Genomic DNA, 115,343 nt, shown 5'->3' with positions numbered 1-115,343 from the left:
CGTTGTTTACGTGATCCAGCCTTGCGGATTTCGCAGATTCCGACCGGTGGGGGGTGTTGAAACGGTGGGCCGAGCGACTAGGGTGGGCATCTCAAGGAATGGACATCGACAGGAGGGCCGGCAGTGACCACCGAACTGCGTCGCCTGCGCAACTACATCGACGGAGAGTTCCGGGACGCCGCCGACGGACGGACCACCGATGTGGTGAACCCCGCCACCGGCGAGGCGTACGCCACCGCACCGCTGTCCGGGCAGGCCGACGTCGACGCCGCCATGGCGGCCGCCGAGGCCGCGTTCCCGGCGTGGCGCGACACCACGCCCGCCGAGCGGCAGAAGGCCCTTCTGAAGATCGCTGACGCGTTCGAGGAGCGCGCCGAGGAACTCATCGCGGCCGAGGTGGAGAACACGGGCAAGCCCATCGGGCTGACCCGCTCCGAGGAGATCCCGCCGATGGTGGACCAGATCCGCTTCTTCGCGGGCGCCGCGCGGATGCTGGAGGGCCGCTCCGCCGGCGAGTACATGGACGGGATGACCTCGATCATCCGCCGCGAGCCGGTCGGCGTCTGCGCCCAGGTCGCGCCGTGGAACTACCCGATGATGATGGCCGTGTGGAAGTTCGCCCCGGCCATCGCCGCGGGCAACACGGTCGTCCTGAAGCCGTCGGACACCACCCCCGCGTCCACCGTGCTGATCGCCGAGATCGTCGGCTCGATCCTGCCCAAGGGCGTCTTCAACGTCATCTGCGGCGACCGCGAGACCGGCCGCATGATGGTCGAGCACCCTGTCCCGGCGATGGCGTCCATCACCGGCTCCGTGCGCGCCGGCATGTCCGTCGCCGAGTCCGCCTCCAAGGACCTCAAGCGGGTCCACCTGGAGCTGGGCGGCAAGGCGCCGGTCGTCGTCTTCGAGGACACCGACATCGCCAAGGCCGTCGAGGACATCTCGGTGGCGGGCTTCTTCAACGCCGGCCAGGACTGTACGGCCGCCACCCGCGTCCTCGTCCAGGAGTCCATCCACGACGAGTTCGTCGCCGCGCTCGCCAAGGCCGCCGCCGAGACCAAGACCGGTCAGCCGGACGACGAGGACGTGCTCTTCGGCCCGCTGAACAACCCGAACCAGCTCAAGCAGGTCGCCGGCTTCATCGAGCGGCTGCCCGCCCACGCCAAGGTCGAGGCCGGCGGCCACCAGGTCGGCGAGCGGGGCTACTTCTACGCCCCGACCGTCGTCTCCGGCCTGAAGCAGGACGACGAGATCATCCAGAACGAGGTCTTCGGCCCCGTCATCACCGTGCAGTCCTTCACCGACGAGGAGCAGGCGGTCCAGTACGCCAACGGCGTCGAGTACGCCCTCGCGTCCTCGGTGTGGACCAAGGACCACGGCCGCGCCATGCGGATGTCCAAGAAGCTCGACTTCGGCTGCGTGTGGATCAACACCCACATCCCGCTGGTCGCCGAGATGCCGCACGGCGGCTTCAAGAAGTCCGGCTACGGCAAGGACCTCTCGGGCTACGGCTTCGAGGACTACACCCGCATCAAGCACGTCATGACGTCGCTGGACGCGTGATCCCGCGCGCACGGTGAACCCGTGACCCGTGGCCCCGGACGGAGGACGGACCGTCCGGGGCCGCGTTTTGCTTTTTCCGGGCCCCGTCCTCGTCTTCTCCGGGTCGGCATCGCCCTGCCGGGTCTCAGTGGCCGTGCGGGGCCTGCTCCTCGTGGGACTTGTCCGGCCGCTCTTCGGCCGTGGGCGTGGTCGGCTCGCCCGCCCGGACCGTGAAGGCCGCCGTGTGGACCTCGCCGCCGGTCCTGAAGTCCAGGAAGAGGCGGTAGGTGCCCCGGCTGGGGGCGGTCGCGGAGAAGGCGACCTCCGGGCCGGAGGCGGCGGTGCCGTGGGCCTCCTCGTGCGGGTGGACGTGCAGGTAGGCGAGGTCGCCGGAGCGCAGGGCGACCAGGTGGCCGTAGGCGCCGAGGTACGGCTGGAGGGCGGCCGGCTTGCCGTCGCGGCGGACGGTGAAGGTCAGGTCGCTCGCGCCGCCCGCCTTCAGGGTGCCGTCCAGGGTGACCTCGTAGCCGTCCACGGTGGCCGTGGTGGCGGGGGCGGGCAGGGCGTCCGGGGTGTAGGTGCCGGAGACCGCCAGGTCGGCGCCCAGCGTCAGGCCCTCGCGCTCGGCGGCCGGGGTGAAGTCGGCGAGGACGCGGTAGCCGCCGGGCTCGGGGAGCGTGGCCGTGGTCGTCCAGGTGCCGTCGGCCGCGCGGGTGGGGTGCAGGTGGCGGTAGGTGGTGAGGTCGCGTGAGGCGAGGATCAGGTGCAGGTCCTTCTCGTGCTCGCGCCGGTAGTCGGTCACCGGGCGGCCGTCCGCGTCGCGGATGACGAAGCGCAGGGCGGCCGGTTCGCCGGCGGGTACGCGCGGGGTCCTCAGGTCCAGGGTGTAGCCGTCCTGGGAGACCTGGAGGCCGCCGGGTGTGGTGGCCGCGGGCGTGCTGTCCCCGCGCGCGCTGCCCCCGGGTGCGGGGGAGGAGTGGGCGGCCGGTTCATGACCGCCGCCTCCGCCGGTGTCCGGGGAGAGCGGGGAGACCGCGTCGCCGATGCCGTACGCGGCGGCGAAGGAGGCGGCCAGCGCGGCGCCGAAGGCACCGATCTTGTACAGGGGGCGCATCTCTGACTCCTGACTGCTCTTGATCTGGGTACCCGGTGGGGGTATATATGTGAGCAGCTTATACCCCCCAGGGGTATCAAGTGAAGAGTGATCCGAGAGTCGGCGAGCAGTCCAGGAGGAACGATGATCACCACGGCCCCCGGTGCCACCACCGAGGTCGAACTCGCCATCGGCGGAATGACCTGCGCCTCCTGCGCGGCCCGCATCGAGAAAAAGCTCAACCGCATGGACGGCGTCACCGCCACCGTCAACTACGCGACGGAGAAGGCGAAGGTGACCTACGCCGGGAACGTGACCGTCCCCGACCTGATCGCCACCGTCGAGGCCACCGGATACACCGCGCGGGAACCCGAGCCACCGCGGACCGGCCCGGACCAGGCGCCCCCCGAGGAGCACGGGGCCGCGGACGAGCTGACGCCGCTGCGGCAGCGGCTGGTCACCGCCGTCGTGCTCGCCGTCCCGGTGATCGCCCTGGCGATGATCCCGGCGCTCCAGTTCACGTACTGGCAGTGGCTGTCCCTGACCCTCGCCGCCCCCGTCGTCACCTACGCCGCCTGGCCCTTCCACCGCGCCGCGTGGACCAACGCCCGGCACGGCGCCGCCACCATGGACACGCTGATCTCGGTCGGCACCTCGGCCGCGTTCCTGTGGTCGCTGTGGGCGCTGTTCCTCGGCACGGCCGGCGCGCCCGGCATGACCCACCCGTTCGAGCTGACCATCGCCCGCGGCGACGGCTCCGGGAACATCTACCTGGAGGCCGCCGCCGGAGTCACCGCGTTCATCCTGGCCGGCCGCTATTTCGAGGCCCGCTCCAAGCGCACGGCGGGCGCCGCGCTGCGGGCGCTCATGGAACTCGGAGCCAAGGACGTCACCGTGCTGCGCGACGGCACCGAAGTGCGCGTGCCGGTCGGCGAGTTGCGGGCGGGCGACCGGTTCGTGGTGCGGCCCGGCGAGAAGATCGCCACCGACGGCGTCGTCGTGGAGGGCGGCTCCGCCGTGGACGCCTCCCTGCTCACCGGCGAGTCCGCGCCCGTCGAGGTCGGCGTCGGCGACCCCGTCACCGGTGCCACCGTCAACGCGGGCGGCCGGCTCGTCGTCGAGGCCACCCGGGTCGGCGCCGACACCCAGCTCGCCCGGATGGCCAAGCTGGTCGAGGACGCGCAGAACGGCAAGGCCGCCGCCCAGCGGCTCGCCGACCGGATCTCCGGCGTCTTCGTCCCGGTCGTCATCGCGCTCGCCCTCGGCACCCTCGGCTTCTGGCTCGGCAACGGCGCCGGGCTCACCGCCGCGTTCACCGCCGCCGTCGCCGTGCTGATCATCGCCTGCCCGTGCGCGCTGGGCCTGGCCACGCCGACCGCGCTGCTCGTCGGCACCGGGCGCGGCGCCCAGCTCGGCATCCTCATCAAGGGCCCCGAGGTGCTGGAGTCCACCCGCCGCGTCGACACCGTCGTCCTCGACAAGACCGGCACCGTCACCACCGGCCGGATGACCCTGCTCGCCGTGCACACCGCCGGCGCCACCGGCACCGACGAGGTGCTGCGGCTCGCGGGCGCCCTGGAGCACGCCTCCGAGCACCCCATCGCCCGCGCCGTCGCCGCCGCGGCCGCCGAGCGGACCGGCACCCTGCCGGTCCCGGAGGACTTCGCCAACGTGCCGGGGCTCGGCGTGCAGGGCATCGTCGAGGGGCACGCCGTGCTCGTCGGCCGGGAGAAGCTGCTGGCGGAGTGGGCGATCGAGCTTCCCGCCGAACTGGCGGCGGCCAGGGCGCGGGCCGAGCGGGACGGCCGTACGGCCATCGCCGTGGCCTGGGACGGCGAGGCCCGCGCGGTGCTGGAGGTCGCCGACGCCGTGAAGGACACGAGCGCCGAGGCCGTCCGCCGGCTCCGCTCACTGGGGCTGCGGCCGGTGCTGCTCACCGGCGACAACCGGGCCGTCGCCGAGGCGGTGGCCCGCGAGGTCGGCATCGACGAGGTGATCGCCGAGGTGCTGCCCGAGGACAAGGTGGCGGTCGTCGAGCGGCTCCAGGCCGAGGGCCGTACGGTCGCGATGGTCGGCGACGGCGTCAACGACGCGGCCGCGCTCGCACAGGCCGACCTCGGGCTCGCCCTGGGCACCGGCACGGACGCGGCGATCGAGGCCGGCGACCTGACCCTGGTCCGCGGCGACCTGCGCGCCGCCGCCGACGCCATCCGGCTCTCCCGCCGCACCCTCGCCACCATCAAGGGCAACCTGTTCTGGGCCTTCGCCTACAACGTCGCCGCCCTGCCGCTGGCCGCGGCCGGCCTGCTCAACCCGATGATCGCGGGGGCGGCGATGGCGTTCTCCTCGGTCTTCGTGGTCGGCAACTCGCTGCGGCTGCGCGGATTCCGTGCCGTTGGCTGAGACACCGTCAGGGGCGGCCCTCCCGCGTCAGGGCCGCCCCGGCGCTCAGCTCCTACTTCAGGGCCGCCCCCACGATGCCCTGCACCACCGGATTGCCCGACTTGTCCTTGGCGTCGGTGTCGTTGACCGAGTAGACGACCGTACGGCTCAGATCGCGGGTCGCGGCGACCGCCGTGCTGTACCCGTACCGCGCGCCGGACTTGAACCAGTAGACCCGGCCGCCGGACTCGTACCGCTGGAGTCCGGCGCTGTGGGTGGCGCCCTCGATGTGCGCGGGGACCCGGAACATCTCCCGCAGCTGCGGCTTCGGCACGATCCGCCCCCGGAACAGCGCGGTGACCAGCCGCTCCAGGTCGGCGGTGGTGGAGATCATGTCGCCCGCCGCCCAGCGGTCCGCCTGGTTCCACTCGGTGACGTCGACCAGCCGGGCCGTGCCGTCGGGTCCCGTCATCGTCTGATAACCGCGGTTGTGCGGGCCGAGGATGCGCGGATCCGTGCCGGGGAAGTACGTGTCCCGCATCCCGGCCGGCTTCAGCACGCGCCGCGTCGCCTCCGAGGCGTACGGGCGACCGGTGACCTTCTCGATCAGCAGGCCGAGGATCGTGTAGTTGATGTTCAGGTAGTGCTGCCGCTTCCCGGGCGGGAACTCCGGTCCCTTGGCCACCGCCGACGCCACGACCCGCTCCGGCGAGAGGGTGTCAAAGCGGTGCGCGTACGCCTCCTCGACGGTGTCCCCGAGACCGTCACCGGGCTGGATGCCGCTGGTGTGGTTCAGCAACTGCCGTACGGTGACCGGCCGGAACCGGGGGCCGAGCAGGCCGGGGAGGTAGTCCTGCACCGGCCGGTTCAGGTCGATCCGGCCGTCCGCCGCGAGGTGCAGCACCACGGCGGCCGTCACCACCTTGGTCGTGGACCCGGCGCGGAAGCGGGCGTCCGGGTCCGCCGCGCGCCCGCTCACCAGATCCCGCACGCCCGCGCTGCCCCGCCAGACGCCGTCCGTGCCGCCGACCCGCACGAGGGCGGCGGTGGCGTGCTCGCCGGGCAGCCCGGCCAGTGCGGCGCTCAGCGCGGCGGCGTCCGGTGCCTTCCCGTGTGCCGGGGCGGTCACCCCGGGCGCGGCGAAGGCCGGGGCGGCGGCGAGCGGGCCGCCCGCCCCGAGGGCGAGCGCGAGGGCGGCGGCGACGACGGTCGTACGGCGGCTGAGGCGCATGGCGGGTCCGTTCCTGAGCGAGTGACAGGTGATGGTCACGGGTGATGGTGATCATCCTCGGGCGGTACGGCACCGGCCGGATCGTCGCTCAGGAGGGCACCGACCCTGGCCGGCCCCGGAGCGACGGGCCCGGACGTTCAGCGGGTTGTCCGGGGGCGTCCCCTAGGGGGCGGGGCGCCCAGGGCACGCCGGCCCGGCCGAGGCTCAGCGCTCCCCGCCGTGCCGCTCCTGCGCCGCCATCACCTCGTCGCCGTACTCGAACGCCCAGGCGCCGAACGAGCCGATCGGAGCGAGCAACGTCCGCCCCAGCGCGGTCAGTTCGTAGTCCACGCGCGGCGGGGCGCCGCCGTACGCGCGCCGGGTCACGAGCCCGTTGAACTCCAGGCGGCGCAACGTCTCCGTCAGCACCTTCTGGCTGATGCCGCCGATGCGCTCCCGCAGTTCCCCCGGGCGGTACGGGCCGTCCCGCAGCGCCCACAGCACCACCGCGTTTCAGGTGTGCGCGAGCAGGTCGAAGGCGAGCCGGGCACGGCAGTCGGCGAGGAAGCCCTGGTCAGTGGTCACACACCGAATGGTGCCCGAGCGGCTTCCTACCGTGTCGGCCATGCGTATAGGAATCCTCGGAACCGGACACATGGCGGACGCCCTCGGCACCCGGTGGCGGCGGGCCGGACACGACGTGCGGACCGGCGGCCGCCGGGACGGCGGACTGCGGGCGGCGGCGCTGCACGGCACCGACGCGGTGCTCCTGGCGGTGCCCTACGAGGCGGCCGTCGACGTGGCCGCCGGGCTGGCGGACGTGCTGCGCGGGCGGACGCTCATCGACTGCACCAACCCGGTCGGCCCCGGCTTCACCCGGCGCACGGGCGGCGGCCCCTCGGCGGCCGAGCGCGTCGCCGCGGCCGCGCCCGGCGCGCACGTCGTCAAGGCGTTCAACCTCTGCCACGTCGACGTGTGGCGGCTGACCCCGCCCGTCTTCGACGGCCGCCCGCTCGCGGTGCCGCTGTGCGGCGACGACGAGGCGGCGCTCGCCGCCGTACGGCGACTCGTCCGCGACCTCGGCTGTGTGCCGCTGTCCGCGGGCGGGCTGGAACGGGCCGGGCTGGTGGAGGCGACGGCGGCACTGCTGATCGGCCTGTGGGTGGGGGAGGGGGCGGACGCCCAGGCCATCGCGCCGCCGCTGGAGTACGCCGGGCCGCTCGGCTAACCGCGGCGGCGCAGCGCGCACAGGGCGTCCACGCGGTTGGTGGTGATGGAGTCGACGCCCAGGTCGAGCAGACGGCGCATGGCGCGGACCGTGTCCGGGGTCCACACCGACAGCAGGTAGCCGTCCCGGTGGACGCGGGCGGCGAGGTCGCGGTCGACCAGCCCGAAGCGGTAGTTGAGCCAGCGCGGGCGCACCGCGTCCAGCAGCGCGGGACGCGGCGGTGCCAGCGTGGTCCAGGTCAGGGCGATCTCGGCGGCCGGGTCGGCGGTGCGCACCGCGAGCATCGCGGCGGCGCCCGCGCAGTAGTACACCCGGTCCTCGGCGCGGCAGTCGCGGACCACGTCCACCACGCGGCGGGCCGCCCGCACGTCCGGGCTGCCGGGCAGGTCCAGCATCACCCGGCTGCCCTCCGTCGCCGCCAGCGCCGCGGCCAGCGTCGGCACTCGCTGCGCCGTCGCCTCCGCCAACTCCGCGGCCGTCAGCGCCCGTACCGGCTTGTCCAGCTCCCAGAGCCGTTCCAGCGTCTCGTCGTGCAGCAGCACCGGGACGCCGTCCCGGGTCAGCCGTACGTCGATCTCGACGGCGTCCGCGCCCAGTTCGCGTGCGATGCGCAGCGAACGCAGGGTGTTCTCGCGGGCGTGGTAGGGGGCGCCGCGGTGGGCGACGGCGGTCACGTTGCGCATGGGCCCATTGTGTCGGGCCGGGCCCATGCGCGGGCGCGGGGCGGTTACGGGTGGGTGCGGGCTCGGGCTCGGGTGCGGGGCCGGGTTGGAAGGTGGGTGCGGTCAGGGGGTGGGCCGGCCCGCGGTGTACGTGTCGGTGTACGCGTCGATCTCGGCGGCCAGGCGGGCCTTGCCGGCCGGGTCGAGGAAGGACGCCTCGACGGCGTTCTTCGCCAGGTCGGCGATGCCGCGCTCGTCCAGGTCCAGCAGGCGGGCGGCGACCGCGTACTCGGTGTTCAGGTCGGTGCCGAACATCGGCGGGTCGTCCGAGTTGATGGTGACGAGGACGCCGGCGCGGACGAACTCCCGGATCGGGTGCTCCTCCAGGGCGCGGACCGCGCGGGTGGCGATGTTCGAGGTGGGGCAGACCTCCAGCGCGATGCGGTGCTCGGCGAGGTGCGCCAGCAGCTTCGGGTCCCGCGCCGAGCTGGTGCCGTGGCCGATGCGCTCGGCGCGCAGATGGGTGAGGGCGTCCCAGACCGTCTCCGGGCCCGTGGTCTCGCCCGCGTGCGGCACGGACCGCAGGCCGGCGGCGATGGCGCGGTCGAAGTACGGCTTGAACTGCGGGCGGGGTACGCCGATCTCCGGGCCGCCGAGTCCGAACGAGACCAGGCCCTCCGGGCGGACGCGGTCGTCGGTCGCGAGCCGGGTCGTCTCCTCGGCTGCCTCCAGGCCCGCCTCGCCGGGGATGTCGAAGCACCAGCGCAGGACGGTCCCGAACTCGGCCTCGGCCGCCTTGCGGGCGTCCTCGATCGCGTCCATGAACGCGTTCTCGTCGATGCCGCGGCGGGTGGAGGAGAAGGGGGTGATCGTCAGCTCGGCGTAGCGCACCTGCTGGCGGGCGAGGTCGCGGGCGACCTCATAGGTCAGGAGGCGGACGTCTTCCGGGGTGCGGATGAGGTCGACGACGGACAGGTAGACCTCGATGAAGTGCGCGAAGTCCGTGAAGGTGAAGTAGTCGACCAGGGCCTCGGGGTCCGTCGGGACCTTGGAGTCGGGGTGGCGGGCGGCGAGTTCGGCGACGATGCGGGGGGAGGCGGAGCCGACGTGGTGGACGTGGAGTTCGGCTTTCGGGAGGCCGGAGATGAAGTCGCCTGCGGCGGCTTGGGGGGTGGTGGTGAGGTGGCTGTCGGGCACGGGTTCCTCCCCGGGAAGGCGGCCGCCCTCCGGGGTGGGGGAGGGTGGGCGCGGTGATCGGCTGATCGGTGGGTCGGGGTCATCGTAGGGCGGGAGGTGGGGTGTGTGGGGGAGTGTGGGGTGTGGGTGGGTGGGGGTTGTGGGTTTCCTGCGGGTTGGTGGGGGCTGGGCGCGCAGTTCCCCGCGGCGCCCCTGAGGGGGGTGGTGGGTGCGGGTTGTGGGTTCGTGCGGGTTGGTGGGGGTTGGGCGCGCAGTTCCCCGCGCCCCTGGGGCGAAGTCGCGGGCCCCTGGATGGGAAGGGGGCGTGGGAGGGGTCGTAGCATGACGGGACGTACGACCAGAGGGGGATTCCGCGCATGTCCGACGACAGGCAGCCGCCTGCGGCGCCGGAGCAGGGCTCCGCGGCGTCGCACGGTGAGGCCGTGCGGGATCCCTGGGCGCCGCCGGAGGAGCCGAAGGTGGGGCTGCGGAAGGACGTGGCGCCGCCGCCGGTGAGCGGGGCGGGGGACACGGTCGCCTCCTGGACCCCGGTGGCGCCGTCCGTGCACGAGCAGCAGACGATGACCTCGCTGCCCGCCGAGGGGTGGGCCGCGCCGACGGTGCCGCCGAGTCCCGGGGGGCCGCCGCCCGGTCTCGGTGATCCGTTCGCCCCGCCGGTCCCGCCCGTGCCGGAGGGGCAGGTTCCGCCGCCTCCGATCGGGCCGGAGGGGCCGGGACACCTGCCGTACGGCTACCCGCAGGCGCCGGTGCCCGCGCAGGCGCCGGCCGGCGGTGGGTACTACGGGTGGCCCGGTGTGCCGCCGATGCCCGCCAACGGGATGGGGACGGCCGGGCTGGTACTCGGGATCGTCGCGGCGGCGGTGTTCTGTCTGTGGCCGCTGGCGATCCTCCTCGGCGTGCTGGGCATCGTCTTCGGGGCGATCGGCCGGGGGAAGGCGCACCGGGGCGAGGCCACCAACGGCGGGCAGGCCCTGGCGGGGATCATCTGCGGCATCGGTGGCGTCGTGCTCGGTATCGCGATGGGTGTGCTGGTGCTCGTGACCCGGTGACGCGGCGGGCGCGCCGCCTACGCCGCCGGCCGCGCGCCCGCGTCCCCGCCCGCGCGCAGCCGGTCCCGTGCCTCCATCAGCGCGAACCCCAGCAGATTCAGACCCCGCCACCGCTCCGGATCCGCCGCGGCCTCGTCGTCCGCGGCGAGGCCGATGCCCCAGACCCGGTCCACCGGACTGGCCTCCACCAGCACCCGCTCGCCGGTGCCCAGCAGGTAGTGCCGCAGTTCCTCGCGCGCGGCGAACTTGCGGACGCTGCCCTCGACCACGATGCCGAACCGCTCCCGCTCCCAGACGCCCTCGTCGAACCCCCGCACCAGCCGCCCCGCCTTCTTCGCCTCCGCCGGATGCGCCGCGGCCAGCACCCGCCGCTCCGCCTCCGCGTCCCCGAACAGGCGGGCCTTCGCGGCCATCATCCAGTGCTCGGCCGTCGCGTACTCCACCCCGTTGGCGGTGAAGGGGGCGGGCCACCACTGGCTCAGACAGCTCGGACCGATCTGCCCGTCCGGCCGCGGCCGGTGCCCCCAGAAGTACAGACACTTCACCCGGGAGCCCGCCCTGACCTGCTTGACCAGGGCTTCCCGCGAGTCGATCTTCTCCATGCACGGCAGTGTCGCAGCCACCACGGACATTCCGTCCCCGGTTTTTCCCGTCGACTCGACACCTGGTCGACAGATTCCGTCGCGTAACCAAAAGGCAACAACGGAATCACTTGTTGGAGTCCCATTGCTCTGTCAGGATCGGCACTCAAATCGAGCTGGAGCTACGCCACCCACCCCCCTGGACAGCCTTGTCGGCGGGGCCTCGGCGGAGGAGAGCGACATGCACAACCCGGGCACCATCACCCCGGAACGATTTCCCGCACAGGACCGCTTCGCGGCGGGCGCCCAGTACATCGGCGGCAGACTCACGGCAGGTACGTCCGGCCGTACGCACGCGGTGATCGACCCGGCCACCGGTGAGGAGGTCCTGACCTACGCCCTCGCGAGCACCGACGACGTGGACGCCGCCGTCGCCGCGGCCCGCGCCGCCTTCCCGGGCTGGGCCGGGGCCACCCCCGGCGAACGGTCCGACGCCCTGCACCGGCTGGCCGGCGTCCTCGCCGACCGCGCCGAGGAGTTCGCCCGCGCGGAGTCCCTGCAGTGCGGCAAACCGCTCAAACTCACCCGTGAGTTCGACGTGCCGGGCACCATCGACAACACCGCCTTCTTCGCGGGCGCCGCCCGGCACCTCCAGGGGCAGTCGGCCGGCGAGTACTCCGGGGATCACACGTCGTACGTCCGCCGCGAGCCCATCGGCGCAGTCGGCTCCATCGCGCCCTGGAACTACCCCCTCCAGATGGCCGCCTGGAAGATCCTCCCGGCGATCGCCGCGGGCAACACCATCGTCCTGAAGCCCGCCGAGCTGACCCCGCTGACCTCCCTGATGTTCGCCGAGGCGGTCACGGAGGCCGGGATCCCGGACGGGGTCGTCAACATCGTCACCGGCACCGGCAAGGAGGCGGGCGAGCATCTGGTCGGGCACCCCGACGTCGCCATGACCTCCTTCACCGGCTCCACCCCGGTCGGCAAACGGGTCGCCGAGATCGCCACCGCCACCGTCAAGCGGCTCCACCTGGAGCTGGGCGGCAAGGCCCCGTTCGTCGTCTTCGACGACGCCGACCTGGAGGCGGCCGTCCACGGTGCCGTCGCGGGCGCGCTGATCAACACCGGGCAGGACTGCACGGCCGCCACGCGCGCGTACGTGCAGCGTTCGCTCTACGAAGAGTTCGTCACGCGCACCGCCGCCCTCATGGAGACCGTCCGGCTCGGCGACCCGTTCGCCGAGGGCACGGACCTCGGCCCGCTGATCTCGCACGTCCAGCGGGACCGGGTCGCCGGGTTCGTCGACCGGGCGCGCGCCTACGCGCGCGTGGTCACCGGCGGCGAGGCCCCGCAGGGCGACCTGGGCAAGGGCGCCTACTACCGGCCCACGCTCGTCGCCGACGCGCCGCAGGACAGCGAGATCGTCCAGTCCGAGATCTTCGGCCCGGTCCTGGTCGTCCTGCCCTTCGACAGCGACGACGAGGGCATCGCGCTCGCCAACGACACGCCGTACGGCCTCGCCGCCTCCGCGTGGAGCCGGGACGTCTACCGGGCGAACCGCGCCACCCGCGAGATCAAGGCGGGCTGCGTGTGGGTCAACGACCACATCCCGATCATCAGCGAGATGCCGCACGGCGGCTACAAGGCGTCCGGCTTCGGCAAGGACATGTCCGCGTACTCGTTCGAGGAGTACACGCAGATCAAGCACGTCATGTTCGACAACACGGCGGTGGCCCGCAAGGACTGGCACCGCACGATCTTCGGGGACCGATAGCACCCAGGCCGCCTGACCCGCGGCCGCCCGACCTCCCGAAAGGGCACCAACGCGCATGGAGCAGTACGAGCCCGACCGCCTGTCCCCGGCCCAAGTGGCCGCCATGCGGCGCAGCTTCCGGAACGGCAGGGCCGCTCTCAGCCGCCGTTCGCTGCTGCGCGCCTCCGCCGGCGGCGCGCTCGCGGCCGGCGGTCTGGGGGCGCTGAGCGCCTGCGGCATCCCGCCGGCCGCGCAGACCTCCGGGGTCTCGTCCGAGGACCACTCGGCCAAGGAGAAGACCGTCCACTTCTCCAACTGGACCGAGTACATGGACGTCGACGACAGCGAGAAGCGCCACCCCACGCTCGACGAGTTCAGGCGGCGCACCGGCATCACGGTCAAGTACACCGAGGACATCAACGACAACGTCGAGTTCTTCGGCAAGATCAAGCCGCAGCTGGCGGCCGGCCAGCCCACCGGCCGCGACCTCATCTGCGTCACCGACTGGCTCGCCGCGCGCCTCATCCGCTTCGGGTGGGTCCAGAAACTGGACCCGTCCAACCTGCCCACCGCCTACGCCAACCTGTCCCAGCAGTTCCGCAGCCCCGACTGGGACCCGGGACGGGCGTACTCCTACCCCTGGACCGGCATCTCCACGGTCATCGCCTACAACAAGAAGGCGCTCGACGGCGTCGAGGTGACGTCCGTCTCCGACATGCTCGACAACCCCAAGCTGAAGGGCCGGGTCGGCTTCCTGTCCGAGATGCGCGACAGCGTCGGCATGACCCTGCTCGACATGGGCAAGGACCCGGGCAGGTTCACCGACGACGACTTCGACGCGGCCGTCGCGCGGATGCAGCGGGCCGTCGACAAGGGCCAGATCCGCCGCTTCACCGGCAACGACTACACCTCGGACCTCACCAAGGGCGACCTCGCGGCCTGTCTCGCCTGGGCCGGTGACGTCGTCCAGCTCAAGGCGGACAGCCCGGACGTCGACTTCCTCATCCCCGACAGCGGCTACATGACGTCGACGGACAACCTGCTCGTGCCCAACAAGGCCCGGCACAAGACCAACGCCGAGCGCCTCATCGACTACTACTACGAGCCCCGCCCGGCCGCCCAGCTCGCCGCGTACATCAACTACGTGTGTCCCGTCGACGGGGTGAAGGAAGAACTGGCGAAGATCGACGAGGACGCGGCGAACAACCCGCTGATCCTCCCCGACCAGGACATGGCCGCCAAGTCCCGCGCCTTCCGCTCGCTCAGCGCGAAGGAAGAGACGGCCTACGAAGAGAAGTTCGCGAAGCTCACAGGGGCGTGACGACGATGACGACGACCAACGGCAGCGGCGACGTCCGCCTCACCGGTATCAGCAAGACCTACGGCTCCTTCACCGCCGTCCACCCGCTCGACCTGACCGTCCCCGAGGGCTCCTTCTTCGCCCTGCTCGGCGCGTCCGGCTGCGGCAAGACCACCACCCTGCGGATGATCGCCGGCCTGGAGGAACCGACCGGCGGCACCGTCCACCTCGGCGACCAGGACGTGACCCGGCTGCCGCCCTACAAGCGGCCGGTGAACACGGTCTTCCAGTCCTACGCCCTCTTCCCGCACCTCGACATCTTCGAGAACGTCGCCTTCGGTCTGCGCCGGCGCGGCATCAAGAGCGTGAAGAAGCAGGTCGACGAGATGCTGGACCTGGTCCAGCTCGGCGAGCACGCGCGCAAGAAGCCGCACCAGCTCTCCGGCGGCCAGCAGCAGCGCGTCGCGGTCGCCCGCGCCCTGATCAACCACCCCAAGGTGCTGCTCCTCGACGAGCCGCTCGGCGCCCTCGACCTGAAGCTGCGCCGCCAGATGCAGCTGGAGCTCAAGCGCATCCAGACCGAGGTCGGCATCACCTTCGTGCACGTCACGCACGACCAGGAGGAGGCCATGACCATGGCCGACACGGTCGCCGTGATGAACGCGGGCCGCGTCGAGCAACTGGGCGCCCCCGCCGACCTGTACGAGAACCCGAAGACCACCTTCGTCGCCAACTTCCTCGGCACCTCCAACCTCATCGAGGCCGAGGTCGACGCCGCCGGTGGCGACGAGATCGTGCTGCGGGCGGGCGGCGGCAAGCTGTCCCTGCCCGCCCGGCGGTGCAGCGCCCCCACGGCGGCCGGCGGCAGGGTGCTGGTCGGCGTACGGCCCGAGAAGATCTCCCTCACGCACGCCGACGACGCGGGGGACATCCCGGACGGCCGCAACCGGGTCACCGGCAAGATCGCCGACGCCAGCTTCATCGGCGTCTCCACCCAGTACGTGGTCGACAGCCCGGCGGGCGCCGCGCTCCAGGTCTACGTCCAGAACGTCGACCGCGACGCCCGGCTCGCGCCCGGCGCCGAGGTCGTCCTGCACTGGAACCCGGCGCACACCTTCGGCCTGGACGCCGCCCAGGACATCGAGGCCGGCGTGGAGAAGGTCGAGCCGCACGAGGGGGTGGCCGTCTGATGGCCGCCGTCACCGAGGCGCCACCGCCCCTCGCGCCCCCCGCATCCGGCAAGAAGCCCCCGCCCAGGCGGGGCCGCTGGATGCCGTATCTGCTGCTGCTCCCCGGCATCCTCTGGCTGGTCGTCTTCTTCGCGCTGCCGATGGTCTACCAGGCCTCGACGTCCGTGCAGACGGGCTCCCTCGAAGAGGGCTACGAGGTCACCTGGCACTTCGCCACCTACTGGGACGCCCTGTCCGACTACTGGCCGCAGTTCCTGCGCTCGGTGCTGTACGCCGGTGCCGCGACGGTGCTGTGCCTGCTGCTCGGCTACCCGCTGGCGTATCTGATCGCCTTCCGCGCGGGCCGCTGGAAGCACCTGATCATGATCCTGGTGATCGCGCCGTTCTTCACCAGCTTCCTGATCCGCACGCTCGCCTGGAAGACGATCCTCGCCGACGGCGGCCCGGTCGTCGGCGCGCTCGACGCGCTGCACGTCCTGGACGTCACCGGCTGGCTCGGCGTGACCTCCGGCGACCGGGTGCTGGCCACGCCGCTGGCGGTGGTGTGCGGTCTGACGTACAACTTCCTGCCGTTCATGATCCTGCCGCTGTACACCTCGCTGGAGCGGATCGACGGCCGGCTGCACGAGGCGGCGGGCGACCTGTACGCGAAGCCCTTCACCATCTTCCGCAAGGTGACCTTCCCGCTGTCGATGCCGGGTGTCGTCTCCGGCACGCTGCTGACCTTCATCCCGGCCGCCGGCGACTACGTCAACGCGGACCTGCTCGGCTCCACCGACACCCGCATGATCGGCAACGTCATCCAGTCGCAGTTCCTGCGCATCCTGGACTATCCGACGGCCGCCGCCCTCTCCTTCATCCTGATGTTCGCGATCCTCATCATGGTCACGCTCTACATCCGCAGGTCCGGGACGGAGGATCTGGTTTAAATGGCCTTCGTCGACTGGCTCAAGCGCCGTCTCGTCGTCATCGCGGGACTGTTCACGCTCGCCTATCTGCTGCTGCCGAACGTCGTCGTCACGGTGTTCTCCTTCAACGATCCGAAGGGGCGCTTCAACTACGAGTGGCAGAAGTTCTCCACGGACGCCTGGACCGACCCGTGCGGGGTCGCCGATCTGTGCGGCTCGCTCGGGCTCAGCCTGCAGATCGCGTTCTGGGCGACGCTCGGCGCCACCGCGCTCGGCACGGCGATCGCGTTCGCGCTGGTGCGGTACCGCTTCCGCGCCCGCGGCGCCGTCAACTCGCTGATCTTCCTGCCCATGGCGATGCCCGAGGTGGTGATGGCGGCCTCGCTGCTGACCCTCTTCCTCAACATGGGCGTCCAGCTGGGCTTCTGGACGATCCTCATCGCCCACATCATGTTCTGCCTCAGCTTCGTCGTGACGGCCGTCAAGGCGCGCGTCATGTCGATGGACCCGAGGCTGGAGCAGGCCGCGCAGGACCTCTACGCCGGCCCGTTCCAGACGTTCCTCCGGGTCACCCTGCCGATCGCGGCACCCGGAATCGCCGCGGGCGCGCTGCTCGCCTTCGCGCTCTCCTTCGACGATTTCATCATCACCAATTTCAACGCGGGCTCCACCGTCACCTTCCCCATGTTCGTGTGGGGTTCGGCCCAGCGCGGCACGCCCGTGCAGATCAATGTCATCGGCACGGCCATGTTCGTCCTCGCCGTGCTGTTCGTTCTCGTCTCCATGCTCATCAGCAATCGCCGTACCAGGCAAAAGGCCTGAAACCCTTGTAGGGAGTTGAAATCATGGCCCCAAGCGCCATGAGCCGTGGCAGTGACAACGACTGGACGAAGTCCCTTTCCGAAGCCCAGCCGGTCCCGTACTGGCTGGACGACCCCGGCAGGCCCCGCCCCGAGCCCGCACTGACCGGCGCCGAGACCTGCGACCTGCTGGTCGTCGGCGGCGGCTACAGCGGACTGTGGACCGCGCTCGTCGCCAAGGAGCGCGACCCGCGGCGGGACGTGGTGCTGCTGGAGGGCCGCGAGGTGGGCTGGGCCGCCTCGGGCCGCAACGGCGGCTTCTGCGCCGCCTCCCTCACCCACGGGCTGCCCAACGGGCTGACCCGCTGGCCGGACGAGATCCACAAGCTGGAGGAGCTGGGCGCCCGCAACCTCGACGAGATCGAGAAGGCGGTCGCCCGGCACGGCATCGACTGCGACTTCGAGCGCACCGGCGAGATCGACGTCGCCACCGAGACGTACCAGGCGTGGGAACTGCGCGACTGGTACGAGCGGATGGAGCGCGAGGGCCTGGCCGACGGCGTCGAGTACCTGGACGCCGACGCCGTCCGCGCGCAGGTGAACTCGCCCACCTTCCAGGCGGGCCTGTGGGACAAGCGGGGCGTGGCCATGCTGAACCCCGCCAAGCTCGCCTGGGGCCTGAAGCGGGCCTGCGTGAACCTCGGGGTGCGCGTCTACGAGCACACCCCCGCGCTCACCCTGAAGCCCTACGGCGCGGGCATGGCCGTACGCACCCCCTACGGCCGGGTCCGCGCCCGCAAGGTCGCGCTCGGCACCAACATCTTCCCCAGCCTGGTCAAACGGCTGCGGCACTACACGGTCCCCGTCTACGACTACGCCCTGATGACCGAGCCGCTGACGGACGCCCAGCTCGCCGGGATCGGCTGGCGCGGCCGCCAGGGCCTCGGCGACAGCGCCAACCAGTTCCACTACTTCCGCCTGTCCGCCGACAACCGCATCCTGTGGGGCGGATACGACGCGATCTACCCGTACGGCGGCCGGGTCCGCGCCGAGTACGACGACCGGCCGGAGACCTACGCCAAGCTCGCCGGGCACTTCTTCACCTGCTTCCCGCAGCTGGAGGGCGTCCGCTTCACCCACGCCTGGGGCGGCGCCATCGACACCTGCTCCCGCTTCTCCGCGTTCTTCGGCACCGCCCACCAGGGCAAGGTGGCGTACGCGGCGGGCTACACGGGCCTCGGCGTCGGCGCGACCCGCTTCGGCGCCGAGGTGATGCTGGACCTGCTGGCGGGGGAGCGCACCGAGCGGACCGAGCTGGAGATGGTCCGCAAGAAGCCGCTGCCCTTCCCGCCGGAGCCGTTCGCCTGGACCGGCATCGCGCTCACCAAGTGGTCGCTGGCCCGGGCGGACGCCCACGGTGGGCGGCGCAATCTGTGGCTGCGCGCGATGGACCGGCTGGGGCTGGGCTTCGACAGCTGACCCGGTGGCTCGTGTGACGCGGGTCACTCGAAACGGCGGGCCGGACTCGCGTAATGCGTGGGCCATGACCTCCCTCTCCCTCGTGGACGCACCGCGCGTCCACGAGGGAACAGGGAGGTCTTCTCCATGACTGGGGCAAAGACGGCCGTCGACTGGCTGGCTTCCGTCGCACCGGACCCCGACGCCTGCCGCTGGGAGTGGGAGCGCAACCCCCTCGGGGTGACGCTGCTGCCCGCCGGCAAGGCCTGGGACGTGCTCATCCTGCCCGGCCGGCTGGGCTGTCCGACGCTCGACGTGCTCACCCGCATCCTCGACCGGCCCGGCCCGGTGCTCGCCGACTCCGGCGACGCCCGGACGGGCTTCCTCGTGCCGCCGGGCACCGCCGCCCGCTGGCTCGGCACCGGCATCCGTACGGCCGGGGCCGGCACCTGGATCGTCGTGCCGCACCCGGGCCGGCCGACCGGCAAAGTGCGCTGGCTGGTGCCGCCGGACGGATCCGGGACCCTCACCGACCCCGCACTGCTGGAACTCGCGATGCACGAGGCGGCGGCGAACCTGGCCACGAAGGAGGACCCGGCCTGACCTCTTGACACGGTGATTGGTCTGGACCAAGTTGTGAGCGCTCCACCCCTCCAAATCCCCCGTCCCCGGAGGCACTTGTGGACCGCGCACGCTTCGCCCGCCTCAGACCGCTCGCCCTGCTCACCGCCGCGGCACTGACCCTGCCCGGCCTCACCGCACTCACGTCGGCCGCCCGTGCGGCCGACGCGGACCTCCTCGCCAACGGAGGCTTCGAAGCGGGCCTCGACGGCTGGACCTGCACGGCCGGCACGACCGTCGCCAGCCCGGTGCGCAGCGGCAGCGCCGCGCTGCGCGCGACCCCCGCCGGCAGCGACAACGCCCGCTGCTCCCAGACCGTGACCGTCCAGCCCGACTCCACGTACACGCTCACGGGCCACGTCCGCGGCTCCTACGTGTACCTCGGCGCGTCCGGCACCGGCACCACCGACGTCACCGCCTGGACCCAGTCCGCCACCGACTGGCAGCAGCTCACCACCACCTTCCGCACCGGCCCGGCCACCACCCGGGTCACCGTCTTCACCCACGGCTGGTACGGCACCGGCGCCTACCACGCCGACGACCTGACCCTCACCGGCCCCGGCACCGGCCCCGCCCGACCGCCCGCCGCCCCGGCCGGCCTCGCCACCGGCACCGTCACCGCCACCTCCGTCGACCTGTCCTGGACGGCCGTCCCCGGCGCGACCGGCTACGCCGTCTACCGCGACGGCACCAAGGTCCGGACGGTCACCGGCACCACGACGACCGTCACCGGCCTCGCGCCCTCGACGGCGTACTCCTTCCAGGTCACCGCCGTGAACGACGCGGGCGAGTCCGCGCGCTCGGCGACCGTCACCGCGACCACGGCCCCCGGCCCCGGCGGCCCCACGCCGGGCCTGCCGCCGCACGCCCTGGTCGGCTATCTGCACGCCACCTTCGCCAACGGCTCCGGCTACACCCGCCTCGCCGACGTCCCCGACAGCTGGGACGTCATCGACCTCGCCTTCGGGGAGCCGACCTCCGTCACCTCCGGCGACATCCGCTTCACCCGCTGCCCCGTCACCGAGTGCCCGAACGTCGAGTCCGACGCCGAGTTCAAGGCGGCCGTCAAGGCCAAGCAGGCGGCCGGGAAGAAGGTGCTCATCTCCATCGGCGGCCAGAACGGCCAGGTGCGGCTGACGACGACGGCCGCCCGCGACACCTTCGTCGCGTCCGTCTCGAAGATCATCGACGAGTACGGCCTGGACGGCCTCGACATCGACTTCGAGGGCCACTCCCTCTCCCTCGACCCCGACGACACCGACTTCCGCACCCCGAAGACCCCGGTGATCGTGAACCTGATCTCCGCCCTGAAGACCCTGAAGGCCAGATACGGCGACGACTTCGTGCTGACGATGGCCCCCGAGACCTTCTTCGTCCAGCTCGGCTACCAGTTCTACGGCACCGGCAAGTGGGGCGGCCAGGACCCGCGCGCCGGGGCCTACCTCCCGGTCATCCACGCCCTGCGCGACGACCTCACCCTGCTGCACGTCCAGGACTACAACTCGGGCCCGGTCATGGGCCTCGACAACCAGTACCACTCCATGGGCGGCGCCGACTTCCACATCGCCATGACCGACATGCTGCTCACCGGCTTCCCCGTCGCGGGCGACCCCGGCAAGGTCTTCCCGCCGCTGCGCCCCGACCAGGTCGCCATCGGCATGCCGGCCACCCCGAACGCGGGCAACGGACACGTGCCCCCGGCCGAGGTGGTGAAGACCCTGGACTGCCTGACGAAGAAGGTGAGCTGCGGCTCGTACGCCACCCACGGCACCTGGCCCGGGCTGCGCGGTCTGATGACCTGGTCGATCAACTGGGACCGGTTCGGCGGCTGGGAGTTCCAGCGGACGTTCGACGGCTACTTCCGCTGAGCGGCCGCCACAGCAGTCCCAGCAGCAGCGCGGACAGACACCAGCTCGCCACCACGTCCAGCGGCCAGTGATAGCCCCGCCGCACCAGCCCGATGCTCACGCCGAGGACCAGCGCGGCGCACAGCACCAGCACGGCGCGGCGGGCGGCGGGGCGGCGCAGCGACGGCAGCAGGAGCAGCGCCGCGCAGCCGTAGGCGACGGCGGCGGTGGCGGTGTGCCCGGAGGGGTAGTAACCGGTGGCGGGCGGGACGGCCGGGGTGCCCGGGCGGTCGGTCAGCACCTTGAGCGGGACGACGAGCGCGGGGACCAGCGCCATGAGGACGGCCGCCGCGGCACCCGGCCGCCACCAGTGGTCCGTACCGGTGGCGCGGGCCCGCCAGAGGGCACCGGCCGCCACCACCGCCAGGACCGGCACGGCCACCGGCACGTTGCCGAGGTCCGCGAGGAGTTCGGAGACCCGGTCCGGGCGGACCAGCGCGCGGCTCAGCCGCTCGTCGAGGCGGATCAGCGGGCCGTCGGCGACGACCTGCCAGGTGATCAGCGCGAACAGGACCAGCGGCAGCAGGAGGAAGAGGGTCGGCCGCCCCGGAACAGGGGGGATGGTTCCGAGGCGGCCGAACGGACCGGAATGCCGCGCGCCCCGGGGGGTCTGGGGCGGGCGACCGTCCGATCGGTGAGGAGATCCGGAGCCGGAGGCCCCGGTGGTGTGCGCGAGGGCACGACCAGGTCGAAGCTGGGGAGGCCACGGCCTGGTGTCACCCACAGTCCCCTGTGGGCGGGGTGTATCTCTCATCTGCTGAGAACCTACGACAGGCGCGGCGAGGAGGACAGCCGGAACGGCGTCCTGTCATCCACCTCGCACACCTTCTTCACACGCTCTGCCGCAGGCTCCATCAGACGCGCGGCGCGCCCGCTCAGATGCGCGCGAACGCCTGCTCGATGATGTCGAGGCCCTCGTTCAGCAGGTCCTCGCCGATGACCAGCGGCGGCAGGAAACGCAGCACGTTGCCGTAGGTGCCACAGGTCAGGACCAGCAGGCCCTCGGCGTGGCAGGCCTTGGCGAGCGCGGCGGTCGCCTCCGGGTTCGGCTCCTTGGTGGCGCGGTCCTTGACCAGCTCGATGGCGATCATGGCGCCGCGGCCGCGGACGTCGCCGATGATGTCGAACTTCTCGGCCATGGCACCGAGACGCGCCTTCATGACCGCCTCGATGTTCTTCGCCTTGGCGTTGAGGTCCAGCTCCTTCATCGTCTCGATCGCGCCGAGCGCACCGGCGCAGGCGACCGGGTTGCCGCCGTAGGTGCCGCCCAGGCCGCCCGCGTGCGCGGCGTCCATGATCTCGGCGCGGCCGGTCACCGCGGCCAGCGGCAGACCGCCGGCGATGCCCTTCGCGGTGGTGATCAGGTCCGGGACGATGCCCTCGTCCTCGCAGGCGAACCACTGGCCGGTGCGGCAGAAGCCGGACTGGATCTCGTCCGCGACGAAGACGATGCCGTTGTCGTTGGCGAACTTCACGATCGCCGGCAGGAAGCCCTTGGCCGGCTCGATGAAGCCGCCCTCGCCCAGCACCGGCTCGATGATGATCGCGGCGACGTTCTCGGCGCCGACCTGCTTGGTGATCTGGTCGATGGCCTGCTTGGCGGCCTCGGGGCCGGCGTTCTCCGGGCCGGTCGGCCAGCGGTAGCCGTAGGCGACCGGGACGCGGTAGACCTCGGGCGCGAACGGACCGAAGCCGTGCTTGTACGGCATGTTCTTCGCGGTCAGCGCCATCGTCAGGTTGGTGCGGCCGTGGTAGCCGTGGTCGAACACGACGACCGCCTGGCGCTTGGTGTACGCGCGGGCGATCTTGACGGCGTTCTCGACGGCCTCGGCGCCCGAGTTGAACAGCGCGCTCTTCTTGGCGTGGTCACCCGGGGTCAGCTCCGCGAGGGCCTCGGCGACCTCCACGTAGCCCTCGTACGGGGTGACCATGAAACAGGTGTGGGTGAAGTCGGCGAGCTGCGCGGAGGCGCGGCGGACGACCGCCTCGGCGGAGGCGCCCACCGACGTCACGGCGATACCGGAGCCGAAGTCGATCAGACGGTTGCCGTCGACGTCCTCGATGATGCCGCCGCCGGCGCGCGCGGTGAACACCGGCAGCACGGAGCCCACGCCCGCGGCGACCGCGGCGGTACGGCGGGCCTGAAGCTCCTGCGACTTCGGGCCGGGGATGGCGGTGACGACGCGGCGCTCCTGCGGAACTGCGGTCATGAGGGCTCCTGGGGGTGTTTCCGGACGCTTGTCTTCTTTTCTCGCAGGTTAAGACGGGTGGGAGGGGGTGGGCATGCTCCATGTGGGCGTTGTCGGCGGGGCCGGTTGTCCGCCGTGGACATAGGCGGCGCGCGCCCGGCCCGGCTCGCCCGGACGGATACCGCCCGTGCGTGCCGCCGCGTCACCGGTGAACTCGCCCTGCCCGCGCGTTAGATTGACTCGCTGATGGTGCACGGGACGGACGCGGACGCGGACACGGCGGCTGGTCAGGGGGCAAGGGCGATGGACAGCGACGGGACCCGGGAGGCGCGGGGCACGCATGCGGAACCGGTACCTCGTCCAGCGCAGCCGCCGGAGATGCCGTCCCTGCCACCCCGCCCCCCGGCGGCGCCGCCCGTGCCGCCCCTCCCCGACGGCTCCGCCTTCCTGAGCTGGCTGCGCACCCCCCGGCCCGAGGCCGCGCCCGGCGTCTGGCGGTTCGGGCACAAGCCGCGGCCCGACGAGGAACCCGAGCTGGTGCCCGGCAGGCAGCTGGCCGCCGGGGCCCTGATCGCGTTCCTGGTCGGCTGGCTGATCTGGTCGCTGCTGTGGAACGGCTACCTCGGCGGCTGGTGGCTGCTGCCGCTGTACGCGATGATCCCGGACTCCTGGGCCGAGCCGCACAGCTTCGCCGCCGTCGTGGTCGTCTACGCCTACTACGCGATCGTCGCCCTGATCATCCTGGTCGGCGTCGGCCGGCTGGGCCGCTGGGGCGAGCTGTGGCGCCGCTACGGCCCGCCCGCCTGGCGGCGCTCCACCGCCCCGGAGAACCAGCGCCCGCCCGCCCCCGAGGAGGACCCCGCCGAGTTCCCCGCGCTGCGCGCCGCCGGCGCCTCCGACGCCGCCGACCGGCTCGCCACCGAGGCCCGCCAGGGCCTGATGCGGGACGTCGACCACGCCCGCATCACCCGCGCCTGGCAGGGCGTGCGCAGCGGCCGGCACTCCCTCGCCGCCTTCACCGGCGCCGTCCTGCGGGAGGGCTCCGCCGCCTGCCCGCACCCCTCCGGCGCCCGCGACCTGCCCGGCCGCCAGGCCCGGCACGACCTGCTCACCGGCCAGGTCCGGCTCGGCACCACCGCCGACGACCCGCGCAACCCCTACGCCTACCGCGGCACCGGCCTCGCCCTCGGCCCCGAACTGCTCGGCACCTCCCTGCTCGCCGTCGGCCCGGCCGGCTCCGGCAAGACCGGCACCCTGGTGCGTCCGCTCGCCGAGTCGCTGTGCCTGCACGCGCTGACCGGGCGGGCCGCCGTCGTGGTCGTCGGCGCGGCGGGCGCCGGACTCGGCCCGGCCGAGGCCTACGACGTCGTCGTCCGCATCGGCAACCCCGAGTCGATGTACGACCTGGACCTGTACGGCGGCACCACCGACCCCGACGAGGCCGCGGCCGTACTGGCCGAGGCCCTGGTGGGCGACCTCGCCGACCCGCACCCCGGCAGCGACAGCCGCCGCTCCACCACCGTCCTCGCCCAGCTCCTCGGCCCGTACCGCGCCGTCCACGGCCGCTTCCCGTCCGTCCCCGAGCTGCGCGCGCTGCTCGACGGCGCGCCCGGCCCGCTCGCCGAGCTGCGCGCCGGTCTCGTCGAGGCCGGGCAGGAGTCGCTGCTGCGCGAACTGGACGCGCGCGAGCGGCAGATGGCTCACCCGGGGGACGTCAGCGGCGTCCTCGCGGACCGGATCGCCCTGCTGGACCGCCCGGCGTTCGCGGGCTTCTTCGACACCTCCGGCCAGTCCCGGCCGTTCTCCCTCAAGGCCCTCGACCACCCGGTCCGGGTCCGCATCGACCTGCCCGCGCGCGGCCACGCGGACGCCTCGCGGATCCTGGCCCGGCTGGTGCTCGCCCAGTTCACGGCGAGCGTGGCGGTGCGGGAGGACCGCTCGCTGTTCGCCTGCCTGATCCTCGACGACGCGACCGGCGTGGTCACCCCGGAGTCGGTGCGCGGCATCCAGCGCCTGCGCTCCGCCAACGCGGGCGCCGTCCTCACGCTGCGCACCCTCGACGACGTACCGCGCCCGCTGCGCGGCCCGCTCCTCGGCGCCACCGGATGCCGGATCGCCCTCTCCGGCCTCACCCCCTGGGACGGCCAGGACTTCGCCGAGGTGTGGGGCAAGGAGTGGACCGAGGCCCGCGACGTCACCGACCGGCAGATCATCGCCGAGACCCCCGCCGGGAAGGCCGTGCACATGCTGCGCCGGGTCATCACCGGCAAGGCGCCGACCGCGCGCGCGGTGACCGTACGGCAGGTGGAGCGGGAACGCTGGTCCGCGTCGGAGCTGGCCCACGCGGTGCCGCCGGGCCACGCGGTGCTCTCCCTCACGAACGTCAAGGGCGAGCACGCGCCGCCGCTGCTGGTGGACCTGCGGGGATGAAGCGGCGCCCCGCGGTCATACGGTGAGGCAGAATCGGTACCGGTCGTTCATACGCGACGGCCAAAAGATCACCCCGATTCCCCCTCCTCGAAGGCTCTGAAGGCCCCATGCCTCCCACGCTCGCCTCCCTCGTCCACCACTCGGCGCTCAAGCTGACCGTCCGGGCGGGCGCGGACCGGCTGGACGTGCCCGTCCGCTGGGCGCACGTCAGCGAGCTGGCCGACCCCGTGCCGTACATGGAGGGCGGGGAACTGCTCCTGATCACCGCGCTGAAGCTGGACGCGGAGGATCCGGAGGCCATGCGGCGCTATGTGCGGCGGCTGGCCGGCGCGGGCGTCGTCGGCCTCGGCTTCGCGATCGGGGTGAACTACGAGGAGATCCCGAAGGCACTGGTCGACGCGGCGGAGGAAGAGGGCCTGCCGCTCCTCGAAGTGCCCCGCCGCACCCCCTTCCTGGCGATCACCAAGGCGGTCTCGGCGGCCATCGCGGCCGACCAGTACCGCGCGGTCACGGCCGGCTTCGCGGCCCAGCGCGAACTGACGAAACAGGCCCTGAACGACGGCCCCGAGGGGCTGCTCGGCGCGCTCGCCGCCCAGGTCGACGGCTGGGCGGCGCTCTACGACGCGTCCGGCGCCGTCGTCGCCGCGGCCCCCGAGTGGGCCGGCCGCCGCGCCGCCCGCCTCACCGCCGACGTCGAACGCCTGCGCGACCGGCCGGCCCCGGCCAGCTCGGTGGTCGGCGGCCCCGACCACGAGGACCGCGTCGAACTCCACTCCCTCGGCACCGGCCGCCGCCCGCGCGCGGCCCTCGCCGTCGGCACCGAGGCCGCCCTCGGCACCGCCGAGCGCTACGCCGTCCACTCCGCCATCGCCCTGCTCACCCTCACCACCGAACGCTCCCGCTCCCTGCACGAGGCCGAGCAGCGCATCGGCGCGGCGGTGCTGCGGATGCTCCTCGCGGGCGAACCGGACCACGCCCGCGCCGTCGCCGGAGACCTCTACGGCGGCCTCCTCGACGCCCCCTTCCGCGTGATCGTCGCCGAGGGCGACGCGGGCGGAGCCGGCCTGGCCGAGGCGGTCGAGGCGGCCGGCGCCCGGGCCGGCGAGGCGGTGCTGGCCGTGCCCGAGGGCGACCGACTGATCGTCCTCGCCGCGGACGGCGGCGCGGCGGCCCACGCCTGCGCCGAGTACGCGGCGTCCCTGGAGGCGGCCCGCGGCACGTCGTCCTCCGTCCGCGAACCCTCCCCGGCGGAGGGCGACGACCTGGTGATCGGCCTCTCCGCCCCCGCGGGCCCCATCGCCGCCGCGGCCGCCTACAAACAGGCCGAACAGGCTCTGTCGGTGGCCCGCCGCCGCGGCCGCATCCTCGTCGAACACGAACAGCTGGCGTCGGGCTCGGTGCTGCCGCTCCTGGCCGACGACGCGGTCAAGGCCTTCGCCGACGGCCTCCTGCGCGCCCTGCGCGAACACGACGCCACCGGCCGCGGCGACCTCGTCGCCTCGCTGCGCGCCTGGCTCTCCCGCCACGGCCAGTGGGACGCCGCCGCCGCCGACCTGGGCGTCCACCGCCACACCCTCCGCTACCGCATGCGGCGGGTCGAGGAGATCCTGGGGCGCTCCCTGGACGACCCGGATGTGCGGATGGAACTGTGGCTGGCGTTGAAGGCGACGGCGGCGGAGCAGTAGATGCCCGGTGAGCCGCCACCCTTCCTGATGACGGTCGAGGACGTCTTCGTCCCGAAGCGGGGCAGGCTGGTCATGGCGGCGGGCCGGATCGAGCGCGGCCGTGTCCGCCGGGGCGACGAGGTGGCGATCGTCGGCTTCGGCACCGAGGAGAACGTCCGTGCGGCGGGCATCCACGACGGCGGGCGCGAGACCGACGAGGCCGGCGCGTGCGCCAACGTCGCCCTGCTGCTCCCGGGCGCCGTGGCCGACGTGCTCGAACGCGGACAGGTACTCGCGGCACCTGGCTCCATCCGCGCGTACGGCGTCTTCGCGGCCGACGTCGCGGTCCTGGCGGAGGACGAGGGCGGCGCCGAGGTGCGCACCGGTGACACCCTGGACTGCTACCTGCGCGGCGCCGCAGTCGTGGGCACGGTGACCCTGCCCCCCGGCCTGGACGCACTCCGACCGCTCCACCAGGCCACCGTCCGGATCGACCTCGACCGGCCCGTCCCGCTGGAGTCCGGCCACCGTTTCGCCTTCCGCCGACACGGCCGCGCCGCGGGTTCCGGCACCGTGACCCGGCTGCTCGCGTCAGCCCCGGCCCCGGCCTCGGGCTCCGAACCGCCGGGTGACGGCCTTCCGCACATCGGTCCGGGCGACCTGCAGCGCGAAGCCGCCGTCCCCGCCGCCAACCGCGGGCACCGCACCTCGGGGGCATAGCCAAGGAAAGTGTGAATTGCACGCACCCTGGTGTGCGACGGGGTCCTCGCAAGATCGCAGAAGGCTGACGGACCTTCGTCGCGCGACGACCCCCGTAGCGGCCGGACGGTCCAAACCGGCGCACCCCCACCCCCCCACCACTACACTCTGGACAACCCCCCGACCGCCCCTCCGCCCCTACCGTGGAGCCGACAGGCAACACCACCCCCAACGCGGAAGGGCACGGGCTTCGACCATGACCTCCACCCACGCCTTCTGGCTCGCCGGCCGTCCGGTCACCGGTGAGAGCACCTTCGATGTCACCAACCCGTGGGACGGTCGGCTCGTCGGGCGCGTCAGCCTGCCGACCGACGCGCAGGTCGAGGAGGCCGTGGCCGCCGCGTACGCCGTGCGGGACGAGTTCGCCGCGACGCCCGCGCACGTGCGTGCCGCCGCGCTCGACCACGTCAGCAGGCGGCTCGCCGAGCGCACCGAGGAGATCGCGCGGCTGATCTCCGCCGAGAACGGCAAGCCGATCAAGTGGGCCCGCGGCGAGGTGGGCCGCGCGGTGTCCGTGTTCCGGTTCGCGGCCGAGGAGGCCCGGCGGTTCAACGGCGGCGAGGCGCAGCGCCTCGACACCGACCTCGGCGGGCAGGGCCGGCTCGCGCTCACGCGGCGGTTCCCCAAGGGCGTCGTGCTCGGCATCGCGCCGTTCAACTTCCCGCTGAACCTGTGCGCCCACAAGGTCGCCCCGGCGATCGCGGTCGGCGCGCCGATCATCCTCAAGCCCGCCCCGGCCACCCCGCTCTCCGGCCTGATCCTCGGTGAGCTGCTGGCCGAGACCGAGCTGCCCGCCGGGTCGTGGAGCATCCTCCCGGTGGAGAACGACCGGATGCCCGCCCTCGTGCAGGACGAGCGGCTGCCGGTCATCTCCTTCACCGGCTCCGACAAGGTCGGTTACGCGATCATGGACTCGGTGCCGCGCAAGCACTGCACCCTGGAGCTGGGCGGCAACGGCGCCGCGGTCGTCCTCGCCGACTGGGCGAGCGACGAGGACCTGGACTGGGCGGCGAACCGTATCGCCACCTTCTCCAACTACCAGGGCGGCCAGTCCTGCATCTCCGTGCAGCGGGTCATCGCCGACGCCGCCGTCTACGACCGGCTGCTGCCGCGGATCGTCGCCGCCGTCGAGGCCCAGGTCACCGGTGACCCGAGCGACGACGCCACCGACGTCGGCCCGCTGGTCAGCGAGGACGCCGCCAAGCGGGTCGAGTCCTGGGTGGACGAGGCCGTCGCCGCGGGCGCCAAGCTGCTCGCCGGCGGCAAGCGCGACGGCGCCTCCTACGCCCCGACTGTCCTCGCCGAGGTCCCGGCCGACGTGACGATCGCCTGCGAGGAGGTCTTCGGTCCGGTCCTCACCGTGCAGAAGGTCGACGGGGAGGCCGAGGCCTTCGCCGCCGTGAACGACTCCAAGTTCGGCCTCCAGGCCGGCGTCTTCACGCACGACCTCCAGACCGCCTTCCGCGCCCACCGCGCCCTGGAGGTCGGCGGCGTGGTCATCGGCGACGTGCCGTCCTACCGCGCCGACCAGATGCCGTACGGCGGCGTCAAGCAGTCCGGTGTGGGCCGCGAGGGCGTGCGGTACGCCATGGACGACTACACCTACGAGCGGGTGCTCGTCCTCACCGGTCTCGCTCTCTGAGGAGACTGACAGGCCGACGGCCGGAGCCCGACTGTGCGGGGGCTCCGGCCGTTGTCATACACGGCTGTTGTCGTCCACGGCCGTTGTCGTCCACGGCGTCCACGGCCGTTGTCATCCACGGCAGTCGGTTGTCGTCCACCGGGCGGGCGGCGCCCCCCTGGCTAATGGGAACCATTTTCAGGTAAGCTCGCCCCCGACGCGAGCTCGCCGTCCCGAAGGGGCCCGGCACCGATGCCTTCCGGTGCCGGGCCCCTTCCCCGCGTCGGCCTGGTCCGGACCCTCAACCGGAGAAGCCGACGTGCGCGAGCCGCAGCGGGCCGCGCAGTCTGACGCGGACGTCGCGCACGCCGTCCGCGGTGAAGGCGGCGGTCAGACGCGTGTAGTCGTACGGGCCCGGCGTCGGGGCCGTGAGCGTCAGGGTCGTCGGCGCCGCGCCGGAGGCCGACCACAGCTCCACCGTGCCGCCCTCGCCCGCCACCTCCACGGTGACCTGACGGACGCCCGTGCCGAAGTCGCAGTCGCGGTACACCAGATCAGCGACCTCCGCCGCCGGTGTCACCGCGTCGCCCGACACCTTCGTACGGTCCACGATCCGCACGCCGCCGTGCTCGTCGAAGTCCACCGCGTCCAGGCCGCGCGACACCACCGCGCGCGGTGCCGCGGGCTCGCCGTCCAGCGTCACCGTCGTCCGCAGCCGGATGTCCTCCGAGGACGCCCCGGCCAGCAGCTCGTACGGGCCGGGCTCCACGCGCCAGTCGCCCCGCGCGACGTCCCAGAACGCGAAGGCGGACAGCGGGACGTCGAAGGACAGCTCCCTGGTCTCGCCCGGCGCCAGGGTGAACCTCGCGTGGTCCAGCAGCTGGCGGCGCGGGCGGATCACCGACGGGTCCGCCGCCCGGGCGTAGAGCTGCGCGACCTCGTCCGCCCGGACCGCGCCGGTGTTGGTGACCGAGAACGTGACGCGCACCGCGCCGTCCGCCGCCCGTGCGCTCAGGTCCGTGTAGGTGAAGCGGGTGTACGACAGGCCGTGGCCGAAGGGGAACAGCGGCGTGCCCTCGAAGTAGAGGTAGGTCTGGCGGCTGCCGATCACGTCGTAGTCGAGGAGGCCGGGCAGGTCCGCGTCGTCCGCGTACCAGGTCTGCGGGAGGCGGCCGGCCGGTGAGACGTCGCCGGCCAGGACCCGGGCCAGGGCGGTGCCGGCCGCCTGGCCGCCGTGCGCGGTCCACAGCATCGCGGGCAGCGCGGCGGGTGCCACCGCGTAGGGGTACGCCGACACCAGCGCCAGCACCGTGCGCGGGTTGGCGGCGCGGGCGGCGCGCAGCAGGCGCTGCTGGTGGCCGGGGAGCCGCAGCGTCGTACGGTCCTCGGTCTCACGGCCGTTGAGGTGCGGGTCGTTGCCCGCGACCACCACGACCACGTCCGCGCCGGCGGCGGCCCGCGCCACCGCGTCCTCGCCGTGCTCGGTGACCTCCAGCGCGAAGACCGCCGGCTCGTCCGGGGAGCCGGGCGCGGCAACCTTCACGCCGTCCGCGGCGACACAGACGTGCCGGCCCGTCCCCAGGTGGAGCAGGAGGTGACCGTTCTCGTGGGGTTCCAGGCGGAACGTCTCCTGCACGACCCAGCCGCCGGGCTGGTCCGCGGAGGCGCGGACGTAACCGTCCTCGGCGACGGAGAGATAGCGGCCGTCGGGGGCGCGCAGCGTCAGCACGTCCTCGCCCCAGTCGATCAGGGCCAGTTCGGTGCCGTCGGCGCCGGTGGTCAGCGGCGGCAGGTCGGTGCGGCCGGCGAGCAGCGCCGGGTCGAGCGCGCCCTCGGCGCCGCGCGCCGGGCCGTCCGCCCGCTCGGCCGGCGGTACGCGCAGATACGTGCCCTCGGCCGTCCTGAGCCGGATGCGGTCCACGCCTTCCGCGAAGCTCACCCGGTCGGCGCCGAACCGTTCCAGCAGCCCCTCCAGCGGGGTGGACCGGTGGATCAGCGTGCCGCTGTACCAGTCGAGCTTGCACTCGTCGGCGAGCAGGCCGACGACGGCGATCCGGGTGTCCGGCGCCAGCGGGAGGAGCCCGTCGTTCTTCAGCAGGACGATGGCCTGCTCGGCCGCCTCCTGCGCGAGCGCCCGGTGCTCGGGGGTGTCGAAGGCGCCCGGGGCGGCGTACGCGCCGGGGCCGTCGAACTCGCCGAGCCGGAAGCGCACCGAGAGCTGGCGGCGGACGGCCGTGTCGATGTCCGCTTCGGTGAGCAGGCCCTTCGCCAGGGCGCCCCGCAGCCGGGCGGTGATCTTCGAGCCGTCCGTGCCGTGGTCGGTGAAGCTGTCCACGCCGGCCAGCAGCACCGCCGCCGTCGCCTCCTCGTGGGTGTCGAAGTAGTGCTCGGAGTCGACCAGGTTGGACGGCGCGCCCGCGTCCGAGCAGACCAGCAGCTCCTGGTCGGTCCAGGTGCGCAACTGCTCGCGCAGGTACGGGGAGACGTGGTTGGGGCGGCCGTTGACCAGGTTGTACGCCGGCATCACCCCGGCGACCGCGCCCGCCTCGACGGTGTCGCGGAAGGCCCGCAGGTCGTACTCGTGCAGCACGCGCGGGCGGACCGAGGCCGAGGAGGTGTCCCGGTCCGTCTCGTTGTTGTGGGCGAGCCAGTGCTTGAGGACGGGGGCCGTGCGCCAGTACACCGGGTGGTCGCCGCGCAGCCCGCGGGTGTAGGCGGTGGCGATGGCCGAGGTGAGCCGGGGGTCCTCCGAGTAGCCCTCCTCGTTGCGGCCCCACAGCGGATGGCGCAGCAGGTTCACCGTCGGCGCCCACACGTTGAGCCCGACCCGCTCGTCGCGGGCGCGCATCGCGCGCACCTCCTGCGATACCGCCTCGCCGACCCGGCGCACCAGCTCCGGGTTCCATGTCGCGCCCATCCCCACGGCCTGAGGGAACACCGTCGCCGGGCCCATCCAGGCCACCCCGTGCAGGGCCTCCTGGCCGGTGCGGAACGCGGCGATGCCGAGGCGGTCCACGGCGGGCGCGAACTGGTGCAGGAAGGAGAGCTTCTCGTCGAGGGTGAGCCGCGACAGCAGGTCGTCGATGCGCTTCGCGAACGGCAGGTGCCGGTCACGAAAAGGCGGTGCGGGCGGCGTTCGTTCGGTCACGTGGGGTTCCCCTCGGAATGGAGCGACGAGGCGCTTTCGAAGCGCTTCGATGCTCAGTGGGAGCAGGGCCGGGTGTCAAGACATCGCGGTGCATCAACTCCCGGGTCCCGCCGACATTTCAAGGTGTGTACGGGGGAGCGCCGGGGACCCGGATTCCGGGTCCGCGCCTTTGAGGAATCTTGGAAACGACCCTTGTGCACCCCCGGGGGTTCACTTAACCTCGCAGCAACATCGAAGCGCTTCGACGCACCGACCTTCAGAAGTCGAAGGAACGCTTCGGCTCAGCCAGTTCCACTGAAGACACCGCAGCCGACGGCCCCACCGCCGGGTGTCCTGGTGCGCCACGAAGGGTTGACGCAATGACGCCGAACGCCGCTTCCGTCTCCTCCGGCCCGAGCCGGAGGAGCTTCCTCGCCTCCACGGCGGTCGCCACCGCAGCGGTGGCCGGGGGCATGCCGCTGCTCGCCGCCTGTGGCGGCTCGGAGGACGGCGACTCCCGCGAGGGCACCACGTCGGGCAAGAAGGCGCGCAAGCTGCTACCGGCGTACGTCGCCAGCAACGTGGTGACCCCGGACATCCCGGCGAAGAACGGCTCCGCCGTCGGCTTCACCCGCAAGGTCGTGCTCGCCGACCTGAAGACGTCCGTGCCGAAGAAGCTCGGCAAGGGCGGCTCCATCAGGATCATGTCGCCGTTCTGGGGCAGCCCGCCGAAGGGGAACAACGCCTACTACGCGGCGATGAACGACCTGATCGGCGTCGACATCACCTGGCAGAACCAGGACGGCATCACCTACGACGAGAAGCTGGGCGCGGTCCTCGCCTCCAGCGACATGCCGGACGTCGTGGTCATCCCCAGCTGGAACATGGGCGGCAAGATACCCAGCGCCATCATCAGCAAGTTCGCCGACCTCGGCCCGTACCTGTCGGGCGACGCGGTGAAGAAGTACCCCAACCTGGCCGCCATCCCCACCGAGGCCTGGCAGTACTCCATCTTCGGCGGCAAGCTGCGCGGCCTGCCCCAGCCGGCGCCCTCCGTCACCGGCATCGTGCCCTTCTACCGCAAGGACGTCTTCGACAAGGAGGGCTGGCAGCCCCCGCGCTCCGCCGACGAGTTCCTGTCCTTCGCCAAGGACATCACCAACGCCCGCGCCAAGGTGTGGGCCTGCGACGACATGAAGTGGACCGCCTTCAACATCTTCGGCGTGCTGTCCGGCAGCGAGAAGCCGCTCGGCTGGAACCAGGTCGACGGCAAGCTGGTCTACCGCGTCGAGACCGAGGAGTTCCTCGAGGCGCTGGAGTGGACCCGCAAGCTGTACGCCGCGGGCGTGGTCCACCCCGACGCCAAGGCGGCCACCCAGGGCACCGCGGGCGACCGGTTCACCGCCGGCCAGGTCCTGATGTACAACAACAACATCTCGGACTGGTGGGGCAAGATGTCCGAACAGGCCGCCCAGAACCCGGAGTTCCGGATCGCCGGCATGGACATCTTCGGCCACGACGGCGGCGACCCGCGGCTGTGGGCCGGATCGCCCGCCGGCATCTTCGCCTTCGTCAACAAGAAGGCGTCCAAGGCCGTCATCGAGGACGTGCTCGCCGCCGCGAACGTCACCGCCGCCCCGTACGGCACCAAGGAGTACATGCTCACCAACTACGGGGTCGAGGGCACCCACTACACCGTCGAGGACGGCATGCCGCTCAAGAACGACAAGGGCAACGCGGAAGTCGCCAACGCCTATGTGATGCTGGCCAGCCCCGCCCCCACCATCGCCCACCCGGAGTTCCCGGACATCACCCGCGAGCAGGTCGAGTGGCAGCAGCGGATGGGCTCCTTCACCAGCAGGTCCGCCTTCTGGGGCATGCAGATCACCGAGCCCGCCCGCTACACCAACCTCTCCAACGACTTCGAGCAGCTGGAGGACGACATCGTCCGCGGCCGCAAGAAGATCGGCGACATGCAGCAGGCCGTCTCCGACTGGCGCAAGCAGGGCGGTGACAAGCTGCGGGACTGGTACCAGAAGCTGCTCGACGACAACGGTTCCGCGCAGTGACCCGGCGCTGAGGCAAGGAGACGGCCGTGTCCCACAGCACGGTGCCTCGCAGCAGGGACGAGGCGCACACGAGGAAGGCCGCGGCGCGGACGCCGGACACCCCCTCCGGGCGGCGCCCCGCGCGACGGCCCGGCAAGCTGAGCCTGCGGCTCAGGCTGCGCCGCGACCGCACGCTGATCCTGATGACCCTGCCGGCCGTCGCGCTGGTCCTGGTCTTCAACTACGTACCGATCCTGGGCAACGTCGTCGCCTTCCAGGAGTACGACCCGTACATCAGCGACAACGGGTTCGCCGCCATGCTGGAGAGCCCCTGGGTGGGCTTGGAGCAGTTCCAGCGGATCTTCGAGGACTCGGCGTTCTGGGACGCCGTACGCAACACGCTCGTGCTGTTCTTCCTCCAGCTCGTGCTGTTCTTCCCCATCCCGATCGCGCTCGCGCTGCTCATCAACAGCGTGATCAGGCCCCGGGTGCGGGCGGTGTCGCAGGCCATCCTCTACCTGCCGCACTTCTTCTCCTGGGTGCTGGTCATCACCGTCTTCCAGCAGATCTTCGGCGGCGCCGGCATCATCGCGCAGACCCTGCGCCGGCACGGGTACGAGGGCTTCGACCTCATGACCGACCCCGGGATCTTCAAGTTCCTGGTGACGGCGGAGGGCGTCTGGAAGGACGCGGGCTGGGGCATCATCGTCTTCCTTGCCGCGCTCGCCTCCGTCAGCCCGGACCTCTACGAGGCGGCGGCCATGGACGGCGCGGGGCGCTGGCGGCGCCTGTGGCACGTCACGCTGCCCGCGCTGCGGCCGGTGATCGCGCTGCTGCTGGTGCTGCGGGTCGGCGACGCGCTCACCGTCGGCTTCGAACAGATCCTGCTGCAGCGCGACGCGGTCGGGCCGGGCGCGGCGGAGGTGCTCGACACCTATGTGTGGTGGAACGGCGTGCGCAACCAGGACTTCAGCTTCGCCGCGGCCGCGGGCCTGATCAAGGGACTGGTCAGCGTGGCGCTGGTGCTCGCCGCGAACAAGGTGGCCCACATGATGGGCGAGCAGGGGGTGTACAAGAAGTGACCGCCGTCCTGGACCAGAAGCACGAACCCGTGGCGGAGAAGGCGCCCCGCTGGTGGCAGGCCCCGCCGCGGCCCGTCTGGGAGGAGCCGCCCGGACGGGCCGGGCTCGCCGGCAAGGGGATCGTCCTCGCCGGTGCCTGCCTCGCCGTGCTGTTCCCGCTGTGGATCGTCATCGTCACCAGCCTGTCGTCGAAGAAGACCATCACCGAGGCCGGCGGTCTGGTGCTGATCCCCAGGGACATCACCTTCGTCGCCTACCAGGAGCTGCTGAGCGGCGGGCAGGTCACCCGAGCCACCCTCGTCAGCCTGGGCGTCACGCTCGTCGGCACGCTGTTCTCGATGACGGTGTCCGTGCTCGCCGCCTACGGGCTGTCGCGCAGCGGGTCGCTGGGGCACCGCTGGATGCTGATGACGCTGCTCGCGACGATGTTCTTCGGCGCGGGGCTGATCCCCACGTACCTGCTGGTGCAGTCGCTGGGGCTGACGGACACGTATCTCGCGCTGATCCTGCCGAGCGCGGTGAGCGTCTTCAACATCCTGGTGCTGCGCGGGTTCTTCATGAACATCTCGCCCGAACTGATCGACAGCGCGCGGATCGACGGGGCGGGGGACTGGCGGATCCTGTGGAAGATCGTGCTGCCGCTGTCACGGGCCGTGGTCGCGGTGATCACGCTGTTCTACGCGGTGGGGTACTGGAGCGCCTGGTTCAACGCGTCGATCTACCTCACCGACCAGGACATGATGCCGCTGCAGAACGTCATGATCCAGCTGGTGCAGAAGCAGGAGCAGCCGGTGGGGATGAGCCAGGCCATCAAGACCGGGCAGATCTCGGCGCTGGCCGTGCAGATGGCGGTGATGGTGCTGGCGCTGCTGCCGGTGGCGGTGGTGTCGCCGTTCGTCCAGAAGCACTTCAAGAAGGGGATGCTGACGGGGGCGGTGAAGGGGTGAGGTTCTTCTCGCCGTAGGGGTGCGGGTCGTATGGCGGCTGCGGCTTCGTCGTGGTCGGTCGCGCCCGCGCGGCGGAGCCGCATGTCGAAACAGCCCCGCGCCCCTGAAGTCACTTCCCGAACCCGAATTCCTCCGAACCGAGGTTGTGTCATGAGCATGTCCATCCCGTCCAGGCGCACCGTTCTCGCCGGGACCGCCGCCGCTGCCGCGGTCACCGCGCTGCCCGCCGTCCCCGCCCAGGCCGGGCAGGCCGGGCAGGTCGGCCAGGCCGCCGGAGCGTCCGCCCACCGCTGGCGCAACGTCGTCATCGGCGGTACCGGATTCATCACCGGCGTGCTGTTCCACCCCGCCGTCCGCGGGCTCGCCTACGCCCGGACCGACATCGGCGGGGCCTACCGCTGGGACGACCGGGCGGCCCGCTGGATCCCGCTGACCGACCACCTCGGCTGGGACGACTGGAACCTGCTCGGCGTGGAGGCGATGGCGGTCGACCCCGCGCACCCGGACCGGCTCTACCTCGCCCTCGGCACCTACACCCAGCCCTGGTCGGGCAACGGGGCGGTGCTGCGGTCCGAGGACCGGGGCGCCACCTGGCGGCGCACCGACCTCGCCGTGAAGCTCGGCGCCAACGAGGACGGGCGGGGAACGGGCGAGCGGCTGCTGGTCGACCCGCGCGACAGCGACACGCTCTGGCTGGGCACCCGGCACGACGGACTGCTCAAGTCGACCGACCGGGGCGCCACCTGGGCGCCCGCGACCGGCTTCCCGGTCACCCCCAGCCCCTCCGGGCAGGGCGTCACCCTGCTCGTCGCGGCCGGCCGCACCGTCTACGCCGGCTGGGGCGACGGTGACGGCACCGCGCCGAACCTGTTCCGCACCACGGACGGCGACCGCTGGCAGCCCGTCCCCGGACAGCCGTCCGGCGCCGCCGCCAAGGTCCCGGTGCGCGCCGCGTACGACCGCCACGCCCGCGAGCTGTACGTGACGTACGCCGACGCGCCCGGCCCCAACGGGCAGACGGACGGCAGCGTCCACAAGCTGGCCTGCGCCACCGGCATGTGGACCGAGGTGACCCCCGCGAAGCCGGACGGCGCCGCCGACACCTTCGGGTACGGCGGGGTCGCCGTCGACGCCCGCCGCCCGGGGACCGTCGTCGTGTCCACCAACAACCGCTGGGCCGCCGTCGACACCCTCTACCGCTCCACGGACGGCGGACGCTCCTGGACCTCGCTGAAGGAGTCGGCCGTCCTCGACGTGTCCGAGACCCCGTACCTGAAGTGGGGGCAGGACAAGCCCAAGTTCGGCTGGTGGATCCAGGCCCTCGCCGTCGACCCCCACGACGCGCGCCACATCGTCTACGGCACCGGCGCCACCCTCTACGGCACCCGCGACCTCAGGCACTGGGCGCCGGAAATCCGCGGGCTGGAGGAGGCGTCCGTGCGGCAGCTGATCTCGCCCCCGGAAGGGGAGGCGCACCTGATCAGCGGGCTCGGGGACATCGGCGTGATGTACCACGAGCGGCTCACCGCGTCCCCCTCGCGGGGCATGGCGGCCAACCCGGTGTTCGGCACCGCGACGGGACTCGCGCAGGCCGCGCGCAAACCGTCGTACGTCGTCCGCACCGGCTGGGGCGACCACGGCAACGGCGCCCACTCGCACGACGGCGGCCGCACCTGGGCGCCCTTCGCCACCCAGCCCGGCCTCGCCGAGGACGCGCCGGGGCCGATCGCCGTCAGCGCCGACGGGAGCGTGCTGCTGTGGACGTTCGTGCACTGGGACGGCACCCGTTACCCCGCCCACCGCTCGGCGGACCACGGGGCGACCTGGTCCGAGGTCGCCACCTTCCCCAAGGGCGCCATACCGGTCGCCGACCCGGTCGACCCGGCGCTGTTCTACGCCTACGACACCGCCTCGGGAACGGTGTCCGCCAGCACCGACGGCGGCCGCACCTTCACCGCGCGGGCGACCGGACTGCCCGCCGGCGACAGCCAGTTCAAGCTCGTCGCGGCCCCCGGACGCGCCGGCGACCTGTGGCTGTCCGCCAAGGAGAACGGGCTGTACCGGTCCACCGACGGCGGGGCCGCCTTCACCGAGGTCACCAGCTGCCGGGCCTCGTACGCCCTCGGCTTCGGCAAGGCCGCCGACGGCGCGGACTACCCGGCCGTCTACCAGGTCGGCACGGTCGGCACCGTCACCGCCGTGTACCGCTCCGACGACCGGGCCCGCACCTGGGTGCGGATCAACGACGACCGGCACCAGTGGGGCTGGACCGGCGAGACGATCACCGGCGACCCGCGCGTGTACGGCCGGGTCTACGTCGCCACCAACGGCCGCGGAATCCAGTACGGAGAGCCGGTCTGATGCCCCACCTGAACGCTGTCACCCGCGGCCGGATCCTCTTCGGCGGCGACTACAACCCCGAGCAGTGGCCCGAGGAGACCTGGCACGAGGACGTCCGGCTGATGAAGGACGCCGGCGTCAACTCCGTCACCCTCGGCGTCTTCTCCTGGTCCACGCTCGAACCCGAGCCGGGCGCACGGGAGTTCGGCCGGCTGGACACGCTGATGGACCTGATGCACGCGCACGGCATCGGCGTCGTCCTGGCCACCCCCACCGCCTCGCCCCCGCCCTGGATGGGCCGGCTCTACCCGGAAACCCTGCCCCGCGACGCCGACGGGCGCACCGAACACTGGGGCGGGCGCCAGCACTTCTCCCACTCCAGCGCCGTCTACCGGCGGTTCGCCGCCGCCATCACCGAGGACCTGGCCGCCCGCTACGCCGACCACCCCGCCCTCACCCTGTGGCACATCAACAACGAGTACTGCACCTTCGACTACGGCGACGAGGCCGCCGAGCGCTTCCGCCGGTGGCTGCGGGACCGGTACGGCACCCTCGACGCCCTCAACACCGCCTGGGGCACCGCCTTCTGGAGCCAGGGCTACGACACCTGGGAGAGCGTCATCCCGCCCCGCCGCGCCCACTACCTGCCCAACCCCGCGCAGGTGCTGGACTTCCGGCGCTTCACCTCCGACATGCTCCTGGAGTGTTACACCGCCGAGCGGGACATCGTGCGCCGGCACACCCCGCACCTCCCGGTCACCTCCAACTTCATGCCGCTGTGGATCGGCCAGGACGCCTGGCGCTGGGCCGAGGAGGAGGACGTCGTCTCCGTCGACCTCTATCCGGACCCGCGCGACCCGCTCGGCGCCCAGCACGGCGCCCTCGTCCAGGACCTGACCCGCTCGCAGGCGCGCGGCCCCTGGATGCTGATGGAACAGGCGGCCGGCCCGGTCAACTGGCGCGGCGTGAACCACCCCAAGCCGCGCGGGCTGAACCGGCTCTGGACCCTCCAGGCCGTGGCCCGCGGCGCGGACGCCGTCTGCTACTTCCAGTGGCGCCAGTCCCGGCAGGGCGCGGAGAAGTTCCACTCCGGCATGGTCAGCCACGCGGGGGAGGAGGGCCGTACCTTCCAGGAGGTCAAGCGGATCGGCGCGGACCTGCAACGGCTCACCGAGGTCACCGGCACCCCTCTCGTGGCCGACGTCGCGATCCTGCACGACTGGCACGCCTGGTGGGCCGGCGCGCAGGAGGGCCGGCCGTCCACCCTGGTCGACCACCCGGCCGTGCTGCACGCCTGGCACCGCGCCCTGTGGGAGGCCCACCTCACCACCGACTTCGCCCACCCCGAGCACGACCTGAGCCGCTACCGCCTGGTCGTCGTCCCGCAGCTGTACCTCCTCACCGACGCCGCGATCGAGAACCTGCTCGGCTACGTCCGCGCGGGCGGCACCCTCGTGAGCGGCTTCCTCACCGGCGTCGCCGACGAGGACGACCGGGTCCGCGCGGGCGGCATGGACGCCCGGCTGCGCGAGCTGTTCGGCGTCCGCGTGCTGCACGAGTGGTGGCCCCTGGACGCGGGGGCAAGCGTCGCGTGCGACGGCTTCCGGGGCACGCTGTGGTCGGAGGAGATCGAGGCCGCCGACGACGTCACCGAGACCGTCCCCTACCGGGGCGGCGAGCTGGACGGACTGCCCGCCGTGCTGCGCCGGGGCCGCGCCTGGTACGTCTCCACCCTCCCCGAACCGGACGCCCTGCGCGGCCTGCTCGCCCGCGCCGCCGAAGAGGCCGGCGTCCGCCCGGTCCTGGCGGACCTTCCGGCCACGGTCGAGGCGGTGCGCCGCGGCGCGCTGCTGTTCGTGCTCAACCACGGCCGCGAGCCGGTGACCGTACCGGTGCCGGGCCGCCACCACGACCTGCTCACCGGAGCGACGGTGACGGACGAGGTCCGCCTGGACCGCTACGGCGTGGCGGTGCTGCGGCCATGAGCGGTACGCCCGTGAACCCGCACCCCGCCGGGACCGCCCCGGCCGTGGACGGCACGCATCCCCGGGACGAGGCCCCCGCCACCGGCCCCGTGCACGGCACCTGGGAGCCCCGGCCCGCCGGCCGCTGGGAGGACGCCTTCCTCAGCGGCAACGGCCGCCACGGCGCCCTGGTGTTCGGCGACTCGAACGACAACCGGGTCATCGTCACCCACCACACCCTCGTCCGCCCCGCCGGCGACGAACGCTACCGCCGCCCGCCCCGGCTCGCCGCCGCCCTCCCCGCCCTCCAGGACCGTCTGCTGGCGGGCGACCTCACCGCCGCCGAGACCTTCACCGACGGCCGCCCGCTGCACTGGGTGCGCTCCTTCCACCCGGCCTTCCAGACCCGCCTGCGCGCCGCCACCGCCCCGGACGGCCCCTACCGGCGGTCCGTCGACTTCACCACCGGCGAGGTCACCGCCGTCCACGGCGAGCGGACCAGCCGCGTCTTCGTCTCCCGCGCCGACGACGTCATCGTCCAGCGCGTCACCGCCCCCCACCTCACCCTCGGCCTCTCCCTCGACCCCCGCCTCCCCGGCGCCCCGCACGGGCTCGGGGTCGGGGAGGGCGCCGTGCTCACCGCCGACGGCGCCCTGCTCGGCCTGCGCGTGCGCTACCCGGGCAGCGACCTCGCGTACACCGGGGTCGCCCTGGCCGTCGTCGAGGGCGGCACGACCCGGCTGGCGCCGCCCGGCGCGCGCATCGAGGGCGCGACGGCGCTGACGCTCCTCACCCGGGTGCGCCGGCACACCGGAGAGCTGGACCTGGTCGCCGAGGGCCGCGCCCTGCGGGAACTCCTCGACGGCAGGTCGTACGACGACCTCCTCGCCCGGCACACCGCCGGGCACCGCACCGCCTACACCCGCGTCACCCTCGACCTCGCCGCCGACCCGGCCGAGCGCGCCCTGCCCGGCTCCGAGCTGCTGAGCCGCCCGCGCAGCACCGCCCTCCTGGAGCGGCTGTTCGCCGCGGGCCGCTATCACCTGCTGTCGGCGAGCGGCATGTTCCCGCCCCGCCTGACCGGCCTGTGGACCGGCGACTGGGACACCGCCTGGGCGGGCGCCTTCACCAACGACGCCAACCTCAACCTCCAGACCGCCTCCGCCGCGGCGGGCGCCCTGCCCGAGGTCACCGAGGCCCACGCGGCGCTGGTCCACGGGCAGCTCGCCGACTGGCGGGACAACGCCCGCGCCGTCTTCGGCACCCGCGGCGCCGTCGCACCCGCGCACACCGACGGCGAGTCCGGGCACGCCTACCACTTCAGCCGCGAATACCCCCTGCACCTGTGGACCGCCGGCGCCGACTGGCTGCTCAAACCGCTCGTCGACCACGACGAGACCCACGGCACCCGCGACCCGCGCACCGCCGCCGCGCTCGCCGAAGCCGCCCGCTTCTACGAGGACTTCCTCACCCGCACCGACGCCGACGGCCACCTGGTGATCGTCCCCTCCTACTCACCGGAGAACCGCCCCGCGAACGGCAGCTGGGGCGCCCTCAACGCGGCCATGGACCTCTCCGCCGCCCGGCACGCCCTGCGCACCGCGGCCGCGTACCACCCGGGACCCGACGCCGACCGCTGGCGCGCCCTCGCCGACCGGCTCCCGCCCCACCGGATCAACGCCGACGGCGCCCTCGCCGAATGGGCCTGGCCCGGCCTCACGGACTCCTACGACCACCGCCACCTCAGCCACCTCTACGGCGTGTGGCCCCTGGACGAGATCAACCCCTACGACACCCCCGCCCTGGCCGAGGCCGCCCACCGGGCGCTCGAACTGCGCGGCGCCGAGAACGACTCCGCGCACGGCCATCTGCACCACGCCCTGATCGCCGCCCGCCTGCGGGACGCCGGCCGGGTCGCGCACGCGCTCGACCAGGTCCTCGGCGGCGACTTCTTCCACGCCTCCCTGATGAGCGCCCACTACCCCCGCCGCGACGTCTACAACGCGGACGCCGCGCACACCCTGCCCGCCGTGCTGATCGAGATGCTCGTCCAGTCGACGCCCGGCCGGCTCGTGCTGCTCCCCGCCCTCCCGGACCGGCTCGGCGAGGGCGAACTGCGCGGTGTGCGGACCCGGTTCGGCGCGCGGATCGACCTCACGTGGAGCCGCACCGGGACGACCGCCGTCGTACGGCCCTCCCGCACCACCCGCGTGGAACTCAGGACCCCCTCCGGCACCGGTCACCTCGACCTGACCGCCGGAGAGGACCGCGTCCTCGACCTGGGGACGCGGTGACCCCCACATTTCCCCCACCCATGGAAGGGACACCCATGGAAGCACGCACCCTGAGCAGGATCACCAAGGCCCTGCTGGCCCCGGCGCTCGCCCTCGGCGCCACCGTCGGCCTCGCCTCCGCCCCCGCGCACGCCGCCGTCTGGAACTCCTGCGACCAGTGGGGCAACACCACGCTGAACGGCTACACCCTCTACAACAACATCTGGGGCTCCGGCGCCGGCAGCCAGTGCGTCTGGGCCAACTCCGGCACCAACTGGGGCGTCTGGGCCGACCACCCCGACACCGGGGGCATCAAGTCGTACCCCAACTCCAAGAAGGTGATCAACAAGCCGATCACCTCGATCACCTCGCTGACCAGCAGCTACAACGTCACCGTCCCGTCGTCCGGCGCGTACAACACGTCGTACGACATCTGGGACACCGACTACGACTACGAGATCATGCTCTGGGTCAACCACAACGGCGCCGTCGGCCCGCTCGGCACCTCCCAGGGCACCGTCACCCTCGGCGGCCACACCTGGAACGTCTACAAGGGCAGCAACGGCCACAACGAGGTCTTCTCGTTCCTGCGCACCTCGGACTCCAGCTCCGGCACGGTGAACATCCTGCCGATCCTGAAGTGGATCAAGGACACCAAGAAGTGGATGGGCAACGAGACCATCGGTGACGTCCAGTTCGGCTACGAGATCACCTCGTCCGCGGGCGGCCTGAACTTCACCACCAACAACCTCACCGTCAGCGGCGGCTGACCGGCGGGGCGGGGGCAGCCGGTCCCCTCTCCGGCCGCCCCCGCCCGAAGCGGCTACTCCGCCACGGGCAGCCGCGCCCCGTCCCGCAGGAACAGCGGGATGCGGTCCAGCGGGGCCTCGACCGTCACGGCCGTACCCCCCTCGTACGTCGCACCGGTCCACGCGTCCGTCCAGACGGCGCCCGCCGGCAGATAGGCCGTGCGGGCCGTGGCGCCCGCGGTCAGCACCGGGGCGACCAGCAGATCCCCGCCCAGGAGATAGGCGTCGTCCACCGACCAGGCCGTCTGGTCCTGCGGGAACTCCAGGAACAGCGGCCGCATCACCGGCAGCCCCTCCTCGTGGGCCTCGCGCATCACCTTCAGCACATACGGCTTCAGCCGCTCGCGCAGCCGCAGATACCGCTCCATGATCGCGCCGGCCTCCTCGCCGTACGACCACACCTCGTTCGGGCCGCCGGTCATCTCCGGGCCGAGCGGCATCCCCGGGTCGCGGAAGCCGTGCAGCCGCATCAGCGGGGACAGCGCGCCGAACTGGAACCAGCGGACCATCACCTCGCGGTACGCCGCGTCGTCCGGGTCGCCGCCGTGGAAGCCGCCGATGTCGGTGTTCCACCACGGGATGCCCGACAGGGCCGTGTTGAGCCCGGCGGCGATCTGGCGGCGCAGGGTGGCGAAGTCGGTGCCGATGTCACCGGACCACAGGGCCGCGCCGTAGCGCTGACTGCCCGCCCAGGCCGAGCGGTTGAGGGTGATGATCTCGTCCTCGCCGGCCGCCGTCAGGCCCTCGTGGAAGGCGCGGGCGTTCTCCGCCGGATAGATGTTGCCGACCTCCAGGCCCGGCCCCGCCCAGTACCGCAGGTTCTCCTGGAAGCCCGGCTTCAGCTCCGGCTCGCAGGCGTCCAGCCAGAACGACTTGATGCCGTACGGCACCACGTAGTTGTCGCGGATCCGGGACCACACGAACGCGCGCGCCTCGGGGTTGGTCGCGTCGTAGAAGGCCACCTGGACCGTGGAGGCGACCTCCTTGTCGGGCCAGTCGGCGTGCGCCAGCGGGCCGTACTGGGTGCCGATGAAGTAGCCGCGCTGCTCCATCGGCGCGTGGTTCTCGCTCAGCGGGGACACCGACGGCCACACCGAGACGACCAGCTTGATGCCCAGCTCGTCCAGCTCGCGCACCATCGCCGCCGGGTCCGGCCACTCCTTCGGGTCGAACTTCCACTCGCCGAGGTGCGTCCAGTGGAAGAAGTCGCACACGATCACGTCGATGGGCAGGTTCCGGCGCTTGTACTCCCGTGCCACGGCGAGGAGTTCGTCCTGGGTGCGGTAGCGCAGCTTGCACTGCCAGAAGCCCGCCGCCCACGCGGGCAGCATCGGGGTGCGGCCGGTGACCGCGCTGTAGCGGCGCTGGGCGTCGGCCGGGGCGCCCGCGGTGATCCAGTAGTCGATCTGGCGGGCCGAGTCCGCCACCCAGCGGGTCCCGTTGTGCGCCAGCTCCACCCGGCCGATCGCCGGGTTGTTCCACAGCAGGGTGTAGCCGCGGCTGGAGGTCAGGACCGGGACGGAGACCTCGGCGTTGCGCTGGACCAGGTCCAGCACCAGGCCCTTCTGGTCCAGCCGGCCGTGCTGGTGCTGGCCGAGGCCGTACAGCTTCTCGTCGTCGTACGCGGCGAACCGCTGCTCCAGCCGGTGGTACCCGTTGCCGACCGCCGTGTACAGCCGCGGGCCCGGCCACCAGAAGTGGGCGCGCTCCTCGGCCAGCAGTTCCCCGCCGTCATCGGTGCGCTCGAAGCGGACCAGGCCCTCGGCGCTCACCCGCACGGTCAGCGCGCCCACCGTCAGCCGGCCCTCGCCGTCACCCGTCTTGACGGTGGACGCGGTGGGCGGGGCCTCGGGGAGCAGGGCGCCCGGCAGTCCGTCGAGGACCGGGCCGCCCAGCCGGGCGCGCACCCGGACCGCGTCCGGACCCCACGGCTCGATCCGCAGCGTCTCCTGACGGCCGCTCCACTCCAGCGCGCCGCCCTGCTCGCGGAACGTGCCGACGGTGGGGGAGGACTGCGCGAGGCTGACCTTGGGCTGGATTTCGGCAGGCTGAATCACGTGGCGTGCTCCTGAAGACATGGGGGTGCCCCGGGAAGGGCCAGGACGAGGTGGTCCGCGCAGGACCGGGCGGGTGGGGCCGGGGTGGGGGAGGCGTCAGGAGAGGGCGGGCGCCGGTCCCGTGCTCGCGCGGACCGTCAGCTCGGGCGCGATCAGCACGACCTCGTCGCTGCCGCGCCCGTCCAGCTTGGCGACCAGGTGCTCCACGGCGTACCGGCCCATCTCCTGGGCCGGGATGGCGACCGAGGTCAGCCGCACCGAGGCCTGCACGGCGACCTGGTCCGGGCAGATCGCCACCACCGAGACGTCCTCCGGCACCGCCCGGCCCTGCTGGCGCAGCAGGGCGAGCAGCGGTTCGACCGCCGACTCGTTCTGCACCACGAACCCGGTGGTCGCCGGACGCTCGTCGAAGATGCGGGCGAGCGTCGCCGCCATCGCGTCGTACCCGCCCTCGCACGGGCGGTGCAGCACCCGCAGCCCCAGCTCGCGGGCGCGGCCGCGCAGCCCCTGCAGGGTGCGTTCGGCGAAGCCGGTGTGCCGCTCGTAGACCGCCGGGGCCTCGCCGATGACGGCGATGTCCCGGTGCCCGAGCGAGGCCAGATGCTCCACGCACAGCGCGCCCGTCGCCGTGAAGTCGAGGTCCACGCAGGTCAGACCGGTGGTGTCGGAGGGCAGACCGATCAGCACCGACGGCTGGCCGGCGCCGCGCAGCAGCGGCAGCCGCTCGTCCTCCAGCTCGACGTCCATGAGGATCATCGCGTCGGCGAGCCCGCTGCCGGTGACCCGGCGCACCGCGTCGGGGCCCTCCTCGCCGGTCAGCAGCAGCACGTCGTAGCCGTGGACGCGGGCGGTGGTGGCCACCGCGATGGCGATCTCCATCATCACCGGCACGTACATGTCGGTGCGCAGCGGGATCATCAGCGCGATGATGTTCGACCGGCTGCTGGCCAGGGCGCGGGCACCGGCGTTCGGGTGGTACCCCAGCTCCCGGATGCTCTGCTCGACCCGCTGCCGGGTGGTCGCCGAGATGGACCGCTTGCCGCTGAGGACATAGCTCACCGTGCTCGCCGAGACTCCGGCGTGCTGGGCGACCTCGGCGAGGGTGACCATCCGCTCTCCAAGCTTTGTGAAGCGCTTCGACAAAGCGCACTGCGAACAACGGCGGGTGAGGGTGGTTCGACAGTAGCCCCAGCGCGAGTGGGTGTCCATAGGCTGTCGAAGCGCTTCGACAGCTTTCTTTCCGCGCTTGCTCCGCAGCCAGTGAACACCACGGCTGGGCCGAACGGCCCCGCGGAGGCTGGTGCGACCGTCCGTTATCGGGTACATACGATCGCGTAGCACCCGTCGGTAACCAATTGGACCCTGATCCCGATTCGCGGCGAGGTGAGCCTCATGTCCGCCACTCCCACCACCCGACCCGTCGTCACCGAACGTGAGGCCCGCCAGGTGGCGGAGGCGGCCCGGGAACAGCACTGGCGCAAGCCCAGCTTCGCCAAGGAGCTGTTCCTCGGCCGCTTCCGCCTCGACCTCATCCACCCCCACCCGCTCCCGGCCGACGAGGACGTGCGCCGCGGCGAGGAGTTCCTGGCCCGACTGCGCGCCTTCTGCGAGACCGAGATCGACTCCGCCCGCATCGAACGCGAGGCCCGCATCCCCGACGAGACCATCAACGGGCTGAAGGAACTCGGCGCGCTCGGCATGAAGATCGACCCCGAGTACGGCGGCCTCGGCCTCACCCAGGTCTACTACAACAAGGCCCTCGCCCTGGCCGGCTCCGCCAGCCCCGCCGTCGGCGCCCTGCTCAGCGCCCACCAGTCCATCGGCGTCCCGCAGCCGCTGAAGATGTTCGGCACGCCCGAGCAGAAGCAACGCTTCCTGCCGCGCTGCGCCCGCACCGACATCTCCGCCTTCCTCCTCACCGAGCCCGACGTCGGCTCCGACCCGGCCCGCCTCGCCACCACCGCCGTGCCGGACGGCGACGACTACGTCCTCGACGGAGTGAAACTCTGGACCACCAACGGCGTGGTCGCCGGCCTGCTCGTCGTCATGGCCCGCGTCCCGCAGACCGAGGGCCACAAGGGCGGCATCACCGCGTTCGTCGTCGAGGCGTCCTCCCCGGGCATCACCGTCGAGAACCGCAACGCGTTCATGGGCCTGCGCGGCATCGAGAACGGCGTCACCCGCTTCCAGGGCGTGCGCGTCCCCGCCGCGAACCGCATCGGCCCCGAGGGCGCCGGCCTGAAGATCGCCCTGACCACGCTGAACACCGGCCGCCTGTCCCTGCCCGCGATGTGCGCCGGCGCCGGCAAGTGGTGCCTGAAGATCGCCCGCGAATGGGCCGGGGTGCGCGAGCAGTGGGGCAAGCCGGTCGCCCTGCACGAGGCCGTCGGCTCGAAGATCGCCTTCATCGCCGCGACGACGTTCGCCCTCGAAGCCGTCCTCGACCTGTCGTCCCAGATGGCCGACGAGGACCGCAACGACATCCGCATCGAGGCCGCCCTCGCCAAGCTGTACGGCTCCGAGATGGCCTGGCTCATGGCCGACGAACTCGTCCAGATCCGCGGCGGCCGCGGCTTCGAGACCGCCGAGTCGCTCAAGGCGCGCGGCGAGCGGGCCGTACCCGCCGAGCAGATCCTGCGCGACCTGCGCATCAACCGCATCTTCGAGGGCTCGACGGAGATCATGCACCTCCTCATCGCCCGCGAGGCGGTCGACGCCCACCTCTCCGTCGCCGGCGACCTCATCGACCCCGACAAGTCCCTCCGGGACAAGGCGAGGGCGGGCGCCCAGGCGGGCGTCTTCTACGCCAAGTGGCTGCCCAGGCTCATCGCGGGTCCCGGCCGGCTGCCCCGCTCCTACGCCGAGTTCCGGCACGGCGGCGTCGACCTCTCCCCGCACCTGCGCTACGTCGAGCGCACCGCCCGCAAACTCGCCCGCTCCACCTTCTACGCCATGTCCCGCTGGCAGGGCCGCATGGAGACCAAGCAGGGCTTCCTCGGCCGGATCGTCGACATCGGCGCCGAACTCTTCGCCATGAGCGCCGCCTGCGTCCGCGCCGAACTCCTCCGCTCCCGGGGCGAGAACGGCCGCGAGGCCTACCAGCTCGCCGACGTCTTCTGCCACCAGGCCCGCCTGCGCGTCGACGCCCTCTTCACCCGCCTGTGGAACAACACCGACGACCTCGACCGCAAGCTGGTGAAGGGCGTCCTGTCCGGCACCTACGCATGGCTCGAAGAGGGCGTGGTCGACCCCTCCGACGACGGCCCCTGGATCGCCGACACCCACACCCCCGAAACCCCCCGCCCCGACGTACGCCGCACCGTCCCCGACTGACCGGCGACACCCACCCGAGGGACGCGCTGTCCTGACGGCCCTCCCGTGCGGCCACAATGGGGGGATGAGCGACAGTCCCTCCCCCCTCGCGGATCCGCACCGCCTCTACGACCCGGTGACGGAAGACGGCCCGAAGGACGTGGTGATCCTCGGCTCCACCGGGTCGATCGGCACCCAGGCCATCGATCTCGTGCTGCGCAACCCGGACCGCTTCCGGGTGACCGGCCTGTCCGCCAACGGCGGGCGGGTCGCCCTCCTCGCCGAGCAGGCGCGGCGGCTGCGGGTGCGGACCGTGGCGGTCGCCCGCGAGGACGTGGTGCCCGCGCTGCGCGAGGCCCTGAGCGCCGAGTACGGCCCGGGGGAGCCGCTGCCCGAGATCCTGGCCGGCCCGGACGCGGCCACCCGGCTCGCCGGCTCCGACTGCCACACCGTGCTGAACGGCATCACCGGCTCCATCGGCCTCGCCCCGACCCTCGCCGCCCTGGAGGCGGGCCGTACCCTCGCGCTCGCCAACAAGGAGTCGCTCATCGTCGGCGGCCCGCTGGTCAAGGCGCTCGCCAAGCCCGGCCAGATCATCCCGGTCGACTCCGAGCACGCCGCCCTCTTCCAGGCCCTCGCCGCGGGCACCCGCGCCGACGTGCGCAAACTTGTCGTCACCGCCTCCGGCGGCCCGTTCCGGGGCCGCACCAAGGACGAGCTGGCCTCCGTCACCGTCGAGGACGCCCTCGCCCACCCCACCTGGGCGATGGGCCCGGTCATCACCATCAACTCCGCGACCCTCGTGAACAAGGGCCTGGAGGTGATCGAGGCGCACCTGCTCTACGACATTCCCTTCGACCGCATTGAGGTCGTCGTGCACCCGCAGTCGTATGTCCACTCGATGGTGGAGTTCACGGACGGATCGACCCTCGCGCAGGCGACGCCCCCCGACATGCGGGGCCCGATCGCCATCGGTCTCGGCTGGCCCGAGCGCGTCCCCGACGCCGCCCCGGCGTTCGACTGGAGCAAGGCCTCCACCTGGGAGTTCTTCCCCCTCGACAACGAGGCCTTCCCCTCGGTGAACCTCGCCCGCCACGTCGGTGAGCTCGCGGGCACCGCCCCGGCGGTGTTCAATGCGGCCAACGAGGAGTGCGTGGAGGCCTTCCGCGCCGGCGCGCTGCCGTTCAACGGGATCATCGAGACCGTGACCCGGGTGGTCGAGGAGCACGGCACCCCGCGCACGGGAACCTCGCTCACCGTGGCGGACGTCCTCGAAGCGGAGACCTGGGCGCGCACCCGGGCCCGGGAACTGACGGCGATGACGGCGGAGGCCCGTGCATGACGACCCTGATGATGATCCTCGGCATAGTCGTCTTCGCGGTCGGCCTGCTGTTCTCGATCGCCTGGCACGAGCTGGGTCATCTCTCCACGGCCAAGATGTTCGGCATCCGCGTGCCGCAGTACATGGTCGGCTTCGGCCCGACCCTGTGGTCCCGCACGAAGGGCGAGACCGAGTACGGCGTCAAGGCCATCCCGCTCGGCGGCTACATCCGCATGATCGGCATGTTCCCGCCCGGCCCCGACGGCCGGGTGGAGGCCCGCTCCACCTCCCCGTGGCGCGGCATGATCGAGGACGCCCGCTCCGCCGCCTTCGAGGAACTGCGCCCCGGCGACGAGACCCGCCTCTTCTACACCCGCAAACCGTGGAAGCGGGTCATCGTGATGTTCGCGGGCCCCTTCATGAACCTGGTGCTCGCCATCGCCCTGTTCTTCATCGTGCTCATGGGCTTCGGCGTCACCCAGCAGACCACCGCGGTCAGCGAGGTCCAGAAGTGCGTCGTCCCGCAGAGCCAGAACCGTGACACCTGCAAGGACTCCGACCCCGCCTCCCCGGCCGCTGCGGCCGGCCTGCGGGCCGGCGACAAGATCGTCGCCTTCGACGGCGTCCGCACCGACAACTGGAACCAGCTCTCCGACCTGATCCGCTCCAGCCCCGGCGAGAAGGTCGCGATCGTCGTCGACCGCAAGGGCGAGGAAGTCACCCTGCACGCCACGATCGCCACCAACCAGGTCCTGAAGAAGGACGGCAACGGCCAGGTCGTCGAAGGCCAGTACGTCACCGCCGGCTTCCTCGGCTTCAGCGCCGCCACCGGCGTGGTCAAGCAGGACTTCGGCGACTCGGTGACCTGGATGACCGACCGGGTCGGCGACGCCGTCGACTCCCTCGCCGCGCTGCCCGGCAAGATCCCCGCCCTGTGGAACGCGGCCTTCGACGGCGCCCCCCGCGAACCCGACTCCCCGATGGGCGTGGTCGGCGCGGCCCGCGTCGGCGGCGAGATCTTCACCCTCGACATCCCGGCGACCCAGCAGCTCGGCATGGCCCTGATGCTGGTCGGGATGTTCAACCTGTCCCTGTTCCTGTTCAACATGCTCCCGCTGCTCCCGCTCGACGGCGGGCACATCGCGGGCGCCCTGTGGGAGTCGCTGCGCCGGCACACCGCCCGGCTGCTGCGCCGCCCCGATCCGGGACCCTTCGACGTGGCGAAGCTGATGCCGGTGGCCTACGTGGTGGCCGGGATCTTCGTCTGCTTCACGATCCTGGTGCTGATCGCGGACGTCGTTAACCCGGTCAGAATCTCGTAGCCACACGGCGTTCCCGGCGGCCCGGCGGCATTCACCCGCCGGGCCGCCTCCCGTTCGAGTGGTTCTCGGGTGTGATGTGCTTAGGTTCTGGCCGGTGCCGTAATCTCGAAGGCCGGAGCCCGCCGCTGAACGGGACCGGACCTTGATCCACGACTTGGGGTTGCACAGCAGATGACTGCGATTTCTCTCGGCATGCCGTCCGTTCCGACCAAGCTCGCCGAGCGCCGGAAGAGCCGGCAGATCCAGGTCGGATCCGTGGCGGTCGGCGGGGACGCGCCGGTCTCGGTCCAGTCCATGACGACCACCCGCACCTCGGACATCGGCGCCACCCTCCAGCAGATCGCCGAGCTGACCGCGTCCGGCTGCCAGATCGTCCGCGTCGCCTGCCCCACCCAGGACGACGCCGACGCGCTGCCGATCATCGCGAAGAAGTCCCAGATCCCGGTCATCGCCGACATCCACTTCCAGCCGAAGTACGTCTTCGCCGCCATCGAGGCCGGCTGCGCCGCGGTCCGCGTGAACCCGGGCAACATCAAGAAGTTCGACGACCAGGTCAAGGAGATCGCCAAGGCCGCCCGCGACCACGGCACCCCGATCCGGATCGGCGTCAACGCGGGCTCCCTCGACAAGCGGCTGCTCGAGAAGTACGGCAAGGCCACCCCCGAGGCGCTGGTCGAGTCCGCCCTCTGGGAGGCCTCCCTCTTCGAGGAGCACGACTTCCGCGACATCAAGATCTCGGTCAAGCACAACGACCCGGTCGTGATGATCGAGGCCTACCGCCAGCTCGCCGCCCAGTGCGACTACCCCCTCCACCTCGGCGTCACCGAGGCCGGCCCCGCCTTCCAGGGCACGATCAAGTCGGCCGTCGCCTTCGGCGCGCTGCTCTCCCAGGGCATCGGCGACACCATCCGCGTCTCGCTGTCCGCCCCGCCCGTGGAGGAGGTCAAGGTCGGCCTCCAGATCCTCCAGTCCCTCGGCCTGCGCCAGCGCGGCCTGGAGATCGTCTCCTGCCCGTCCTGCGGCCGCGCCCAGGTCGACGTCTACAAGCTCGCCGAGGAAGTGACCGCCGGCCTCACCGGCATGGAGGTCCCGCTGCGCGTCGCCGTCATGGGCTGCGTCGTCAACGGCCCCGGCGAGGCCCGCGAGGCCGACCTCGGCGTCGCCTCCGGCAACGGCAAGGGCCAGATCTTCGTCAAGGGCGAGGTCATCAAGACCGTCCCCGAGTCCAAGATCGTCGAGACCCTCATCGAAGAGGCCATGAAGCTGGCCGAACAGATGGAGGCCGAGGGCGTGGAAAGTGGCGAACCGACCATCTCGGTCGCCGGCTGAGCAACGTCAGTGGTGCCGCGCCCCCGAAGGGGCGCGGGGAACTGCGCGACCAGCCACGAACGGCCCGCACACGCGCGACCACAGAACCCTCCGAGCTCTCAGGCGCCCTCCGCCCGAGCAAGCGCAGCGCATCCGCGGGTACAGTGCGGAGACCAGCAGCTGACCCCGGAGGGCCCCGCACGTGCTGACCCAGACCACCTCCCGGGTCCTCGAACCGAGCGACCTGGACGCCGCGCTCGCCGTCCTGAACCGCGAGCCGGTCGCCAACGCCTTCGTGACCTCCCGGGTCCAGGTCGCCGGCCTGGACCCCTGGCGCCTCGGCGGCGAGATGTGGGGCTGGTACGAGGACGGCATGCTCACGTCGCTGTGCTACGCGGGCGCCAACCTCGTGCCCATCTGCGCCACCGCGCGCGCTGTGCGCGCCTTCGCCGACCGCGCCCGCCGGGCCGGCCGCCGCTGCTCCTCCATCGTCGGCCCGGCCGAGCCCACCGCCCAGCTGTGGCGGCTGCTGGAGCCGCACTGGGGCCCGGCCCGCGAGGTCCGCGCCCGCCAGCCGCTGATGGTCACCGACCGGATGCCCGACGACATCGAGCCGGACCCGTACGTCCGCCGCGTCCGCAAGGACGAGATGGAGACGATCATGCCGGCGTGCGTGGCGATGTTCACCGAGGAGGTCGGCGTCTCCCCGCTGGCCGGCGACGGCGGCCTGCTCTACCAGGCCCGGGTCGCCGAACTCGTCGGCTCCGGCCGCTCCTTCGCCCGCCTCGACGAACACGGCAACGTCATGTTCAAGGCGGAGATCGGCGCCGCGACCCCGCAGGCCTGCCAGATCCAGGGCGTCTGGGTCGCCCCCGAGTACCGCGGCCGGGGCCTCGCCGCCCCCGGCATGACCGCGGTCCTGCGCTACGCCCTCGCGGACGTCGCCCCCGTGGTCAGCCTGTACGTCAACGACTACAACACGGCCGCGCGCCGGACGTACCGCCGCGTCGGCTTCCGCGAGGCCGGCGCCTTCATGAGCGTGCTGTTCTGAGAGCGCTTCGCCCGCTGTAGGCTCGCCGACATGCTTCGCGACATCACGATCGCCCCCCTCGACCTCCCCGCCCACGTCGACGAAGCGCTGGCCGTCCAAGCCCTCGCCTTCGGCCTCGGCCCGGACGAGGTGGCCGTACGCCGCCAGATCGTGCTGCGCCACATGACCTACCCTGGCGCCCGCGCCCTCGGCGCCACCACCGCCGACGGCCGCCTGGCCGGGTTCGTCTACGGCATGCCCAACAGCCGCACCCACTGGTGGTCGACGATCGTCGAACCGTATCTGCGCGCGCAGGGCAACGACGCCTGGCTCGACGACTCCTTCGTCATCACCGAGCTGCACGTCCACCCCCGCTACCAGAACCGCGGCATCGGCCGCGCCCTGATCACCACGATCACCGACAGCGCCACCGAGCCCCGCTCGATCCTCTCCGCGATCGACACCGACAGCCCCGCCCGCGGCCTCTACCACTCGCTCGGCTACCAGGACCTGGCCCGCCGCGTCCTCTTCCCCAGCGCCCCCCGCCCGTACGCCGTGATGGGCGCCCCGCTCCCGCTGCGCCGCCGCTAGGAACCTGTCCGGCAGGCATCAATCGATTTCCGCGGGCCCCCGCCCCCCGGCTAACCTCCTAGCCACCACCCTTTCGCAGCAGGAGTACGAGAACCATGGCCAACGCACCGGTCCAGCGCATGTCCCAGTTGATGGCGAAGACCCTGCGCGACGACCCGGCGGACGCCGAGGTCCTCAGCCACAAGCTGCTCGTCCGCGCCGGCTACGTACGCCGGACCGCGGCGGGCGTGTGGACCTGGCTGCCGCTCGGCAAGAAGGTCCTCGCCAACGTGGAGCGCGTCGTCCGCGAGGAGATGGACGCCATCGGCGCCCAGGAAGTGCTGCTCCCCGCCCTGCTGCCGCGCGAGCCCTACGAGGCGACCGGCCGCTGGAGCGAGTACGGCGCGGAGCTGTTCCGCCTCCAGGACCGCAAGGGCGGCGACTACCTGCTCGGCCCCACCCACGAGGAGATCTTCACCCTGCTGGTGAAGGACCAGGCGTCCTCCTACAAGGACCTGCCGGTCATCCTCTACCAGATCCAGACCAAGTTCCGCGACGAGGCCCGCCCCCGGGCCGGCATCCTGCGCGGCCGTGAGTTCCTGATGAAGGACTCGTACTCCTTCGACCTGGAGGACGAGGGCCTCGCCCACTCCTACGCCCTGCACCGCCAGGCCTACCAGAAGGTCTTCGAGCGCCTCGGCCTCGACTACCGCATCTGCGCCGCCACCGCCGGCGCCATGGGCGGCTCCAAGTCCGAGGAGTTCCTGGCCCCCGCCGAGGCCGGCGAGGACACCTTCGCGGACTGCCCGAACTGCGACTTCGCCGCCAACACCGAGGCGATCACCTACGAGCTGAAGCCGGCCGACGCCTCCGGCGTGCCCGCCGCCGAGGACATCCCCACCCCGGACACCCCCACCATCGAGACCCTGGCCGCCTCCCTCGGCGTACCCGCCTCCGCCACGCTGAAGAACCTCCTGGTGAAGGTCGACGGCGAGATCGTCGCCGTGGGCGTGCCCGGCGACCGCGAGGTCGACCTGGACAAGGTCGAGGCGCACTTCGCCCCGGCCACCGTCGAGATGGTCACCGAGGCGGACTTCGCGGCCCGCCCCGACCTGGTCCGCGGCTACGTCGGCCCGCAGGGCCTGGACAAGGTCACGTACATCGCCGACCCGCGCGTGGCCCCCGGCACCGCCTGGATCACCGGCGCCAACAAGCCCGGCACCCACACGAAGAACGTCGTCGCCGGCCGCGACTTCGAGGTCGACGAGTACGTCGACGTCGTGGTCGTCCAGGAAGGCGACCCCTGCCCCCAGTGCGGCACCGGCCTGAAGCTGGACCGCGCCATCGAGATCGGCCACATCTTCCAGCTGGGCCGCAAGTACACCGACGCCCTCAAGCTCGACGTGCTCGGCCAGAACGGCAAGCCGGTCCGCGTCACCATGGGCTCCTACGGCATCGGCGTCTCCCGCGCGGTCGCCGCGCTCGCCGAGCAGACCGCCGACGACAAGGGCCTGTGCTGGCCCAAGGAGATCGCCCCCGCCGACGTCCACGTCGTCGCCGCCGGCAAGGCCCTCCAGACCGAACTGGCCCTCGACATCTCCGAGAAGCTGGCGGCGGCCGGCGTGCGCGTCCTGGTCGACGACCGCGCCGGCGTCTCCCCGGGCGTGAAGTTCACCGACTCCGAGCTGATCGGCGTCCCCCAGATCCTCGTCGCCGGCCGCCGCGCCGCCGAAGGCGTGGTCGAGCTGAAGGACCGCAAGACCGGCGAGCGCGAGGAACTCACCGTCGAGGAGGCCGTCGCCCGCCTCACGGCGTGAGCGGCGGCCACGGCAGGCACCTGTGAACACCGGGCGGGCCGAGCCGGCCCGTCCGGCGTCCGAGGACGAGGCCCGTTCAGGGCCGAAGCGGGGACCCGGGGGCGGCAGCCCCCGGAGGCCGGCGGCCAGGCGCTAAAGCCAGCCGGCGAACTCCAGCAGCAGCTCCGCGTCCCGCGCCCGGCCCACCCTGCGCGCCCGCACCCCCGACTCCACGGCCCGGAACAGCGTCCAGCCGCGCAGCCGTTCCTGGTCCACGTCCAGCGACTCCGCGAGACGCTTCACCCGCCGCCGCGTCGTCGCCGCACCCGACGGCTGCGCGATCAAGTCCTCCACCCGGTCCCGGACCAGCCGCGCCAGATCGAACGCGCACTCCCCGACCACCGGGTCCGGCCCCACGGCCAGCCACGGCATCCGGTCCCCGGCCAGCACCTTGCTCTGCCGGAACGTGCCGTGCAGCAGCCGCTCCTCCGGCGGCGCCGCCAGCAGCTCCTCGCGGGCCGCCAGCGCCACCTCCACCAGCGGCGCGACCTCCGCGTCCGCCTCCGCGCTCGCCCGCATCGCCGCGGCCTGCCGCCCCGTGCGCCCGGCGACCGTCTCGAAGGTGTGGCCCTGCGGCGGCGCCACCCACAGCCGGCGCAGCGTGCCCGCCGCCTCCAGCAGCGCCTTCGCCTCCGGCAGCGACCGCACCGACACATCCGGGTGCAGCCGCTCCAGCAGCAGCGCCCCGTCGGGCGCGTCGTCCTCCAGCAGCTGGACGGCGCCCCGCCCGGCCCAGTGCGCGAGCGCGGCCCGCTCGCTCTCCGGACGGGCCCGGGGCGGCGCCAGCTTCAGCACGGCGGGGGTGCCGTCGGGACGCCGTACGAGCACCACGAGACTGCTGCGGCCACCCGGCACCTGCACCCGCTCGACGGTCAACTCGCGCAGCGCGACGGCCTGCCGTACCGTCCCGGGCAGCCTCTCGAGCCAGTCGCCACCGTCCGGTGCCGTCTCACCGAGCGCCCTCACCAGACGCCGCGGCGGTTCGAAAGCCATACGCGAGTCGTTCCCTTCCGGTGCGGTTCACGTCGTGGGCGTCGCGGACGCCGACGCGGTGCCCGCCCGTTCGGCGAGCCCAGGGAAGGCTACGCTCCCGCCCCGCCAGCGCACCGCCCGCACCGCCGCCTCCCGCAGCGCGGCGGCCGCCGTGCCCCGGCGCTGCCCCTCGGCTGCCCGCACCAGATCGGAGTAGACCCCGGCCACCCGCTCCTCCAGCTCGGCGGCGAGCCGGGCGGCGGACTCCGAGTCGGTCACCGCGAACGGCAGCGCGTACCCGGCCGCCGCGGCCACCGGCCTGCCGCCGAGATCCCGCACCTCACGCGCGAGCGCGTCCCGCCGCGCCCGGTGCGCGTCGTACGCCGCCCGCGCCTCGCCGCGCCGCTCCTGCCGGATCCGCCCGCCGACGACCCCGTACCCGTACACCGCCGCGTGTTCCGCCGCCAGCGCCGCCTGCAGCGCGCCCAGTTCCCGCTCGGTCACCTCGCTCACCGGCCCGCCTCCGTCAGCAGATAGGCGTGCGCCGCCCCCGCCGCGGCCACCGAGGCCAGCAGGCGGGCCAGCTCGCCCGGCACGTCCATCAGCGCCTTGCCCCGCCGGTCGGCGAGCGCGCGCTCGGCGGCGGCCAGTTCGGCGAGGGCCGCCTTCTCGTCACCGGGCACGGACACCGAAGCCGAAGCCGACACCGACGGTGACGGCGAAGACGACGGGGCGGACGGCGACGCGGACGGCGCGATGCCCTCCTCGAAGGCCTTCCGGTGCCGTACGACCTCCGCGCGCAGCGGGGCCAGCGTCTCGGTCAGCCCGGGGTGCGCGGCGAGGACCGCGTCGTACCGCTCGGCCAGCCGCTCGCTGTCCCGGGCGGCCCGCGCGCGGGCGCGGTCGGCGGCCGCCGGGCTGCCGCCCCGGCCGCCGTCGGAGTCCTCCGGCCCGGCGGAGCAGCCCGACAGGAGGGCGACCCCGGCGGCCGAGGCGAGCAGGGTTCTGCGGCGCGGCCCCGAGGGGGTGCGCGACGGCGGGGGGTACGGCACGGCTGGCGTCCTCGGAGGCTCGTACGAACGTCATGGGCGGCACCCGGTGGCCCGCCCGTGATCACGGTACCCGCGCACGTGTCCGACACCACTCATCGGCACCGGCACGGCACCGGCACCGCCCGGAGGCCGGTGGACGGCAACACTCCCCGGGACCAGATAACCTTTGACCTGACACACGACCCATCCCACAACAGCACACGCGGCCGAGGAGTCACCCGGATGAGCACCACCCAGAGCGAGAGGCTGCGAGAACTGCTGGAACCGCTCGTCAGCTCCCAGGGCCTGGATCTGGAAGAGATCGCGGTGGACTCGGTCGGACGCAAGCGGGTGCTGCGCGTCGTCGTCGACTCCGACACCGGAGCGGACCTGGACCAGATCGCCGATGTGAGCCGCGCGCTCTCGGCGAAGCTCGACGAGACGGACGCGATGGGCGAGGGCGAGTACACCCTCGAGGTCGGCACCCCGGGCGCGGAACGCCTCCTCACGGAACACCGGCACTATGTGCGCGCCACGGGCCGGCTGGCGAGGTTCCAGCTGACCGAGGGCGGCGAACTGGTCGCCAGAATCCTCGGGGTCGACGACGAGGGCGTCGAGCTGGAGGTGCCCGGAGTCAAGGGCCGCAAGGCCACCGCGCGCCGGCTGGCCTTCCCGGAGATCGCCAGGGCACGTGTCCAGGTCGAGTTCAACCGCAAGGACGAGAAGTCTTACAAGAAGGAAGAGGAGGCGTAGCCGTGGACATCGACATGAGTGCCCTGCGGGGCTTGGTACGGGAGAAGGAGATCTCCTTCTCCCTGCTGGTCGAGGCCATCGAATCGGCCCTCCTCATCGCCTACCACCGCACCGAGGGAAGCCGCCGGCACGCGCGCGTGGAGCTCAACCGCGAGACCGGTCACGTGACCGTGTGGGCGAAGGAGGACCCCGAGGACCTCGAGCCGGGGCAGGAGCCCCGCGAGTTCGACGACACCCCGTCCGGCTTCGGCCGTATCGCCGCCACCACCGCCAAGCAGGTCATCCTGCAGCGGCTGCGCGACGCCGAGGACGACGCGACGCTCGGCGAGTACGCCGGCCGCGAGGGCGACATCGTCACCGGCGTGGTCCAGCAGGGCCGCGACCCGAAGAACGTGCTCGTCGACATCGGCAAGCTGGAGGCCATCCTGCCGGTGCAGGAGCAGGTGCCCGGCGAGTCCTACCCGCACGGCATGCGCCTGCGGTCGTACGTCGTCCGGGTGGCGAAGGGCGTCCGTGGCCCGTCCGTGACCCTGTCGCGCACGCACCCCAATCTGGTGAAGAAGCTCTTCGCGCTGGAGGTGCCGGAGATCGCCGACGGCTCCGTCGAGATCGCCGCCATCGCACGTGAGGCCGGTCACCGAACGAAGATCGCGGTCCGCTCCACCCGTTCGGGTCTGAACGCCAAGGGCGCCTGCATCGGCCCCATGGGCGGCCGTGTGCGCAACGTCATGGGCGAGCTGAACGGCGAGAAGATCGACATCGTCGACTGGTCGGACGACCCGGCGGAGATGGTGGCGAACGCCCTGTCCCCGGCCCGCGTCACGAAGGTCGAGGTCGTGGACCTGGCCGCCCGGTCCGCCCGGGTCACGGTGCCCGACTACCAGCTGTCCCTGGCCATCGGCAAGGAGGGCCAGAACGCCCGCCTCGCCGCCCGGCTCACCGGCTGGCGGATCGACATCCGGCCCGACACCGAGCAGAGCGCGGACCGGTCCGGGGAATAGATCCCGGCCGTACAACGCTGAGATCACGACAGGTTGCCGCGCTGCAACTGTTCGAATCCCGCCCCACAGGGGTGAGGTGCGTACGGGGAGGTAGACTTAGGAGTGTCTGGCCGGACGCGGGTCCGCGCTTGCCCTGAACGCACCTGTGTGGGGTGCCGGGAACGAGCGGCCAAGACGGAGCTGCTGCGCATCGTGGCGATCGAGGACGAATGCGTCCCCGATCCTCGCGGTACGCTGCCCGGCCGGGGTGCGTACGTACACCCCGCCCTGGTCTGTCTCGATCAGGCGGTTCGCCGCCGGGCGTTCACGAGGGCACTGCGCGCCCCGGGAGCGCTCGACACAAAGGCGTTGCGCCAGTACGTCGAGCGGACGACAGTTGTCGACCAGGCAACACGGTAAGAAACGTGCCGCACGGAACCCCGTGCGGCTTGGTACCTCGCGAGTCGAAAGCAGGTCGAGATTGCGATGAGCACTCGATGAGTACGCGATGAGTACGCCCATGAACTAGCGACGGTCCGGCCGCAACCCGGACCTCAAAGGAGCGAAGTGGCTAAGGTCCGGGTATACGAACTCGCCAAGGAGTTCGGTGTGGAGAGCAAGGTCGTCATGGCCAAGCTCCAGGAACTCGGTGAATTCGTCCGTTCGGCGTCTTCGACGATCGAAGCGCCGGTTGTACGCAAACTGACTGACGCCTTCCAGGGCGGTGGCAACGGCAAGTCCGCCGGCAAGCCCGCCCCGCGCAAGGCTGCCCCCAAGCCCGCCCCCGCGCCGTCCCCGGCGCAGGCCCAGGCGGCACGTCCGGCTCCGGCCGCCCCGAAGCCGGGCGCCCCCAAGCCCCCGGCGGCGCCGCAGCCCGCGGCCCCGGCGGCCCAGCAGCCCTCGGCCCCCGCGCCGGCCCCCGGCCCGCGCCCGGTGCCGGGTCCCAAGCCCGCGCCGCGTCCGGCGCCGGCCGCCCCGGAGTTCACCGCTCCGCCGTCGGCTCCGGCCCCGTCCAACGCGCCCAAGCCCGGCGGTCCGCGTCCGGGTGCCCCCAAGCCCGGCTCCCGTCCCGCTGCCTCCGGCCAGGACCGGCAGCAGGGCGGTCAGCGTCCCGCCGCCGCCCAGGGCGGCCGTCCCGGCGGCCAGGCGCCGCGTCCGGGCGCCCGTCCGGCCGGTCCGCGTCCGGGCAACAACCCCTTCACCTCCGGCGGCAACGCCGGCATGGCGCGCCCGCAGGCGCCCCGTCCGCAGGGCGCGCCGCGCCCCGGCGGCCCGGGTGCTCCCGGCGCCGGTCCCCGTCCGCAGGCGCCCGGCGCCCAGGGCGGCGGTCCGCGTCCGCAGGCTCCGGGCGGTCCCCGTCCGACTCCGGGCTCGATGCCGCGTCCGCAGGGCGGTCCCCGTCCCGGCGGCGGCCCCGGTGGCCCGCGTCCGAACCCCGGCATGATGCCGCAGCGTCCGGCTGCGGGCCCGCGTCCCGGCGGTGGCCCCGGTGGCCGCGGTCCGGGTGGCGGCGGCCGTCCCGGTGGCGGCGGCGGCGGTCGTCCGGGTGGCGGCGGCTTCGCCGGCCGTCCGGGTGGTCCCGGTGCCGGCGGCGGTGGCCGTCCCGGCTTCGGCGGGCGTCCCGGCGGTCCCGGTGGCCGTGGTGGCACGCAGGGCGCCTTCGGCCGTCCCGGCGGTCCCGCGCGCCGCGGCCGCAAGTCGAAGCGGCAGCGTCGCCAGGAGTACGAGGCCATGCAGGCCCCGAGCGTCGGCGGCGTGATGCTGCCGCGCGGCAACGGCGAGACCATCCGTCTCTCCCGCGGCGCGTCGCTCACCGACTTCGCGGAGAAGATCAACGCCAACCCGGCGTCCCTCGTCGCGGTCATGATGAACCTCGGCGAGATGGTCACCGCGACCCAGTCCGTCTCCGACGAGACGCTGGAGCTCCTGGCCGGCGAGATGAACTACACGGTTCAGATCGTCAGCCCGGAGGAGGAGGACCGCGAGCTGCTCGAGTCCTTCGACATCGAGTTCGGTGAGGACGAGGGCTCCGAGGAGGACCTGGTCGTCCGTCCGCCGGTCGTGACCGTCATGGGTCACGTCGACCACGGCAAGACCCGACTGCTCGACGCCATCCGCAAGACGAACGTCATCGCGGGCGAGGCCGGCGGCATCACCCAGCACATCGGTGCCTACCAGGTCGCGACCCAGGTCAACGACGAAGAGCGCAAGATCACCTTCATCGACACCCCGGGTCACGAGGCGTTCACCGCCATGCGTGCCCGTGGTGCGAAGTCGACCGACATCGCGATCCTGGTCGTCGCGGCCAACGACGGCGTCATGCCGCAGACGGTCGAGGCGCTCAACCACGCCAAGGCGGCCGACGTCCCGATCGTCGTCGCGGTCAACAAGATCGACGTCGAGGGCGCCGACCCGACCAAGGTGCGCGGTCAGCTCACCGAGTACGGGCTGGTGGCCGAGGAGTACGGCGGCGACACGATGTTCGTCGACATCTCCGCCAAGCAGGGTCTGAACATCGACTCGCTGCTGGAGGCCGTGATCCTCACGGCCGACGCCTCGCTCGACCTGCGGGCCAACCCGAACCAGGACGCGCAGGGCATCTCGATCGAGTCCCGTCTCGACCGCGGCCGCGGTGCCGTGGCGACGGTCCTCGTGCAGCGAGGCACCCTGCGGGTCGGCGACACGATGGTCGTGGGCGACGCCTACGGCCGCGTGCGGGCCATGCTCGACGACAACGGCAACAACGTGGCCGAGGCCGGCCCGTCGATGCCGGTCCAGGTCCTGGGCCTGACCAACGTCCCGGGCGCCGGCGACAACTTCATCGTGGTCGACGAGGACCGTACGGCCCGCCAGATCGCGGAGAAGCGCGCCGCCCGCGAGCGCAACGCGGCCTTCGCCAAGCGCACGCGCCGTGTCTCGCTGGAGGACCTGGACAAGGTCCTGAAGGCCGGCGAGGTCCAGCAGCTGAACCTGATCATCAAGGGTGACGCCTCCGGTTCGGTCGAGGCCCTCGAGTCCTCGCTGCTCCAGCTGGACGTCGGCGAAGAGGTCGACATCCGCGTCCTGCACCGCGGCGTCGGTGCGGTCACGGAGTCCGACATCGACCTGGCGATGGGCTCCGACGCCATCGTGATCGGCTTCAACGTCCGCGCGGCCGGCCGCGCGGCGCAGATGGCCGAGCGCGAAGGCGTGGACGTCCGGTACTACTCGGTCATCTACCAGGCGATCGAGGAGATCGAGGCGGCCCTGAAGGGCATGCTGAAGCCGGAGTTCGAAGAGGTCGAGCTCGGTACGGCGGAGATCCGCGAGGTCTTCAAGTCGTCCAAGCTGGGCAACATCGCCGGTGTCCTCATCCGGTCGGGCGAGGTCCGCCGCAACACCAAGGCGCGCCTCATCCGTGACGGCAAGGTCGTCGCGGAGAACCTCACCATCGAGGGCCTGCGCCGCTTCAAGGACGACGTCACCGAGATCCGCGAAGGCTTCGAGGGCGGTATCAACCTCGGCAACTTCAACGACATCAAGGTCGACGACGTCATCGCGACGTACGAGATGCGCGAGAAGCCGCGGGCGTAACGCTCACGGTCCGTGCCGGCCGACGGGAGTCCGCTCCCGTCGGCCGGTGCGCCGTTTCGCGGCCCCGGGGCCTGCCCGGCAGGTCCGCGCGGGCCGACCCGCACGGGGTCGCGCAGCGTAATATCCGTCGATGGTCCCGCCCCCTTCGTTGTACGGTTCTGGGGGAGTCCCTGGCCGCACGGCCGGCAGGACCATCGATCCCGTACCGGCGGGTGAACCGGTTGCACAGATGTATGTGGGGACGCTGTCCTTCGACCTGCTCCTCGGCGACGTACGGTCGCTGAAGGAGAAGCGCTCCGTCGTCCGCCCGATCGTCGCCGAGCTCCAGCGCAAGTACGCGGTGAGCGCGGCCGAGGTGGACCATATGGACCTCCACCGGCGGGCCGTCGTCGGCCTGGCCGTGGTGTCCGGCGACGCGGGGCACCTCACCGACGTACTGGACCGGTGCGAACGGCTGGTCGCCGGCCGCCCCGAGGTGGACCTGCTGTCGGTACGCCGGCGCATCCACGGCGAAGACGACTGACGACGACCCCAGCCCAAGAACGCAAGAGAGAAAGAACGGGAGACGGACCAGTGGCCGACAACGCGCGGGCTAAGAGGCTGGCGGACCTCATCCGAGAGGTGGTGGCCCAGAAGCTGCAGCGCGGGATCAAGGACCCGCGGCTCGGCTCGCACGTCACCATCACCGACACCCGGGTGACGGGCGACCTGCGGGAGGCGACCGTCTTCTACACCGTGTACGGGGATGAGGAGGAGCGGAAGGCCGCCGCGGCCGGACTGGAGAGCGCCAAGGGTGTCCTGCGCTCCGAGGTCGGCAGGGCGGCCGGGGTGAAGTTCACCCCGACCCTCACCTTCGTCGCCGACGCCCTGCCGGACACCGCCCGCACCATCGAGGACCTCCTCGACAAGGCGCGCCAGTCCGACGAGGCGGTGCGCGAGGCCGCCGCCAAGGCGCAGTACGCCGCCGGGGCGGACCCGTACAAGAAGCCGGGCGAGGACGAGGACGACGCCGCCGAATGAACCGCAAGCCCACCCCGCCCGACGGCCTGGTCATCGTGGACAAGCCGTCGGGCTTCACTTCGCATGACGTCGTGGCCAAGATGCGCGGCATCGCGAAGACCCGGCGCGTCGGACACGCCGGCACGCTCGACCCCATGGCGACGGGCGTGCTCGTCCTCGGCGTGGAGCGCGCCACCAAGCTCCTCGGGCACCTCGCGCTGACCGAGAAGGAGTACCTGGGCACCATCCGCCTGGGCCAGACCACCGTCACGGACGACGCCGAGGGCGAGATCACGTCCGCCACCGACGCCTCCGGGGTCACCCGGGACGCCATCGACACCGGCATCGCCAAGCTGACCGGCGACATCATGCAGGTGCCGTCCAAGGTCAGCGCCATCAAGATCAACGGCGTGCGGTCCTACAAGCGGGTCCGCGAGGGCGAGGAGTTCGACATCCCCGCCCGCCCGGTCACCGTGCAGTCGTTCGCGGTGTACGACGTCCGGGACGCCGTCGCCGAGGACGGCACCCCCGTGCTCGACCTGGTGGTGTCCGTCGTCTGCTCCTCCGGCACCTACATCCGGGCCCTCGCCCGCGACCTGGGCGCCGGCCTCGGCGTCGGCGGCCACCTCACCGCGCTGCGCCGCACCCGCGTCGGGCCGTACAAGCTGGACGCCGCCAGGACGCTCGACCAGCTCCAGCAGGAGCTGACCGTGATGCCGATCGCCGAGGCCGCCGCGGCCGCGTTCCCGCGCTGGGACGTCGACGCCAAGCGGGCCCGCCTGCTCATCAACGGCGTCCGGCTGGAGATGCCCGAGACGTACGCGGGCGCGGGCGCGGTCGCCGTCTTCGACCCCGAGGGCCGCTTCCTCGCCCTCGTCGAGGAGCACCGGGGCAAGGCCAAGAGCCTCGCCGTCTTCGGCTGAGCGGGGCTCCACGGGCGTTGTGCGTCCTGCCCGTGGAGCGGCGGCGGTCACGGGGTGTGGCGGTGCCGCCGCTCCACGGTCCCCCCTCGGTTCCCCCACACCTAGGGTTATCCAGCGGCCCGCGTTCGTTCACCCGTCCGGGCAGGCGCTCGGAGTGAACCGAGGGAGCACAAGGGGGCGCGTTCGTCCCGAAAGCTGTCCCGCTGATCATCCGGCCCCTACCGTCGGACCGAGGGGCAGGCGAGCACGGCGGGGAGGTCCGATGGGGGAACGGGGCCGACAGGACGAACACGCACCGCGCGATCACGCTCCGCGCGGCCGTCCCACGGCACGCCCTCACCCCCCGCACGAATCGCCGCCGCCCGGTGACGGCCTCGTCCACATCCACGACCTCGCCGGACGCCTGCGCGGCCTCGGCTTCGTCGCCGACCACCACGGCACGGTCGTCACCAGCCACGAGACCGTCGACGGCCTGCCCCGGCTCGTCCTCCGCACCGCCACCGGCGACCGCAGCCACGTCATCGGCGCCGACGCGGTCACCCCGCTGCCCGAACGGGACCTGGCTCTCGTCCACGCCGACGGCCTCGGCGTGGACCCCCTGCCGCTCACCGTGCGCGACCGCGTCGAGACCGGCGCCTACGTCCGGATCACCGCCGGCTGTCTGCGCGAGGCGCGGGTCCTCGGCGCCACCGAGGTGACGTACACCGCCACCGACCGCTGCCACCGGATCGACGACGCCCTGGAGCTGGCCATCGGCACCGCCGGACGGGACGCGCTGCGGCTCGGCGGCGGCGCGGCCGGGGGACCGGTGCGGGACGCCGGGACCGGCGCGGTCGTCGCCGTCGTCGGCACCGCCCTGCGGTCCGGGCAGCGCGAGTGCGGCTTCGCCGTGTCCCTGCGACCGGCCGGCGACGGCCCGCTGGCCGAGCTGCTGGCCCGCAACGCGGCGACCGTGCCCGCGTACGGCGCCGATCTCAACCTCGCCGGGGTCCTGGAGCTGGCGGCGACATCCGTGGCGCAGGACGGGCCGCGCGGGGTGCTGGAGAGCCCGGGCGGCGGTGCGCTCGACGGGCGCCCCGGCTGGGCTGCCGGCGTCCGGGGACCCGGGGAGGTGGAGCCCGTCGAGCGCGAGGCGGTCCTGCGGCACCTCACCGCCTTCGAGCGCGGCCCGGCCGCGGTGCTCGCCCTCGTCGGCCCACCGGGCAGCGGCCGTACGACACAGCTCGCGGCACTCGCCGCACGCCGGCACCGGGGAGTCGGGGCGGCGGGCGACGCCGGGCGGGTGCCGTGTGCGCCTGGGGCGGGGGAGAGCCGTACCTCGGTCGTGGAGGCGGGGGCGGTGGGGACGTCGGCATTGTGGTTGCGTGGCGCGGGTCCGGAAGCGGGAGCGGGGCTGGGGGCGGGACTGGGCCTGGAAGCGGGGCCGGACACCTGTCCGGGGCCGGATGTGGCTGGGGACGTGAGCGCGGTCGACGGGGGCGCGGCTGTCCTGGGGGGCGGCGGGGCCGGTGTGGGGGGTGTCGGGGCTGGCGTCAGGGGTGCCGGGGTCGGCGCGGGTGGTGTCCGGGCTGGTGTGGGTGGTGTCGGGGGTGGCGTGGGGGGTGCCGTGGCCGGCGCGGGCGGTGTCCGGGCCGGTGTGGGGGGCGTCGCGGCTGTGGTGGGTGGCGGGCCGGCGCCCACGCTGTGGCTGCGGGGGGCGGATCTGTGTGAGGACGACGGTTCGATCGCGGACGCCGTGCGCCGGGCCGTGGAACGGGCGGCGCGGATCGTCGCCGCGGCCGGCTCCCGGTCGGCCTCGCCGGACGATCTCACCCCCGAGCGCCTGACCCGTGTCGCCCGCGAGGCGGGACGGCCGCTGCTGCTCCTGCTCGACGGCCCGGAGGAGATGCCTCCCGTCCTCGCCCACCGGCTGCGCGCCTGGACCGAGCGGACGGCCGCCTGGCTGCGGGAGACGGACACGCGGCTGGTGGTCGCGTGCCGGGCCGAGTACTGGGAGTTGGCCGGCGCCGAGTTCCCCGCGGAGCTGCTGTACAGGCCGGCGGCGGAGGAGACCCCGTGGCACGGCGGCCCGCCCTGCGTGCCCCTCGGCGACCTCACCGAGGCGGAGGCCCGCCTCGCCCGCGCCCGCCACCGCATCCCCGACGGCGCCCTCGCCGAGGCCGACGCCCGGCATCCGCTCACCCTCCGCCTGCTCGCCGAGGTCCGCGCCGCGATCCCCGGCGCGCCCTGCCCGGCCCCACTCGACCACCACGACGTGTTCTCCGCCCACCTGGACCTGATGTGCCTGCGCGTCGCGGTCCGGCTGGCCGCCGAGAACGGCCTGCGCGGCACCGCCGTACGCCGTCTGGCCGCCCGCGTCGCCGGGCAGGTCCACGAGGCCGCCCGCCGCAGCCTCGGGCCCGCCCAGGGCGAACTCGACCGCACCGCCTTCGAGGCGGTCTTCCCCTGGGGTCCCGCGCCCGGCCGGCTCGGCGGCGGCACCGGCTGGGCGTCCGCCGTCCTCGCCGAGGGCCTGATCGTGCCCGCGGGCGACGGCTACCGCTTCGCCCACGAGGAGTTCGCCGACTGGATCCAGGGCCTGCACCTCGACCTCGACGAGGCCCTGCGCGCCCTCGTCCACCGCCCCCGCACCGCCGGTCCGGCCCACCCCCCGGCCGTCCCGCACCACCGGATCGGCCCGGTCGTCCAGTCCCTGCTGTGCCTCGCCCGCCAGCAGGGCACGGCGGAACTCGCCTCGCGGCTCGGCGAGTTGGCACAGGCCCTGGACGCCGACCCGCACTCCTGGTGGGCCGCCCGGCTGCTGCGCGAGGTCCTGCTGCGCGTGCCGGACGCCACCCCCTACCTGGCCGTGCTGCGCCGGCTCGCCGACAGCGTCGTCGACCGGGGGCACCAACAGCCGCCCGCACCCCGCGGGTTCGGCCCCGGCTTCTGGACCGGGCTGCGGCTCCCGGAGGCCGAACGCCTCGACCTCCTGCGCCGCCTGGTCCTCGCCGACCCCGCCCCCCAGGCCGCGCCGGGCCCCCGCTACCTGGACGCCGTCGCCGGGCTGCTCGCCGCCGCCCCGACCGCCGTACAACCGCACCTCGTCCGCTGGTTCGACGACGAGCGGCCGCTGCCCGCGACCCCGCACGCCACCGTCGCCGCTGCCGCGCAGGCGCTGCTGCACACCCACCGCCACCGCGCGGTGGACGACCTCACCGAGCTGCTGGCCGACAGCGCGCACGGCCGCGCCGGTGAACTCCTCGCCGTGCTCGCCGAGGAGGAGCCGTCCGCGATCTGCCGGGCCGTGGACCGCTGGGTGCACGACGAACGGCCCGACCGGCGCGCCACCGCGCTGGTGTACGGGCTGCGCGCCGCGCCGCACGTCCGCAGCGAGGCCGACCGCGAGCTGCTGCGCTACGCCGCGCTCGCGCTGCTCGCCCGCCCCGCCGACACCGCCCTGCACGGCGGCGCCCTCGGCCTGCTCGTACGGGACCCGCGCACCCGCGCCCACCATCTCCCACGGGCCCTCGACCACTTCCGGGCGGGCGACCCGCACCTCCCGCCGAGCGCCCTGGCCGCCGCCCTCCCCACCCACCCCGAGCCGGTGCTCGACGCCTTCCGCGCCCGGCTGCACCTCACCCCCGACGCCGGTGACCTGCTGCGCATCCTCGCCGACGTCACCGCCCCCGCCCTCGTCCCGCGCGTCGCCGCCCTGATCCGCGAGGCGGTGGCCCTGCGCCCGGACCTCGCCGGGGCCGTCGCCGGGTACGCCGACCGCCGCCTGGACCACGGGCCCGCCGCCCGCGCCGTACTGTTCCCGCTGGTCACCGATCTGCTCGACGGTGGGCCGAGCCCGGCGCCGACTGCGCTGCGCGCCGCCCTCGCCGGCGTACTGGCCGCCCCCGGAGCGCTCCGCCGGGAGCTGCGCGAGGTGCTGCTGAGCGTCGAGCGGGACCCGGCCGTACTGGAGGCACTGCTGCGCGCCGCCGCCCGCAAAGCCCCCGACGATCTGCGGGAGCTGGTCCACGGCCTGGGCGTGCTCCTCGTACGCACCCCCGACGGGGCGTCCCGCTTCGACCGGATCCTGGTAGAGCTGGGCCGCGAGGTGCCCGGATTCGCCGCGCGGGTGGCCGGCTGGCTGGCCGAGGCGCCCGGCGACTGGGCGGCGGTGGTCGGGCCGAGCAGCCGGCGGATGCTGGAGAATCTGGCGGGTGCGCGGGTTCCCGCGTGACGGTGAGGTGAGTATGGTCCCGGCTCGGCGCGAGGAGCGGGACGGCCGCAGTGGGTGCGACGGGTCACAGCGTCCATGCCGATGCGGGCGGGGAGCACCCGGCATGGCACCCTTAGACCTGCATAAGAGGCATCCGTAAGAGTCAGACACGGGTTCGAGGAGCGGTCACAGTGCAGCGCTGGCGTGGCTTGGAGGACATCCCCCAGGACTGGGGGCGCAGCGTCGTCACCATCGGCTCCTACGACGGAGTCCACCGCGGACACCAGCTGATCATCCGGCACGCCGTGGACCGCGCCCGTCAGCTGGGCGTCCCCGCCGTCGTGGTCACCTTCGACCCGCACCCGAGCGAGGTCGTCCGCCCCGGCAGCCACCCGCCGCTGCTCGCCCCGCACCACCGCCGCTGTGAACTGATGGCGGAGCTGGGCGTGGACGCGGTGCTGATCCTGCCGTTCACCACCGAGTTCTCGAAGCTGACCGCGGCCGACTTCGTGGTCAAGGTCCTGGTCGACAAGCTGCACGCCAAGGCGGTCGTCGAGGGCCCCAACTTCCGCTTCGGGCACCGCGCGGCGGGCAATGTCGACTTCCTCGCCGAGCAGGGCGAGATCTACGACTTCGAGGTCGAGGTCGTCGACCTGTACGTCACCGGTGAGGCGGGCGGCGGCGAGCCGTTCTCCTCCACGCTGACCCGGCGGCTCGTCGCCGAGGGCGACGTGGCCGGCGCCGCCGAGATCCTCGGCCGGCCGCACCGCGTGGAGGGCGTCGTCGTGCGCGGCGCCCAGCGCGGGCGCGAACTCGGCTTCCCGACCGCCAACGTCGAGACGCTGCCGCACACCGCGATCCCCGCCGACGGCGTCTACGCCGGCTGGCTGCACGCCCAGGGCGAGGCGATGCCGGCCGCGATCTCCGTCGGCACCAATCCGCAGTTCGACGGCACCGAGCGCACGGTGGAGGCGTACGCCATCGACCGCGTCGGCCTCGATCTGTACGGCCTGCACGTCGCCGTCGACTTCCTCGCGTTCGTGCGCGGGCAGGCGAGGTTCGAGACGCTGGACGCGCTGCTGGAGCAGATGGCGAAGGACGTGCAGCAGTGCAGGGAGCTGGTGGCGGCGGCGGAGGCCGAGTAGCCGCTTGCGTGACGTGAAGGCGGCCGGTGCCTCGGGGGCACCGGCCGCCTTTGTCATGCGCCGGGGTGTGGGGGTGGGTGTGCGCGTGTCGGGATGCGCGTGGGGGTGGGCGTGCGGGGTTACTGCTGGGGCGGCTGGGCCTGTCCGCCGCCCTGGCCCGGCTGGCCCGGCTGGCCCGGCTGGCCCGGCTGGCCCGGCTGATCCGGCTGGGCGTGCTGCGGGGGCTGGCCGGGCTGGCCCGGCTGAGCGGGCTGAGCGGGCTGGCTCGGCTGTTCCTGCTGGGGCGGATAGGGGTGACCGGGCTGCTGGGGCGGGTAGGGCTGCTGGCCGGGCTGTGGCGGGTATGGCTGCTGGCCCGGCTGGGCGTAGGGCTGGGCCGGGGGCGCGTACGGCTGCTGGCCGGGGTGGCCGGGGTGGCCGTACGGAGCGCCGGGCATGGGCTGGCCGGGGATCGGCTGACCGGGGATGCCCTGGCCGCCAGGGAAGCCCTGGCCGGGGGTGGGCTGGCCGGGGGCAGGCTGGCCGGGGACGGGGGGCTGCCCCGGGAACGGCTGGCCGGGGACGGGCTGGCCCGGCAGCTGGTGGCCCGGCATCGGCGGGGCCGCCACCGGGGGCGGGTTGCCGTCGCTGGTCCACAGGCCCTGCGCCTGCTGGTGGCGGGTGAAGTCCTCGGCGACCATGGCGGCGAGGTTGAAGTACGCCTCGCGCACCTTCGGGCGCATCATGTCCAGGTCGACCTCGGCACCGGCGGCCAGATGCTCGTCGAAGGGCACGACCACCACACCGCGGCAGCGGGTCTCGAAGTGCGCCACGATGTCCTCGACCTTGATCATCTTGCCGGTCTCGCGGACCCCGGAGATGACGGTGATCGAGCGGGAGACCAGGTCGGCGTACCCGTGCGCGGAGAGCCAGTCCAGCGTCGTGCTCGCACTGCTCGCGCCGTCCACGGACGGCGTGGAGATGATGATGAGCTGGTCGGCGAGGTCCAGCACACCGCGCATGGCGCTGTAGAGCAGACCGGTGCCCGAGTCGGTGAGGATGATCGGGTACTGCCGGCCGAGGACGTCGATCGCGCGCCGGTAGTCCTCGTCGTTGAACGTCGTGGACACGGCCGGGTCGACGTCGTTGGCGATGATCTCCAGGCCGGACGGGGCCTGCGAGGTGAACCGCCGGATGTCCATGTACGAGTTGAGGTACGGGATCGCCTGGACCAGGTCGCGGATGGTGGCCCCGGTCTCGCGGCGCACCCGGCGGCCGAGCGTGCCGGCGTCCGGGTTGGCGTCGATCGCGAGGATCTTGTCCTGCCGCTCGGAGGCGAGCGTGGAACCGAGCGCGGTGGTCGTGGTCGTCTTGCCGACACCGCCCTTGAGGCTGATGACGGCGATGCGGTAGCAGGACAGCACCGGCGTGCGGATCAGTTCCAGCTTCCGCTGCCGCTCGGCCTCCTCCTTCTTCCCGCCCAGCTTGAACCGGCCGCCGCCGGCCGCCGGGCGGCTGCTCTTCGCCTTCTGCTTACGGGTGTTGAGCAGCCGGTCCGAGGACAGTTCCACGGCCGCTGTGTAACCGAGCGGCGCCGCACCGGGGTTGGTGGGCTGGCGCTGGTCGTGCTGCACGGGCTGCGGCCACGCGGCACCGGTGCGGGGGTCCACGGGCGGCTGGGCGTACGGGGGTTGGGGGTGCGGGGCCATCGGCGGCTGCGGCTGCGGCTGCGGCTGCGCCTGCGGGGCCTGCGGTTGCGGATTCTGGGGGTGTTCCGCGTGGGCGGGCTGCTGCGGCTGCGGCTGCTGCGGTGTCGCCTGCGGGGGCACGCCCTGCCGGTCCTGCTGAGCGGGCGGCTGCGGGAAGCCGTAACCGCCGGGCTGCGGGAAGCCGTAGCCGCCGTGGGCGTCGGGCGCGGGCGGGGTCGGGGTGCCGGTGGGGTGGGGGAAGCCGTAACCGCCCTGGGCCGGGGGCATGCCGGGGCCGGGCTGCGGGAAGCCGTAGCCGGGCTGCGCGGGCGGCATGGGCTGCGCGGGCGGCATCGGGACGGCGGGCGGCTGCTGCGCCGCCGGGGCGGCCGGGGCCGACGGGTCGGCGGGAGCCGGTGAGGGCGCCTGGTTCCAGGCGGCGGGCGCGGGCTGCGGTGCCTGCGGCTGGAACGGCGGCTGCTGCCCGGGCACGAGCGGTTGGCCCTGCGGGGCGGAGGGCTGCGGCTGGGCCTGCGGCTGCTGCGGCTGCGGTTGGGGCTGGGCGGGCCACTGGGCGGCCGTGGCCGGGGCGGCCGGCTGGTACGTCGGAGGCAGCGGGGGAACGCCCTGCTGCGGCGGCTGGGGAGTCCAGGCGGCGGGGGTGTCCTGCGGCGCCTGGGGGGCCTGGGCCGCCTGCGCGGGTGCCTCGGCCTCGGCGGGCTGGGGCTCGGCGGGCTGGGGCTCGGCCGGGGTGGAGGCCTGCGGCGTGGCTTCCGCGGACTGAGGGTCCGTGAGGGCGTCGGCGGCGACGGTGTCACCCGCGGGGGTGGCGGCGTCCTGGGCGGGAGCGGCCTCGGCGTCGGTGTCCGTGGCGGCGGGACCCTCCGGCTCGGCGGACGAGGGGGCGGTCGCGGAAGGGGCGGTCGCGGAAGAGGCGGTTTCCGAAGGGGCGGTTTCCGAGGGCTCGGTGCCCTCGTGCTCGTCGCCGTCGGCCTCGCCGGGCACCGCGCGGGTGTCGTCCGCGGCGTCCTCGCCGGGCTTGTTCTCGCCGTCGACGGTGGAGGACTCGCCGGCGACGCCGTCGGTACCCCCGGCGCTCTCGGCGTCGTGCGCGCCGTCCCGCGCGCCCGTGCCCGCGTCCTCGCCGGAGGTCTCCCGCGCGGTCTCGCTCTCGGCCGCCGCGGCCCGCTCCTCGAACTCCCGCTTCAGCGCGGCCGCGGAGAACCGCATCGTGGCGCCGCTGTCCAGACCACCATTGCCGGTGCCGCCCTCGTCCGAGGCCGGCTGGGCGGACGGCTGCTCGCCCTGCGACGGCGAGTACGGCTGGGACTGCGCCTGCGGCGGCTCGGGTTGCTGCGGCTCGAACCCGCTGCCCTCGGGCAGCCTGGGCAGCGGCACGGGGTTACCGATGTGCGGGGCGGGAGCGGCGGCGGGCGGGGCGAACGGAGCATCCGCGGTGGGCGCGGTGGGCGGCGTGGGCGCGGCGGGCGGAACAGGCGGAGTCATCGCGGGCGGAGCCGTGGGCGGGACGGCCGGCACCGGGGGAGCGGCGGGCCCCGGAACGGCCGCGGCGGAAGGCCCCGCCGTCCCTGCAGCCCCCGCCGTCCCGGCAGCCCCGGCCGTCCCGGCCGTCCCCGAAGTCGCCGGGAATCCCGCCCCGTCGGAACCCCCCGACGCGTTCTGCGTGTACCAGGCAGGCGGTGCGTAGTCGATGGTGAACTCACCCGTCGCCTCGACGGCGGCCTCCGCGTCGGGCTGGTCATCGCCGGGCGTCGCCCAGCCCCCGCGGATCCCGTCCCGATCGCTGCTCACAGTTCCTCCTGGTGTGGTCGAGCACCCTCATAGCGTGCTGGGGCGACCATTGCTGTCGTTCGATTCTTGGGCTGTCCCCCCGGGTCACCCCCGGAACGCGCATCCCCCTGTGCCGGGTACTCGCTTCGTGCCCCGCCCCAGCCTAATCAAGAAAGGGCCGGGCACGGCAGGCGCGTCTGCCCCCCGATGCACGTCCGGAACAAAGCCGCACGGTCGCCCGCGAATCGGTGGCCGCGCCGATCGGTCACGGCCGGCCGTCCCCACCGTTTGCCCGCCCCCGTCGTCCCCCCGTCACCCTCTCCGTCGTCCCCCGTCCCCCTCCCCGCCGTGCTCCCGGCGGCCCCTCCTCCCCGTGCCCCCGGCCACGCTCCTCGCCGTGCTCCCGGCGGCGCTCCCCGTCGCCCCGTCACCCTCCCCGTCACCCTCCCCGCCACCGCCCTTCATGCCGCGCTGCTCCTCGCTGCCGCCGCGCTCGCCGTCAGTCCATCCGCCGGGCCACGCCCAGCAGACCGATCTCGGCGTCCGTGGGCTGCGTGACCACGTACTGGCGGTCGCCGTCGGTGCACCAGAGGGTGACGCCGTCGGCGAGGGTCGGCAGCGGCTCGTACTCGGCGCGCGGCAGACCGATGACGCGCCCGATCTCGGCCGCCTCGTCCGGCGACACCCGCTGCACGCCGATGATCCGCGCCTGCCGCATCAACCGGGGCGCCACCGGGCTCAGATAGGGCAGCAGCGTCAGCACCGACTGCCAGGGCGCCGACACCACACGTCCGCGCGGAGGCCGCATACCGCAGTCCCGGATCACCAGCACCGGACTGCCCGCCGAGGCGCCGAGCGGAGGGACCCGGCCCACCTCATGCACGGTCATCCCGGACTGGCCGCCGCCCACCGCCTGCACCACCTGCGCCCAGTGCTGGGGGCGCCCGGTCTCGACGGCCACCCGGGCACCGGTCGCCGCGGCGCGCAGCGCGAGCACCTGCGCCGTCCACAGACCGCCGATGAGCAGCACGTCGTAGGGCGTCGGCCGGTTCACGCCGAGGACGGCGGGGTGACCCTCGGCGGTGACGCCGACGACGACGCCGTCGTCACCGATGGGCAGGGTCAGCGCGTCGAACTCCTCGACGGACAGCGTGTGCCGCGGATGCCGGGGGCCGAGCAGCCCGAAACCGGTGCGCAGCCGCTGCGCGAGCCCGGCGCCGCGCCCGCCGCCTCCGCCGGCCCCGTCGCCGCCGGGGACGGGGGTGCGGGGGAAGCCGGCGGGGGCCGGAGCGGACGGGGACGTCATGGCGGCCATCAGCGGGCACCTCCGAGCGGCAGGGTGGCCAGGACTCCGGGCAGCTGTTCCCGGTCGAGACGGGCGAGACCGGTCCGCGCCTGCCGGGCCACCCGCTCCAGCTCCCGGCGGGACGCGGCCAGTTCGGTGCTGCTGCGCCCGGTGACCCGCACGTGCCCGGTGAGGGCGACCTGCTGGCGGCCGCCGTGCGTCAGCGTCAGGCTGAGCGTCGTCGCCAGCGCGGGCACGGCCGTCAACTGGGCGACCAGCTGCGGCAGTCCGGAGCCGGAGCCGCCGAGCGGGGGCCAGCGGCGCACCCAGTACGTCGTGTGCCGGCGGTTGTCGCAGCGCCAGCTGCGGCTGGTCTCCTCCGTCCGCCGCCGGGGCGCGTCGCTCTGCCCCGCCTGCGCGGTCACCATCGGGTTGGCGCACGCGGAGGTGGCGATGGCGGCCGTCACCTCCTCCTCGGTGAGCACGCTCACCTGGAACCCGGCGCCGGTCAGCCGGCTGGCCAGATGCTCCGCCGAGCGCACCAGGCACTTCTGCGCGCCGACGAGTCCGCCGCCACGCGCGGCCACCGCCTCCGGGCACAGCTCGGGGTCCAGCTTCAGCGCGATCCACATGATGCGGACGGCCGGGGAGGCGGTCTGCGCCTGGAGCTGTGTGTAGTTGGTCACGACCACCGACTGCTGCGGCAGATGCGGCGCGGGCGCGGGCTGGGTGTGCAGCACGACCTGTGCGGATTCCAGGCGGATTCCGTCGACGTCGAGGGCGTCCCGCACCAGGGCGAGGGGGAGGGGTCTGCGGCTGCGCTCGGCGCGCAGCGCGCCGAAGTCGGCCTCCACCTGGAGGACCGCGGTGAGGAAACCGCCGTCGCCGACCATGCCCACGGGGCGCCGGTCACGGTCGTTGCCCCGGCTGTAGCTGTACGTCCGCAGGCTCGGGTCGCATTCGACGGCGGGGGCGAGACCGGAGTCGGTGCCCGGCGGCACCGGCGTGTTCGCGGCCTTGCGCCGGCGCGCCCGCAGCGCCTGCACACCGGCCAGCCACTCGGGCAGGGAGCGCCCCCGGCGCCGTACGAGCGCGAGCACGACGAGCACCGCGGCGACGACGGCGGCCGGGATCAGCGCGTACGTCCCGATCAGCCAGCCGCAGACGACGAGCGCGGCCGCCAGCTCCAGCAGCACCAGCCGCTGCACGGCGAACGAACCCCCGCGCCCCGAACGCGCCTTGAGGTGCGGCGTGACAGCGCCCGTGGGCGCGGCCGGGCCGCGGGACCCCGCCGGACCGGCGGCACTCCCCGACGGGTCCGGCCGGCCCGGACGCCCCGACCGGCCCACTCGGCCCGATCGTGACCCCGATTGCGATCGCGACCGGGTCCGCGGTGCGGAAGCCATCACTCCAAAACCCCCGAATCTCTCCCGAAAACCCTTGTCCACACGCTCCTGCGAGTCCTGAGCGCCCTACCCATGACACACGCACGTCCACGCAACAGGCATAGTAGGGGCCGGGTCTGACAACCGAGGCACCAGAGGCAACCACGGGCGGGCGACGGCACAGTGACCGTCCCCAGGGCTCCGCAACGGGGAGAGAGCGGACACACATGGCATCACGCCGCGATGAACTCAACGCCTACACCTTCGCGAAGCGGCGCACACTCGCGTCCTTCCTGCGGCCCTCGCCGTCGGGCTCGGAGGAGAACGCGCCCAAGCCGCTCAGCGCGGTGTGGCCCGGCGCGGTCGTCGGCGTGGTGATCCTCGCGGTGTTCGGCGCCATCGGACTGTTCAGCCCGACCGCGCCCAAGGGCTGGGACAACCCGGGCGAACACGTCATCGTCGCCAGCGACTCGACGACGCGGTACGTCGTCCTGAAGACCAAGGGCAAGAAGCAGCTGCACCCGGTGCTCAACATGGCCTCCGCCAAGCTGCTCCTCGACCCCGACAAGAACAGCATCATCACGGTCGACGAGAAGGTCCTCGACAGCGGCAAGCCCCCGCACGGCGCCACCATCGGCATCCCCTACGCCCCCGACCGCCTGCCCGCGGCCGCGGAGGCGGAGAAGGCCAAGCGCTGGGCCGTCTGCGAGCGCCCCGGCGACGGCGGCCGGGCCATCCAGAAGGCGGCGTTCGTCCTCGCCGAGAAGGAGTGGCCGAAGACCGAGGGCCGCAACAAGCTGACGGGCGGCGACCTGATGTACGTCGTCGGCCCGGACGGCAAGACGCAGTACGTCGTCGACTCGCGCGGCTGGGCCTACCCGCTCGCGAATCCCGACGACAAGGAACTCCTCAAGGCCCTCGACACCCAGGGCCGCGCCCCGCAGCGCGTCTCCCAGGACTGGCTCGACACCCTTCACAAGGGCGACCCGCTGACCATCCCGACCATCGAGGGCGACCCCGGCGCCCCGGCGAACGCCTCCGACAGCCTCGGCCGGTACGACAAGGTCGGCATGGTCATCAAGGCGTACGACGGCACGCGCATGCAGTACTACGTCGTGCTGCCCGGCGAGGTCGCCCGGATCAGCGAGTTCACCGCCACGCTCCTGCTCAACAGCGGCGACCTGGTCGCCGTCGGCCAGACCGGCGAGGCCCAGCAGGTCAGTCCCGGTGCCGTCGTCGACAGCACCACCTTCCTCGGCGACCGCAAGTGGCCGGCGTACAAGCCGAAGACGGTCAACAACGGCACCAGCGCCACCACCGGCCGCAACACCCTCTGCAACGTCCTGCGCTCGGTGAACGCCGGCAACGGCACGACGACCCTGTCCACCTGGGTCGGCACCGACTTCCCCGCGCAGCTGCCCACCGGCTCCTCCAGCGCGTACGTCACGCCGGGCTCCGGGCAGCTCTACCGCCAGTTCCAGGGGCAGGAGACCACCGCGGGCAGCGTCTTCCTGGTCACCGACACCGGTCTGCGCTACGCCCTCCAGTCCAACAGCGACAGCGCCACCGACGACAAGGGCATCGGCACCTCCAAGGAACAGCGCAAGCAGCAGCTGGCCGAAGCGAAGATCGCCCAGACCCGGCTCGGCTACGAGAAGGTCGACCCCACCCCGATCCCCGCGGCGTGGTCGACGTTCCTGCCCACCGGACCCCGCCTGTCGGAGGCGGCCGCACGCCAGCCGCAGGGCTCGTAGGGAGGGCTCATGCTGACGACATCACGCCGGACGCGCCCCGCGCGCCGCCGCCCGTCGCTGCCGGCCCTGCCGGCCTTGCCGGTCCTGCTCGCCACCGCGGCCCTCGCGGCGACGACCCCGCTCGCCCTGCCAGCCGCCCAGGCCAGGGCGGACGACAGCGGCCAGTGCACCTTCCCCTCGAAGAAGTACGAGGGCCGCCCCTGGGCACTGCAACGCGTCAACCTCGACGAACTGTGGGCCCAGTCGAAGGGCAAGGGCGTCCGCGTCGCCGTCATCGACACGGGCGTGGACGTCAAGAACCCCCAGCTGTCCGCGGCGGTCGACGTCTCCAAGGGCAAGAACTTCCTCCCCCCGAAGAACAGCAAGGGCGAGGAGATCGAGCGCGGGAACGCCAGCGGCACCACCGACACCGTCGGCCACGGCACCCGCGTGGCCGGCATCATCGCCGCCCGCCCCGCCAAGGGAACCGGTTTCGTGGGCCTGGCCCCCGAGGCCACGATCATCCCTGTCAAGCAGAACGACGCCGAGGGCAACGGCACGGCACGCACCCTCGCCGACGCCATCCGCTACGCGGTGAACGCGGGCGCCGACGTCATCAATATCTCCCAGGACACGGCCAACGCGGTCGAACCCGACCAGCGCCTGAAGCAGGCCGTGGACTACGCCCTCGCCGAACAGGTCGTGGTCGTCGCCTCGGCCGGCAACGACGGCCTCGGCGGCAACGTCAAGGTGACGTACCCGGCGTCCTACGAGGGCGTCCTCGCGGTCGCCGCCTCCGACCGCAACAACGAACGCGCCCCGTTCTCCCAGTCCGGCGATTTCGTCGGCGTGGCCGCCCCCGGCGTCGACATGATCTCCACCGTCCCCGGCAACGGCCACTGCTCCGACAACGGCACCAGCTTCTCCGCCCCCTACGTCGCCGGCGTCGCCGCCCTGCTGAAGGCCAAGTACCCCAAGTGGACGGCCCAACAGATCGTCGCCCAGATCGAACAGACCGCGGAACGCACCATCCCCGGCCACGACCGCCTCGTCGGCTGGGGCGTCGTCGACCCGGTCAAGGCCCTCACGGACGTCGACCCCCACAACCCGGTCGAGTCCCCCCGCCCGGCCGAGAACCTGGTCGGCGTAGAGGCCCCGTCGGTGGCCCCCGTCCACTTCGGCGAGACCCCGGAGGAACGCAACACCCGCCTGGGGACGTATGTGGTGGTCGGCGGCCTGGTGCTGGTGGCGGGGCTCAGCGGGACGGCGGTGGCGGTACGGGACGCGAGGCGCCGGCGGGTGCGGGCAGGCGGGCACCTATGACGGTTCCTGGATTGTGAGTGTGACGACCATGACAGCTTTCGGCTTTGTACTCGCGGGTGTGTGCGTGCTCATGGCCTGCATCAAAGCGGACCGGGTACGCACTTGGCGCTCGAACCTGAACCCCTCGGCACCGGATATCCCGGACTCCGCCTTTGTCGTCGCCCGGATCACCCTCCTCGTCATGGCCGGGCTTGTCGTCTATGCGAACGTCCAGGTCATGGCCCTGTCCGACTGATGCGCACGAGGGCGGGGCGGACGGCGCGCTGATGTTCCGCGGGCGCGGGGACGGGGTCTCCGAGCCCACGGCCTGTGTGAGGCGTTCTATGTGATTCTTCAGGCGACGTCATCGAGCGTCGCGTAAGGTGTCTCGCCCTGCTGCGCCTGTTCCGCCCGCTCCGCGAAGACGACCGCGCACTTCTTGACCCAGTTCTGAAGTTCGATATCCGCCCCGGCCTCGCCCAGGGTCAGCATGATGACGCTGCCGACCCGCACCTGAGCGAAAAGGGTCTTCGCCCCGGCCTCATAGGAAGCGCTCAAGCCCGTGACGGCATCGCTCTCGTCCCCGATGTCCCCGAGGCTCAGCTCGCGGCGCTCGATGCTGCGCTCGCTCCATGACTTCCACACGGGCTCGTACGCCTTCCGCGGCGACCGAGTCCTCATACGTCATCAACACGAAGCCCAGACTGGGCTTCCCGCTGCCGTGGGCCTCCGACACCCCGGCGAACTGGATCTTCGCGCACTCCTCGGCCCCCCTGGTAACAACGGGCCACTCCCATTTCCTTCGCCTTCTTCAGCGGATAGGCGACGGGCTCGAGACCGACCTTCCACCCGGGCAGGGCCTCGGCGTTGGGAAGGACGGCCTTCGTCTGCCGGGCGTCGAGAGGCGACGTCTCCTGTGCGCTGTCGCCGCAGCCGGCGACGAGGGCGACACAGGCGCACAGGGCGAGGGAATGCCGGCTGAGCCGACGGGCGGAGCCGTTCACGCCTTCCCCCCGGCCTTGCAGGACGGGGAGGCCTCGACCTCGTCCGTGTACGCCGTGATGAGGCGCTTCATCGCGTCGGCGTCCTTGTGTTCGGAGCTCTGTGCCTGAACCGCCGTGTACAGCTCCTGGCGCTGCTCGGTGTCGACGCATCCTTCGGTCTTACCGAAGGCCTCGTTCCCCGAGTACCGGAACCGCTCGTCCTCTGCCGAGTGCTCAGGGGCTTCGAGTGACTGGCTGGAGGCGAAGTAGGCGGCGGTCTTCCCTTCCTCCACCCATGCCTGCGTGGCCCTCAGGGCGAGCTTGTCGTCCACGACGACCTCGCACACCTTCGTCCCCCCGCCGGACTTGTCCCGGACGGTGATCTCCTTGCCGTCCGGGAGGAACGGCCCGAGATCACCGGCGTCGACAGCGACTCCGCACAGGTCCTGCGGGACCGCGTAGTCGCGTTCGGACTCGTCGCTGTCACACCCGGAGAGCGCGGCGACAAGGACAGCGATCGCCGGGACGACAACCATGCCTCGCTGTCGCGAAGGCCTAGGGCGAACAGCACTCACAAGATCCCCTTCGTCGGGCTCGGACGATCAGAAGGCCGCGATGCTACCGGGCGCCTGTCCGTCCACGATGGCGCGTGCGTTGAGGTAACCCTGGCGTGCCGCCTCACGGGCGGTGATACCGGCGTCGCCGGTGTCGACCGTGTGGTACTTGTCCGCGGCGGTCCGGGCGGCGTCCTCCGTGATGGTCAGGTTCCTCATCAGGCCCTCCTGCCAGTACTGACCACCGGTCTGCTGTGCCTGGTCCATGGCGTGACCCTCGGCGTCCTTGAACACCGATTCCAGGACGGTGCTGGTGACGGTTCCGGCGGTGCCGCCGACCGCCGCCCCGACCCAGGGCGTCGCGACGAAGGAGGTACCGACTCCTACCACGGTGCCGACCGTGCCGGAGATGATGTTCTTCTTCTGCGCGACGGCGTGCTCGTATTCCTTGTCCTTGTCCGAGGCCTCCTTGCCGATGTACTCCTGCGCGCCCAGCGCGAGAGTGCCCGAGACCTCGCCCGACCGGCCCGCGATCTGCCGGATGACGAGCTCCTCGTCCTCGGAGAGGCGCTGGGACTCCGGCAGGTCCGGGTTCAGGTGGTAGTCCATCAGCTTGCCCATGTATGCCTTCTGACCGACCTCGACGGCGGCGTAGCCTTCCGGGTTCTGGCCGACGGCGAAGAGCAGCTTGCTCACGGACGTGTGATCCAGCTTGGCTTCCGAGCCGGCGACCGGGTACAGCTTCTCCACCTCCCGCCACTTCTCCGAGTCCGGATCCCGCACGACATCGGTCATGGAGCGGTTGATGTCGGGCAGGTACTCCGAAGTGATCTGTCCGACGCTGTCGGTCATGAATCCCCGGCCGGTGAGCCGTTCCGGATCGTCCGCGATCGAGGCGACCAGGCTCTCCATGAGCCTGGACTGCTCGGAGGTGTGCGCCGGCGTGTCGATGGTCGGAATCTCGCCTGCGGGGTGGCCCGTGGTGGCCGCCTCCAGCGCGAGGGCGAGGTTGTTCTCGCCCGTGCGGAGCTCGTCGCCCTTGAGGTTGGTCTCCTGCGGCCACTCCCGCTCCTCGAAGAGGTACTGAAAGTTGGAGAGGGTGACCTTGCCCTTCTTCTCGTCGCCGTCCGTGTCCCGCTCGAAGGGGTTGTCCTCGTCGTCCTTGTTGATGAACTCCTGGTTGAAGAAGTCGGTCGCCGCGTCCGGGCTGTTGGAGAGGCCCTTCAGATAGCCGGTGAGCGGGTCGGAGCCGCTGTCCTCGCCGATGCGGTTCAGCCACGGGTCCATGCCCATGTGCTGCCACGCCATGTTCGCGTGCTCGCCGTTGCCGGTGAGCTTGCGCTCGGTGGCCATGAGCTTGTTGCCGTAGTCCTTCAGGAACTGGTCGTCGTAGTCCCCGGTCCGCATCAGGTTGCTCATGACCTGGAAGCCCATGGGGCCGCCGCCGTTGTTGCCGTAGATCGGCTTGTCGCCGATGTCGATCATCGTGCGCTTCCACTCGGTCATCGCGACCGAGTCGCTCTGCGTGGCATTGGCGAGCGTGGTGCCGAGGCCGCGCTGCAGATCGTCGAACTTCTCCAGCCGCTGCTGCCCGAGCTCGTAGTTGCCCCGGTGTGGGTCGTTGACGCCGGTCCAGAATTCCAGCGTCTTCTGCGGTCCGAGCGTCGTGGTGAACCTCTCGGCGAACAGGTCGTCGTTGCCGTACTTGTTGAGCCCGTTGAGTAGCCGGTCGAACTCCTCGGGCGTGAGGTCCTTGGGGTCCTTCCTCGCCAGCTTCGCCATCTCGTCGGCCTGCTTGATGGCCTCGGCAGCGCTGTCCCGGTCCTTGTACGAAGCGTCGGAGAATCCGAGCTTGCTCTGATCGGCGATGGCTTGGAGGACGGTCTTGGCCGAGTTGTCGCTCTCGGTGGCCTTGTTCAGGATCTTCTGGAGCTGGTCGCGGAGCGCGGTGATCTCGGACTGCTTGTCCTTGTCCTGCGCCGCCCGGGCCTCCGGCGGCACGTTGGTGGTGACGGTGAAGCCGCCCTCGTAGCCGATGACGGTCAGGTTGTTCTTCCGGCCGCCCTCAATGGCGTCGATGAGCTGCTGGTGATAACCCTTCAGCTCACCCCGAGTGTCTTCGAGGATCTTGTGGATGGTCGTGGCCTGCGTGTGCGCGTCGCTGAACTCACCGGCCGTCTTGCCGATGAACTCCTTCGTCACCTGAGCGTTCACGCCGGCCCAGTCCGCCTTGTTCGCGGCCTGGTGCAGTTCGTCCTCGGCGTCCTTCTTCAGCGTTTCCAAGTGCTTTACCAGCGTCGACCAGTCCTTGACGGCGTCATCGAGCAGCTTGAAGTTGGCGTCGCGCAGAGTTTCGAGATCCATCGGCCTTAAATCCCCAGAAGTTGTCGAGCGGTCGAGCAGTGGATGAGTGAGAACGACTCGGTGAAGTGGATGCCGGTCCGCCGCTACTCGTCCTTCTTCTCTTCGTCCTTCTTCTCTCCGTAGACGGGATTCTTCTCGCCGGGCTGCCCGACCCGCTCGTCGAAGCCGGCGTCCAAGGTGTCGATGCTGCTCATCTGGCGCACGATGAAGTTCTCGTCGCCGGCGTGGATCTTCTTGGTGACCTGCAGATGGTTGGTGATCTGCGCGCAGGCGTCCATCAGGGACTTGAGCTGCTCTTCCCACCGGTTCGACACATGCTGCAGCCCGGCCCCGAGCGCGAAGCCCTGCTTCGACAAATCGCTGGCGGCCGAGTCGCTGCTCGGGACGGCGACGCGCGCCTTGTCCCACAGCGCGTTGTAGAGGGTGTGCGCCGACTTGCTGATCTTCGTCAGCGAGGTGTTCGGGACCTTCAGATCGCCGTACTTGCTCGGCCCCCCGGCCGTGCCCGGCGACCCGTCACCGGGGTCGAGCTGGTTCAACTGCATCTGCGTGGACTGCCGCTCGGCAGCCTGACTCTTGAGTTGCTCCCACTCGTCCCATGCCATGGATGAACCCTTTCCCCGTACTGCTCGACTGCCGGAGCTTCGCGTCAGGTGGATGCCCTGGTTCCGATGCTGTAGTTGAAGCCCAACCTAGCAACGGGGTACGGCGGAGGAGGGGGGCAGGTCTTTTGTGCGTTGATTGCCTGGCGTGCAGGTTCGCGAACATCGTCCCACCGGCCTGTGGAGGTGTTGCGAAGATCGCAAACGGGGCCTCGCGGCGGGGTGCCCGGCGTCTCCGCAAAGCGGCAAATCGGTCAAACGGTGGGGCGTACACGAGTCTCGTAACTGAGTTGCGACACACCACGGTTGGAGCCGTTGCGCAGGTTGACTACAGTGGTAAAAGCGTTGTCTGGCGCAGCTCGCTTTGCGATCGTACGGCGAGCGAGTGGTCGGCCCGGATCTGATCGGGGCCGATGAAGGTCACGGGGAAACGGGGAGGAGCGTCGTGCTGCCAGCGGACATGGTGGGGGGCGCGTCGGCGGCCAGGAAGGCGGACCTGGAGGCCAGCAATGAAGCGCTCAAGAAGTTCGTCTCTCAGGTCGATGAGGTTCTCCAGAGGCTCGAAGGATCGGCGGGCAACCCGAAGAGGGTGAGCGCACAGACCATCAGCGCCTCCTCTCTGAGCAATGGTGGAGCCGGCGTCTTCCCTGAAGCCCACAGTCTGTACACCCAGTACAACAGCGTCCACGAGCAGCTCACGACCTTGTCCAAGACGCTGCACATGCACATTGAGGCGATCGGCATCGCGGTCAAGGGCGCGGCCCATGGCTACACGGCGCTCGAAGATGACGTGCGTCGGCGGTTCTATGAGATTCAGGCGGAGATCAAGGAAATCCGGCAGAACGCGAGTGGCCAGTACACCGGCAAGGACGACTCCGGGATGGGGGCCTGACGAATGACTGACGAGCAGCGCGAGGCGGACCTGGAGCGCGCCCGCAATCAGAACTCCTTCGCCGACCTCGCCCGGACTGTCGAGCACTCGGGCGGCCAGGGGTTGTTGCCCCGGCTGGTGATCGATCCTGTCCGGGCGGTGGTCGGTTCCACCGCCCCGGGCAAGGCCGTCTTCAACAGCACGGACTTCGCGGCGAAGAATCTCGACCTCAACGAGATGATCGACCTGGTAGAGCAGACGAACCCCGAGGACCTGGAGACGTCCGGCAACGCGCTGCTGGACGCGCGGAGGGCTATCGCGGACGCTGCCAAAACGCTGGACAGCGATATGAAAGCGGTTCCCTGGGTCGGTGAGGCCGGTGAGGCCTTCCGTAAATGGGGTGAGTCGCTCGTCAAGGGTTCGAACGAACTGAGCGAGTTCGCGGGGAAGGCGGGTGACCAGCTCGTCGCCGCCGCGATGGGGCTGGCATCGGTGCGCAAGGCCATGCCCGCTCGTGACCCCAGGAACCTCAAGCGGCCGGAGAACTTCACCGACGCCGAGAAGGCCGCGAAGAAGGACGACTACGACGCCGCCGTCAAGGTGGAGAAGGACCGCCAAGAGGCGATCAACCAGATGAACAGGCTGGCGTCGTACTACGCGGTGTCCAGCCAGCAGCTGGCGGCGTTGCAGGAGAAGCCGCCGACGTTCGGGGACGTGCCAAATGCCGGGGTGCCACCCACGGCTGGGGGCGCAGGCGCGGCTGCAGGAGCAGCCGTGTCCGGTGCGCCTCGAGGGGGGAGCGCCGCCGAGTATCACGCTCCGGCGGAGGCGCAAGGCCGCTCCGACGTGAGCGAGTCCATTGGCACACTGGCCCCCTCGGCCGTCGGCAGGCCGGCGGTCACGCTTCCCGACGACGCTGTCGGCACGAACATCGACAGCGTCGGCACGCTGCCGCCCACGACCACGACACCGGCAACGGGGCACACTCCGCCGGTCACCGGTACCCCGCCCGCGGGCCAGCCGGGCACGTTCGAGCCGTACGTGCCCTCGGTCACCGGCAGGGCCACCGGCAGGACGCCGAGTGGCACGAACGGCCTGCGTACCCCGGCCACCGCGCAGGGGCGTACCCAGCCCGGCCAGGTTAACCCCGTCACCGGCCGCGCGACGGGCCCAGGGGCCGCGCAGCAGATGGGTCGGGCCACGGGTCCAGGGGCCGCGCAGCCAATGGGGCGGGCCACGGGTCCGGGCACCGCGCAGCAGATGGGCCGTACGGCGGGTCCCGGCGCCGCCCAGCAGATGGGGCGTGCCACCCCGACAGGGCAGGCGCCTGCCAGGGGAACCGGCTCCGGTTCGAAGCCGTTCCCAATGGGACAGGCGGGTGTGTCCGGAGGCACCCCGCGCACCAGCGGCACGCCAGGAGCGCGGGCGAGTGCCGGGCCGGCCACAGGTGCCGGCCGCGCCAACGGCGTAGTCGGGGGGCGGCCCACGACCACCGGCGGCGCGGCCGCCAACGGCGGGCCGAGGATTCCTCGTGGCACGGTGATCGGTACTGGCCCGACGGCCACTCCCCGGCCGTCGACCGGTGTCGGACAGCATGGTGTCATCGGAGCTCCCCCGGCAGGAGCACGGCCCGGCGCGGGCGCGGTCGGCGCCTCTCGTGGCGGCGTCACAGGAGCGGCGAAGCCTGGGACCGGCAGCCCCGTGACCGGCAGCCCCGTCGGCCGTAACTCCGCCGTTCAGGCCGAGCGGAACGGCATGACGCGAGGAGGCGCAGGCCTTGCCCGCCGGAGCGACGACAACGGCAAGCCCGACGACGACAGAGACACGCAGGGAACACCGCGTGCCGATCACGTGGCCGAAGACCCGGAGACCCGGGTGCCCGACAAGCCCCGGCGCGACGTGCCGCCGGTCACCAACTGAGCGCTAGCGAGGACTAACAACGCCATGAAGTCAGGGACGCTCCTCGGGACATGGTGCGGTCGGAGAGTGCGTGCCGCGGGTGCGGTCGTCGGCGCCCTGGCTGCCGTGAGTGTGGGGCTGGCCCCGAACGCCTCGGCGGCTGACGCCCAGTCGATGCAGTGGTATCTGGGGCCGATGCAGGTCGAGCAGATGTGGAAGGTCACCAAGGGCGAGGGGGTCAAGATTGCTGTCCTCGACTCCGGGGTGAACCCGAACACTCCCTCATTGAAGGGACAGGTTCTGGCTGACGAAGTCCCCAAATCGGTCGCTTACGGGGCTACTGATGACTATCTCGGCCACGGAACGACCATGGCTGAGCTGATCGTCGGCACGGGAGCGGACGGCGGCATCAAGGGGTTGGCGCCGGGAGCCAAGGTCGTACCGTACCGAGTGCGAATGCTGTGGGAAATCGTGGGGGAGGAAGCCGACAAGGAGACCCCGCCCGAGGTGGCGCTCAAAGCCGCGGCTGACAGCGACGCCAAGATCATCAACATGTCCTTCGGGGGCATGTCGTCCGCTGAGAGCGAGGCCGCCATCAAATACGCCGCCTCCAAGGGCAAGTTGCTTGTCGCATCCGTAGGCAACGATGGTGCCCCCAGCGTGACGGTGATGCATCCCTATGTGCTGGGTGTCGGTGCGACCGACTCCAATTACAAGGTGGCGAAGTTCTCGAAGGAGTCATCCGACGGTTACACCGACCTCGTGGCGCCCGGCGAGGGCCTCCCGGCGTGGTGTGACGAGACCTTCCGGTCGTACTGTCAGGCCCAAGGAACCAGTCAGGCCACGGCCCTCGTCTCGGCAGCGGCAGCCCTGATCTGGTCCGCCCACCCCGACTGGACCGTCAACCAGGTCACCCGAGCCCTGCTCGACACCGCCGGGCGCGGCTGGCCCAAGGACAAGCCGAGCAAGACCGCGGGCTACGGATTCATCCGTCCCCGAGTCGTCCTGGAGAACCCCAGCTACGATCCCGGCCCCCCGGACGTCGACCCGCTGGCGAAGATCAACGGGGGCGATGTGCTGGCCAAGGCGGGCGCGCGGGACGCGAGCGACGGCAGCGACAGCGGCAATGCCGACAACGCGGGCAACTCCTCGTCCGATCCCTCCACTTCTGCATCAGGCGCGTCACAGGCCCCCGGAAAGGGTTCAACCGGCGGCACATCGGCGGCAGGATCGGACGCGGAAGCGGCCGCAGCAGACGCCGGTGACGACAACACCCTGTGGATCGTGCTGGGAGCCGCCGCCGCGGTGCTCGTCATCGGTGGCGCCGGCGCCGCCGTCCTGCGGGCCCGGCGCGCCAGGTGATGTGACCAGCGGTCCTTGCCGAGTGGCCACGCGGGCCCGCACCACCGGGTGCGGCCCCGCCATCTGAACCAATCGACCGGAAGACAGACAGACGAAAGGAAGGCTGGCCATGGCTATGGACCAGAAGCTTGAAGATGCAGCAGTAATCAAGCTGCAGAAGCAGATGTACGAGAAGTACGAGAACATCCGCAAGCGGGTGCACAACCTGCAGGGCGTCATCGACAGCCTCGAGGGCGGCAACTGGCAGGGTATCGGCCGTAGCGAGTTCGACAAGAAGCAGTACGAGATCAACCAGTCGCTGCAGAGGATCGGCAACATCCTCGGTGAGGTCATGGAGGCCATGACCAAGACGCGCGACATCAAGGACACCAAGGAAGACGAGGTCCGCGCGGCGGTCAACCGGATCAACCTCCAGGACGGCGCTCCCACGGTGTCTCCTTTCAGCTCGATGTCCTGAGTCGAGCCCCCGTCTCTTCAGGAACCCTCGAGCGGGAAACTCACCGCACATCACTCCGCACACGAGCGAGACAAGGTAGGCAGGCATGGGCCACAACGGTGACGGGCTTTCCGTCTCTTATGACGCGCTGGACTCCGCGGCGACCACCATCGGCAACGAGGCGAAGACTCTCGAGCAGGACCTGCAGGAGCTTCGCAAGATGGTCGAGAACAGCAAGCAGTACTGGGCGGGTGAGGCTGCCGGCAGCTTCGAGGGCAAGCTGGCCCGCTGGGACAAGGAAGCCAACGACATCCACCAGGCCCTGATGGGCATCGGCCACGTCGTCGCCCAGTCCGGTGGTACGTACATGGAAGGCGACAAGAAGGCCGCCAGCTACTTCGTGTAGACACGGCCGGAGAACGGATCAGCGGGGTGGGCGCGCGCGGGAGGCGCCCACCCTGCTGTCGTGCGGGGGAGCGGGGCGAGCACCACCATGAAGTCACCCGGGAGTCGGCGTCCGCGAGTTGCCGGCGCGCTCGTGGGAGCCCTGGTCGCCATGGCCACGGTCACCGCCACGGGACTCACCCGGAGCGCCGCCGCGGCCGACGCCCAGGCGCAACAGTGGTATCTGGGGCCGATGCAGGCCGAGCGGATGTGGAAGACCAGCACGGGGAAGGGCGTCAAGGTCGCCGTCATCGACAGCGGCGTCAACGCCGGCACACCCGCGCTGAAGGGGCAGGTCCTCGTTGACGAGGTTCCCGATGCCGTCGGTTACCGCGTCACCGACGACTACACCGGCAACGGGACCACCATGGCCGAGCTGATCGCGGGTACGGGCGCGGGCGGTGGGCTCAAGGGCCTCGCGCCGGGCGCCAAGATCGTCCCGTATCGCATCGAGCTGGACGAGCTGCGCGCCGACGACGAGGAGCGGCGGAAGACACCCGACCTGGCGGAGGCGATCACGGCGGCGGCCGACACCGACGCCAGGATCATCAACCTCTCGGTCAGCTGGGAGTGGTTCACGGGCAACGACCAGGCGGCCATCGACTACGCGGCGTCGAAAGGCAAGCTGCTGATCGCCTCCGTAGGCAACGGAGTCCGGCAGGAGCGTGCCATCGCCTTTCCGGCCAGGAACCCGTATGTGCTGGGGGTGACGTCCATCGACTCCTCCGGCACGGTGTCGAAGAACGCCGCCGGCGGGGACGACGTCGATCTCGGGGCGCCGGGCGAGAAGATCCCGCGTTGGTGCGACGCGACCTTCCGCTCCTACTGCGTCGGCGGTCCCGACACCCGGCCGGCCGCCGCCCTCGTCTCGGCGGCGGCAGCGCTGATCTGGTCCGCCCACCCCGACTGGTCGGTGAACCAGGTCACCCGCTCGCTGATCGACACAGCCAGTCGTTCCTGGCCCAAGGACACCCCGAGCCGCTATGCGGGCTACGGGCTGATCCGCCCCCGCAAGGTCCTGGCTGACGCCGATTACGACCCCGGCCCCGCCGACGTCGATCCGCTCGTCAAGGAGAACGGCGGGAACCTGCTGGCGGAGTCCGCGGCGACGCCCTCGCCCACCCCGGCCGACGACGCGGAGCAGTCCTCGGTGGAGGACTCGGACACCGTCTCCGCCACGGCCCCGCCCCGCAACCACTACCACCCCCTCTTGCTCTCCCTGTCCGCCGCGGCCACCGTGCTCGGCCTCGCCCTCACCGGCACGGCGGTCGTGCGGCTGCGGCGCTCCCGGTGACGAGCGAGCGGGCGGGAAAGGAGGGAGACGGAGACGTGAGCACGCCCGCCCAGGCTGCCGGGCACCGTCCCAGGACGCGGCAGATCGGGCCGTACACGGTCATCACCCGGCTCGACGACAAGCACACCGGACCGGGCACGGCCGTCCCCGAGCACCGGTTCATCGCCCGCGGGCCGGACGGTGACCGCACCGTCCTGCTCAGCACCCCACTGCCGGCCGTGGACGCGCGGCGGTTCATGGCCGAGGCCGAGGCCTCCCGCTATCTGCTCGGCCCCTGGTCCTCCCCGGCCACCGAACTCGCCCCGCCCGGTGACCGGCCCTGGCACGCCCGGCCGTATGTGCCCGCCCTTTCGCTCCCCACCGCGCTCGCCGTCCACGGAGGCCCGCTGCCCGAGCACACGGTACGAGCCCTCGGTGTCGCCCTGGCGGAAACCCTGGCCGTTCTGCACGGCCAGCAGTTGTCCCACGCCGGACTCTGTCCCGCCGCCGTGCTGCTCACCGCGGACGGCCCGCGGCTCACCTGCTACGGCGCGGTACGGGCCGCTGCCCCCGAGGGCGCCCCGCGCCATGACGCTCCCGGCCTCGACCCCGGCAGCCTTCCGCCCGAGCAGGCGGCCGGCGGCCGGCCGCGGCCACTGGGTGACGTGTACGCCCTCGGGGCCACGCTCGCCTACGCCGCCACCGGATACACGGCACCCGAACGCGGCGAACTACCCCCGTCGTTGCGCTCGCTCGTGCCCCGCTGCCTGGCGCGGGACCCCGCCCACCGCCCCCAGCTCGCCGAGATCGCCGAGGAACTGGCGAGCCCGGGGACACCCTCCCCGACCGGTCAGGAGCCCGCCACCCGCGCCGAGTCACTCCTCGGCCCCGGCTGGCTGCCCGCACGGATCGTCGCCGCCCTCGCGCACCAGTCGGCAGCCGTACTGGCCGCGGAGACCGAACCGCCCGCACCAGGCACCGCCGCTTCCCGACACCACCCCTGACGACAAGAAGACCCATGCCGCTCCCCCTCACCCACGACGACCCCGCCACCCTCGGCCCCTTCCGGCTCATCGCCCGGCTGGGCAGCGGCGGCATGGGGACGGTCTACGTGGCGCGCTCCGCCGGAGGGCGTACGGTCGCGCTCAAGACCATGCACGCCGGAACAGCCGCCGATCCGGCCGCCCGCACCCGGTTCCGGCTGGAGGTCGACGCCGCCCGCGTCATCGGCGGGGAGTTCGGCGCACGGGTCGTGGACGCCGATCCGCTCGCCCCCACGCCCTGGCTGGCGACCGAGTACGTGCTCGGACCGCCGCTGGACGAGGCCGTCGACACCGCCGGGCCGCTGCCCGAGGCGGCGCTGCGCGCGCTGGGGGCGGCGCTGTGCGCGGCGCTCGGACGGCTGCACGCCTCGGAGGTCGTGCACCGGGATCTCAAGCCGTCCAACATCCTCGTCACCGCCTACGGCCCGAAGCTCATCGACTTCGGTATCGCGCGGGCCATCGGTGACGACCGGCTCACCCGGCTCGGCGCGGCGGTCGGCACTCCGGCCTTCATGTCGCCCGAGCAGGCGACCGGGCAGGACCACGACGCGGCCGGGGACGTCTTCGCGCTCGCCGGAGTCCTCGTCTTCGCCGCGACCGGACGGGCACCGTTCGGCCACGGGCAGACCCAGGATCTGCTGTACCGGGTCCGGTACGCCGACCCGGATCTGAGCGGCGTCCCCACCGCGCTCGTCCCGATCCTGGCGCAGTGCCTCGACAAGAACCCCTTCCGGCGGCCCACCACCGCCGACCTCGCCGCCCGGCTCCACGACGGCACCGGGCATTTCGCCGATCACCTGCCGGACGCACTGCTCGCGGAGATCGCCCGCCGGGCCACCGAGGTCTGGCACATCACCCCGCGGCGGCTGCCCGCCCCGCCCCGGGCGGAAGCCGAGGAGGCGCCGCCGGCCGCCGTGGTGTCCCGCAGACGTCTGCTGCTGGCGGGAAGCGGACTGGCCGTCGGCGCGGTGGCCGCGGGCGCGGGCGCGTGGGCGTGGAGCCGGCGACCGGGTCCAAAGCAGGCTCCACCGGTCGCCGGCCCGAGCAACAGCGTGCTGCCCACCAAGGACCTCGACTCGATCTGGCAGCGACAGGTCGCCACGCCCGAGGACGACCTGTATCCCGCCCGGCCCCTCGCCGTGGGGGACCTGGTGGTGGTGAGGGCGGGTCAGGGCCTGGCCGGTCTGGCCGCCGCCGGCGGGGAGATCCGGTGGGCGTCGGACCGGCTGGAGCCGACGTGGCAGGTGGCGACCGACGGCGAGCGGCTGATCCAGGTCGTCGCGCCGGAGGGTTCCGAGGGCAACCTGGGCAAGCCCGGGGGATTCCCGCTGCTCCTCGCGTCCGTCGACCTCGCCTCCGGCACGGTGGCGGAACCGTTCGCCGAGTTCACCGACGTCAACGGTGTCATCACCTACAACCAGATCCTGTGCACCGCGGACGGTGTCGCCTATGTGGCGGCGGGCCGGGGAAAGTACGACACGTACTGGGTCGCCTCCCAGACCTGGTCCCTGTTCGCCGTCGAGCTCGGCACCGGCCGGCGACTGTGGACCCAGCCGCTGCCCGGCCGGAGCGACGGCGCGGACCGCCTGCTCTTCGTCGCCGCCCGTGTATCGGGCCGCCATCTGGTGGCGCTCCAGGAGACGAACGACGGCAAGGTCCGGGTGGTCGCACGCGACACCCGCACCGGCGCCGTCCGCTGGGAGAAGCCGCTCGACGGCCGTTCACCGAACCGTCTGCGGCTGCCGCTCGCGGCCGACGACCGCCATCTCTACATCGGCACGGGCCCTCTGGAGGCCTTGCGGCTGAGCGACGGCAGCCAGGTGTGGGACTCCTCGACGGAACGCCCCGGACGTACCTACGGCCCGCCGGCCGTCAAGGACGGTGTGGTGTACGCCGTCGAGAAGGGCATCGGCCTTGTCGCGGTGGATGCGGGCAGCGGGCGGGTCCGGTGGCAGGAGAAGGGCGGCGAGGGAGCGAAGACGGACCTCACGGACGCCCCCGTCATCGGGACCGGCCACGTCTACCGCAGGCGTTCCTCACGCCTCTGGGCCGTCGATCTCTCGACCCGTACGCCCACCCGCTCCTACCGGACCACCGGTGACCGCTTCGTCGCCCACGAGAAGGCCGAGGTGACCCTCGCCCTCGGCGGCAGGTTCCTCGCGGCCTTCCCCCTGGAATGAGCGGCCACCGGACCGAACGACCCACGATCCAGACAGAAGGCGATCAGCGATGAAACCCCTGGGCACCGGCGACCCCGTTCGTCTCGGGCCGTACCGCCTGCTCGGCGTGCTGGGCGAGGGCGGCATGGGCAAGGTGTACGCCGGCCAGGACCGGACCGGGACGGTCGCCGCGGTGAAGGTGCTCCGCCCGGAACTCGCCCACGACCACAACCTCTCGCAGCGCTTCGTCCGTGAGGCACTGGCCGCGCGGGCGGTCCGCAGCCCCGGCGTGGCGGCAGTGCTGGGGGCGCAGACCGAGGGCGGACGCCCCTGGATCGCCACGGAGTTCCTGGCCGGGCCCACGCTGGACGAAGCGGTCGATCAGCACGGACCCCTCGACGAGACGAGAGTGCACGCCCTGGCGGCATCGGTCGCTCGCACCCTGACGGACATCCACACCGCCGGATTCGTCCACCGCGACCTCAAGCCGCAGAACATCGTGCTGACCGCGACCGGACCGCGTGTCATCGACTTCGGCATCGCGCGGCCCGAGCACGGGCTGACGCTCACCACCACCGGGCAGATCCCGGTCACGCCGGGGTACGGCGCACCCGAGCAGGTTCTGGGCCGCCGGGTGACGCCCGCGGCGGACGTCTTCTCCCTGGGTGCCGTCCTCGTCTACGCGGCGACCGGGCAACGCGCGTTCGAGGGCGGCCACGTGGCCGCGGTGCAGTACGAGGTCGTCCACGGCGAGCCGCTCTGGCACGGCCTGTCCCCGCAACTGCACACCCTCATCGCTCCCTGCCTGGCCAAGGACGAGGCCGTACGGCCCACCGCCGGCCAGATCGCGACGGCGTTCACCGCGCCGAGGAACGCGGCGCGCGTGTGGGCCCGTGGTCCGGTGGGGGAGGAGATCAAGGCACGCGAGCGCCGGATCCGTCAGCTCACCGCACCGGTGAGCACCACGGACGGCGTGCCGCGGCGCCGCCTGCTCACCGGCCTCGCCGTCGGCGGCGCCGTGCTCGCCACGGGTGGAGCCACGACGGGGTGGTGGCAGCTGCGGGAGAAGGCACGCAAGGAGGCACGGGAGGCCCTGTTCACCCTGCCGCCCGCCGTGCCGGCACCGCGGGCCCGGTTGCTCGACGCGGATGCTGGTGACTACGTGGTCGACGGCTCCCCCGAGGCGCTGTGGAAGGTGCGCCTCGCCGTGGACGCCGAGTCCCCCGCACCGATGCCCGTGCGCGATGTCGTCGTCATCGGAACGTTCGGCGGTATCGCGGCCTACAACGTCGTCGACGGCACGAAGCGCTGGGAGAGACCGGAGCTGCTGTCCAGTCAGTACCTGTCGCTGTCCGACCGGCTGATCGTCGCCGTCGACCCGAAGGGCACGCTGGTGACCTTCGTGCCGTCCACCGGTGAGCCCAAATGGACGGCGGCCGCCGAAGCCGAGGCCCTGCTGGCCGCGGACGAGGACACCGTCTACGTCCACGCGAAGGACGGCAGGCTGCGCGCGGTGCGGCGCTCGGACGCCACGATCCGCTGGACGGCGAAGCTGCCCGCGGCCTACCGGGGCACGCTCTCCCCGAAGGCGGCGCTGGGCGGCGGCCGCCTGGTGCTCCCGACCACCGACGGGCATGTCCTGGCCGTGGCGACGGAGGACGGACGTGTCGCCTGGGAACGCCGGGAGCAGGCCGAGAAGGTGCCGGTCGAGCCCGTCGTCCAGGGCGGGGTCGTGTATGTCAACGGCAGGACGCTGACCGCGGTGAAGGTGACGGACGGCACCGAGATCTGGTCCGAATCCACCACCGACATGTACAGGATCCCCACGGAATGGGGCCCCGCCACGGTCCACGGGGACTCCGTCTACTCCGTCGGCGGCACAGGGCTCGAACGTCTCCGCCGCACCGACGCGAAACAGCTGTGGAGTACCCAGACAGGCGCCGACCGCACCCGGCCCGTCCTCTCCCAGGGCACCGGCGTGTGGATGATCGACACGTCCTCCGAGACCGTGGTGCGCACCGTGGACGAGGGCGAGGGGTACGAGGTGTGGACCTACGCGCTTCCGAAGGCCGAGCGGGTCGCCCTCGCCGTCGGCGGCAACAGGGCCTTCGTCGTCCACGGTGCCTCGCTCCACGCCCTGCCCGTCTTCTGAACCCGCGGCCCGGTACGGCAACGGGGCCGCCCCCGCCGAAGCGGAAGCGGCCCCGAAGCCCGCCACACCGTGCCCGTCACTGATGGACGTCCGGCACCAACCCCACCTGGACGAGCGGCTTCCCCCGCTTGCGTGACACGAACACACCGCGCCCCGCGGGCATCGGCCGCGGGCGAACGCCGCCCAGCAGGTCGCCCTCGTTCGGGTCGCCGGCGAGGACCACGCCCTGCGCGCCCAGTTCCTTCATGCGCTGCATGAAGGGCTCGTAGCCGGCGCGGCCCGCGCCCGCGGTGGAGCGGGCGATGATGAAGCGGACGCCGACGTCCCGGGCGAACGGGAGCAGTTCCGTCAGCCCCGACAGCGGGTTGCCGCTGGACGTGGAGACCAGGTCGTAGTCGTCGACGATGATGAACACCGTGGGCCCGTTCCACCAGCTGCGGTCGCGCAGCTGCTGCGGGGTGACGTCCGCGGTCGGCGTGCGGCGCTGCATCAGGTCGGCGAGCGCGTCCATGTGGTGCTGCATCTGGTTGGACATGGGGACGTACTCGGCCAGATGCGAGTCCGGCGTCACGCCGAGCAGGGAGCGCCGGTTGTCCACGACGAACAGCTTCGCCTCGTTGCCGTCGTAGCGCTCGGTGAGGCGCTGGATGAGCAGCTTCAGCAGGTTGGACTTGCCGGACTCGCTCTCGCCGAAGACGAGGAAGAACGGGTCCTGCTCGAAGTCCACGAACACCGGCTCCAGGTTGTCCTCGTCCAGGGCGAAGGCGATGCCCCGGTTCGGGAAACGGTTGCCGGGCGGCAGCTGGTGCGCCGGGAACTCCCGCGGCAGGAGCCGGACTTCGGGGGCACCGGGCTGCTGCCAGTGCCGGGAGACCTCCGCTGCGAGCGCCTGCGTCGCCTCCGCCAGGTCCGTGTCCGAGGACAGTCCGTCTATGCGCGGGACAGCCGCCATGAAGTGCTGCCGCTGCGGGGTCTGGCCGCGGCCCGGGACACCGGTCGGCACGTTCGCCGCGACCTTGCGGTCGAACTCGGAGTCCATCGGGTCGCCGAGCCGCAGCTCCAGGCGGTTCATCAGGTGGTCCTTGAGGTTGGAGCGGACCTCCATGGAACGCGACGCGGTGAGGATCACGTGCATGCCGTAACCGAGGCCGCGCGCCGCGATGTCCAGGACGGCCGGCTCCAGACCGTCGTAGTCCTGGCGGAAGTTGCCCCAGCCGTCGATGACCAGGAAGACATCACCCCACGGCTGGTCGGCCGTGGAGATGTCGCCGCGCGCGCGGCGGGCGCGGAACTCCGCGATGGAGGAGATGCCCGCCGTGCGGAAGTACTCCTCGCGGCGCGTCATGATGCCGTACACCTCGGCGACCGTCCGGCGGACCTTCTCCGGGTCCAGCCGGGAGGCGACCCCGCCGACGTGCGGCAGGCCCGCCACCGACGACAGGCCGCCACCGCCGAAGTCCAGCGCGTAGAACTGCACTTCGTGCGGGGTGTGGGTGAGCGCGAACGCCGCGATGACCGAGCGCACCAGGGTCGACTTGCCGGACTGCGGGCCGCCGAGGATCTGCATATGGCCGGCCGCGCCGCCGAAGTCGGTCCACAGCGGGTCACGGCGCTGCTCGTACGGCTTGTCGACGATGCCGACGGGGATGACGAGCCGGCCCGCGCCCTCGTAGCCGGGCTGGGTGAGGCCGCGGCCGGGCACGGCGGCGAGGCCGGGCAGCAGGGAATCGAGCGACGGCGGGCTGTCCAGCGGCGGCAGCCACACCTGGTGGGCGGCCGGGCCCTGCGCCTCCAGGCGCCGCACGATGACATCGAGCACGGTGTCGGCGAGCGCGTCGTCGGGCCGGTCCGGGTCCTCCTCCGGGCGCTGCTGCGGCACCGCCACGTACTGCACCGGCACCTGCGACGCCGTGAACAGCACGGGCCTGCGGTCGACCGGCAGCGGGCCGCCGACCGACGCCGCCTGCTGGGCGCTGGAGCGGTACACACCGGAGACGTACGCCGCCTTGAAGCGGACCATCTCGTCCGTGCCGTACTTCAGGAAGCCGGAACCCGGCACGTTCGGCAGCTCGTAGGCGTCCGGGACGCCGATCGCGGCGCGCGACTCGGCCGCCGAGAAGGTCCGCAGACCGATCCGGTACGACAGGTAGGTCTCCAGGCCGCGCAGCCGGCCCTCCTCCAGGCGCTGCGAGGCGAGGAGCAGGTGCACGCCGAGCGAGCGGCCGATACGGCCGATCTGCACGAACATCTCGATGAAGTCCGGCTTCGCGGTCAGCAGCTCGCTGAACTCGTCGATGACGAGCACCAGCGAGGGAATCGGCTGCAGCGCGGCACCGGCCTGGCGGGCCTTCTCGTACGCGTGGATGTTGGCGTAATTGCCCGCGTCCCGCAGCATCTCCTGACGGCGGTTCAGCTCACCGCGGATCGAGTCGCCCATACGGTCGACCAGGGTGAGGTCGTCCGCCAGGTTGGTGATCACCGCGGCGACGTGCGGCAGCTGGGCCATGCCCGCGAAGGTCGCACCGCCCTTGAAGTCCGCGAGGACGAAGTTCAGCGTCTCGGAGGAGTGGGTCACGGCGAGACCGAGGACCAGGGTGCGCAGCAGCTCCGACTTGCCGGAACCGGTCGCGCCGACGCACAGACCGTGCGGGCCCATGCCCTCCTGCGCCGCCTCCTTGAGGTCCAGCATCACGGGCCGGCCGTCCTCGCCGACACCGATCGGCACGCGCAGCCGCTCGGACTGCGAACGCGGCCGCCAGGTGCGCCGCGGGTCGACGGTGGCCGCGTCGCCCAGGTTCAGCAGATCGGTGAACTCCAGGTTGGCCAGCAGCGGTTCGTCGTCGTCGCCGCCGGACGCCACCCGCAGGGGCGCCAGCTGGCGGGCCAGGGCCTCCGCGCCCTCGTACGCCAGGACGTCGGGCGTGCCCTCGTAGACCATGCCGTGCGCCGACTCCAGGCGCAGTTCGCGCGGGTGCACGACGATCGACAGGTCGCCGCGGCCGGCGGTCAGCTCACCCGGGACGACCTCCAGGACCGTGACGCCCTGAAGGCCCTCCGGGCTGGCCAGCAGGGAGGTCGGCGGCAGCGAGACACCGTCGAGGACGACCACCACGTGCGGCTGCTCGGGCACCGGCGGCGCGCTCGGGTGGAAGCGCGGGCGGCCCTGGAGCCGGGCTCCCAGCAGGTCCTCCAGCTCGACCGGGTCGGTGGTGATCAGCCGCCGGCTGCCGGCGCCGTCCGCCTCGCCCTTCGCCTGTACGTGCGGCAGCCACTTGGCCCACTCCCACTCGGGCGCGGACTCCCGTCCGGTGGCGACGGCGATGACCAGGTCCTCGGGGGAGTGCAGCGAGGCGAGGGAGGCGGCCACCGCGCGGGCGGAGCCGCGCACGGTCGCCGGGTCGCCGCTGATCGACACGTGGTAGAAGGCGCGCAGCGAGACCGCCATCGGCAGGTCCTCGAGGGTGCTGTGCGTGGCCAGGAAACGCTGCATGGCGCCCGCCGTCAGCGGCTCCAGCTGGTCCACCGGCGCGCTCTCCGGCGCGATCAACGGCGTCGCCAGGGCCTGCGGGCCGAGACCCACGCGCACCTGCCCGAAGTCCTCGTCACCGGCGCGCCGCTCCCACACCCGGCTGCCCTCGGCGACCAGCGCCCACAGTTGCTCCGGTGAAGGGTGCAGGTAGTACTGGGCGTCGCGCTGGGCCTTGGCGGTGTTCTGCGCCCCGCGCCGGACCTGCGACAGATACCGCAGGTAGTCCCGGCGGATGTCGGCGATCTGCCCCTGGGTGCCCCGCCGGTAGCGGATCAGCATCGCGATGCCCATGGCGATCGTCGAGGCGATCATCACCATGCCCATGATCTTCATGAAGGGCTGGGCCTGGGGATTGAAGAAGAACACCACGGAACCGCCCATGCCGAGCATGGGCAGGAGCTGCATCAGGGCGCCTTCCTGCTGCCCCCGCGGAAGCTCCGGCGGCGGCTGCAGCACCACCTCGCTCGTGGGCACTTCCCTCGGCAGTGCCCGCGGCGGGCGCTTGACGACGATGTGGCTCACTTCGCACCAATTCCCTTGCCGGACCAACCGTTCCGCCCGCCGCCCCGTGTCCGGCGGACGTCGATCGTTCGAAGCGCGATCCTACTGACAACCACTGACAACGGTGGGCGGTAGGGTGCCCGTGAGACGTGTGAACAGTTGCGAATCGGGCCCCGCAGAACCGGGCAATCCGCACTGTTCGCTGCGAGTGCCTCCCGCGCGGGGACCGGCTGCTCCGGGACAACGCGGTGCGTGACCGGCGGCCCGGGCGGCGCGGCACAACGTACACAGGATCGTTACAGGCGGTCGTACACAAGATCGTTGAAGGCGGTCGCGCGCTCGGCGCCGCGGCCTCCGGCACCACCGACGAGGGGGAACAGCAGGTGAGCATGACGGCTTCCGCGCCGGCCGGCGCGACCGGCGGAGCGGGCACCGGAGCCCCTTCCGGGGCGGGCACGGGCTTCGGATCCGCGGCGGGCACGGGCTTCGGATTCTGCCGCGTCACGATCGTGGCGCCCGACAGCCGCATCGACGTGGCCCTGCCCGACGACGTGTCAGTCGCCGACCTCTACCCGGAGATTCTGCGGCTCTCCCGCCAGACCTCCGCCGAGGGCGCCCCGGTCGGCTACCACCTGGTCCGCCGGGACGGCACCGTCCTCGACGGCTCCCGCTCCTTCGCGGCCCAGCGCATCCTCGACGGCGAACTGCTGACGCTGCGTCCGTTCGCCGAGTCGCTGCCCCCCGCGGTCTTCGACGACGTCTCCGAGGCGGTGGCCTCCGCCGTCACCCAGGACCGCACCCTGTGGAACGGCACCCTCACCCGCGCGGCCGGCCTGGTCGCCGGCGGCGTCCTGCCCGCGCTCCTCGCCTTCGTGGTCTGGAGCTCGCAGCTGCGCCACGACATGCACAGCCTCCAGGGCATCCTCGCCGCCGTCACCGGCGTCCTGCTCGTCACCATGGCCTGCGTCCGCGCGCGGGTCTACGACGACCGCGGCTCGGCCGTCGCCCTCGGCCTCGGCGCCCTGCCGAACATCGCCGTCGCCGGATCCGGACTGCTCCCGCTGTCGGAGGGCCAGGGCATCGGACGGCTGCAGTTCCTGCTCGCCTGCGCGGCCGTCCTCGTCGCCGCCGTGGTCCTCACCCTCGTCTCGCCCAGCGGTGACGGCCCGTTCGTGGCCTTCGTGTTCGCCTCCACGATCGGGCTGCTGACCACGTTCGTCGCCATCCTGACGGATCTGAAGCCCATCGAGACGGCCGCCGTCTGCGCCCCGCTCGCGGTCTGCGCCCTCGCCTTCCTGCCCGGCCTGTCCATGCGCTTCGCACGGCTGCCCATCGGCTTCGAACCGCCCGACGCCGGCCGCGGCTACACCGACGACGAGACCGCCCCGCAGGAGCCCGTCGACCCGCAGCGCATCGCCGCCCAGGTCCGCCGCGGCCACGAACTGCTCGTCGGCCTCGTCGGCGGCTGCGCCCTCGTCACGGTCGGCGCGTCCATCGTCCTCGGCTTCTCCAGCAACCTCTGGGCGCAGCTCCTCGCCCTGGCCACGGGCGTCGCCATGCTGATGCGCGCCCACCTGTTCCGGTACACCGCGCAGGTCGGCGCCACGCTCGCCGCCGGTCTCGCCGCGCTCGTCTTCCTCGGCCTCGGCCTCGCCCTGAACCCGCCGAACTCCTACCTGCGCGACGCGCTCCAGGGCGACACCACCGGCCTCGACATCCGCTCGGTCTGGCTCGCCGCCGCCATCGCCGCGACCGCCGCCCTGCTGACCGCGATCGGCCTGATCGCCCCGCGCAGCGGCGTCACCCCCTTCTGGGGCCGCTTCATGGAGATCTTCGAGACCTTCGTGCTGCTGACCCTCATCCCGCTGGCGCTCGCCGTGTTCGACGTGTACGCGTCGGCGCGGTCGATGGCCGGCAACTGAGGCCGGGGAAGGCGTCCGACGTGAGCTTCGGCCCGCCCCCCTCCCTGTACACCCAGTCGTCCGTGGCGGCGGACCAGCGGCGCCGGAAGCGCCGCCGGGTGCTGCTCGGCGCCGTGGCCGCCGTCGTGGCGCCGGCCCTGGCCGTCGGCGCCTGGCTGTGGTGGCCCGGCACGGCATCCGACGACGCCAAGCCGACGGCCGCCCTGGCCCAGCACCGGCTCGACGTCCGGGAGACCGTCGAGCGTCGCCCGGCGAGCACCCAGGGCGTCATGGCCGTACGACTCTCCACCGACGACCTGCCTCCCGGCGAGACCCATGAGATGCCGGGCCTGTGGGCCACGGACAAGATCCTCGCCAAGGGCATCAACCGGACCCTCGTCGGCGTCGAGATCGGCACGGACGCCGGGCTGGGCGAGGAGGCCTGGAAACTCCGGCTGGGCGGACCCATCTGCGGCAAGACCCGCCACGTCACCGTGGAGAACCGCACCGCCGTGCTCTTCCGGGACAGCGCGGACAAGGAGTCCCTCTGCAACCACGTCGCCTTCGTCGACCTCGACGACGGCAAGCTGGTGTGGCAGGCCGAGTTCCCGGTCGCCCCCAGCGGCACCGGCACCCCTGACGACGCGAGCGGCCAGGAGATGCCGGGCATCACCCTGACACACGCCACGGTGGCGGTGACCTGGGGCGACGGTACGGACGCCTACGACATGGACAGCGGCAAGCTGCGCTGGCGGGTGAAGCCGGAGAAGGACTGCGAAGCCGACGGCGCGGGCGGCGGACGAGCCCTGATCGTGCGGCTGGACTGCTACTACCCCGACGCCCCGCAAGGCCGCCAGGACACGTTCAAGGTGCGCGGTCTCGACCCGACAACCGGCACGACCCGGTGGACGTACGAGCTCGCCACCGGTGTCGGGGACGTCCGGATCGTCTCCACCGACCCCATCGTCCTGGCCACGTCGGCCGGTGCGATCGAGTTCACCGAGATCATCTCGCTCGACGAGCACGGCAAGTACCGCACGACCATCTCCCTGCAAGGCGGTGCGTACGTCGCCGAGTGCACGGCCGAGAACACGTACCTCGCCGCCGACGAGTGTCCGTCCCTCGCGGTGGGCGCCGGACAGGTCTTCCTCACCAGCAAGGAGAAGGAAGACATGATCCACAACGCCAACTGGATCATCGGTTTCGACCTGAAGACGGGCAACTCGGTCAAGAAGTTCGAGTCCGGCCCCAACGCTCTTCTCCGCCCCCTGCGGGTGAGCGGCGACCAGCTCCTCGCGCTGCGCGAGAGCAGCGACCGCATCTCACCCATGGCCCTGGTCAGCCTGAACCCGAAGACCGGTGCCGAGACCCCGTACTTCTATTTCGACCTGCCGCCGGAGGGGCAGCTCCTCCCCTCCATGGCCTATGCCGACGCGATCGTCCAGAACGGCCGCCTCTTCTTCGGCGCCAAGCTGGCCCAAGGCCCGCCCGAGGCCGACGGCAAGGCCTGGATCTGGCTGGCCCTCGGCATCGAGAGCATCGCGGCGCAAAAGCCGTAGAACTACGCAAAGCCTCAGAGCGATGAAGAGCATCGAACGGCGAACGAGCCGTCAACCAGGCGTACGCGCGCGTGGGGGGCAACCCGTCCCCCACGCGCGTACCGCCACCGTCACTTCAGCTCACTTCTCCCCGCCCCCCGGCTCCAGATCGAACTCCCCGTCCCGCGCCCCCAGCACGAACGCCCGCCACTCCGCCTCCGTGTACCGCAGCACGGTGCCGTGGTCGAGCGACGACCGCATGGCCACCGCACCGCCGGGCAGATAGGCGATCTCCACCCGCTCCTCGTGCTCCTCGGTGCCCGGCGCGCAGTGCCACTCGACCCCGGAGATGTCGAGGGCGTACAGCTCGTCCCGCTCCCGCTCCTTGCGCGCCTTGATCTCCGCTTCCGTCTCCGCCATGCCGCACCGGCCCCTTCCCCGCGTGCTTGACCATGTACAACGGCTCACCCTAGTGGCCGCACCCGGACCGCAGGGCCGGTTCCGGTACCGCGCGACGAGCGCCGTCCGCCGGCTGGTACCCTGAGTGACGGCCGTTTGTGTACGCGCCCCCGGAGCACCCCTCTGGAGGCCGCGCCCAGCGGATCCCCGCCTCCCGAGTAACGGAAGCTCCCCCGCGAAGAAGACCGGGGGCACTCGGTGGCCACTTCACAGACCTGAGGAGTACGCGTGTCGCTCGACGCCGCCACGAAGAAGCAGATCATTGCCGAGTTCGGTACCAAGGAGGGTGACACCGGCTCCCCCGAGGTCCAGGTCGCTCTGCTGTCCCGTCGGATCTCCGACCTGACCGAGCACCTGAAGACCCACAAGCACGACCACCACTCCCGCCGCGGCCTGCTGATCCTCGTCGGTCAGCGCCGCCGCCTGCTGCAGTACCTCGCCAAGAAGGACATCCAGCGCTTCCGTACGCTGGTCGACCGCCTCGGCATCCGCCGTGGCGCGGCGGGTGCCAAGTAAGACGCCGTGAAGGGAGCGGTTCCCACGCGAGGGGGCCGCTCCCTTTGCTGTACGTGCGGACTGTCACCGACGCTTTGTAGTGTGGTAGCACAACGCATGTAATGCACGTCGTTGGGCACACAACGACGTGCGACACAAGAACGAGGAGACGCGCACCTAGCCGCCGCCGGTCCTCGGTAGTGGCCCCCGGGGGAAACGAGCCCCGGGTGCTTCGATCGAAGACCGGCCCGCACGAAAGGCGCGCATCTCCGCAACCGTCCCCCTGCCACACGGGCAGCCAAGGGACGAAGACGAGGAGAAAACGCTAGTGGAGAACGAGACCCACTACGCCGAGGCCGTCATCGACAACGGCTCCTTCGGCACCCGCACCATCCGCTTCGAGACGGGCCGCCTGGCCAAGCAGGCCGCAGGTTCCGCCGTGGCCTACCTGGACGACGACACCATGGTGCTGTCGGCCACCACCGCCTCCAAGCAGCCCAAGGACCAGCTCGACTTCTTCCCGCTGACGGTGGACGTCGAGGAGCGGATGTACGCCGCCGGCAAGATCCCCGGCAGCTTCTTCCGCCGTGAGGGCCGGCCGAGCGAGGACGCGATCCTCACCTGCCGCCTCATCGACCGCCCGCTGCGCCCGTCCTTCAAGAAGGGCCTGCGCAACGAGATCCAGGTCGTCGCCACGATCATGGCGCTCAACCCCGACCACCTGTACGACGTCGTGGCGATCAACGCCGCCTCCGCGTCCACGCAGCTGGCCGGTCTGCCCTTCTCCGGCCCGATCGGCGGCGTCCGCGTCGCGCTGATCCGCGGCCAGTGGGTGGCCTTCCCGACGCACACCGAGCTCGAGGACGCCGTCTTCGACATGGTCGTCGCGGGCCGCGTCCTGGAGGACGGCGACGTCGCGATCATGATGGTCGAGGCCGAGGCCACCGAGAAGACCATCAAGCTGGTCGAGGGCGGCGCCGAGGCGCCGACCGAGGAGGTCGTCGCCGCCGGTCTGGAGGCCGCGAAGCCCTTCATCAAGGTGCTCTGCAAGGCGCAGTCGGACCTCGCGTCCAAGGCCGCCAAGCCGGTCGCCGAGTTCCCGATCTTCCTGGACTACCAGGACGACGTCTTCGAGGCGCTGAGCGCCGCCGTCAAGCCCGAGCTGGCCCAGGCGCTGACCATCGCCGGCAAGCAGGAGCGCGAGTCCGAGCTGGACCGCGTCAAGGCGCTCGCCGCCGAGAAGCTCCTGCCGGAGTTCGAGGGCCGCGAGAAGGAGATCTCCGCCGCGTACCGCTCGCTCACCAAGCAGCTGGTCCGCGAGCGCGTGATCAAGGAGAAGAAGCGGATCGACGGCCGTGGCCTGACGGACATCCGCACCCTGGCCGCCGAGGTCGAGGCCATCCCGCGGGTCCACGGCTCCGCCGTGTTCGAGCGTGGCGAGACCCAGATCCTGGGCGTCACCACCCTGAACATGCTCCGCATGGAGCAGCAGCTGGACACCCTCTCCCCGGTGACCCGCAAGCGCTACATGCACAACTACAACTTCCCGCCGTACTCCACCGGCGAGACCGGCCGCGTCGGCTCCCCGAAGCGCCGCGAGATCGGCCACGGCGCCCTCGCCGAGCGCGCCCTGATCCCGGTCCTGCCGACGCGCGAGGAGTTCCCCTACGCGATCCGCCAGGTCTCCGAGGCGCTCAGCTCCAACGGCTCGACGTCCATGGGCTCGGTCTGCGCCTCCACCATGTCGCTGCTGAACGCCGGTGTGCCGCTGAAGGCCCCGGTCGCCGGTATCGCCATGGGCCTGATCTCCCAGGAGATCGACGGCGAGACGCACTACGTCACCCTCACCGACATCCTCGGTGCGGAGGACGCCTTCGGTGACATGGACTTCAAGGTCGCCGGCACCAAGGACTTCGTGACCGCCCTCCAGCTCGACACCAAGCTGGACGGCATCCCGGCCTCCGTCCTGGCCGCCGCCCTCAAGCAGGCCCGCGACGCCCGTCTCCACATCCTCGACGTGATGATGGAGGCCATCGACCGGCCCGACGAGATGTCCCCGAACGCGCCGCGGATCATCACCGTGAAGATCCCGGTCGACAAGATCGGTGAGGTCATCGGCCCCAAGGGCAAGATGATCAACCAGATCCAGGAGGACACGGGCGCCGAGATCACCATCGAGGACGACGGCACGATCTACATCGGTGCCGCCGACGGCCCGTCCGCCGAGGCCGCCCGCGCCACGATCAACGGCATCGCCAACCCGACGATGCCCGAGGTCGGCGAGCGCTACCTGGGCACGGTCGTGAAGACGACCACCTTCGGCGCGTTCGTCTCCCTGCTGCCCGGCAAGGACGGCCTGCTGCACATCTCGCAGATCCGCAAGCTGGCCGGCGGCAAGCGCGTGGAGAACGTCGAGGACGTCCTCGGCGTGGGCCAGAAGGTCCAGGTCGAGATCGCCGAGATCGACTCCCGCGGCAAGCTCTCCCTCGTCCCCGTGATCGAGGGCGAGGAAGGCTCCGAGGCCGAGAAGGACGACGCCGACCAGTGACGTCCCGTAGCTCCAAGGCGACGGCCCGCACCTCTTCGGAGGCGCGGGCCGTCGCCCGTACCCAAACCCTGATCAAGGGCATGAACGGCATCGGCACCGTCCGCAAGACCACCCTTCCCGGTGGTCTGCGCGTCGTCACCGAGACCCTGCCCTCGGTCCGCTCCGCCACCTTCGGCATCTGGGCGCACGTCGGCTCCCGCGACGAGACCCCGTCCCTGAACGGCGCCACGCACTACCTGGAGCACCTGCTCTTCAAGGGCACGAACCGCAGGTCCGCCCTGGACATCTCGTCCGCCATAGACGCCGTCGGCGGCGAGATGAACGCGTTCACGGCCAAGGAGTACACGTGCTACTACGCGCGCGTGCTCGACACCGACCTGCCGCTCGCCATCGACGTCGTCTGCGACATGCTGACGGACTCCCTGATCCTCGAGGAGGACGTCAACGTCGAGCGCGGCGCCATCCTCGAAGAGATCGCGATGACCGAGGACGACCCGGGCGACTGTGTGCACGACCTGTTCGCGCACACCATGTTCGGCGACAACCCCCTCGGCCGCCCGGTCCTCGGCACCGTCGACACGGTCAACGCCCTCACCGCCGACCGCATCCGCCGCTTCTACAAGAAGCACTACGACCCCACCCACCTGGTGGTCGCCTGCGCCGGCAACATCGACCACAACAAGGTCGTACGACAGGTCCGCGCCGCCTTCGAGAAGGCCGGCGCCCTCGACAGCCCCGACGCCCAGCCGGTCGGCCCGCGCACCGGCCGGCGCGCGGTGCGCACGGCCGGCCGCGTCGAACTGCTCGGCCGCAAGACCGAGCAGGCCCACGTGGTGCTCGGCATGCCCGGCCTGGCCCGCACGGACGAGCGCCGCTGGGCCCTCGGCGTGCTGAACACCGCCCTCGGCGGGGGCATGTCCTCCCGGCTCTTCCAGGAGGTCCGCGAGAAGCGCGGCCTGGCCTACAGCGTGTACTCGTACACCTCGGGCTTCGCCGACTGCGGCCTGTTCGGCGTGTACGCGGGCTGCCGCCCCTCCCAGGTGCACGACGTGCTGAAGATCTGCCGCGACGAGCTGGACCACGTCGCCCAGCACGGCCTGTCCGACGAGGAGATCGACCGCGCCATCGGCCAGCTGCGCGGCTCCACCGTCCTCGGCCTGGAGGACACCGGCGCGCTGATGAACCGTATCGGCAAGAGCGAGCTGTGCTGGGGCGAGCAGATGTCGGTCGACGACATGCTGGCCCGGATAGCCTCGGTCACCCCGGACGACGTTCGCGAGGTCGCCCGCGACATCCTGGGCCGGCAACCCTCGCTGTCGGTCATCGGCCCGCTGAAGGACAAGCAGGCCGCGCGGCTGCACGACGCCGTGGCCTAGTCACCTCCCGTTAGGAAAGCAACAAGATGAGCAAGCTGCGCGTGGCGGTCCTCGGTGCCAAGGGCCGGATCGGATCCGAGGCGGTCCGGGCGGTCGAGGCCGCCGAGGACATGGAGCTGGTGGCCGCCCTCGGCCGCGGCGACACGCTGGAGACGCTGACCGCGGCCGGCGCCCAGGTCGCCGTCGAGCTGACCACGCCCGGCTCGGTGATGGCCAACCTGGAGTTCTGCGTCCGCAACGGCATCCACGCCGTCGTCGGGACGACCGGCTGGACCGAGGACCGTCTCGCGCAGCTCAAGGGCTGGCTCGCCGACTCCCCGGAGACGGGTGTGCTGATCGCCCCGAACTTCTCCATCGGCGCCGTCCTCACCATGAAGTTCGCGCAGATCGCCGCGCCGTACTTCGAGTCCGTCGAGGTCGTCGAGCTGCACCACCCGAACAAGGTGGACGCCCCCAGCGGCACCGCCACCCGCACCGCCCAGCTCATCGCCGAGGCCCGCCGCGCCGCCGGCACCGCCCCGGCCCCGGACGCCACGGCGACCGCCCTGGACGGCGCGCGCGGCGCGGACGTCGACGGCGTCCCCGTCCACGCGGTCCGCCTGCGCGGCCTCCTGGCCCACCAGGAGGTCCTGCTGGGCGGCGAGGGCGAGACCCTCACCATCCGGCACGACTCGCTGCACCACAGCAGCTTCATGCCGGGCATCCTGCTGGGCGCCCGCCGCGTGGTGACCGCCCCGGGCCTCACCTTCGGCCTGGAACACTTCCTGGACCTGGGCTGACCGGCAACATGCGAGCCAAGCTGTCCTACGCCGTCACGGCCGCCGTCCTGGTGTTCTACTTCCTCCTGGTCGGCAGCCGCGGCGTCCTGCTCATCCAGTCCGGCACGCTGCTCACCGTGACCTTCGGCGTCGCGGTGCTGATCCTGCCGGTCATCGGGCTGTGGTTCCTGTGGAAGAACACCCAGTTCGTCCGCAAGGCCAACGCCCTCGCCGCGGAGCTCGACGCCGAGGGCGGCCTGCCCGTCGACGAGCTGAAGCGGCTGCCCAGCGGCCGCATCGACCGGGACTCGGCCGACGAGGTGTTCGCCCGGCGCCGGGCCGAGACCGAGGCGGCCCCGGACGACTGGCGCACCTGGTTCCGCCTCGCCATCGCCTACCACGACGCCCGTGACACCCCGCGGGCCCGCAAGGCGATGCAGCGTGCCATCGCCCTGCACGACGGCAAGACCGTGGAGGTCTGAGGCCCGCGGGGCCAAGACCGTGGAGGTCTGAGGCCCGCGGCCCGGGAACGCGAGAGGGCCGGTCCGCGAAGGACCGGCCCTCTCGCGTGCGTCTGCGGCTCAGCCGCGCCCGTACTCCGCCGCCCATGCCTCCACCGAGTCCGCCGCCCGGTCGAAGGCCGTGGCGCGCCCCAGGAAGTCGGCGTTGTGCGTGGTCAGCAGCGGTGCCCCCGGCTCGCCGGCCGCCCGGTCCGCGCGTACGAGGCTCAGCGCCTGTCCCTGCACCGCGCGGGGCAACCCCAGCCAGCGCACCGGCTGCTGCACCGTCCGTACAGCCGACACGCGCTCCCAGGCCACCGTGCGGGTGCGCAGGAAGCCCACTTGCCGCAGCCCGCGCGCGCTCACCCACACGCCCATGCGCAGCAGCCGCAGCGACACGACGATGATCGCCAGGGCGATGCCCAAGATCACTCCGGCGCCGGACGGCGTGCCGGTGAGCGCGATGACGACGGCGGCGAACAGCACGTACGAGGCGAGGAGCAGCCAGATCGCGGCCACGCCCACCCGCCAGGGACCGGGCCGGTAGGGACGCCGCCAGCGGTCGCGGTCCTCGAACGGCAGCGCGACGTCGTCCACCGCGTCGAAGGCACGGTCAGCCGTCAGAAAGGGCAGGGGCACGGCGGGTCCTCACTCGATCCAGGCGTGGGCTGTGCCCGGTGAGGCTATCGACCTGTGTGCCGCCTCACCACCCCAGGGGGCCCGTCCGGGTCGGTCCGGGCTCAGCGCCCGTCGGACGCCTGGGACTGCTGGGCCGGCGTCGTCGACCGGTCCGTCTCCAGCGCCGGTGTCCCGATCACCAGGGACCCCACCAGCGCGGCGACGATCGTCAGCCCCAGCAGCCAGCGCCCGGCGATCTCACCGGCGGACGCCCGCTCACGGGGCGGGGGAGTGACATTGCTGCGGAACCTGTCGGCCTCGGCGACAAAGGCGAAGGGTACGGGCTCGCGCCGACCGGACATCGCGGGTGTGTCTCCCTTCCGGGACAGAACGGATCGTGTCATCCGTAGAGACGAAGGAACCGCCTCGGAGGTGCCCGTCCGGCGCGGAAAGATGCGCGGCATCCCGCTGGGTAGAGTGGCGTGGCACAAGACGAGACGGGAAAGGCCCCTCCACACCGTGATCCCCGAAGACGACTTCACAATCGAGTTCCGCAGCGATGTCACTGTGGAGCTGGTGAAACACAGCGCGGCCGATGCGGACGTCCTGTTCGCGGCCCGGGTGTCCACGCTCGGGGAGCAGTCGCTGGACGAGCTGAACAAGGACCCGGAGCGCTCGAAGGGCCTCATCAACTACCTGATGCGCGACCGGCACGGCAGCCCGTTCGAGCACAACTCGATGACCTTCTTCATCAGCGCCCCGATCTTCGTCTTCCGCGAGTTCATGCGGCACCGCGTGGGCTGGTCGTACAACGAGGAGTCGGGCCGCTACCGCGAGCTCCAGCCGGTCTTCTACGTGCCCGACGCCTCCCGCAAGCTGGTCCAGGAGGGCCGGCCCGGCAAGTACCGGTTCGTCGAGGGCACCCCCGAGCAGCACAAGCTGGCCGTCGACGCGATGGAGGACTCGTACCGCCAGGCGTACCGGACCTACCGCGAGATGCTCGCCGCCGGCGTCGCCCGCGAGGTCGCCCGCTCCGTCCTGCCCGTCGGCCTGTTCTCCTCCATGTACGCCACCTGCAACGCCCGCTCGCTGATGCACTTCCTCGGACTGCGCACCCAGCACGAGCTGGCGAAGGTGCCGTCCTTCCCGCAGCGGGAGATCGAGATGGTCGGCGAGAAGATGGAGGCGGAGTGGGCCCGGCTCATGCCGCTCACCTATGCCGCCTTCAACGCGAACGGCCGTGTCGCGCCGTGACACCCGCCGCCCGTCAGTCGCATGAAGTGTCCGTATTGCGGCATTTGGCGAAGTTCATCTAGCCTGATCAAACGGACCCGGCACTGCTTGAACCCCCGAGCAGGCAGTGCCGGGCTCCGCATATGTCAGGACTTACCCCGCCCCCCGCGGGCAGACCGCGCCGTGCGCAACGAGTAGCGTGTAACCCATGGCACCGACCTCCACTCCGCAGACCCCCTTCGGGCGGGTCCTCACCGCCATGGTCACGCCCTTCGCGGCGGACGGCGCACTCGACCTCGACGGCGCACAGCGACTCGCCTCCCACCTGGTGGACGCAGGCAACGACGGCCTGATCGTCAACGGCACCACCGGCGAGTCCCCGACCACCAGCGACGCGGAGAAAACCGATCTCGTACGAGCGGTCCTGGAGGCGGTCGGCGACCGCGCCCACGTGGTGGCAGGCGTCGGCACCAACGACACCCACCACAGCATCGAACTGGCCCGCGCCGCCGAGCAGGCCGGCGCACACGGCCTGCTCGTCGTCACGCCGTACTACAACAAGCCCCCGCAGGAGGGCCTGTACCGGCACTTCAGGGCCATCGCCGACGCCACCGGGCTGCCGGTCATGCTCTACGACATCCCCGGCCGCAGCGGCGTCCCGATCAGCACCGAGACGATCGTCCGCCTCGCCGAGCACCCGCGGATCGTCGCCAACAAGGACGCCAAGGGCGACCTCGGCCGCGCCAGCTGGGCCATCGCCCGGTCCGGTCTCGCCTGGTACTCCGGCGACGACATGCTGAACCTCCCGCTGCTCTCCGTCGGCGCGGTCGGCTTCGTCTCCGTCGTCGGCCACCTGGTCACCCCGGACCTGCGCGCCCTGGTCGACGCGTTCGTCTCCGGCGACGTCCAGAAGGCCACCGAGATCCACCAGAAGCTGCTCCCGGTCTACACCGGCATGTTCCGCACCCAGGGCGTCATGACCACCAAGGCCGCGCTCGCCCTCCAGGGCCTGCCCGCCGGACCGCTGCGCCCGCCCATGGTCGAGCTCACGCCGCAGGAGATCGAGCAGCTCAAGATCGATCTTGCCGCCGGCGGGGTACAGCTCTGACATCAGACTTCGCGAAGCCGCCGCTTCGCAGCAACGAGCTCCACAACTGAATAGCGCAGGCCACCGGTGCCTGCATCCACAACGACAACTGCTTCTGCACGAACGTCACGCGCGCCACGTGCCCCACCGGTACGTGGCGCGTGTGGTGAGGAGAGTCTTTTGAGTCATCCGCATCCTGAACTCGGCCCGCCCCCGCCGCTGCCCGAAGGCGGCCTGCGCGTCACCCCGCTCGGCGGTCTCGGCGAGATCGGCCGCAACATGACGGTCTTCGAGTACGGCGGCCGCCTGCTGATCGTCGACTGCGGAGTGCTCTTCCCCGAGGAGGAGCAGCCCGGAATCGACCTGATCCTGCCGGACTTCTCGTCCATCCGGGACCGCCTCGACGACATCGACGGCATCGTCCTCACCCATGGCCACGAGGACCACATCGGCGGCGTCCCGTTCCTCCTGCGCGAGAAGCCGGACATCCCGCTGATCGGCTCCAAGCTGACCCTCGCCCTGATCGAGGCCAAGCTCCAGGAGCACCGCATCCGCCCCTACACCCTGGAGGTGGCGGAGGGCGACCGCGAGCGCCTCGGCCCCTTCGACTGCGAGTTCATCGCGGTCAACCACTCCATCCCGGACGCCCTGGCGGTCGCCATCCGCACCCCCGCGGGCATGGTCGTCCACACCGGCGACTTCAAGATGGACCAGCTCCCGCTGGACAACCGCCTCACCGACCTCCACGCGTTCGCCCGGCTGAGCGAGGAAGGCATCGATCTCCTCCTCTCCGACTCGACGAACGCCGAGGTCCCGGGCTTCGTCCCGCCCGAGCGGGACATCTCGGGTGTCCTGCGCCAGGTCTTCGCCAACGCGCGCAAGCGGATCATCGTGGCGAGCTTCGCCAGCCACGTCCACCGCATCCAGCAGATCCTGGACGCGGCGCACGAGTACGGCCGCCGGGTCGCCTTCGTCGGCCGCTCCATGGTCCGCAACATGGGCATCGCCCGGGACCTCGGCTACCTGCGCGTCCCGCCGGGCCTGGTCGTGGACGTCCGCACGCTCGACGACCTCCCGGACCACGAGGTGGTCCTGGTCTGCACGGGCTCCCAGGGCGAACCGATGGCGGCCCTGTCCCGCATGGCCAACCGGGACCACCAGATCCGCATCGTCGACGGCGACACCGTGATCCTGGCGTCCTCGCTGATCCCGGGCAACGAGAACGCGGTCTACCGCGTGATCAACGGCCTGACCCGCTGGGGCGCCAACGTCGTCCACAAGGGCAACGCCAAGGTGCACGTTTCCGGCCACGCCTCCGCGGGCGAGTTGCTGTACTTCTACAACATCTGCCGCCCGAAGAACCTGATGCCGGTCCACGGCGAATGGCGCCACCTCCGCGCCAACGCCGAGCTGGGCGCCCTGACCGGCGTCCCGCACGACCGGATCGTCATCGCCGAGGACGGCGTCGCCGTCGACCTCGTCGAGGGCAAGGCCAAGATCTCCGGCAAGGTCCAGGCGGGATACGTCTACGTCGACGGACTCTCGGTCGGCGACGTCGGCGAGCCGGCGCTGAAGGACCGGAAGATCCTCGGCGAGGAAGGCATCATCTCGGTCTTCGTCGTCATCGACTCCTCCACCGGCAAGATCACCGGCGGCCCGCACGTCCAGGCCCGCGGCTCCGGCATCGAGGACTCCGCCTTCGACGCCGTCCTCCCGAAGATCACCGAGGTCCTGGAACGCTCGGCTCAGGACGGCGTGGTCGAGCCCCACCAGCTCCAGCAGCTCATCCGCCGGACGCTGGGCAAGTGGGTCTCCGACACCTACCGGCGCAGGCCCATGATCCTGCCCGTCGTGGTGGAGGTCTGACCCTGCGGACGACCCCCTCGTCTGCGTGAACTCGGAGCGGGGGGGGGGGGGGGGTGGGGGGGGGGGGGGGGGGGGGCCGCCGCTAGGGGCGGCGGCCACCGGGGGGGGCGGGGGGCGGAGGGGGGGCGGCCCCGCGGGGCCGAGCAGG

At 72.2% G+C, this 115,343-nt stretch carries 85 protein-coding genes and 1 pseudogene; 61 read left to right on the top strand and 25 right to left on the bottom strand.

Features of this window, described 5'->3' with window-relative positions; genetic code table 11:
• Positions 1-123: 123 nt before the first annotated feature.
• Complete coding sequence (locus AB0K92_RS09190; RefSeq protein WP_365920910.1) at positions 124-1,563, top strand: gamma-aminobutyraldehyde dehydrogenase; 1,440 nt, start codon at positions 124-126, stop codon at positions 1,561-1,563.
• Positions 1,564-1,687: 124 nt separating this feature from the next.
• Here the strand turns inward: AB0K92_RS09190 and AB0K92_RS09185 are convergent, their stop codons facing one another.
• Positions 1,688-2,656 carry a hypothetical protein gene (locus AB0K92_RS09185; RefSeq protein WP_365920908.1) on the bottom strand — a complete coding sequence of 323 codons (969 nt, stop codon included), beginning with the start codon at positions 2,654-2,656 and terminating at the stop codon, positions 1,688-1,690.
• 123 nt (positions 2,657-2,779) lie between these two features.
• Between AB0K92_RS09185 and AB0K92_RS09180 the strand changes: the two genes are divergently transcribed.
• Positions 2,780-5,038 (top strand): heavy metal translocating P-type ATPase, encoded by a 2,259-nt coding sequence (locus AB0K92_RS09180; RefSeq protein ID WP_365920906.1) that lies wholly within the window; start codon positions 2,780-2,782, stop codon positions 5,036-5,038.
• Between the two features lie 52 nt (positions 5,039-5,090).
• On the opposite strand, the gene AB0K92_RS09175 is transcribed toward AB0K92_RS09180, so the two are convergent.
• Both AB0K92_RS09175 and AB0K92_RS09170 read right to left on the bottom strand, forming a co-directional pair.
• Positions 5,091-6,248, bottom strand: coding sequence for a serine hydrolase domain-containing protein (locus tag AB0K92_RS09175; RefSeq protein WP_365920904.1), 1,158 nt, complete (start codon positions 6,246-6,248; stop codon positions 5,091-5,093).
• A 204-nt stretch (positions 6,249-6,452) separates the two neighbouring features.
• Positions 6,453-6,812, bottom strand: a pseudogene (locus AB0K92_RS09170) (helix-turn-helix domain-containing protein).
• A gap of 40 nt (positions 6,813-6,852) precedes the next feature.
• On the opposite strand from AB0K92_RS09170, the gene AB0K92_RS09165 reads away from it, so the two are divergent.
• Entirely contained in the window at positions 6,853-7,455 is a 603-nt protein-coding gene (locus tag AB0K92_RS09165) for an NAD(P)-binding domain-containing protein (protein ID WP_365920902.1), read from the top strand.
• Here the strand turns inward: AB0K92_RS09165 and AB0K92_RS09160 are convergent.
• A complete protein-coding gene (locus AB0K92_RS09160; protein ID WP_365920900.1) occupies positions 7,452-8,138 on the bottom strand; it encodes a glycerophosphodiester phosphodiesterase in 687 nt (228 codons plus the stop codon). The genes AB0K92_RS09165 and AB0K92_RS09160 overlap by 4 nt on opposite strands.
• 102 nt (positions 8,139-8,240) lie before the next feature.
• Positions 8,241-9,380, bottom strand: a complete 1,140-nt coding sequence (locus AB0K92_RS09155; protein ID WP_365921036.1) for an adenosine deaminase — start codon at positions 9,378-9,380, stop codon at positions 8,241-8,243.
• 290 nt (positions 9,381-9,670) lie between these two features.
• Between AB0K92_RS09155 and AB0K92_RS09150 the strand changes: the two genes are divergently transcribed.
• On the top strand, positions 9,671-10,363 hold the full coding sequence (locus AB0K92_RS09150) for a DUF4190 domain-containing protein (RefSeq protein ID WP_365920898.1): 693 nt from the start codon (positions 9,671-9,673) through the stop codon (positions 10,361-10,363).
• Between the two features lie 17 nt (positions 10,364-10,380).
• Here AB0K92_RS09150 and AB0K92_RS09145 read toward each other — a convergent pair whose 3' ends face one another.
• A complete protein-coding gene (locus tag AB0K92_RS09145) occupies positions 10,381-10,995 on the bottom strand; it encodes an NADAR family protein (protein WP_365920896.1) in 615 nt (204 codons plus the stop codon).
• Between the two features lie 190 nt (positions 10,996-11,185).
• Here AB0K92_RS09145 and AB0K92_RS09140 point away from each other — a divergent pair, with 190 nt between their 5' ends.
• The 8 genes from AB0K92_RS09140 (at position 11,186) to AB0K92_RS09105 (ending at position 20,845) form a co-directional block, all read left to right on the top strand.
• Entirely contained in the window at positions 11,186-12,721 is a 1,536-nt protein-coding gene (locus tag AB0K92_RS09140) for a gamma-aminobutyraldehyde dehydrogenase (protein WP_365920894.1), read from the top strand.
• A 55-nt stretch (positions 12,722-12,776) separates the two neighbouring features.
• Entirely contained in the window at positions 12,777-14,021 is a 1,245-nt protein-coding gene (locus tag AB0K92_RS09135) for a spermidine/putrescine ABC transporter substrate-binding protein (protein ID WP_365920892.1), read from the top strand.
• Positions 14,018-15,190, top strand: a complete 1,173-nt coding sequence (locus AB0K92_RS09130) for an ABC transporter ATP-binding protein (protein WP_365920890.1) — start codon at positions 14,018-14,020, stop codon at positions 15,188-15,190. The genes AB0K92_RS09135 and AB0K92_RS09130 overlap by 4 nt, the downstream gene beginning before the upstream one ends.
• A complete protein-coding gene (locus tag AB0K92_RS09125) occupies positions 15,190-16,119 on the top strand; it encodes an ABC transporter permease (protein ID WP_365920888.1) in 930 nt (309 codons plus the stop codon). The genes AB0K92_RS09130 and AB0K92_RS09125 overlap by 1 nt, the downstream gene beginning before the upstream one ends.
• Positions 16,120-16,920: an ABC transporter permease gene (locus AB0K92_RS09120; RefSeq protein WP_365920886.1), complete on the top strand. Its 801-nt coding sequence runs from the start codon at positions 16,120-16,122 to the stop codon at positions 16,918-16,920. It abuts the gene before it with no gap.
• A gap of 23 nt (positions 16,921-16,943) precedes the next feature.
• Complete coding sequence (locus AB0K92_RS09115; protein ID WP_365920884.1) at positions 16,944-18,377, top strand: FAD-dependent oxidoreductase; 1,434 nt, start codon at positions 16,944-16,946, stop codon at positions 18,375-18,377.
• 126 nt (positions 18,378-18,503) lie between these two features.
• Positions 18,504-18,959: a hypothetical protein gene (locus AB0K92_RS09110; protein WP_365920882.1), complete on the top strand. Its 456-nt coding sequence runs from the start codon at positions 18,504-18,506 to the stop codon at positions 18,957-18,959.
• Between the two features lie 77 nt (positions 18,960-19,036).
• Positions 19,037-20,845, top strand: coding sequence for a glycoside hydrolase family 18 protein (locus AB0K92_RS09105; RefSeq protein ID WP_365920880.1), 1,809 nt, complete (start codon positions 19,037-19,039; stop codon positions 20,843-20,845).
• Here the strand turns inward: AB0K92_RS09105 and AB0K92_RS09100 are convergent.
• Together AB0K92_RS09100 and gabT are read right to left on the bottom strand one after the other, a co-directional pair.
• Entirely contained in the window at positions 20,784-21,608 is an 825-nt protein-coding gene (locus AB0K92_RS09100; RefSeq protein WP_365920878.1) for a phosphatase PAP2 family protein, read from the bottom strand. The genes AB0K92_RS09105 and AB0K92_RS09100 overlap by 62 nt on opposite strands.
• 151 nt (positions 21,609-21,759) lie before the next feature.
• The gene (gene gabT, locus AB0K92_RS09095) at positions 21,760-23,094 is read right to left on the bottom strand and encodes a 4-aminobutyrate--2-oxoglutarate transaminase (RefSeq protein WP_365920876.1); all 1,335 of its coding nucleotides are present in this window, start codon (positions 23,092-23,094) and stop codon (positions 21,760-21,762) included.
• A gap of 282 nt (positions 23,095-23,376) precedes the next feature.
• On the opposite strand from gabT, the gene AB0K92_RS09090 reads away from it, so the two are divergent.
• The 4 genes from AB0K92_RS09090 (at position 23,377) to AB0K92_RS09075 (ending at position 29,568) form a co-directional block, all read left to right on the top strand.
• Positions 23,377-25,503, top strand: a complete 2,127-nt coding sequence (locus tag AB0K92_RS09090) for an ATP-binding protein (protein WP_365920874.1) — start codon at positions 23,377-23,379, stop codon at positions 25,501-25,503.
• Positions 25,504-25,610: 107 nt separating this feature from the next.
• Positions 25,611-27,188 carry a PucR family transcriptional regulator gene (locus AB0K92_RS09085; protein ID WP_365920872.1) on the top strand — a complete coding sequence of 526 codons (1,578 nt, stop codon included), beginning with the start codon at positions 25,611-25,613 and terminating at the stop codon, positions 27,186-27,188.
• Positions 27,189-27,887 (top strand): EF-Tu/IF-2/RF-3 family GTPase, encoded by a 699-nt coding sequence (locus tag AB0K92_RS09080; protein ID WP_365920870.1) that lies wholly within the window; start codon positions 27,189-27,191, stop codon positions 27,885-27,887. It abuts the gene before it with no gap.
• A 235-nt stretch (positions 27,888-28,122) separates the two neighbouring features.
• A complete protein-coding gene (locus AB0K92_RS09075; RefSeq protein WP_365920868.1) occupies positions 28,123-29,568 on the top strand; it encodes an aldehyde dehydrogenase family protein in 1,446 nt (481 codons plus the stop codon).
• Between the two features lie 280 nt (positions 29,569-29,848).
• Here the strand turns inward: AB0K92_RS09075 and AB0K92_RS09070 are convergent, their stop codons facing one another.
• Complete coding sequence (locus AB0K92_RS09070; RefSeq protein WP_365920866.1) at positions 29,849-32,695, bottom strand: glycoside hydrolase family 3 C-terminal domain-containing protein; 2,847 nt, start codon at positions 32,693-32,695, stop codon at positions 29,849-29,851.
• 359 nt (positions 32,696-33,054) lie between these two features.
• Here AB0K92_RS09070 and AB0K92_RS09065 point away from each other — a divergent pair, with 359 nt between their 5' ends.
• The 7 genes from AB0K92_RS09065 (at position 33,055) to AB0K92_RS09035 (ending at position 44,098) form a co-directional block, all read left to right on the top strand.
• Positions 33,055-34,743, top strand: coding sequence for an extracellular solute-binding protein (locus tag AB0K92_RS09065; protein WP_365920864.1), 1,689 nt, complete (start codon positions 33,055-33,057; stop codon positions 34,741-34,743).
• A 26-nt stretch (positions 34,744-34,769) separates the two neighbouring features.
• Complete coding sequence (locus tag AB0K92_RS09060; protein WP_365920862.1) at positions 34,770-35,804, top strand: ABC transporter permease subunit; 1,035 nt, start codon at positions 34,770-34,772, stop codon at positions 35,802-35,804.
• Complete coding sequence (locus tag AB0K92_RS09055; protein ID WP_365920860.1) at positions 35,801-36,751, top strand: carbohydrate ABC transporter permease; 951 nt, start codon at positions 35,801-35,803, stop codon at positions 36,749-36,751. The genes AB0K92_RS09060 and AB0K92_RS09055 overlap by 4 nt, the downstream gene beginning before the upstream one ends.
• Positions 36,752-36,901: 150 nt before the next feature.
• The gene (locus AB0K92_RS09050) at positions 36,902-39,112 is read left to right on the top strand and encodes a 1,4-beta-glucanase (RefSeq protein ID WP_365920858.1); all 2,211 of its coding nucleotides are present in this window, start codon (positions 36,902-36,904) and stop codon (positions 39,110-39,112) included.
• Positions 39,112-41,076, top strand: a complete 1,965-nt coding sequence (locus tag AB0K92_RS09045; protein ID WP_365920856.1) for a beta-galactosidase — start codon at positions 39,112-39,114, stop codon at positions 41,074-41,076. The genes AB0K92_RS09050 and AB0K92_RS09045 overlap by 1 nt, the downstream gene beginning before the upstream one ends.
• Positions 41,073-43,349 carry a glycoside hydrolase N-terminal domain-containing protein gene (locus AB0K92_RS09040; protein ID WP_365920854.1) on the top strand — a complete coding sequence of 759 codons (2,277 nt, stop codon included), beginning with the start codon at positions 41,073-41,075 and terminating at the stop codon, positions 43,347-43,349. Before AB0K92_RS09045 ends, AB0K92_RS09040 begins: the two co-directional genes overlap by 4 nt.
• Before the next feature lie 35 nt (positions 43,350-43,384).
• Positions 43,385-44,098, top strand: a complete 714-nt coding sequence (locus AB0K92_RS09035) for a hypothetical protein (RefSeq protein ID WP_365920852.1) — start codon at positions 43,385-43,387, stop codon at positions 44,096-44,098.
• A gap of 53 nt (positions 44,099-44,151) precedes the next feature.
• Here the strand turns inward: AB0K92_RS09035 and AB0K92_RS09030 are convergent, their stop codons facing one another.
• A complete protein-coding gene (locus AB0K92_RS09030) occupies positions 44,152-46,194 on the bottom strand; it encodes a TIM-barrel domain-containing protein (RefSeq protein WP_365920850.1) in 2,043 nt (680 codons plus the stop codon).
• Positions 46,195-46,290: 96 nt separating this feature from the next.
• Positions 46,291-47,304 (bottom strand): LacI family DNA-binding transcriptional regulator, encoded by a 1,014-nt coding sequence (locus AB0K92_RS09025; protein ID WP_166002586.1) that lies wholly within the window; start codon positions 47,302-47,304, stop codon positions 46,291-46,293.
• A gap of 282 nt (positions 47,305-47,586) precedes the next feature.
• Here AB0K92_RS09025 and AB0K92_RS09020 point away from each other — a divergent pair, with 282 nt between their 5' ends.
• The 7 genes from AB0K92_RS09020 (at position 47,587) to AB0K92_RS08990 (ending at position 56,874) form a co-directional block, all read left to right on the top strand.
• On the top strand, positions 47,587-49,527 hold the full coding sequence (locus tag AB0K92_RS09020) for an acyl-CoA dehydrogenase family protein (RefSeq protein WP_365920847.1): 1,941 nt from the start codon (positions 47,587-47,589) through the stop codon (positions 49,525-49,527).
• Positions 49,528-49,591: 64 nt separating this feature from the next.
• Positions 49,592-50,848: a 1-deoxy-D-xylulose-5-phosphate reductoisomerase gene (gene dxr, locus AB0K92_RS09015; protein ID WP_365920845.1), complete on the top strand. Its 1,257-nt coding sequence runs from the start codon at positions 49,592-49,594 to the stop codon at positions 50,846-50,848.
• An 8-nt stretch (positions 50,849-50,856) separates the two neighbouring features.
• On the top strand, positions 50,857-52,149 hold the full coding sequence (locus tag AB0K92_RS09010) for a site-2 protease family protein (RefSeq protein WP_365921034.1): 1,293 nt from the start codon (positions 50,857-50,859) through the stop codon (positions 52,147-52,149).
• Positions 52,150-52,320: 171 nt separating this feature from the next.
• Positions 52,321-53,478, top strand: coding sequence for a flavodoxin-dependent (E)-4-hydroxy-3-methylbut-2-enyl-diphosphate synthase (gene ispG / locus AB0K92_RS09005; RefSeq protein WP_365920843.1), 1,158 nt, complete (start codon positions 52,321-52,323; stop codon positions 53,476-53,478).
• Between the two features lie 181 nt (positions 53,479-53,659).
• Positions 53,660-54,508 carry a GNAT family N-acetyltransferase gene (locus AB0K92_RS09000; RefSeq protein ID WP_365920841.1) on the top strand — a complete coding sequence of 283 codons (849 nt, stop codon included), beginning with the start codon at positions 53,660-53,662 and terminating at the stop codon, positions 54,506-54,508.
• Positions 54,509-54,538: 30 nt separating this feature from the next.
• Positions 54,539-55,078, top strand: coding sequence for a GNAT family N-acetyltransferase (locus tag AB0K92_RS08995; protein ID WP_166002592.1), 540 nt, complete (start codon positions 54,539-54,541; stop codon positions 55,076-55,078).
• 95 nt (positions 55,079-55,173) lie between these two features.
• The gene (locus tag AB0K92_RS08990) at positions 55,174-56,874 is read left to right on the top strand and encodes a proline--tRNA ligase (RefSeq protein ID WP_365920839.1); all 1,701 of its coding nucleotides are present in this window, start codon (positions 55,174-55,176) and stop codon (positions 56,872-56,874) included.
• Positions 56,875-57,006: 132 nt separating this feature from the next.
• Here the strand turns inward: AB0K92_RS08990 and AB0K92_RS08985 are convergent, their stop codons facing one another.
• Genes AB0K92_RS08985 through AB0K92_RS08975 form a run of 3 tightly spaced genes read right to left on the bottom strand, consistent with a single transcriptional unit; the run spans position 57,007 to position 58,937 of the window.
• Positions 57,007-57,906, bottom strand: coding sequence for an aminoglycoside phosphotransferase family protein (locus AB0K92_RS08985; protein WP_365920837.1), 900 nt, complete (start codon positions 57,904-57,906; stop codon positions 57,007-57,009).
• 27 nt (positions 57,907-57,933) lie between these two features.
• Positions 57,934-58,398, bottom strand: a complete 465-nt coding sequence (locus tag AB0K92_RS08980) for a ferritin-like domain-containing protein (RefSeq protein WP_166002595.1) — start codon at positions 58,396-58,398, stop codon at positions 57,934-57,936.
• On the bottom strand, positions 58,395-58,937 hold the full coding sequence (locus AB0K92_RS08975) for a hypothetical protein (protein WP_365920834.1): 543 nt from the start codon (positions 58,935-58,937) through the stop codon (positions 58,395-58,397). The genes AB0K92_RS08980 and AB0K92_RS08975 overlap by 4 nt, the downstream gene beginning before the upstream one ends.
• 222 nt (positions 58,938-59,159) lie before the next feature.
• Here AB0K92_RS08975 and rimP point away from each other — a divergent pair, with 222 nt between their 5' ends.
• The 9 genes from rimP to AB0K92_RS08930 all read left to right on the top strand — a co-directional run bounded on the left by rimP (position 59,160) and on the right by AB0K92_RS08930 (position 71,481).
• Positions 59,160-59,669, top strand: a complete 510-nt coding sequence (rimP, locus tag AB0K92_RS08970) for a ribosome maturation factor RimP (protein WP_365920832.1) — start codon at positions 59,160-59,162, stop codon at positions 59,667-59,669.
• A 2-nt stretch (positions 59,670-59,671) separates the two neighbouring features.
• Entirely contained in the window at positions 59,672-60,670 is a 999-nt protein-coding gene (gene nusA, locus AB0K92_RS08965; protein ID WP_365920830.1) for a transcription termination factor NusA, read from the top strand.
• 102 nt (positions 60,671-60,772) lie between these two features.
• The gene (locus AB0K92_RS08960; protein ID WP_365920828.1) at positions 60,773-61,069 is read left to right on the top strand and encodes a YlxR family protein; all 297 of its coding nucleotides are present in this window, start codon (positions 60,773-60,775) and stop codon (positions 61,067-61,069) included.
• Between the two features lie 147 nt (positions 61,070-61,216).
• Positions 61,217-64,222, top strand: a complete 3,006-nt coding sequence (infB, locus tag AB0K92_RS08955) for a translation initiation factor IF-2 (RefSeq protein WP_365920826.1) — start codon at positions 61,217-61,219, stop codon at positions 64,220-64,222.
• Between the two features lie 229 nt (positions 64,223-64,451).
• The gene (locus AB0K92_RS08950) at positions 64,452-64,745 is read left to right on the top strand and encodes a DUF503 domain-containing protein (RefSeq protein WP_166002601.1); all 294 of its coding nucleotides are present in this window, start codon (positions 64,452-64,454) and stop codon (positions 64,743-64,745) included.
• A gap of 50 nt (positions 64,746-64,795) precedes the next feature.
• Entirely contained in the window at positions 64,796-65,242 is a 447-nt protein-coding gene (gene rbfA, locus AB0K92_RS08945) for a 30S ribosome-binding factor RbfA (RefSeq protein WP_365920824.1), read from the top strand.
• Positions 65,239-66,144 carry a tRNA pseudouridine(55) synthase TruB gene (truB, locus tag AB0K92_RS08940; protein ID WP_365920822.1) on the top strand — a complete coding sequence of 302 codons (906 nt, stop codon included), beginning with the start codon at positions 65,239-65,241 and terminating at the stop codon, positions 66,142-66,144. The genes rbfA and truB overlap by 4 nt, the downstream gene beginning before the upstream one ends.
• Before the next feature lie 262 nt (positions 66,145-66,406).
• Positions 66,407-70,357, top strand: a complete 3,951-nt coding sequence (locus AB0K92_RS08935) for a hypothetical protein (protein ID WP_365920820.1) — start codon at positions 66,407-66,409, stop codon at positions 70,355-70,357.
• A gap of 170 nt (positions 70,358-70,527) precedes the next feature.
• On the top strand, positions 70,528-71,481 hold the full coding sequence (locus AB0K92_RS08930; protein ID WP_365920818.1) for a bifunctional riboflavin kinase/FAD synthetase: 954 nt from the start codon (positions 70,528-70,530) through the stop codon (positions 71,479-71,481).
• Positions 71,482-71,600: 119 nt separating this feature from the next.
• Here the strand turns inward: AB0K92_RS08930 and AB0K92_RS08925 are convergent, their stop codons facing one another.
• The 3 genes from AB0K92_RS08925 to eccE form a co-directional block, all read right to left on the bottom strand.
• Complete coding sequence (locus AB0K92_RS08925; RefSeq protein ID WP_365920816.1) at positions 71,601-74,960, bottom strand: SCO5717 family growth-regulating ATPase; 3,360 nt, start codon at positions 74,958-74,960, stop codon at positions 71,601-71,603.
• A 478-nt stretch (positions 74,961-75,438) separates the two neighbouring features.
• On the bottom strand, positions 75,439-76,254 hold the full coding sequence (locus AB0K92_RS08920) for a hypothetical protein (protein ID WP_365920814.1): 816 nt from the start codon (positions 76,252-76,254) through the stop codon (positions 75,439-75,441).
• A complete protein-coding gene (gene eccE, locus AB0K92_RS08915) occupies positions 76,254-77,630 on the bottom strand; it encodes a type VII secretion protein EccE (RefSeq protein ID WP_365920812.1) in 1,377 nt (458 codons plus the stop codon). The genes AB0K92_RS08920 and eccE overlap by 1 nt, the downstream gene beginning before the upstream one ends.
• A 206-nt stretch (positions 77,631-77,836) precedes the next feature.
• Here eccE and eccB point away from each other — a divergent pair, with 206 nt between their 5' ends.
• Genes eccB through AB0K92_RS08900 form a run of 3 tightly spaced genes read left to right on the top strand, consistent with a single transcriptional unit; the run spans position 77,837 to position 80,900 of the window.
• On the top strand, positions 77,837-79,363 hold the full coding sequence (eccB, locus tag AB0K92_RS08910) for a type VII secretion protein EccB (RefSeq protein ID WP_365920810.1): 1,527 nt from the start codon (positions 77,837-77,839) through the stop codon (positions 79,361-79,363).
• Between the two features lie 9 nt (positions 79,364-79,372).
• Positions 79,373-80,665 (top strand): type VII secretion-associated serine protease mycosin, encoded by a 1,293-nt coding sequence (mycP, locus tag AB0K92_RS08905; RefSeq protein ID WP_365920808.1) that lies wholly within the window; start codon positions 79,373-79,375, stop codon positions 80,663-80,665.
• Positions 80,666-80,693: 28 nt separating this feature from the next.
• Positions 80,694-80,900 (top strand): hypothetical protein, encoded by a 207-nt coding sequence (locus AB0K92_RS08900; RefSeq protein WP_365920806.1) that lies wholly within the window; start codon positions 80,694-80,696, stop codon positions 80,898-80,900.
• A 98-nt stretch (positions 80,901-80,998) separates the two neighbouring features.
• Here the strand turns inward: AB0K92_RS08900 and AB0K92_RS08895 are convergent, their stop codons facing one another.
• The 4 genes from AB0K92_RS08895 to AB0K92_RS08880 all read right to left on the bottom strand — a co-directional run bounded on the left by AB0K92_RS08895 (position 80,999) and on the right by AB0K92_RS08880 (position 85,150).
• On the bottom strand, positions 80,999-81,289 hold the full coding sequence (locus AB0K92_RS08895) for a hypothetical protein (RefSeq protein ID WP_365920805.1): 291 nt from the start codon (positions 81,287-81,289) through the stop codon (positions 80,999-81,001).
• Positions 81,290-81,644: 355 nt separating this feature from the next.
• Positions 81,645-82,163, bottom strand: a complete 519-nt coding sequence (locus AB0K92_RS08890) for a hypothetical protein (protein ID WP_365920803.1) — start codon at positions 82,161-82,163, stop codon at positions 81,645-81,647.
• Positions 82,164-82,229: 66 nt separating this feature from the next.
• On the bottom strand, positions 82,230-84,545 hold the full coding sequence (locus tag AB0K92_RS08885) for a hypothetical protein (protein WP_365920801.1): 2,316 nt from the start codon (positions 84,543-84,545) through the stop codon (positions 82,230-82,232).
• Positions 84,546-84,628: 83 nt separating this feature from the next.
• Positions 84,629-85,150 (bottom strand): hypothetical protein, encoded by a 522-nt coding sequence (locus AB0K92_RS08880; protein WP_365920799.1) that lies wholly within the window; start codon positions 85,148-85,150, stop codon positions 84,629-84,631.
• 442 nt (positions 85,151-85,592) lie between these two features.
• Here AB0K92_RS08880 and AB0K92_RS08875 point away from each other — a divergent pair, with 442 nt between their 5' ends.
• The 9 genes from AB0K92_RS08875 to AB0K92_RS08835 all read left to right on the top strand — a co-directional run bounded on the left by AB0K92_RS08875 (position 85,593) and on the right by AB0K92_RS08835 (position 96,786).
• A complete protein-coding gene (locus AB0K92_RS08875) occupies positions 85,593-86,039 on the top strand; it encodes a hypothetical protein (RefSeq protein WP_365920797.1) in 447 nt (148 codons plus the stop codon).
• Positions 86,040-86,042: 3 nt separating this feature from the next.
• Positions 86,043-87,938: a hypothetical protein gene (locus tag AB0K92_RS08870; RefSeq protein WP_365920795.1), complete on the top strand. Its 1,896-nt coding sequence runs from the start codon at positions 86,043-86,045 to the stop codon at positions 87,936-87,938.
• 66 nt (positions 87,939-88,004) lie between these two features.
• Positions 88,005-89,279, top strand: coding sequence for a S8 family serine peptidase (locus AB0K92_RS08865; RefSeq protein WP_365920793.1), 1,275 nt, complete (start codon positions 88,005-88,007; stop codon positions 89,277-89,279).
• A gap of 109 nt (positions 89,280-89,388) precedes the next feature.
• On the top strand, positions 89,389-89,736 hold the full coding sequence (locus AB0K92_RS08860) for a WXG100 family type VII secretion target (RefSeq protein ID WP_365920791.1): 348 nt from the start codon (positions 89,389-89,391) through the stop codon (positions 89,734-89,736).
• 85 nt (positions 89,737-89,821) lie between these two features.
• Entirely contained in the window at positions 89,822-90,121 is a 300-nt protein-coding gene (locus tag AB0K92_RS08855) for a WXG100 family type VII secretion target (protein ID WP_365920789.1), read from the top strand.
• A 150-nt stretch (positions 90,122-90,271) separates the two neighbouring features.
• Positions 90,272-91,453 (top strand): S8 family serine peptidase, encoded by a 1,182-nt coding sequence (locus AB0K92_RS08850; protein ID WP_365920787.1) that lies wholly within the window; start codon positions 90,272-90,274, stop codon positions 91,451-91,453.
• Between the two features lie 35 nt (positions 91,454-91,488).
• Positions 91,489-92,436 carry a serine/threonine protein kinase gene (locus AB0K92_RS08845; RefSeq protein ID WP_365920785.1) on the top strand — a complete coding sequence of 316 codons (948 nt, stop codon included), beginning with the start codon at positions 91,489-91,491 and terminating at the stop codon, positions 92,434-92,436.
• Positions 92,437-92,450: 14 nt separating this feature from the next.
• On the top strand, positions 92,451-94,655 hold the full coding sequence (locus tag AB0K92_RS08840; protein WP_365920783.1) for a protein kinase: 2,205 nt from the start codon (positions 92,451-92,453) through the stop codon (positions 94,653-94,655).
• 49 nt (positions 94,656-94,704) lie between these two features.
• Entirely contained in the window at positions 94,705-96,786 is a 2,082-nt protein-coding gene (locus tag AB0K92_RS08835) for a serine/threonine-protein kinase (RefSeq protein ID WP_365920781.1), read from the top strand.
• Between the two features lie 76 nt (positions 96,787-96,862).
• Here the strand turns inward: AB0K92_RS08835 and eccCa are convergent, their stop codons facing one another.
• Positions 96,863-100,837: a type VII secretion protein EccCa gene (eccCa, locus tag AB0K92_RS08830; RefSeq protein ID WP_365920779.1), complete on the bottom strand. Its 3,975-nt coding sequence runs from the start codon at positions 100,835-100,837 to the stop codon at positions 96,863-96,865.
• Between the two features lie 368 nt (positions 100,838-101,205).
• Here eccCa and eccD point away from each other — a divergent pair, with 368 nt between their 5' ends.
• On the top strand, positions 101,206-102,738 hold the full coding sequence (gene eccD, locus AB0K92_RS08825; protein ID WP_365921032.1) for a type VII secretion integral membrane protein EccD: 1,533 nt from the start codon (positions 101,206-101,208) through the stop codon (positions 102,736-102,738).
• A gap of 20 nt (positions 102,739-102,758) precedes the next feature.
• Positions 102,759-104,276, top strand: a complete 1,518-nt coding sequence (locus AB0K92_RS08820; RefSeq protein ID WP_365920778.1) for a PQQ-binding-like beta-propeller repeat protein — start codon at positions 102,759-102,761, stop codon at positions 104,274-104,276.
• Between the two features lie 120 nt (positions 104,277-104,396).
• On the opposite strand, the gene AB0K92_RS08815 is transcribed toward AB0K92_RS08820, so the two are convergent.
• The gene (locus tag AB0K92_RS08815) at positions 104,397-104,675 is read right to left on the bottom strand and encodes a DUF397 domain-containing protein (protein WP_365920776.1); all 279 of its coding nucleotides are present in this window, start codon (positions 104,673-104,675) and stop codon (positions 104,397-104,399) included.
• A gap of 267 nt (positions 104,676-104,942) precedes the next feature.
• Here AB0K92_RS08815 and rpsO point away from each other — a divergent pair, with 267 nt between their 5' ends.
• The 5 genes from rpsO (at position 104,943) to AB0K92_RS08790 (ending at position 110,373) form a co-directional block, all read left to right on the top strand.
• Positions 104,943-105,230 carry a 30S ribosomal protein S15 gene (gene rpsO / locus AB0K92_RS08810; RefSeq protein ID WP_030619140.1) on the top strand — a complete coding sequence of 96 codons (288 nt, stop codon included), beginning with the start codon at positions 104,943-104,945 and terminating at the stop codon, positions 105,228-105,230.
• Between the two features lie 307 nt (positions 105,231-105,537).
• A complete protein-coding gene (locus AB0K92_RS08805) occupies positions 105,538-107,757 on the top strand; it encodes a polyribonucleotide nucleotidyltransferase (RefSeq protein WP_166002622.1) in 2,220 nt (739 codons plus the stop codon).
• Positions 107,754-109,133 (top strand): pitrilysin family protein, encoded by a 1,380-nt coding sequence (locus AB0K92_RS08800; RefSeq protein ID WP_365920773.1) that lies wholly within the window; start codon positions 107,754-107,756, stop codon positions 109,131-109,133. The genes AB0K92_RS08805 and AB0K92_RS08800 overlap by 4 nt, the downstream gene beginning before the upstream one ends.
• A 26-nt stretch (positions 109,134-109,159) precedes the next feature.
• Positions 109,160-109,912: a 4-hydroxy-tetrahydrodipicolinate reductase gene (gene dapB / locus AB0K92_RS08795; protein ID WP_365920771.1), complete on the top strand. Its 753-nt coding sequence runs from the start codon at positions 109,160-109,162 to the stop codon at positions 109,910-109,912.
• Between the two features lie 8 nt (positions 109,913-109,920).
• Complete coding sequence (locus AB0K92_RS08790) at positions 109,921-110,373, top strand: hypothetical protein (RefSeq protein WP_166002625.1); 453 nt, start codon at positions 109,921-109,923, stop codon at positions 110,371-110,373.
• Positions 110,374-110,472: 99 nt separating this feature from the next.
• Here AB0K92_RS08790 and AB0K92_RS08785 read toward each other — a convergent pair whose 3' ends face one another.
• Both AB0K92_RS08785 and AB0K92_RS08780 read right to left on the bottom strand, forming a co-directional pair.
• Complete coding sequence (locus AB0K92_RS08785; RefSeq protein ID WP_365920769.1) at positions 110,473-111,030, bottom strand: hypothetical protein; 558 nt, start codon at positions 111,028-111,030, stop codon at positions 110,473-110,475.
• Positions 111,031-111,131: 101 nt separating this feature from the next.
• The gene (locus AB0K92_RS08780; RefSeq protein WP_365920766.1) at positions 111,132-111,371 is read right to left on the bottom strand and encodes a hypothetical protein; all 240 of its coding nucleotides are present in this window, start codon (positions 111,369-111,371) and stop codon (positions 111,132-111,134) included.
• Between the two features lie 157 nt (positions 111,372-111,528).
• On the opposite strand from AB0K92_RS08780, the gene thyX reads away from it, so the two are divergent.
• The 3 genes from thyX to AB0K92_RS08765 all read left to right on the top strand — a co-directional run bounded on the left by thyX (position 111,529) and on the right by AB0K92_RS08765 (position 115,195).
• On the top strand, positions 111,529-112,263 hold the full coding sequence (gene thyX, locus AB0K92_RS08775; protein WP_166002628.1) for an FAD-dependent thymidylate synthase: 735 nt from the start codon (positions 111,529-111,531) through the stop codon (positions 112,261-112,263).
• A gap of 187 nt (positions 112,264-112,450) precedes the next feature.
• The gene (dapA, locus tag AB0K92_RS08770) at positions 112,451-113,350 is read left to right on the top strand and encodes a 4-hydroxy-tetrahydrodipicolinate synthase (RefSeq protein WP_365920763.1); all 900 of its coding nucleotides are present in this window, start codon (positions 112,451-112,453) and stop codon (positions 113,348-113,350) included.
• Positions 113,351-113,509: 159 nt separating this feature from the next.
• Positions 113,510-115,195, top strand: coding sequence for a ribonuclease J (locus AB0K92_RS08765; RefSeq protein WP_365920761.1), 1,686 nt, complete (start codon positions 113,510-113,512; stop codon positions 115,193-115,195).
• Positions 115,196-115,343: the final 148 nt, after the last annotated feature.

This window comes from Streptomyces sp. NPDC052687, assembly GCF_040678395.1.
Classification (GTDB): Bacteria; Actinomycetota; Actinomycetes; order Streptomycetales; family Streptomycetaceae; genus Streptomyces.
This window is presented reverse-complemented; position numbering and strand designations above follow the sequence as displayed.

Excerpts from the sequence above, each read along its gene's own strand:
- AB0K92_RS09185 (WP_365920908.1), bottom strand. The coding sequence starts at position 2,656 with ATGCGCCCCCTGTACAAGATCGGTGCCTTCGGCGCCGCGCTGGCCGCC.
- AB0K92_RS09180 (WP_365920906.1), top strand. The coding sequence starts at position 2,780 with ATGATCACCACGGCCCCCGGTGCCACCACCGAGGTCGAACTCGCCATC.
- AB0K92_RS09175 (WP_365920904.1), bottom strand. The coding sequence starts at position 6,248 with ATGCGCCTCAGCCGCCGTACGACCGTCGTCGCCGCCGCCCTCGCGCTC.
- AB0K92_RS09165 (WP_365920902.1), top strand. The coding sequence starts at position 6,853 with ATGCGTATAGGAATCCTCGGAACCGGACACATGGCGGACGCCCTCGGC.
- AB0K92_RS09160 (WP_365920900.1), bottom strand. The coding sequence starts at position 8,138 with ATGCGCAACGTGACCGCCGTCGCCCACCGCGGCGCCCCCTACCACGCC.
- AB0K92_RS09150 (WP_365920898.1), top strand. The coding sequence starts at position 9,671 with ATGTCCGACGACAGGCAGCCGCCTGCGGCGCCGGAGCAGGGCTCCGCG.
- AB0K92_RS09145 (WP_365920896.1), bottom strand. The coding sequence starts at position 10,995 with ATGTCCGTGGTGGCTGCGACACTGCCGTGCATGGAGAAGATCGACTCG.
- AB0K92_RS09140 (WP_365920894.1), top strand. The coding sequence starts at position 11,186 with ATGCACAACCCGGGCACCATCACCCCGGAACGATTTCCCGCACAGGAC.
- AB0K92_RS09135 (WP_365920892.1), top strand. The coding sequence starts at position 12,777 with ATGGAGCAGTACGAGCCCGACCGCCTGTCCCCGGCCCAAGTGGCCGCC.
- AB0K92_RS09125 (WP_365920888.1), top strand. The coding sequence starts at position 15,190 with ATGGCCGCCGTCACCGAGGCGCCACCGCCCCTCGCGCCCCCCGCATCC.
- AB0K92_RS09120 (WP_365920886.1), top strand. The coding sequence starts at position 16,120 with ATGGCCTTCGTCGACTGGCTCAAGCGCCGTCTCGTCGTCATCGCGGGA.
- AB0K92_RS09115 (WP_365920884.1), top strand. The coding sequence starts at position 16,944 with ATGGCCCCAAGCGCCATGAGCCGTGGCAGTGACAACGACTGGACGAAG.
- AB0K92_RS09110 (WP_365920882.1), top strand. The coding sequence starts at position 18,504 with ATGACTGGGGCAAAGACGGCCGTCGACTGGCTGGCTTCCGTCGCACCG.
- gabT (WP_365920876.1), bottom strand. The coding sequence starts at position 23,094 with ATGACCGCAGTTCCGCAGGAGCGCCGCGTCGTCACCGCCATCCCCGGC.
- AB0K92_RS09090 (WP_365920874.1), top strand. The coding sequence starts at position 23,377 with ATGGACAGCGACGGGACCCGGGAGGCGCGGGGCACGCATGCGGAACCG.
- AB0K92_RS09085 (WP_365920872.1), top strand. The coding sequence starts at position 25,611 with ATGCCTCCCACGCTCGCCTCCCTCGTCCACCACTCGGCGCTCAAGCTG.
- AB0K92_RS09080 (WP_365920870.1), top strand. The coding sequence starts at position 27,189 with ATGCCCGGTGAGCCGCCACCCTTCCTGATGACGGTCGAGGACGTCTTC.
- AB0K92_RS09075 (WP_365920868.1), top strand. The coding sequence starts at position 28,123 with ATGACCTCCACCCACGCCTTCTGGCTCGCCGGCCGTCCGGTCACCGGT.
- AB0K92_RS09065 (WP_365920864.1), top strand. The coding sequence starts at position 33,055 with ATGACGCCGAACGCCGCTTCCGTCTCCTCCGGCCCGAGCCGGAGGAGC.
- AB0K92_RS09050 (WP_365920858.1), top strand. The coding sequence starts at position 36,902 with ATGAGCATGTCCATCCCGTCCAGGCGCACCGTTCTCGCCGGGACCGCC.
- AB0K92_RS09045 (WP_365920856.1), top strand. The coding sequence starts at position 39,112 with ATGCCCCACCTGAACGCTGTCACCCGCGGCCGGATCCTCTTCGGCGGC.
- AB0K92_RS09040 (WP_365920854.1), top strand. The coding sequence starts at position 41,073 with ATGAGCGGTACGCCCGTGAACCCGCACCCCGCCGGGACCGCCCCGGCC.
- AB0K92_RS09035 (WP_365920852.1), top strand. The coding sequence starts at position 43,385 with ATGGAAGCACGCACCCTGAGCAGGATCACCAAGGCCCTGCTGGCCCCG.
- AB0K92_RS09025 (WP_166002586.1), bottom strand. The coding sequence starts at position 47,304 with ATGGTCACCCTCGCCGAGGTCGCCCAGCACGCCGGAGTCTCGGCGAGC.
- AB0K92_RS09020 (WP_365920847.1), top strand. The coding sequence starts at position 47,587 with ATGTCCGCCACTCCCACCACCCGACCCGTCGTCACCGAACGTGAGGCC.
- dxr (WP_365920845.1), top strand. The coding sequence starts at position 49,592 with ATGAGCGACAGTCCCTCCCCCCTCGCGGATCCGCACCGCCTCTACGAC.
- AB0K92_RS09010 (WP_365921034.1), top strand. The coding sequence starts at position 50,857 with ATGATGATCCTCGGCATAGTCGTCTTCGCGGTCGGCCTGCTGTTCTCG.
- ispG (WP_365920843.1), top strand. The coding sequence starts at position 52,321 with ATGACTGCGATTTCTCTCGGCATGCCGTCCGTTCCGACCAAGCTCGCC.
- AB0K92_RS08995 (WP_166002592.1), top strand. The coding sequence starts at position 54,539 with ATGCTTCGCGACATCACGATCGCCCCCCTCGACCTCCCCGCCCACGTC.
- AB0K92_RS08990 (WP_365920839.1), top strand. The coding sequence starts at position 55,174 with ATGGCCAACGCACCGGTCCAGCGCATGTCCCAGTTGATGGCGAAGACC.
- AB0K92_RS08985 (WP_365920837.1), bottom strand. The coding sequence starts at position 57,906 with ATGGCTTTCGAACCGCCGCGGCGTCTGGTGAGGGCGCTCGGTGAGACG.
- rimP (WP_365920832.1), top strand. The coding sequence starts at position 59,160 with ATGAGCACCACCCAGAGCGAGAGGCTGCGAGAACTGCTGGAACCGCTC.
- AB0K92_RS08950 (WP_166002601.1), top strand. The coding sequence starts at position 64,452 with ATGTATGTGGGGACGCTGTCCTTCGACCTGCTCCTCGGCGACGTACGG.
- truB (WP_365920822.1), top strand. The coding sequence starts at position 65,239 with ATGAACCGCAAGCCCACCCCGCCCGACGGCCTGGTCATCGTGGACAAG.
- AB0K92_RS08935 (WP_365920820.1), top strand. The coding sequence starts at position 66,407 with ATGGGGGAACGGGGCCGACAGGACGAACACGCACCGCGCGATCACGCT.
- AB0K92_RS08920 (WP_365920814.1), bottom strand. The coding sequence starts at position 76,254 with ATGGCCGCCATGACGTCCCCGTCCGCTCCGGCCCCCGCCGGCTTCCCC.
- eccE (WP_365920812.1), bottom strand. The coding sequence starts at position 77,630 with ATGGCTTCCGCACCGCGGACCCGGTCGCGATCGCAATCGGGGTCACGA.
- eccB (WP_365920810.1), top strand. The coding sequence starts at position 77,837 with ATGGCATCACGCCGCGATGAACTCAACGCCTACACCTTCGCGAAGCGG.
- mycP (WP_365920808.1), top strand. The coding sequence starts at position 79,373 with ATGCTGACGACATCACGCCGGACGCGCCCCGCGCGCCGCCGCCCGTCG.
- AB0K92_RS08900 (WP_365920806.1), top strand. The coding sequence starts at position 80,694 with ATGACAGCTTTCGGCTTTGTACTCGCGGGTGTGTGCGTGCTCATGGCC.
- AB0K92_RS08890 (WP_365920803.1), bottom strand. The coding sequence starts at position 82,163 with ATGGTTGTCGTCCCGGCGATCGCTGTCCTTGTCGCCGCGCTCTCCGGG.
- AB0K92_RS08885 (WP_365920801.1), bottom strand. The coding sequence starts at position 84,545 with ATGGATCTCGAAACTCTGCGCGACGCCAACTTCAAGCTGCTCGATGAC.
- AB0K92_RS08880 (WP_365920799.1), bottom strand. The coding sequence starts at position 85,150 with ATGGCATGGGACGAGTGGGAGCAACTCAAGAGTCAGGCTGCCGAGCGG.
- AB0K92_RS08870 (WP_365920795.1), top strand. The coding sequence starts at position 86,043 with ATGACTGACGAGCAGCGCGAGGCGGACCTGGAGCGCGCCCGCAATCAG.
- AB0K92_RS08860 (WP_365920791.1), top strand. The coding sequence starts at position 89,389 with ATGGCTATGGACCAGAAGCTTGAAGATGCAGCAGTAATCAAGCTGCAG.
- AB0K92_RS08855 (WP_365920789.1), top strand. The coding sequence starts at position 89,822 with ATGGGCCACAACGGTGACGGGCTTTCCGTCTCTTATGACGCGCTGGAC.
- AB0K92_RS08850 (WP_365920787.1), top strand. The coding sequence starts at position 90,272 with ATGGCCACGGTCACCGCCACGGGACTCACCCGGAGCGCCGCCGCGGCC.
- AB0K92_RS08840 (WP_365920783.1), top strand. The coding sequence starts at position 92,451 with ATGCCGCTCCCCCTCACCCACGACGACCCCGCCACCCTCGGCCCCTTC.
- AB0K92_RS08835 (WP_365920781.1), top strand. The coding sequence starts at position 94,705 with ATGAAACCCCTGGGCACCGGCGACCCCGTTCGTCTCGGGCCGTACCGC.
- eccD (WP_365921032.1), top strand. The coding sequence starts at position 101,206 with ATGACGGCTTCCGCGCCGGCCGGCGCGACCGGCGGAGCGGGCACCGGA.
- AB0K92_RS08815 (WP_365920776.1), bottom strand. The coding sequence starts at position 104,675 with ATGGCGGAGACGGAAGCGGAGATCAAGGCGCGCAAGGAGCGGGAGCGG.
- dapB (WP_365920771.1), top strand. The coding sequence starts at position 109,160 with ATGAGCAAGCTGCGCGTGGCGGTCCTCGGTGCCAAGGGCCGGATCGGA.
- AB0K92_RS08790 (WP_166002625.1), top strand. The coding sequence starts at position 109,921 with ATGCGAGCCAAGCTGTCCTACGCCGTCACGGCCGCCGTCCTGGTGTTC.
- AB0K92_RS08780 (WP_365920766.1), bottom strand. The coding sequence starts at position 111,371 with ATGTCCGGTCGGCGCGAGCCCGTACCCTTCGCCTTTGTCGCCGAGGCC.
- dapA (WP_365920763.1), top strand. The coding sequence starts at position 112,451 with ATGGCACCGACCTCCACTCCGCAGACCCCCTTCGGGCGGGTCCTCACC.